Genomic DNA, 115,343 nt, shown 5'->3' on the forward strand with positions numbered 1-115,343 from the left:
CCGCTGCAGTGGCCGGCCGTATCCGGAGCAACTGCCGGCGGTGGAGTATGAGCCGGGCGATCGGGTGTTGAAGGTTCGCGTCAACGGGCAAATCCAGTATCGCGGCCGGGCAGTGTTCATTGGCGAGGGTTTGGCGGGGGAGTACGTGGCACTGCGACCTTCGGCAAAAGCCGATGTGCTGACGGTGTTCTTCTGTCATAAGGCCATTCGCACCATCGATCTGCGGGTGCAGTTAGACTAGGTTGAGTGTTACCCATGTCTACCGACAAGTGTTACCTATGTCTCCCGGCTGAACACGCGCGAAGCCCAACATCGGGTGCTGAAGATCGCGCCAATGTTGGGCTTCATTTCATTCAACCCAACCTACGGATCGCTCATTGAGACGTGAACCAACGCCTGCCGGGCACGAAAAAAAAGCCCTCCTGTTGCCAGGAGGGCCCAACCCCTTAGTGCTACATCGGTGATTTCTATTATTTCGCCAAGCGGTTTACTGGTTGACCTTGCCCATGGCCTTGGTCAGCGTGCCGCTGGTGTCGTCGCCATCCAGTGACCAGCTGAAGATCCCGTTCAGGCCCTTGGCCTTCAGGTAGTTCACCTTGATCTGGATCACGGCCGGGGTGTCGAAGCTCCACCAGTTGCTGCCGTCGTAGGTCCAGCTTTGCTGCGTCACGCTGCTGAAGAAGGCCGGCGCGCCCTTGGCGGCGAGGACGTAGTACTCCTCGATGCCCGCCTGGGTCGTCGTGGTGCCCGTCGCCGCAGCCGTGGCCGGTTGATACAAGCCGTTGGTGCTGCCTGCGGCCACATTCGTCCAACCACGACCGTAGAACGGTACGCCCAGGTTGATCTTGGCCGCAGGGAAGCCGGCAGCAAGCAACTCGGTGATGGCATCGTCGATGTCATACGTCGCCAGCACGCCACCTGCCGCAACGTTCGGGCTGGCCGGGTCCTTGTACAGGTTGGACTGGAAGTCCGTGACCTTGCCCGCACCCACCGTGGTGCCGGTTTCCCAGCCGCCGTGGAAGTCGTAGCTCATCAGGTCGATCCAATCCAGATACTGCGAGTACAGGGCCGGTTCGGTCTGGGCGATCTTGTCGCTGCCCGAGCCCACGGCAGAGGCGAGGATGTAATGGCTGACGCCATTCGCCGTCGCAGCGGCATCCATCTCCTTGCGGAATTCCTGCAACAACAGCGTGTAGTTGTGCTTGTCGTTGACGGTATCCACCGTGTTGTAACCGACGCCTTGCACGCCCGGATATTCCCAGTCGATGCCGATGCCGTCGAACAGGCCCTTCAGCACGCCGGTGCCGCCAGTGGAAGAACTGGAGTCAACCGGGTAGTTGCCGTTCAGGTACATATCCACGCAGGACGCGACCAGCGCCTTGCGCGAGGCATCGGTCGCCGCAGCGGCCGAGAACCACTTGGACCACGTCCAGCCGCCCAGCGTCATGATGACCTTCAGGTTCGGGTACTTCTTCTTCAGCTTGATCAGCTGGCCGAAGTTGCCCTTGACCGGCGCATTCCAGACATCGGCCACGCCATCCACCGAGGAGGCCGCGTCGAAGCCTTTCTGGATATCCGCCCACGCATCACCACCCAAGCCATCAGACGTCTGCCACACACCACCGGAACCGGTATCGGTCGCGCCGGTTTCAGTTGCGGTCACTTGGCCCTGGCACTTGTAGGTGCCATCGGATTGCTTGTAGATGTTGTTGAACGCGTAGTTCACGTAGGTCAGGCTGCCGGCCTGGGCTTGCGTGTCGATGTTCTTGACCAGATAGCCGCGGCTATAGATGCCCCACTGCGCGAAGTACGAGCCGACTTGCTTGCTGCTGGACGGCGTGGGTGTCGGAGTGGCCGTCGGGGTCGGTGTAGCCGTTGGTGTCGGCGTTGCGGTGGTTGGTGTCGGAGTCGGCGTTGCGGTCACCGGCGTTGGTGTGGGTGTCGCGGTCGCACTCGGTGTCGGAGTGGGCGTTGCGGTCGGCGTTGGTGTGGCGGTCGGGGTCGGGGTCGGGGTCGGGGTCGGCGTTGGTGTCGCAGTCACCGTCGTGCCACTACAAGTGCCGAGCGACGTCCAATCCTTACCGCTGCCCGATGCGCCGTTGTTGGTCGCCGGGTTGGATTGCGTCCACCAGTTGGCCACGTAATTCACACCGAGGTAAGTCACCTTGTCGCCGCTGTTATAGGTCTTGGTCGAATCCCAAGTCGCGTAGCAGGACGAGGTCGGCGTTGGCGTCGGGGTTGGTGTGGCAGTCGGCGTGGCGGTTGGAGTGGGTGTTGGCGTAGGGGTCGGGGTGGCCGTGGGAGTCGGCGTTGGTGTCGGCGTTGCCGTGGTGCTGGTGTCGACCCCCAGATCGGTCCACAAACTGGTGTTGGTCGGATTCCAGCCGGTGCTGGTGTAGTCGGTCTGGTTGACCAGCGCTTTGTAGTCATGGCCGCTGTAATAAACGATGGTGCCAGCGGTGTAATAGGTATCGGCCTGCCATGCCGGGTAAGCGGCATAGGCATGGGCTGCCATCAACGCCGCCGGAACTGCTGCGAGCGCAAAACGAGACAAGTACGACATAAAGGGTTCTCCATCCTCTTGGTCATTGGCGTGATTCACGCCGCCCCACTGGTCTTTGCCGGCAATCCACCCTGTCAAATTCGGGAAAGAATTCTTGTTTTTTCCGGTGACCAGCGCAGCCACGAACACATTCGAGCTCGCGGTGGAATTCATTACTGGGCAGCGCCAATCCGGGTGTCAATATGCCGAACCCCTACCGTTCATCGGAAAAGATAATCGATAGATGGAACTGAAATACAAAACGATGCCGCCACTCCGGCAAATGCGTTAGCGCACCATCGTAAAGCGTCGCGAAAGCCAGAAAACATCGGGAAAAGGCAGGAGGATGCACCAGATCATGGCACCCCATCGGCAATGTAGCGGCATGTAGTCTTATGTATCCATTGGGATTTTTTGAAAAAATACAGTACAAAAAATTTCGACCATTGCCAGTTGATTGACGACAAATTGCAACGCCCTTCTGTTCATTGCCGCAAAAAATTCTTACAAATCAAACAGAAATTCATTAATACCGTGTAACAAAATCGGGCCAAGCGGCCCAAGTCCTCACCGTTGCCGTTGCAATGAAAACTGGCAACCGCGCCATCCAGCTGGTATCTGCGAGTTTCTGTATGCGGACGCGTTTGCTGCCTGCAACCAGCTTTGCCAATCCGCGCCAAAACAAACAAAGTGATATATTGCTTCACCCCCATAGAACAGAATCCATCTAATGCTGGTGCATGCCCAACCCTATCGATCCATCTGGCGCGATGGCGCCGTGGTCCACGTCATTGACCAAACCGTGTTGCCGCATCGCTTTGCCTCGCGGGCGTTGCATACGCTGGCCGATGCAACGGCAGCGATCCGCCAGATGGTGGTGCGCGGTGCGCCACTGATCGGCGTAACCGGGGCCTATGGCATTGCGCTGGCCTTGCGTGACGATGCGGGCGACGACGCGCTGGCTGCCGCAGCCAAAGCACTGATTGCCACCCGCCCTACCGCCATCAACCTGCGCTGGGCCGTTGAACAAACCGCACAGCAGCTACGCGCCATACCGGCGCCGGCACGACAGCACGCTGCTTTCGAGCTGGCCGATGCACTGGCGCAAAGCGATGTCGATACCAACGCCGCCATCGGCCGGCATGGCGCCACGCTGCTGCGCGAACGCTGGGCTGCCCTGGGCCGCCCCGCCCGCCTGAACGTGCTGACCCATTGCAACGCCGGCTGGCTGGGCTGCGTGGATTGGGGCACGGCACTGGCGGCCATCTATCAGGCGCACGATGGCGGTGTACCGATCCACGTCTGGATCGACGAAACCCGCCCACGCAATCAGGGCGCGAGCCTGACCACCTGGGAACTGGCCGCACATGGCGTGCCGGCGACCTTGATCACCGACAACGCCGGTGGCCTACTGATGCAACAGGGACAAGTGGACGCATGCATCGTCGGCGCGGATCGGGTCACCGCACGCGGCGATGTCTGCAACAAGGTCGGTACGTATCTGAAAGCACTGGCGGCGCACGCGCACGACATTCCGTTCTACGTCGCGCTACCGGTCAGCACCATTGACTGGCAAGCGTGGGATGGCATGCGCGAGATCGAAATCGAAAACCGCGATCCCGCCGAAGTCACCCATATCAGTGGGCGCACCGAGACGGGCGAACTGGTGCGGGTGCAACTGGTGCCGGATGGGACGGTCGCGCACAACCCCGCCTTTGACGTCACCCCGGCGCAGTGGGTGACGGCATTGGTGACGGAGCGGGGGGTGGTTCCGGCGACGGAGAGTGGCTTGCGGTCATTGCGGGGTGAGGGCGCCCATGTAGCCCGGACGGCTTTGCCGGCCGGGGCAGCGACGTAAACAAGGCCCGCTGCGGATACTTGAACCAACCCCGGCCGGCATAGCCGTCCGGGCTACGGTGTTAACACCACATCGATCCCCGCAAAACCACCCAACGTCACCTGTCCTGCCACAGGCGCTGCCGGTGGTGGTGAATCCGCTCGCGCAATCCGCCACGCATGCCAGCCGGCCTGCTGCGCGGCGGCCACTTCACCGGAATGGTCCGACAAAAACAGGATGGCGGATGCCGGTACGCCAAGGCTGGCGGCAATGTGCCGGTACGATTCGCTCTCCAGCTTGCCCCCGACGGTGGTATCGAACCAATGGCTGAACCAGCCGGTGAGATCCCCTGCCCCGGTATGCCCGAACAGCAGTTGCTGGGCCGCGACCGAGCCCGACGAATACACGCCCAGCGTCAGCCCCGCCGTCCGCCAGTGGCTCAGTGCCGGGGCAACATCCGGGTAGAGCGGCGCGATCAGGCTTCCGTCGGCGTAGCCCGCTGCCCAAATCAGGCCCTGCAAGGTTTTCAGCGGCGTGACTTTACGGTCGGCGTCGCTCCAGTCTTCCAGCTGCCGGATTACCTGCTCCTGCGTGAGCGCCTGCCCGGTCTCGTGCTGCACTTGTGCCTGCACAGCCTGCGCGGCTTCTTCCTCCGCATGGGCGCGCAGCCAACTGCCCAGTCGTGGCCGCGCATAGGGGAACAGGGTGTCGCGCACGAAGCTGATCGACGTGGTGGTGCCTTCGATATCGGTGATGACCACGCGCACACCGGTGGGAATCGCTTGCAACTCATTCGCCATGGCGCGGGAACTCGTTGGCGATCTTGTCGCCGGTGAAATGACCGACCCAACCGGCCGGGTCGATAAACAGCCGGATGGCGGTAAAGTGCGGCGCGGGCCCCATATCGAACCAGTGGCAGGTGTTGGCGGGCACACGCAGCAAGTCGCCACGCTCGCAGGTGATCTGGTACACGCGCTGCTGCAGGTGCAGATAAAACGCACCGCTGCCTTCGACGAAGAAGCGCACCTCGTCTTCGCTGTGCGTGTGTTCATCCAGGAACTTCAGCCGCAGTGTGGCCCGGTCAGGATGATCCGGCTTGAGGCTGACCACATCGGCGGTAACGTAACCGCCCTGCTGCCGCAGCCGATCGATGTCATGCGCGTAGGCGACGAGGATGTCGTTCTGGCTGGCGTCTGCGGCCAACGCGGCTCCGGCCTGCCAGCGTTCAAAGCCGACGCCGACGGCAGCCAGCTCGGCGCTGATCTCGCGTGGGTCGGTTGCGCTAACCAGTGGCGCGTGTGGCGCATCATCCGGGTAAATCGTGAGGCGACTCATCGTTGACTCCTTTCCCAATCCAGTTGTAACTGCAGCAGTACGTCGAATGCTTCCAGATGCCGCAGTGCTTCGTTGCCATCCCGCCCCCACGCGTAGAGGCCGTGCCCGGCCAGCAGGTAGCCGGGCGCGAGGGATTGCGCTGGTAGCTCGCCAAGCCGGGCTTCGACGTCATCAGCCAGGGCCACCGTATCCTGGCTGTTGGCAAACACCGGCACCGTCAGCGCCACCGTGTGGCTGGTGACGCCGGCAAACGCCTTTTGCAGCTCCCAGCCTTGCAGCAACAACGTGGCCGACGCGGCATGCAGGCGTGACGCCAACGCAGCGGTGGTCGAATGAACATGGTAGATCGCGCCAATCGCCGGATCAGCGCGGTAACGCGCCACGTGCAGTGGCGCTTCAGCAGACAAACCGGGCGGTAGCGGTTCATCCAGCGAGATCGTCGCCAGATCGGCCGGCGTCAGCGCGCCTTTGTCGCGCCCGGAGCGAGTGACGACGATGTGGCGTTCATCCAGCCGCGCCGAGAAGTTGCCACTGGTGGCGGGCACCCAGCCCCGGCTGGCGCCAAAGCGGCCTGCTGCGATGACCTGCTCGTGGATGACAGTGAGATGATTCTTTGGCGCGTTCATGCTGTGGCCTCGTCAGCAATAGGCACGGCCAGACGCTGGGCGTGCTGCAGCACGGCATCCATATCAGCGAACGGGCTTGGCGTCAGCAGCAATGCCCGCGCTAAAGTCAGCGAACGACGCTCGGCATCGGCACGGCGCAGCGGATCAGCAATCGCTTCAAAGTCCTGATTGTGGGCAAAGCCAAGAATGCGGCGGATGATCTCGGCGCCGGCAAAACCCAGCGCATCGGAGTAAATCTCGCGCAGCCGTTCGCGGCGAGCGCGGGCGAAGGCATCGCGCTGCGCCGGCGTCGTAAACAGACGCGCCGGCCAGGCATCGCCACCGCCGTTTTCCTGCCACAGCGCATCGTAACGCTGGGCGAAGTGCCGCCAGAACGCGCCCGCTTGCGCCAGAATCCACGCCGCATGCGTCTGGCGCGAATCAGCGGCGCTGGCATGGCCGGGCTGGGCAAAAAAGGCCATCAGCAGGTTGGCGATGAACACGCCAACGTCAAATCCCACCGGGCCATAAACAGCGAATTCCGGGTCGATGACGCGGGTATCCGCCTCCGTCACCATCACCGAGCCGGTATGCAGATCACCGTGCAGCAAGGCTTCCTTTTGCGTGAGGAAGCGGTGCCCCAACCGCGCCACGGCGGCGCGCAGGTTGGCATCGTTGCGGATATCTGCAGCGTCCTGATCCAGCTCGGGCGACGTCCAGCGGTTACGCGGCAGGTGCTCGAACGGATCGGCAAAGATCAGCTCGGCGGTCACGCGGGTCAGCGCGTGATTGCGCGAGAAAATCGCCGTTTGATCGAAGACCTGTTCGAACGGCTGCGCCAGCGGCGAGGTCAGCACGGCACTGCGGGCGACGAATTCCGCCACAGCGGTCGCTGCGTGCGGATAGCGCCGGCCGGCAATCAAACCTTGGCGCAGGATGAGATGCGGGCTCAGCAGCTCCATGACGCTGGCGTAGAGCGTGCTGTCGTAATGGAACGTCTGCGGGATCAGCCCGGCCAGATACGGGCCGGCGATCTGGTTGTGCTGGTGCTCGAAAAAAGCCCGCTCCAGCGGCATCGGCCAACTCTCGCCGACTGCCCGCACATAAGGCAGCGACTGCTTTACGCAGACGCCGCCCACCGTGCCGCGCACGAGGAAGACCAGATTCAGATTGCCGTCGCCGACTTCGTCGATCCGCCAATGGGCGGCATCACCACCCACGTGTGCGGCCAGCGACGGCAGGCCGCTCAACCAGACGCGCAGGCGTGCGTCGTCGAGCGGGAAATACCCTGCCGGCGTGGGCAGGCCTACGTTGTTCTCCGCCATGTTGTTCTCCAACTTATTTCGCGGTGGGAATCCACGCCGCCAAAGCGGCTTCGCTACGGCCGAAACTCGGCAGCTTAGCGGAGAGTTCTTCCACCGTCTTGATATCGTACTGGTTGAGTTCTTCCCGCGTGATCAGCACCGGCTTGATGGCGATGCGCAGCGGCAGGCTTTGCCCGGCGACAGCGAGTGCGGCGGCGCGGATCGTGGTGGCGCCCACAACAGCTGGGTTGGTCGCCGCTGTTGCCACCCACGGGCTACCGGCTTCACGGATTTCCGCGATATCGGCAGTGGAGACGTCAGCGCTGTAAATCTTCAGCTTTTTGCCGACGCCCAGTTCAGAGACCGCCAGCTTGGTGCCCCGGGCAAACTCATCCCAAGGTGCGAACACCACGGTGATATCGGGATTGGCACGCAAGGCAGCATTGGCCTGCGCGGCGACTGAAGTCGGCACCGGCGCGGCCACCGTGCCCCAGCGAGCTTTTTCCACGATGCCCTTGTTGGCTTTCTTGATGCTGCTCCACACCGCATCACGGCGATCCAGCGGCGCGAAGCCCGGCACATAGACATAGCCCGCCTTGAACGCCTTGCCGTTGTCCTTGATCGCCTGATTCAACACGGATTCCGCCAGATCCTTGTCGCTTTGCTCGACCTGGATCACTTTCGGATTGTTCAGATCGACATCGAACGCCACCACCTTGATGCCGGCATCGAGCGCCTGCTGCACCACGTCCTTGAGCGCCTCCGGCTGGCCGTGATCGACGATGATGGCTTTGACGCCCAGATTGATGGCCTGCTGAATCTGGTCACGCTGCAGGGCGGCGTCTTCCTTGCCGGGGAACACGCGCAGATCAATGTTCAACGCCTGCGCCTGCCGCTGCGCACCGTTGCCGAAAGCACGGAAGAAATCTCCACCGGAGATGTATCCCACCAGCGCGACCTTGACGCCGCCCTTGTCGAACGGTGCCGGAGCGCCTTTGATGCCATCAGCCAAAGCCGGCCCGGCAAATACGCTGCTTGCCAGCAAGGCGAGGCTGAGACGTTGCTTGAAATTGAAGTGCTTGCTCATGCTTTGCTCCTGATCGGGATGTAATTGGGACGTGATTGGATTGGGGAAATGACTGAATGGATTTGATACGTTTCTAGCGCCGCGCCCGGCCAAGGCCGAAAGTCAGCGCGAGCGCGGCCACCAGCACGAAGCCTTTGACGAAATCCTGGGTATAAAACGGCACGTTCAGCATGGTCAGGCCGTTGAGCAACACGCCGACAAACACTGCGCCGACGATCGTGCCCAGCACGTTGGGGCGGCGCGCGTTGAGGACGGCAAAGCCGATCAGCGTGGCGCCGACGCTATCGAGCAGCAGCGAGCTGCCACCCGACACATCACCGCGCCCGACGCGGGCAGCGATGATCACGCCCCCGAGCGCAGCGAACACGCCGGACAGCACATAGGCCGTCACGCGGTAACGCGCAGTCGGCGCACCGGACAGCCGGGCGGCTTCTTCGTTGCCGCCAGTGGCATAAAACACGCGACCCCAGCGGGTACGTTCCATCAACACCCACGCAACAATCGCCAGCACACCAACGAGAATGACCGGCAGTGGCACGCCAGCCAGTCGCGCCCGGCCCAATGCCAGAAAAGCGGCGCTGAAACTGCCGGTGGCGGTGCTGCCGTTGGACAGCAACATGCCGCTGCTGATCGATTGCCCGCCGGTCGGGATCAGCTGCAAGCCCCCCAGTAAGAACATCGTGCCCAGCGTGGCGAGCAAATCCGGAATGCGCAGCCGCACCACCAGCAAGGCATTGAACAAACCGATGGCGACCCCGGTGCCAAGGCCGAACAGCAGCGTCGGCGCGGTGCCCCATTGCCAGACCACCATGGCGTAGCTGCTGGCGATCAGCGCGGTGGCGGCGGTCGCGCCAATCGACAAATCAAAACCACCGGCAATCAGCGCAATCGTCACCGCCAGCCCGAGCAGTGCATCGACGGCGGTCGATTGCAGAATGCTCAGCAGATTGGCCGGCTGGCTGAACGCCGGCTGCAGCCAGCTGAAGCCGATGATCAGTCCGGCCAGGACAATGAACAGCGCGTAGCGGCGTACTGTCTCCAGGTTCAACGGAGCCGGGGCGCGGGTTGGCTGCGGCAAGGCAGCAGTAAAGAGGCGGCTGGTCATGCGGTCACTTCCATAGGCAATGTCGTCGACAAGGGCGGGTGATCCGGCAGCGCGCCGGCAAACTGTTCGAGGCTTTCCAGCTGGCCCAGCAGCGAATCCGCATCCCTGCCCTGACCGGGGTCATACAGGGTGTGCTGGCCCATGATCAGCACGCGGTCGGCCACTTCGAGCGCTTCTTCCAGATCGCTGGTGGCGATGAGCACGGCGGTATCGGGATTGCTACGGATCGAGGCGATCAGGTCGTGCCGGGCGCCAACATCCACGCCCTGGAACGGCTCATCCAGCAACAGCACCTTGGCGGGGGCCGATTGCCAGCGCGCCAGCACGATCTTTTGCTGATTGCCGCCGGACAATTGATCAGGGGTGTCGTGCGGCCCCTGGCAGCGGATGCCAAGGCGTTGAATCCAGCTGCGGGCGGTGTCATCCAGCTGTTGCTGTTTGACCCAGCCATCAGGGAACAGTCGCCGTAGATGCGGCAGGGCTATCAGGTCACTCAGCCGTGCGCCAAGGCTATCGACGGGCAGAAAACTGCTGCGCCAGCGATCTTCGCCCGCCATGAAAATACCGGCGTCGATCGCTTCTGCGACGCTACGCGGCTGCCAGTGAACGCCATCGAGCAGCAATCGCCCCGCCGGCAACGGCCGCAAACCGAACAGCACTTGCAGCAAGCGGCTCTTGCCCGCACCAAGGTTTCCGGTGATGGCGACCACCTCACCTGCATGCAGGCACAAATTGAATGGCGTGCTATCCGGCAGCAATTGCACCTGCTGCAGTTCCAGCCGGGGTTGCTGGGTTGGTGGCCGGGCAGCGGCATGGCGCACGGGCAACGCCCCGCCGACCATGGCACGCACTGCCGCATCCAGATCCAGCGGCGCAGCGAACTCGCCAGCGACCCGGCCATTGCGCAACACCACGGCGCGGTCGGCAATGCGGCGCAGGTCAGCCAGCCGGTGCGACACATACAGAATGGCGATGCCGGCTTGTTTGAGGTGGTCGATCACTGCGAACAACCGCGCCGATTCGCGGGGCGACAAGCTGGCGGTCGGCTCATCGAAAATGATCAGGCGGGCGGATTCATGCAATGCCCTGGCCAGCGCCAGCAATTGGCGCTGTGCCGGGGTGAGATCGGCAAAATCGGCATCCAGCGGCAAATCGGGCGCAATGGCGGCGGCGATCGTGGCGGCTTGCTGGCGAATCGTGGCGGGTGCTAACCAGGCGGCGGCGTGGGCGCTGCACAGCCGGCCCAGCAACAGGTTTTCCGCCACGCTCAGGCCGGGCACGCCCAACTGGCTGGTTTGCTGGTGGACAGTGGCAATGCCGGCATTCAGCGCGGCGCGGGGCGAATCGAAACGGATCGGGTCACCGGCCAGCCGTAACTCGCCGTCGTCGGCTTGGCTGGCGCCGGCAATGATCTTGACCAGCGTGGACTTGCCTGCGCCATTGGCCCCCATCAACGCCACCACTTCGCCCGCACGCAAGGTCAGATCGACGCCATCCAGCGCAATGGTCGCGCCGAAGCGTTTGCGAATCTGGCGCAGGGCGAGCAAGGGCGGGGGGAGGACGGCGGCGGGCATGAGAAGGCTGAGCTGGATGGCAAGAGCAGCTAGCCTACATCGGGCCATTTATTCCATTAAAGAATTTAACCAAACAACAAAAGATCAAAAAGAAATTAACCGATCGATTTGTATCGCCAGGTTGCAGAACGGCTTGCCGACACTGAAGGGATCAAACCCAAGCAAACATCAACCTGCCCCATCAGGGAAATCCGCAATCGGGATTACGCTTGTTGGCCCCATTTCCGCCAGTTGGCGAAACAACGGCGTAATTCCGTCGCCTTATTTCCATATCGCCATAAAGATTTTGTTCTTATATCCACCGCCGCTAACATTGCGGCTCGGTGGCCACCCGCCATACTCAATAACAATATTTCGGCACCCAAAAGGCTGCTTCGTGATCACGTTCAAGCACATCCACAAAGCCTATCGCGTCGGCGGGAGTGATATCCCCGCTCTGCAAGGCATCGACTTCGAGATTCAGGCCGGGGAAATCTTCGGCATCATCGGCCATTCCGGCGCGGGCAAATCCACGCTGGTGCGGCTGATCAATCTGCTGGAGCGCCCCACGTCCGGCCAGGTGCTGATCGATAACGTGGACATCACCGCACTCGATGCCGAAGGCGTACGCCTGCAGCGCCAGCGCATCGGCATGATCTTTCAGCACTTCAATCTGCTGTCGTCCAAGACTGTGGCGCAGAACGTGGCGTTTCCGCTGGAGCTGGCCGGCGTCGCCAACAAGCACCAGATTCGCAAGCGCGTGGCCGCCCTGCTCGCCCGCGTAGGCCTGACCGATCACGCCGACAAATATCCGGCCCAGCTTTCTGGCGGCCAGAAACAACGCGTCGGCATTGCCCGTGCGCTGGCGACCGAACCGAAAATCCTGCTGTGCGATGAAGCCACCAGCGCGCTCGATCCGCAAACCACGCAATCGGTGCTGCAACTGCTGGCCGACATCAACCGCGAGCTGGGCCTGACCATCGTCATCATCACGCACGAGATGGACGTGGTGCGTCGCATCGCCGACCGCGTGGCGGTGCTGGATGCCGGCCGCGTGGCCGAGATCGGGCCGGTGGCAGAAGTGTTCCTGCATCCCAAGCACGCCACGACCCGCCGTTTTGTGCTGGAAGATGAGCATGTCGATGAAGGCGAAGAACGCGACGATTTCGCCCATGTGCCGGGCCGCATCGTGCGGCTGACCTTCACTGGCGACTCCACCTATGAACCGCTGCTGGGCGCGGTGGCACGCGCTACCGGCATTGATTTCAGCATCCTCGCCGGCCGCATCGACCGCATCAAGGACACGCCCTACGGCCAGCTCACGGTGGCGTTTACCGGTGGCGACGTGCCAGCGGCATTGGCGCAACTCGCCGGCCGGGGCTTGGCGGTTGAGGAGGTACGGGCATGAACACCTTCTTTGCGAACGGCCTCTTTGCGAACGTCGATTGGCCGGAAATCTGGCAGGCCAGCCTCGATACACTGCTAATGCTGGGCGGTTCGTTCGTCTTTACCGTGCTGCTGGGCTTGCCGCTGGGCGTGCTGCTGTTTCTGACCAGCAAGCGCCAGCTATTGGCGCAGCCGGTGGTATATGGCGTGCTGTCATTCATCGCGAACATCATTCGCTCCGTCCCGTTCGTGATTCTGCTGATCGTGTTGATCCCGGTCACCGAGCTGATTGTCGGCACCTCGCTGGGTGTGGCGGGCGCGATTCCGCCGCTGGTGATCGGCGCGACGCCATTCTTTGCCCGGCTGGTGGAAACCGCATTGCGCGAAGTGGATCAGGGCATTGTGGAAGCAACGCAAGCGATGGGCGCAACCACCACCCAGATCGTGCTGCGCGCGCTGTTGCCCGAAGCCAAACCGGGCTTGATCGCCAGCTGTACCGTCACAGCGATCACGCTGATTTCCTACACCGCCATGTCTGGCCTGATTGGCGGCGGCGGCCTAGGCGATCTGGCGATCCGCTATGGCTATCAGCGTTATCAAAGCGACGTGATGGCCGTCACCGTGGTGTTGCTGGTGATCGTGGTGCAGGTGCTGCAGATGCTGGGCGACCGGCTGGTAATCCATTTCTCCCGGAAGTAACGCAATGACCTATCCACCACGCGGCCTGCTGCCCTGTTGTCATTGAAACCATCGAATGCCAGCGGGCGACCTACCGTTGCCCGGTGGCACTCAGTAGCAAATCACCATCCCACAAGGAGCATTACCCCATGAAGAAAACCCTGGCGCTGATCGCGGCTACCCTCGCCGCATCGTTCACCCTTTCGGCCCACGCTGCCGACAAGCTCTCCGTTGGCGCGACCGCTGTGCCGCACGCTGAAATCCTCGAATTCGTGAAGCCGACGCTCGCCAAGGAAGGCGTGGATCTCGAGATCAAGGTGTTCACCGATTACGTGCAGCCGAACGTGCAAGTGGCCGAGAAAAAGCTCGATGCCAACTTCTTCCAGCATCTGCCGTACCTGAACGAGTTCAACAAGGGCAAGGGCACCAATCTGGTCAGCGTGGCGGGCGTGCACGTCGAGCCGTTCGGCGCGTATTCCACCAAGATCAAGAAGCTGGCTGACCTGAAGGAAGGCGCAACCATCGCCATCCCGAACGACGCCACCAACGGCGGCCGGGCGCTGCTGCTGCTGGACAAGGCCGGCGTGATCAAGCTGAAGGACGACAAGAACATCCTCGCCACCAGCAAGGACATCGTGCAGAACCCGAAGAAGCTGAAGATCAAGGAGCTGGAAGCCGCCACCCTGCCGCGCGTGCTGAACCAGGTTGACCTCGCACTGATCAACACCAACTACGCGCTGCAAGCCAAGCTGAACCCGGCCAAGGATGCACTGCTGATCGAAGACAAGCAGTCGCCGTACGTGAACATCCTCGTCGCCCGCCCGGACAACAAGGATTCCGCCGCGATCAAGAAGCTGGTTGCCGCGCTGAACAGCCCGGAAACCAAGAAGTTCATCGAGACCAAGTACAACGGCGCAGTGGTGCCGGCGTTCTGATTGGACGTTTTGCTGTAGTACCCGTAGCAAACAAAAACGCCTGACGGATTGTCAGGCGTTTTTGTTTGCTATCAGCGAAGAACGTGACCGGATTTTCTCCCCTCTCACATTTATGGGAGAGGGGCCGGGGGTGAGGGTCGTGCCAAATGCATCGACCTTGCAAACACCCTCTCCCTAACCCTCTCCCACTAATAGCTGAACAAGGCTAAAGCCTTGCACGCGAGGGCGAGGGGACTATAAGCGCTAGAACGCGCCAGATCACTCCGGCCGAAACACCCGATGACAGGCACTGCAACTGTCCTCCACCTTCCACACCGCCGGCCGCACATCATCCAGCGAGCCGGTCTTGGCAGCCGCAGCCAAGTGATCCGTAGCAGCCTCGAAGTTTGCCGTCGCCTGGCCGAACGCCTTGGCGGCCCGTGCATCCACCGGCTTGGCGGCATTGTATTCAGGGAAGTGCTGCCACGGCGTGCGGGCGGCTTGTTGCAACGCCGTCGACACACGCTGGAAATCCGCCACCACGAACGGCTGCCGGCCACGCGACATGCCGCTCAATTGCTCGGACAGCTTGAGCAGTTGCTTCATCTCGGTTTGGCGTTTGCCTTGTGGGGAATTGGGATCGACACGCTGGCACGCGGCGAGGGAAAAGGCTGCGATCAAGGCCGCGAATAAAGCGAATCTGGGCATGAATATCTATTCAATCGGTTAAGCGCCGCCAGCAAAGGTTTGCCAGCGGCGCCAAGGGCGGCAGTTTATCGCCAAACAGCGTCTGGCGATAAACCCATTCATCGACTAATCAGACAAGCCGTTCACCAATGGTCATTCACAGATGATCAAAGAAATGCTTGTCCGCCAGCACCGTCATGTTTCCGCCCAATTGCGGATTGCGGAACGGTGCCTGGCTGAACAGCGGTTGCATCGCGGGCGCCAGACTTGGCCGGGCGTACTGGTAGAACGCGGTCCAGCCCAGGATGCTGCCCTGCGGGATCTCCTGCGTGACCCCGGTCTGGGTGGCGAACCAGCTCGGGTCAGCAATGCCGGACAACACCCGGTTGGCCAGTTTATCCAGCCGGCCTTGCTGGCTGCCGTACCAGTCTTCGTTCACGCCCTTGGCCAGCTCAGCCATCATCACCAGCGGTGCCAAAGCATAGTTGTGGTACGCCAATGCCTTGCCGGCGCGATTGAGTTCAAGCGGCAAGGTGCCGTCGTCGCGAATATCGGATAGCGCCCGATCGTAGATGTTGCGTGCCGCGTTGATCTCTTTGTTGTTGCCGGTGGCCACGCCCGTCGCCATGACCGCCAGGCCGACCCAGTAATAGTGATTGTTCAGCGCCTGATGACCCGAAGTCGCAAAGGCCAGCGACGCATCCGCCACTTGCGGCAACCACGCATCGATATGCGCACGCTGCGCCGGCTCGGCCTCCGGCTTCAGCTTCAGGTAGGCCAGCGATAGCCCGGCCAGGGTCCATTTGCGGGTGTATTGGGCTTGGCTGGATGACATCGTGCCGAGCATCGCGCGATCTTGCGCCCAGCGATCCAGCCAGCTCAGCGCGCATTGCGCCGAGGCCTTGTCGCCATTGGCGACGTAACGGTCGGCGTTGTCGCTCACGTTGCGCAGAAAATCGCTAAACGGTTTCACTGCGGCTTCATTCTTGGCTTTCAGTGCCGGATCGATCACCGAATAGTGCGCATCGGTGTAATAGCTGTTGGCCTGGATATCCGGGATGCCGGCAGGAGCAGGCGCACAGGCGGCAAAAGTCTGGCCGACAGCCAAGGCAAGCAATGCGGCAACGTAGTATTTGTTTTTCATTGGCGTATCTCGTGATTGGATTCGTTTTGGATTAAAGCAGCTCAAGCGTTGATCAGCGCAATACCGATCAACGCGATGCACCGGCACTCGCCGACGCGGACTACAAGCCGTTACGATCCGGCCCGCCGACCAGTCAAATGTCATGCAAAATCGGGGCTTGCATACCTCCAGAGAAAAACGATGCGTACATTTCATTTCTTATCACTACTGCTCTTTATCCCGCTCACAGCCTGCGGCAGGAGTGAAGAAATGATCGACGCGCGGCGCGATTACATTCTTGCGCGAGATCACGGTTGGCTCGAAATCTCGTTGAAGGTCGATGGCATTCCCGATCAGCCACCAGTCAAGGGCAAGAGTCAGGCCCCCGGCGGCCCGGATAGCTGCTTTATCGGCGTTGCGTTCAACAAGGAGAAAATGATTTCCACCTTTGCCGAAGCCATCGGCGACAAAACGCCCTACTCGCTCGATACCGGTTACCGCTTTGCCGTGCCGGCACGCCCCGGCAACGTGTCGGTGTCGCTGGAAGGCTGCATCCAGAAGCCCCGGCAAGCCGAACTGAAGGTCGATATCAGCAAAGGCACTGTCTACAACCTTGCCTTTGATGGCACATCGCTCAAGCTAGAAGGCCAGCACCCGTTTGATTCGGTCACGCTGGATTCGCTGAATGGCAAGCTCGCCAATCTGGACGATGCGCAAGCCCAGCTCGATGCTGCCGTCGCGCAGAGCCGCAAAGAAATGCTGTGGGGATTTCTGGGGTTGGGGCTGGTCGTGCTGCTGGCGGCGGTCTGGTTGCGCCGCCGCAAGTAAGGCTTAGCCGAGCTTATCCACTGCGTACTCGACCAAGGTCTCCAGCGAGACGTGTTCGAGAATCGATTCGTCGGTCGCAGCCAGCACGATCCTGGGCGCATGGCCTTCCAGCAGCGCTTCGATCCAGCGCGGTGCACACAGGCACCATTGATCGCCGGGTTTGAGGCCGGCAAAACCCCACTCCGGGCGTGGGGTGGAAAGGTCGTTGCCCTGCGCCTTGGAGAACGCCAGGAATTCGGCAGTCATCCGCGCGCAAACGGTGTGTTTTCCTGAATCATCGGCATGATCGCTGCAGCAGCCGTCGCGCAGGAAGCCGGTCAGCGGATCAAGACTGCACGGGATCAGCGGCTGGCCGAGGACGTTGAGGGATTGGGTCATGTGAGAGCCTGTTTCAGCCGATATTCGAATCGCGCCGGCGTCGATCTGGATGCGAGGCAAGGCATGGGACGCGCCGCAGTCCGATCGACTGCTAGCGGCCCATAACGCTGAATCGCATCCAAAGCGACACCGGCCCTTTGGGTTGCCACCATGAGTGCCCGGCAGCTTTGTCGTTTTGTCGTCATGTAGATCACTACATTTCCTCCTCGCTTCGCGCTGCCGGGCACTCATGGTGGCAACGCGAAGCGAATATCGGCTGAAACAGGCTCTAAATCTCCACCCGCAAGCCGTCGTAGCCCACTTCGATGCCTGCCGGCATCCGGGCGGAGAGTGCTTCGTGGCTCAGTTCGTGGGTCATATGGATCAACACCGTGCGCTTGGCGCCGATGCGCTTGGCGGCGGTAAGTGCTTGTTCAACGCCGAAGTGCGTCGGGTGCGGGTTTTCGCGCAGGCAATCCAGAAACAGCACGTCCAAACCGTGCAAGCGCTCGAAGCTGGCCTCCGGGATTTCCGACACATCGGTGATATAGGCCGCATTGCCGATGCGGTAGCCGTGGATCGGCCATTTGCCGTGCAGTACCGGAATCGGCGTGATGGTGACACCGCCGAATTCGAACGGCGCATCGCCGATCTCGTTCAGCGTCAGCACCGGCTTATCCCAGAAGTTGTTGGGCGAGAGCAGCGTGTAGGAGAACCGGCTGCTGATGTGTTCAACCATCAAGGTATTGCCGAACACCGGCAGCGCGGCCTTTTGCAGCCAGCAGAAAGCGCGCAGGTCATCGATGCCGTGCAGGTGGTCGGCATGCGGATGGGTGTAGAGCACCGCATCGACATGCAGCAGGTTTTCGCGCATCGATTGCTGGCGCAGGTCGGCCCCGGTATCGATCAGGAAGGTCTGACCGCCAGCGCGAAACACGGCGGAGGCACGGGTGCGTTTGTTCTTCGGGTTGGTCGAGGTGCAAGTGGCGCAGGTGCAGCCCAGCGCCGGGGTACCGCCGCTGGAACCGACACCAAGTAGGGTGATTTCAACCGGCAGACTCATGACTGCTTCGCCTTTGCAAACAGGGTGAAGAAATTGCGGGTCGTCGCGTCGGCCACCTCGGCCACGCTGATGCCGCGCAGATCGGCGATATGTTCTGCCACGTGCTTCACCCAGGCCGGTTGATTGGTCTTGCCACGGAACGGCATCGGCGCAAGGTAGGGCGAATCGGTTTCGATCAGCATGCGCTCCAGCGGCACGCGCTTGGCGACTTCCTTGAGTTCTTCGGCCTTCTTGAAGGTGACGATGCCGGAGAAGGAAATATAGAAACCCAGCTCCATCGCGGCCCGCGCCACTTCCCAACTCTCGGTGAAGCAATGCATCACGCCGTTGACCTTGCCCTCGCCTTCTTCACGCAGGATGCGAATGGTGTCTGCGGAGGCGGAACGGGTGTGGATGATCAGCGGCAGGCCGGTTTGCTTGGCGGCACGGATATGCACGCGGAAACGCTCGCGCTGCCAATCAAGATCGCCGGTGAGACGGTAGTAATCGAGCCCGGTTTCGCCGATTGCGATCACCTTGGGGTGCTGCGCCTCGGCCACCAGCCACTCGACCGTCGGTTCGACCACATCTTCGTAATCCGGATGCACGCCAACCGATGCGTACAAGTGCGGCTGCGCTTCGGCCAGCGCCAGCACGCTCGGGTATTCCGGCTGATTGACCGCGACGACCAGCGCATGGCTGACCTTGTTGTCCGCCATGGCGGTCAGGCGGTCGTCGAGGTGTTCGACGAGTTCGGGAAAATTGAGGTGGCAGTGCGAATCGACAAACATCGGCTACTCGGAAAAAACTGGTTTTCTCCCTGCACATGCCATAGCCGGGCTTGGGAGAGGAAATGGATGCTGGAAAGTACAAAGGCCGCAACAAGTGCGGCCTTCGATTCTACGCAACAAGTGCGCGTTTCACATCGTATGCGTAGTGCGTGACGACTGGAGATACCCGCCCAGCAGACCTTCGATCTTGTTGCGCGCCTGCGCACCCGCCTCGTTGCCGGAGAACTGCACGCCGACCCCCTGCTGGTGATTGTTGTGCGCGCCACCCGGGGTAATCCACACCACGTGGCCGGATACGGCGATCTTGGCCGGATCGTCCAACAGCGACAGCAGCATGAACACTTCATCGCCGAGCTTGTACGGCTTGGCGGTCGGAATGAAGATGCCGCCGCCTTTGATGAAGGGCATATAGGACGCATACAACGCGGCCTTTTCCTTGATGTTCAGCGACAGCACGCCCGGGCGGGTCGCCGGTGCTGGCTTGAGGACTTCTGTCATTTCGCTCCCCCGGCGCTTTTCAAAGCGGCGAGATATTCAAACAGCAACGATTCCAGGACAAGCCGCGCATTGAGCGGATGATGAGCAAGTTTGCGCGCGTCCTGCAGTTTTTCAGCATATCCGGTCATGCCTGCCGCACGTGGCGCCAGCCGCAACAGCGCGTTGTGGTAGTCCGGATAATAACGAATATGGCCTGCCAATCCCAAGCTGACAAGGTCATGTATCCATTTTTGCAGCCATTCGATCAATAACGCCATCTCGATCTTGGCGCGATCCAGCTCGGCGGCAACGGCCAGAACGTCGAGCCCACCGGGGTTGGACAGATGATCCAGGAAGCTGGTACGCACCGGCAACCATTCGGCGCTGGCATCTTCCAGCGCGGCCAGCGGCGCGCCGCCAGTGTGGGCCAGATGCAATTCCGGGCTGACGACACCCTGACCAGCCAACCATTGCCCGGCCACCTGACGATCCGGCGGTGGCAGCGGAAACACCCGGCAACGGCTGCGAATGGTTGGCAGCAGGCGACGCCAATGATGCGAAACCAGAATGAAACGTGCCCCTTGCGGCGGCTCTTCCAGCGTTTTCAGAAAGGCATTGGCGGCGGCCAGATTCATGCTTTCCGCCGGATAAACGATGGTGACGCGACTACCGCCACGGTGCGACGTGAGCTGCACGAAATCAGTCAGCTCGCGCACGTTGTCCACGTTGATGATGGTCTGCTTTTTCTTCGCTTTCCCGTCTTCGTCTTCACCTTCGCCATCTTCGGGCGACAAAAGGCGGAAATCGGGATGGTTGCCGGCGAGATACCAGCGGCAGCCCTCGCAGACGCCACATGGCGCTTGGGCGCGATCAGGCGTTTCGCACAGGAACCACGCCGCCAGACGCTCGGCAAAGCGCCGTTTGCCCAGGCCCGGTTCGCCGGTAAGCAACAAGGCATGCGGCAAGCGCGCCGGGTTGTGCAGCAGCTGTGCCCACGCTTCGTGCTGCCACGGATACAGGTCGAGCGGGTTCATCGGCTGGCTCGATTGATCTGGGTGACTGAACCCAGCCATTGCGGAAGCTGCGCCGCCAGTTCGTGCTGAATGGCCTCGACAGTGCGATTGGCATCGATGACCTTGATGCGAGCCGGATCAGCGGCTGCGCGTTGCAAATAGGCGTTGCGCACGCGGGTGTGGAAATCGGCTGCTTCTTGCTCGAAGCGATCCAGCACCCGGCCATTGGCCATGCGCGCGGCGCTGACTTCGGGTGGCACGTCGAACAGCAGGGTCAGATCCGGCTGTAGCACCCCTTCGTCGCGGCCTTGGACCCACTGTTCCAGCGCGGCGAATTTCTCCAGCGGCAAACCGCGCCCGCCGCCCTGATAGGCAAAGGTGGCATCGGTAAACCGATCGCACAGCACCCAGTCACCGCGCTGCAGTGCTGGCTCGATCACTTGAGCCAGATGTTCACGCCGGCCGGCAAACATCAGCAGCGCTTCGGTTTCGAGATGCATCGGTTCGGACAGCAGCAACGCCCGCAGTTTTTCACCCAGCGGCGTACCGCCGGGTTCGCGGGTGCTGATGAAATGGATGCCTTGCGTGGTAAGCCAATCGGCCAACCAGGCGAGTTGTGTGCTCTTGCCGGCGCCGTCGACGCCTTCAACGCTGATAAAACGGCCCTTGCGGCCGGAGGGGTTCAATTCGGACATGGCCGGTATTGTAAACCCAAGTCTTGAACCACAGAGGGCACAGAGAACACAGAGGCTCACGGAGAAAACCAACAACACACCTGTAGACACAGAGAACACGGAGTACACAGAGAACAGTGAGAAAAACGAGGTTTTTGTAGGAGCGAGCTTGCTCGCGATGGCAATGGTGAATCAAACAGCGCTATCGCGAGCAAGCTCGCTCCTACACAAGACGTGCATTTCTCCGTGTTCTCTGTGCTCTCACCGTTCTCTGTGTCTACAGATTTTGATCTGGCCTTTCCTGCTAAGCCCGGAAATCCTTCATCGACCGATCCAGCTCCTGCACCGATGCATCCAAGGTATGCACCGCGCTGGAAATCGCCCCGGTCGAGGCGCTGGCGTCGCTCATATCACTACGCAGCGCCACGATTTCGCCAGTGATGCCGCGAAAACGCTCGGCCTGCTGGCCTTCGTGCTCGGCCACCGCGCCGATCAACCCGGCCACGCGTTGCGCCCCTGCGATGATCTCGCGCAGCTTGCCATCCGCCTCCGCCGCGCTGGCGGTGCTGACTTGCATTTTCTCGGTGCCGGTCTGCATGGCTTTGCCGGCCTCGGCCGTGCCGGAGAGGATGGCGGTGATCTTCACTTCGATTTCACGCGTGGCGCTGCCGGTTCGTTCGGCCAGTTTGCGTACCTCATCGGCCACCACGGCGAAGCCACGACCGGTTTCACCAGCCCGCGCAGCCTCAATGGCCGCGTTGAGCGCCAGCAAGTTGGTCTGGTCAGCGATCTCGCGAATCACCTGCACGATGTTGCCGATCTCACCACTGCGCCGGGCCAATTCTTCGATCCGCTCGGCAGAAAGGCTGACCACGCCAGCCGCATCAGCCAGACTCGCCAGCGTGGTGCTCATTGCCGCCCCGCCCTCGCCGGCAATCCGGCCGGTCAACTCGGCCTGGCTGGCTGCTTCGGCCGAACGTGCCGCGCTATCGACCGAGAGCTGCGTCAGATTCTCCAACTCACCCGCCATCTGATCGGTCTGCCGCGCCTGATGCTGCATCGTGCCGCTGATCGAATCGGTACGGCTGCTGATCTGTGCCGACTCGTTCGATGCTGTCGCCACTGCACGCCGCACTTGTTCCAGCATTTGCCGCACAGCCGCCTGGCTGGCTTCGGCTTGAGTGCGCGCCTGCTCGATCTTGGCAAAGCTGCGCGTTTTGCCGATCTCGAACATCAGCGCCAAGGCCAGCAACACCAGCGACAGGCCAATCAGCGAACGGGTCACCAGGCTGGCGTGCAATTCAGCGGGAATCGGGCTCGTCGGCAAAGCCCAGCCATTGGCATGCGCGGCCGAAAACAAGGCGATGCCGATGACGCTACACGTGGTCCAGAACACGCCACTCTTGGTGCCGCCGATAAAGATCGACGCCACGGGCAGCAGCAGGAACCACGGCGCGCTGGATGACTCGATGCCGCCGTTCACAAAGCACATCCACACCACCATGCCGAAGAACGTGGCACAGACGAATTCGCGCACCAGCACCAGCGCGCCGGTCAGCTTCATCAGGAACGCCGCCAGCAACATGAATCCGCCGGCAGCGACGATGCCCCATGCCATCGGATAGTGGCCGAGCTTGAAGTAATGGATGGAAAACACCGGCACGAGGATCGCCGCAAGCACCGCCGAGCCGACGATATTGCGCGCCCGGCTGCCATCGATGGGATTCTGCCGAACGCCTTCCGGAATGAACCACTCGAATACAGCTGCAAGAAACTGGCGTGCTGCCATGGGTTTAAGTCTCCAGTGATCGCCTGAAATAAAACGAGTGTTTAATCAACGTCGACATAATGCCAGAGGAATGTGGGGCCGGTTGAATACGGGAAGTCCGCCACACTGACGAACGGTTATGGTGCGTTTTGTGTTATTGGCGCACCAAAACGAGCCAGCGCCTCATTCTCCGCCGGCAAAATCACTCACGACCAATCCATGCCGGGCACTGCAGGCTTGCACTTACCGTCAACATGCGTCGCCCATCGCCGCTCGCCTGCCGATTTGGCGCGATCCGATTTGTAGTCATAATTCAAGCAACTACATGCCGGCCTTCAAACCAAATGAAGCTCTGCATGCAAACCCCAATACCCCGTTGGCATAGCAAAGCTTAGCGTGCTTGAAACGAACGTTTTACGGAGTCTTCGATGTCCACTGCACTACCCGCCTACCCGCACCTGCTCGCCCCGCTCGACCTCGGTTTCACCACGCTGAAAAACCGCGTGCTGATGGGATCGATGCACACCGGGCTTGAAGAGGCCGAAGACGGCCCGGCGCGGCTCGCCACCTTTTATGCCGAGCGTGCCCGCGGCGGCGTAGCGCTGATTGTCACTGGTGGCATCGCCCCCAACCCGGCCGGCCGCATCTACCCGGATGCCGCCATGCTAGCCGACGAAGCGGACCTGCCGCGCCACATCCCAGTCACCCAAGCCGTGCATGCAGCCGGCGGCAAGATCTGTCTGCAAATCCTCCACGCCGGTCGCTACGCCTATCACCCCGAATCTGTCGCGCCATCCGCCATTACCGCACCGATTTCGCCCTTCACGCCGCATGCGTTGTCGGTGGAGGAAATCGAAGCAACCATCGCCGACTTCGCCCGTTGCGCCAAACTCGCCCAAGCGGCCGGTTATGACGGCGTCGAGATCATGGGCAGCGAGGGTTACCTGATCAATCAGTTCCTCGTGCATCGCACCAACCAGCGCGACGATGACTGGGGCGGCACCTTCGAAAAACGCATGCGGCTGCCAGTCGCGATCATGAATGCGGTTCGCGCCGCAGTCGGATTGGACTTCATCGTGATCTTCCGGCTATCGATGCTCGATCTGGTCGAAGACGGCGGCAAGCTCGACGAAGCCATCCAGCTCGCCCAAGCACTGGAAGCGGCCGGCGTCACGCTGATCAACACCGGCATCGGCTGGCACGAAGCGCGTATCCCGACCATTGCCCAAGCCGTGCCGCGTGGTGGTTTCGCCTGGGTGACCGAACAAATGCGCCCGCACGTGAAAGTGCCGTTGATCGCGGTCAATCGCATCAATACGCCCGAAGTGGGCGAAGCCATTCTCGCCAGCGGCGCGGCCGATATGGTGTCGTTGGCCCGGCCGCTATTGGCCGATGCCGATTTCGTCGCCAAGGCCGCCATTGGAAAGCCGCAAGCCATCAACACCTGTATCGCCTGCAATCAGGCCTGTCTCGACCATGTATTCGAAGGCAAGGCCGCATCCTGCCTCGTCAACCCACGCGCCTGTCGCGAGGACGAATTCGCGATCAAGCCGGCCAAGCAGAAGAAACACGTCGCCGTGATCGGCGCAGGCCCGGCCGGACTCTCCTGTGCGCTGACCGCCGCCCAGGCCGGCCACGCCGTGACGCTGTTCGAAGCCGGTGATGCCATCGGTGGCCAGTTCCGTCTGGCGAGCCACATCCCCGGCAAGGAAGAATTCAAGGAAACGCTGCGCTACTTCGCCTACCAACTGGCCGAAGCCGGCGCTGAAATCCGCCTGAACACGCGGATCGAATCCGTCGAACAACTGGCTGGTTTCGATGAAGTCGTCGTCAGCACCGGTGTGCGCCCGCGCGTGCCGCCGATCGTGGGCATCGACCACCCGAAGGCCGTCTCCTACCCCGATCTGATTTCGGGCAAGGTCGCCCCGGCGCAGCAGATCGCCATCGTCGGCGCAGGTGGCATCGGCGTGGATACCGCCGTGATGCTGTCCGAACCGGCCGTCGAAACCAATCCGGTGGCAGACTTCCGTGATGAATGGGGCATCAACGGCCAGCTCGATACCGCTGGTGGCTTGCAGCAGCCGCATCACCACCACAACCGCCGCACCATCTGGCTGATGCAGCGCAAGAAAGGCAAACCGGGCAGCGGCCCCGGCAAGACCACCGGCTGGGTACATCGCGTGGCTTTGCAGCAGCGTGGCGTGGAATTGGTTGGCAGTGTGGAATACCTGAAGATCGACGACGCCGGCCTGCATATCCGCGTGAAAGGCGAGGAACAATGCCTGCCGGCCGAGCAAGTGGTGATCTGTGCCGGACAGGAATCGGTGGCGGAGCTCTACGACGCACTCGCCGCCAAGGGCGTGCATGTGCACAAGATCGGCGGTGCGGAGCTGGCCGGCGAACTGGATGCGAAGCGTGCGATTGAAGCAGGGACGAGACTGGCGCTGAGTTTGTAATGATCAAGCCGCTTTGATGACATTGGGCCAGCGCCTGCAAAGGTGCTGGCCTTTTTCAATTTCAGCCCCAAAACCATTGCCAAGCCTCGTGCTTCAATACTTCAACTCCTGGAGAATCAACTCGGCAAGAAAATCGCAAGGCGGCCTTGCCGACTGTGCGCTGCGAGCCAATACCATCTCCAGCTCCGCCAGACGAGGCAAGCCCTCGGCCAGTCCCAGCTGGATCAAATGTGCCGGCACACCGCAGCGTGCTATCGGTGCAATGGCCAGACCGGCATCGACCATGCTCAATAGTCCTTGAACACTGGGGCTTTCATACGACATGCGGTAGGGGATCTTGGCCCCCTGCAGGGCTTTGATGGCATTGGCGCGCGCCACACTCCCTTCCGCAAACACCGCAATGGGCAGAGGGCGTTCCTTCCAGACTGGCCGGCTTGCTGCCGATCCGACCCAACTCATGGGTTCCAGACGAATGAACTCTCCCGGGCAGCCTTTGGTTCTGGTGATGCATGCCAGATCGAGGGTGTTGTCTTTGATCAGCGGGGCCAGCTCACGGCTGGGCAGGCCGACGACCTGAATCTCTACTCTGGGATAGGTGGCGGAGAACTTCCTCAATACCGGTGGCAGCAGCGAAGAGGCATAGTCATCAGGCATGCCGATGCGTACCCGGCCTCTGATTTCCGGACGAACCATCTCGGCCCATGCTTCATCCCGCAGCGCCAGCATCTGGCGCGCATAACCCAGCAGCGTATGGCCTTCCGGCGTTAGGGCCAGATTGCGGGTATTGCGAATAAACAGCGGCTTCCCCAGCGATGCTTCCAGCGCCCTGATCTGCATGCTGAGTGCGGATGGCGAGCGGTGTACCTGCTCGGCACCCGCAATGAAGCTGCCACTGTCTGCAACCGCGACCAGCATGGCCAGTACGTCCAAATCCAGCTTTTTCATTCCAATCAGAAAATCTGAATAATCATTTAAGTTTAACGCGTTTTACTAAATTGTTTCATCGTCTGATACTCGTTGCCATTGAAGAAATCCGCTGTGCTGCTGATGGTTTTGCAGTAGGCGTGCGCAGGGATTTTTTACGGATATCGGTAGAAGACTGATGGAAGCAATCAAGATGCAAGACGCAGTTTCGCTTTATGGATTCCTGATGGTTGGCGGCATGCTGGCGATCACGCCGGGGCCCAATATGATCTATGTGATTTCACGCTCCATTGCGCAAGGGCGGAGGGCTGGGCTCATCTCTCTCGCCGGCGTGATCATTGGCTATCTGTTTTATATGTTTGGCGCAGCATTTGGCATTACCGCTTTCTTCCTGACCCTACCCTATGCGGCTCGCATCCTTAGCGCCGGCGGTGCCGCCTATCTGGCTTATATCGGCTGGCATGCCATCCGACCGGGTGGTCACTCCCCCTTGCAGATTCACGAACAGTTGCCGAGGGAGCGTGAAAGCAAGCTGTTCGTGATGGGGGCAAGCACCAGTCTGCTCAATCCCAAGCTCGCGATGATTTTCCTGACCCTGCTGCCGCAATTCATCGACCACCAGCGCGGCCACGTCCTGCAACAATCCTTGCTTTTGGGCTCGTTGCTGATAGTGCTGTTTGCGCTGGTCAACGGCAGCATGGCGTTATTTTCCGGCAAGATGGCGCAGTTTCTGTCTCGCCGCCCTGGCTGGCTGCTAGGTCAGCGTTTACTGATGGGTGGGACCTTGCTTGCGCTCAGCGCGGAGATGGCATTGCAGGCTTGGCGCTGAACTGCTCCTACGCCCCAACGCGACCATGCGCCACAACCGGCCGCCGTGCCCGCACCAACGTCACCACACGTGCCTCAAACCGCGCAAACCGCTGATCCAGCACCTTGATCTGCTCCGCCTTCTCACCATCACTCAAGAACGAATAACGGATGCTGTTGTAAACCACCTTTTTCAGCTCGATGTACGACGGCTTGTAGCGGCTGATGAACAACATGTATTCGCCGCTCAGGTTATTGCGCGATACACCCGCATCATCGGTGGAAATCACGAATGGCACACCGTAATTGCGATACAACTGGATCGGGTGTTCTTCATTCTTCACGCCGAGAATCACGGCATTGCTGGTCAGGTTGACTTCAATTGCCACATTGCGCGCCTTGAGCAAGGCCAGTAATTGATCCGGATCGCTTTCATAGCTCACATCGACGCCATGCCCGATCCGATTGGCACCGGCAATCTGCACCGCCTCGCGGATATGGTTCTTCAATCCTTCCGGCGGCACCATGCCCAGCGTCAATTCACCCGCATGCAGCGCGAGTTTCACCTTGGGAAAGCGCTGTTTCAGAAACTGGAACATGTGCATATGCAGCGAATAATCGCACATGGCGACATAGCCATTTTCCGGGCCGACGATATTCACGCCGACAATCAGCGGACTGACATTGGAAGCAGCAAACGCGGAATACAGGCCGGAAAATACCTTGGCCGGCGTGCTGCCACGCGATACATAGGACTGGAAGCGCAATTTGAAATCCGCGTCATCCAGATTGGCCGCCGCTTCTTCCACACTTTGCACATAAGTCTCGATTTGCGCATTGGCCTTTGCATCGCCAGCCATGAAGTTCGCATATGCCGTGAATGCATCTGCCCGCTCCGCATCGCTGGACTGCGCATTCAAGGCGTTCAGCTTTTTATCCAGATCGGCATCCTCGACGGTGGGTGCGCCTTTGAGCATGGTTTCCAGGTACTGCACGTTTTCGGCTTTGGCCCGCTCTTTCAGCGATTGCAATCCGGCGTGGTAGTCGTAATCGGAGACACCGCCAAAATAGCCGAACGTGGCAAAGAATTGCTGATCTGGCGCGGGTTGCTCGTGGTAGTGATTTTCATAATCCTTATCGGACCATTTCATCAGCAAGCCACGATAGAAATCGGCCAGACTATTGCTGGTGAAAATATCCTTCGCACTAACACAGATATCCTGCACCGGCTTTGGCAAAGTTGCGAATTCCCTTCTCTCGATTTGATATTTCTTGAAATAACGATGCTGACTCGGGTCGCTGCCTTTCTCGACATGGTCTTCGAGATAGACGCAATAATTCTTCTTGCCCACCCAATCCAGATAATCCTCGGCATAAATTGCGCCAGAATAGTGGTGATGCAAATCGCCGCCCTTTGGCAAAAGCGTTGCAAACAGATTCAGCTCAGACAGATCAGGCGCCGGCTCTGCAATCAGCTTTGAATAGTATCGACTGACCACCTGAGCATTACGCTGTTGCTCCTTTGGCACGTTGCCTATTTCTTTGGTGCTGCCCATTGCGGGCAAGAACAAACAAGACATCAGCACAAGCGTTGTTATTTTCACTAATCCGTCCTTTGCTATGGATGCGCCCCACACCAGGCACGCTTATCGAACATGCAGCGCTCATTGGGCAATGAGCATCAATATAAATCACATCTCGACCGGCGTGAGACTTGTGCGCCATTTCACCGGCTCCGCTCATAAATGAACAGGGGCGTGGACGGATTGAAATCACCATCCTGCCCTTTGAGCAGCGGGCATTTTTCATCCGCTTCCAGCCCCATCATTTCCATCGTGCCAAACGACAGATAGATTTGCCGGCAAGTACTCTTCAGCGCGGCGTTGTTGCGGGAAAACTGCGGGGCGGAGATCACGATGCGATCTTCACCGGTGTCGTTATCCTTGGCCGGAAAGAATTTCGCGTCGATGCTCATGAACACCATGTCTTGCTGATCGGCCCCCTTTTGCTTGTCTGGATAGAGGGCGACATAAATCCGGCCGCTATCCCGCTCGACGTGGAAGGTGATCTTGGCGGTCTTGGAGACCCACTCGCCGGCATATTGCTGCGCCGGGTTTTGCAGCCAGCGAATGCGATCAACGTATTCGTTCTTCAAGCAGCTGACGGTATCGCCGCAACGCGCCCGGTCTTTGATCCATTCCGCTTGATCGCGACGGAATGCGGCAATGCGCTTGGTATCACCGGCCATGGCAGCCTGCGCGGACTTGAATGCCTGCGCGAGTTCTTCATCGAGTTTCGACAACTCCGGATTGGCGCAAATCGCCTTCTCATCCTCGGCCCGCGCCTTTTTGCAATCGAAGCTGGCCGCCCCTGCCCCCACCATTGCTAGCGACAGCACCGCCGTCGCAAATAAATATCTCGTACGCATGATGGCCCCCGCTGGGCACGGTGATTCCACCAACATAGGTCATACCATGCCGTGACATTGCTGGTGGTCAGCAAGAGGGCGACAGACGCATTGACTGGCATGGATCGCCCCATAACGCATTGCGTTATATGTCGCTTACCGTTATAGTCAACGCATGGCGATCCACAACATCATCGATCGGGAAACAGCCCTGATCTGGGCAGGCGAACAATCAAAACGGCTACCGGTCGTGATGCAGAACGTGGCGCGTCGCAAGCTGCGGATGCTGAATAACGCACACGCTCTTGCTGATCTGCGCATTCCACCGGCCAATCGACTTGAAGTACTAAAAGGTAACCGTGCCGGCCAATACAGCATCCGCATCAATGACCAATGGCGTATCTGTTTCCGTTGGGTGGATGGGCATGCATTCGACGTGGAAATCGTCGATTACCACTAAGGAAACACAATGACCAAATTGCCAAACATTCACCCGGGTGAAGTGCTTAACGAAGAATTCCTCGGCCCCTTGCATATCAGTCAGAACGCCCTTGCCCGAGCCATGAAAGTAGCACCGCGCCGGATCAACGAAATTGTGCACGGCAACCGCGCCATCACGGCGGATACCGCCCTGCGCCTCGCTCGCGTGCTGGGAACCACGCCTCAATTCTGGCTGGGCCTGCAGGCTGATTACGATCTCGAAGAAGCCAGCCAGATTGATATGACTGCATTAACCCCACTAACAGCCTGACCACCACATCACGATCAGGAGATCACCCCATGCAAGGAAGCTGCCTTTGCGGCGATATTGCGTACGAAGTCACGCAACTCGCCGGCCCGATCGTGCATTGCCATTGCCAGACCTGCCGCAAGGCGCATGCCGCGCCCTTTGCCAGCACTGCCCGCGTGGAACGGGACGCTTTTCGCTGGGTACGCGGCGAGCAATTGGTCAGCAACTACGAATCATCACCCGGCAAGCGCCGCTACTTCTGCCCTCGTTGCGGCACACAACTTGTCGCCGCGCGTGAAACGCAAGCGCACCTGATCCTGCGCATGGGCTCGCTGGATGATGATCCGGGCGTGCGGCCCGAATATCACATCTGGCGCGAACATGATGTGCCGTGGCTGGATAGCGAGGCGGAGATGCAGTCCTATCCGCAATTCCCGTCCTGATCGTTGGCAGCGCGAGAATCCGGGCTTGCAGCAACTCAAGCGTCTGTGCGTAGTACCTACAAACTCGCCACCACCTTCAAGACCACGGCAATGTCCGTGGTCTTTTTATTCGGCATTTCAATGCAAAAGCCGCAGCGGAACCACGCCCCAAAGCGCTCTCACGCCCATCGGAATGACATCCCGCATCGCCGTTAACAAGACCGGAATCCCGGACACATCCCCCTGCCAGACCCGATGTTTTAATCAAGCCCAAGCAAGGGGTGGCATTGGATTGAGGGATGCTCGCACATCGCCAATCGCATGCATGCCGCCGATTGCCCCGCTGATGGCTTTCGCCTTTCAGTACACCGCAAGCACGTCGCCTACGCCAACGGCAATCCCGACAGCAATCCTGATAACGGCGGGGGACGGAAGAGGATGTCACATCAAACTAGAAGAGATGGAGTGGAAACCATGATGCGTTTGAACAAGCTGGCACAGCGGCTATCGCTCTGTGCGTTTATTTCCTGCACGGCCCTCACCACCTTGGCGCTATCGCCGACAGCATCGGCGGCAGCCTGCGCGCCGGCATGGCAAGAGGGCTCGACGTATTCCGTCGGGCAAGTCGTTTCGTATCTGGGCAACAACTACAAAGCACTGCAGGCGCACACGGCCTATGTGGGTGCTGGCTGGAATCCGGCCGCAGCGACGACGTTATGGACCCTGACCGGTAGCTGCTCCGGTAGCACTACGCCCAAGCCAACCGCTACGCCCGCGCCACCCCCTACACCTCAGCCCACTGCGTCCCCCAAACCAACTGCAACACCTGTCCCGACGCCCACCGCCACACCCGTGCCAGGTGGATTCAAGCATCCCGGCGTGCTGGTCGATCTGACACAGCTGCAATTCATCAAGCAGCAGGTGCTGGCCAAGGTCGAGCCGTATGCAACGGCCTATGCCAAAGCACGGGACAGCAGCCTGGGTTCGCTGACCTATACAGTGCTTGGGCCACCATCCGATCACGTCGTGGATTGTGGGGCGTCATCCAACCCCGATCACGGCTGTTCTGAAGAAAAGCAGGACGCATCCGCTGCTTATACGCAGGCGCTGCTCTGGTATATCTCGGGCAATGAGCAATATGCGAAGAACGCGATTGCGATCATGAATCGCTGGGCGCGTGACTTGACCAAGGGCCATACCAATTCGAACGCACCACTGCAATCCGCATGGGCGGCAGAGAACTGGCCGGCGGCGGCGGAAATCATCCGCTACACCTATTCCGGCTGGAGCAGCGCGGATATCCAGACCTTCCAGCGCATGCTGAATGACCAATACCTGCCGTATATCTCCGGCAACAATCTCTACACCGGCAAGAATGGCAATTGGTCGTTGAGCATGGCCGATGCCATGCTCGGCATTGCGGTCTTCAATAACGACCGCACCACCTATAACGCGGCGATTGCAGCGTGGAAGCAATGGGTGCCGGGTTATATCTACAACGCCAGTCTGGATGGCGGTAAACCGGTGACCTTCTCCGGCGGGCCGGGCAGCTGGAATGGCCAGACCGTGTTCAATGCCAGCACCAGCGGCGTATCACAGGAAACCTGCCGCGATACCCAGCACGTGGCACTCGGCATGGCCGCACTCTTCAATGGCGCGGAAACGGCCTACCTCCAAGGGGATGATCTCTATACGCCGAACAAGGTACGGCTGACGACGACGCTGGAATACCACGCGCGGATGCTGCAAGGCGTGACCAATACCTCGCAGGATGCCAAGTTCCCGGTGCCGGCCGGCTTCCCCGGTTTATGCAATGGTCAGTACACGCCCGTGTTGAAGGCCACCATGGAGCGCGGCTACAACGCCTATCACACCCGCATGGGCGTGGATTTGCCGCAAACCTGGAAGCATCTGGTCAACGATGTACGCCCGAAGGCCGATCCCAATGACGAGCACGATGTCATCTGGGAAACGCTGACCCACGGCACGACCAACTGAAACCAGCGTGCCGGTTCCATCTGCACGACGTGATCAAAAGGGCCGCACGGCCCTTTTGATTTGCGTCTTATACTGCCTCGATTCGTTACCATTCATTGGCGCTTGGCGACGCCTGTCTGGCGTAATTGCTGCTGGCATTGGGCGGATGGATATTCCGGCATGATGATCAACGACCCCTTTCTTTTTCCCTGGCTACCGGACCGATTGAACCGGGTCATGGATTACATCGATAGCCATCTTTTCGGCAAGATCGATCTCGATTTGCTATCCCACCTTGCCTGCTATTCCCCGCATTACTTTGAGAATGTCTTTGGTCAGCATGTCGGCTCGACCCCCATCGATTATGTGCGGCGTCGCCGGATTCAATATGCCGCCAGCCGGCTGCGGCATGAGCGCAGTTCCATTGGCGAATTGGGCATGCAAGCCGGATTTGCGCACTATCACGCGTTCGCCAAGGCATTCCACCGCAATTACGGCATGGCGGCCGGGGAATGGCGGCATGAAGCGGGCTGGCGCGATCACATGACGGGCACGATCTCCCGTAACGGGCCCCGCATGCCATCGGCGCTGGATTTCAAATTGAATGGCATTGCCACCAAGGAGCCTGAGGATATCCAGCAGCGCGTGGCGCAAACCACCCAAGTGGTGTTTCTGCCGGCAACGCCCGTCTTGAGCAAACGGGTGGTCGGCGCGTGGAAGGATTCGGCGATGACCATCGCCATGGCGCAATTCATGACCGAGCTGAAGCTGCAACACGCCTTCGGCATGAATGCCAATTACATCGGCCTGTTTTATGGCGATCCCGGCATGATCAGCAGCGCGGATTTCATCTTTGAAGCCTGTGCCACCTTGCCGTCGGATTTCCCGTTGATCAAACAGCAGAAAACGATTCCCGGCGGCTATTACGCGCAGTTTGTTTATCAGGCCGGCCATCCGCTGTTTCGCCGACTCTATGAAGACTGGCTGGAACTGCAAGACAGCTGGCAACTCGATAGCGCCCGCCCGCATCTGCGCTGTTTTCCACAACTGAACCGGCCGGGCTGGATTGCCTTGCCGGTTCAGCATCGTGGCGGTGCTTGAACCGAGCCGTTCTTTAATAGCCGGCAGTCGCACCATCCGGATTCCGCGGATCAGAGAACCCATAAAACCCGTCATCGCGAATCTGGATCGTCTGCGTGCGGCCCATGGTCGGCTGTAGCGATAACTTGTGGCCCTTTTGCTCCAGCAGTTTGCGGGTATCCGCGCTGATGCCCTTCTCGATGCGCAACTGATCCGGCGTCCATTGGTGGTGCACGCGCGGCGTGATAGCGGCTTCGGCCGGGTTCATGCCGAAATCGATGCTGTTGATGATGGTCTGCAACGTGGTCGTGATGATGCGGCTGCCACCAGGGCTGCCGGTGACCAGCCACGGCTTGCCGTCCTTGAGCACGATGGTCGGCGACATCGAACTGAGTGGCCGCTTGAACGGCGCGATGGAATTGGCATCGTTGCCGACCAGTCCAAACGCGTTCGGCACGCCCGGTTTGGCGGAGAAATCATCCATTTCGTTGTTCAGCAGAATGCCAGTGCCGGCGGCGACAATGCCGGAGCCAAAATTCAGGTTCAGCGTGTAGGTGGTGGCGACGACATTGCCGTGCTTGTCGGCAATCGAGAAGTGGGTGGTCTGGTCGCTTTCATACGGCGCGAGCTGACCCGGTTTGATCTCGACGGCAGGCCGTGCCCGATCCGGATCGATGCCCTTGGCGAGCGCGTCGGCATACGTCTTGGAAGTCAGCGCCGCAACCGGCACTTTGACGAATTCCGGGTCACCCAGATATTGCGAGCGATCGGCATACGCCAGCTTCATCGATTCAGCCAGCACGTGGATTTCCTGCGCGCTGTCGGCACCGTAATCCTTGAGCGGGTAGCGTTCGAGCAGATTGAGCATCTGCACGATATGCACGCCGCCCGAGCTAGGAGGTGGCATCGAGACGACCTGATAACCACGGTAGTTGCCGAGCACCGGCTTGCGCTCGATCACCTGATATTTCTTGAGATCGTCCAGCGTGATGTAACCGCCGTGGCGCTCCATTTCGGCGACGATCTTCTTGCCGATCTCACCTTCGTAGAACACCTTCTCGCCCTGTTCGGCGATCAGTGTCAGCGACTTGGCCAAATCCTTTTGCACCAACAACTCGCCCGCCTGCAAAGGCCGGCCGTTGCGGAAGAAGACGGCGCGGGTGGCTTCCCACTTGCCGAGGTTATCGGTTTCTTCCTTCAGCAAAACCGCCAACTCGCGGCTGACCGGATAACCATCGCGGGCCAGCTTGATCGCCGGGGCCATCAACGTGGCCAGCGGCATGCTGCCGTATTTCTTCAGCGCGTGGGTCAGGCCAGCGACGGTGCCGGGAATACCAACCGCCGTATGGGTATACAGCGATTTGCCGGGTACGACATTGCCCTTGTCATCCAGATACATATCGCGGAACGCCTTGGCGGGCGCCATTTCGCGGAAATCGAGCGCGATATTGGCACCCGTCTTGGCATCGTGAATCACCATGAATCCGCCACCGGCCACGTTGCCAGCATTGGGCAGCACCACCGCCAGCGCAAAGCCGACCGCAACGGCCGCATCGACTGCATTCCCGCCACGCTTGAGGACATCCACACCGACCTGCGTCGCGAGATTTTGCTCGGTCGCGACCATGCCGTTGGCGGCATAGACGGGGCGGACGATGTCATAACTGAGGTCGTATTTGATGACCGGCGCGGCCTGCGCTGCGGTATCGCTCCATGCCAGCAGCGGGGACAGCGCCAAGCCGAGACTCAGGGTGATGGCGGACAAGCGGAAACGGATGGAGTGGCGATGCATGGGCGACCTCTGGATAGCTTGCAGGGAAATCAAGGCTAGTCGGGAGTCGCACAGGTAAACATCGGGAAAGTCAGCAATAGGACTGTCATTTTGCCGAGACCTCACCCCCGCACTCGCTTACTGGAACGAGGGAAGGACCAACAAAAAACCGACGTTTCCGTCGGCTTTTTGTTGGTGCGCGGCGATCAACCCAATGATCAACCAATCCACTTGCGTGCATTGCGGAACATGCGCAGCCACGGGCCATCCTCGCCCCACTGTTCCGGGTGCCAGGAGTTTTGCAGCGTACGGAATACGCGCTCCGGGTGCGGCATCATCAGCGAGAAGCGGCCGTCGGCGGTCGTGACGCCGGCAATGCCATTCGGGCTGCCATTCGGGTTGGCCGGGTATTGCTCGGTGACCTTGCCGGCGTTGTCGACGTAACGCATGGCGACGATGGTGTTCTTGATGTCGCCCTGCTGGCTGTAGTTGGCAAAGCCTTCGCCGTGGCTCACCACCACCGGCATCTGGCTGCCGGCCATTCCAGCGAAGAACAGCGACGGTGATTGCGGCAGTTCGGCCATCACGAAGCGGGCTTCGAATTGCTCCGACTGATTGCGGGTGAACTTCGGCCACGCTTGCGCGCCCGGAATGATGCTGGCGAGGTTCGCCATCATCTGGCAGCCGTTGCATACGCCCAGGCCGAAGGTATCCGCGCGGTTGAAGAAAGCTTCGAACTCTTCGCGGGCACGAGCGTTGAAGAGGATGCTCTTCGCCCAGCCTTCGCCTGCGCCAAGCACGTCGCCGTAGCTGAAGCCACCGCAAGCCGCGAGGCCACGGAAATCCTGCAGCGAGACACGGCCGCTGATGACGTCGCTCATGTGCACGTCGACTGCGGTGAAGCCGGCGCGGGTGAAGGCAGCCGCCATTTCCACGTGGCCGTTCACGCCCTGTTCGCGCAGAACGGCGATTTTTGGCTTGGTGCCTGCCGAAATGAATGGCGCGGCAATGTTGTCGCTCGGGTCGAAGGTCAGTTTGGCAAACAAGCCTTTGTCGGCCTTGTCGTCGACGCGAGCGAACTCGGCATCGGCGCAGGCCGGGTTGTCACGCAGGCGCTGGATTTGCCAGCTGGTTTCGGACCACGCCTTTTGCAGCGAAACACGCGACTCATCCAGCAGCAGGCGGTTGCGTTTCTTGACCTTGAGCGTGTCGTCCTTGTTGATGCTGCCGATCACGTGCAGTTCGCTACGGATGCCGGCATTGGCAAAAGCGGCGATCACAGCGGCGGTGTCGCGGCGCTTCACTTGCAGTACGGCGCCCAGCTCTTCGTTGAACAGCACGCCCATGGCACGGCCGTTTTCGGCACGGGCGATGTCTTCTTCGCTCACTTCGCCATCTTCACGGGCACGGCGGCGGCGCTCGATGCAGGCTTCGTCGATTTCCAGCGTTACGCCGACATGGCTGGCGAACATCATTTCCGCCACGGTGGTGATCAGGCCACCATCGCCACGGTCGTGGTAGGCCAGCAGCTTGCCTTCCGCATTGAGCTTTTGCACGGTCTCGAAGAAGGCTTTGAGGTTGCCGACGTTGACGACATCCGGCGCCCATTGGCCGACTTGCTTGTACACCTGCGCCAGCGCCGAACCGCCGAGGCGGCACTTGCCGTCGCCCAGGTCGATCAGGATCAGGTCGGTATCGGTTTCGTGCTTGAGCTGCGGTGTGAGGGTCTTGCGTACGTCGGTGACCGGGGCAAAAGCGGAGATCACCAGCGACAGCGGCGCGGTGACTTGCTTCTTGCTGCCTGCCTCATCCCACACCGTTTTCATCGACATCGAATCCTTGCCGACCGGGATCGAAACGCCCAGTTCGCGGCACAGGTCAAGGCCGACGGCCTTTACGGTGTCGTACAGATTGGCATCTTCGCCAGGGTGGCCCGCCGGAGCCATCCAGTTGGCGGACAGCTTCACATCACCCAGCTTGGCAATCGGCGCAGCCGCGAGATTGGTCAGCGCCTCGCCCACTGCCATGCGGCCGGATGCCGGGCCGGAGATCAGCGCCAGCGGCGTGCGTTCGCCCATCGCCATCGCTTCGCCCAGCACGGTGTCGTAACCCATCGCGGTGACGGCGACGTCTGCAACCGGCACCTGCCACGGGCCGACGAATTGATCGCGCGCGGTGTAGCCGCCGACGGTGCGGTCACCGATGGTGATCAGGAAGTTCTTGCTGGCCACGGAGGGCAGACGCAGCACGCGGAACAGCGATTCCTTGATTTCCAGTGCGGAGGAATCGAACACCTTGAGTTCAGGCTTGATGCGCGTGACGTCACGCGTCATCTTCGGCGGCTTGCCGAGCAGCACTTCCATCGGCATATCGACCGGGTTGTTGCCGAAATGCGGGTCTTCGACCACGAGTTGCTTGCGGTCGGTCACGCGGCCGATGACGGCGAACGGGCAGCGCTCGCGCTCGCAGATGGCTTCGAAGGCATTCAGGTCAGCCGGCGAGATCGCCAGCACGTAGCGCTCTTGCGATTCGTTCGACCAGATTTCCTTAGGGCTCATGCCCTTCTCTTCGATGTTGACCTTGCGCAGGTTGAACACCGCGCCTTGACCAGCATCGTTGACGAGTTCCGGGAAGGCGTTGGAGATACCGCCCGCGCCAACGTCGTGGATCGACTGGATCGGGTTCTTGGCGCCTTGTTGCCAGCAACGGTCGATCACTTCTTGGGCACGGCGCTGGATTTCCGGATTGCCGCGCTGCACCGAATCGAAGTCGAGATCGGCGGCATTCGCGCCGGTTGCCATCGAGCTGGCCGCACCGCCGCCCATGCCGATCAGCATGCCGGGGCCGCCGAGCTGGATCAGCAGGCTGCCGTCCGGCAAGGCATTCTTGCCGACGTGGATGGCGGCGATGTTGCCCAAGCCACCGGCAATCATGATCGGCTTGTGATAGCCGCGACGCTCGCCGTTGAAATCTTCTTCGAAGGTACGGAAGTAGCCGGTCAGGTTCGGGCGGCCGAATTCATTGTTGAACGCCGCGCCACCGATCGGGCCTTCGATCATGATGTCGAGCGCGCTGGCGATGCGGTCTGGTTTGCCGTAGGCAGGATCTTCCCACGGCTGGATTGCGCCGGGGATGTTGAGGTTGGAAACGGTGAAGCCAGTCAGGCCGGCCTTGGGCTTGGAGCCACGGCCGGTTGCGCCTTCATCGCGAATCTCGCCGCCGGAACCGGTCGCCGCGCCGGGGAACGGCGAAATGGCGGTCGGATGGTTGTGCGTTTCCACCTTCATCAGGATGTGGGTTTGCTGCTCGGTGTAGGCGTATTCGTGGCTGCCCGGCTGCGGGTTGAAGCGGCCGATGGTCGCGCCTTCGATCACGGATGAGTTATCCGAATACGCCACCACCGTGCCAGCCGGCGCGGCCTTGTGCGTTTCGCGGATCATGCCGAACAGGCTGTACGGCTGCGCTTCGCCGTCGATCACGTAATTGGCGTTGAAAATCTTGTGGCGGCAATGCTCGGAATTGGCCTGGGCGAACATGGTCAGCTCGACGTCGGTCGGGTTGCGGCCGAGCTTGCCGAAGTTGTCGACCAGATAGTCGATTTCGTCATCCGACAGCGCGAGGCCGAATTCGACATTGGCCTTTTCCAGCGCGGGCTTGCCACCACCAAGGATATCTACCGAAGTGAACGGTGCCGGATCGAAGTGGCGGAACAGTTCGCGGCCAGCGTCGAGCGATTCGAACACTTGCTCGGTCATCCGGTCGTGGATCAGGTCGCGCAGGATGTTTTTCTCGGCAGCGGAAAGTGGCGCGCCGTTTTTCGATGCGTAAACCGCAAGGCCACGTTCAATGCGGGCAACTTTTTTCAGGCCACAGTGTTCAGCGATATCAGTCGCCTTGGAGGACCACGGCGAGATGGTGCCCAAGCGCGGCAACACCAGCAGCAAGCTGCCCGTCGCCTTGCCCGGTTCGGCCAGATCGCCGTAATGCAGGATGCGTTCGAGCGTGGTTTGCTCTGCGGCATCCAGCGGCGCGTTCACTTCCGCGAAGTGCCAGTATTCGCCGTAAAGCTGGGCCGAAATGCCCTGCTCTGCCAACGCGGCACATAGTTTTTCGATACGGAAAGCGGAAAGTGCTGCGCCGCCGCGCAAGCTGAGGACGTCTGCCATGGATAGGTCCGAGTAAAAAGGAGCAGGAAATCAAAGGCGTAATTGTACCGAAAAAGAGTAAGGAAAGGCGGCGGGCCCGCCATGGTTGGCACGGATAAGGCATTGCTTCTACACTGTAGCGTCCAGGCCGGACTTAGCGTAGCTACCCGCCCGAAGCAATACCCAAAATACCCACCACCGATGGAGAAAACAACAATGAGCCAGCCCGCCGGCGCGCATCTGCAACTCAAATGGGAATGCATCCAGAACGGCCATGATGGCGACCACTTCATCGCCGAGCTGACACTGACCAACCGTTCAGCCGTGCCGCTCACCGGCTCCGGCTGGGGGCTGTACTTCAACACCGCGCGCAAGATCAAACCGGAGAGCGTGACCGGCGGCGTGACCGTCTCGCACGTGAACGGCGATCTTTCCAAGTTCACGCCGACGGCCGAATTCGGCGCGCTGGCCCCGGGCGAATCCCGCGTGATTCGCTATACCGGCTTGTTCTGGGTGATTCAGGACACCGATTCGTTGCTGGGTTTCTACATCGTATATGACGATGGCACACCAAAGGCACATGCCGAGGCCATTGGCGATCCGCAGATCGTGCCCTTCACTCGCCCGGAAGTGCTCAACCGCAACGCCAACGACAAAGTCCCGCCCGTCACCCCGGCCACGCGCTACGCCGCCAACGAAAAGCTCACGCAGTTACCGGCAGCAGACATCGGCAAGATCACGCCGACACCGCTTTCCGCCACGTTTGGCGGCGGCGAGTTCGTGATCGATGCGGCGACCAGCATCGTCCACTCGGCTGACTTGGCCAGCGAAGCCGCGTACCTGCGCACCATCGTGCATGACGTCAGCGGCGTATGGCTGCAACGTGCTACGTCCGGCACTGGCATCACGCTGAAAATTGGCGCGGTGAATGCGACCGATACGCTGGCACCGAACGAAGCCTATTCGCTGGATATCTCGGCCGCTGGCATCACGATCACTGGTGCATCCGCTCACGGCGTGTTCAATGGCATCCAGTCGTTGCGCCAACTGCTCCCGATCGATGCCTTCCTCAACCCGCTGCCGCAACTGGCCGTGCCGCATGGCAAGGTGGTCGATGCGCCGCGGTTTGCTTATCGCGGCGTGCATCTGGATGTGGGCCGCAATTTCTCCAGCAAGGAATCGGTATTGCGCCTGCTGGACTGCATGGCGCTGTACAAACTCAACCAGTTCCACTTCCACCTGACCGACGATGAAGGCTGGCGCGTTGAGATCCCAAGCCTGCCGGAACTGACTGAAATCGGCTCCGGTCGTGGCTTCACGCATGATGAAACCGACAATCTGGTGCCCTGCTTCGGCTCCGGAGCGGACGTCGAAGGCTCGCATGGCACGGGTTTCTACAGCCGTGCCGAGTTCATCGAAATCCTCAAGTTCGCTACCCAACGCCATATCGAAGTCGTGCCGGAGTTCGATGTGCCGGGCCACGCCCGCTCCGCCATCAAGGCGATGAACGTGCGTTATGACCGCTTGGTCAAGCAAGGTAAACAGGCGGAAGCCGAGCAATACCTGCTGGTCGATTTCGACGATCAATCCAAGTACGAATCGGTACAACTGTGGACCGACAACGTCATCTGTATCGCCCGCGATGGCGCATACAACTTCATCGAAACCATGATCCGTGACGTGAAGGAGATGTATGACGAGGCTGGCGCGCCCTGGACCACCATGCACACCGGCGGCGACGAGATTCCGCACGGCGCATGGGAAGGCTCGCCGATCTGTCGCAAATTCATGCAGGCAAATGGTCTGACCTCGATTCAGGAACTGCAGGATCACTTCCTCGCCCGTTACCGCGACATCCTGAAGAAATACGGCCTGACCTTCGGCGGCTGGGAAGAAATTGCGCTGAAGAAAGAGACGACCGACAGCGGCATTCACCACGGCCCGAACCCGAAGTTCGTCAACGCCAATTTCCGTCCTTACATCTGGAACAACGTGTGGGGCTGGGGCCAGGAAGATTTCGCCTATCAGCTGGCCAACGCCGGTTACAAGGTAGTGCTGTGCAACGTGACCAACCTGTATTTCGATCTGGCGTATGAAAAAGACCCGGTCGAGCCCGGTTATTACTGGGGCGGCTTCATCAATACCCGCAAGGCGTGGGAGTTCGTGCCGCTCGATATCTACACCACCGCGACCGTCAATTTGTTCGGGCATGACCTGGGCGATGCGCTGAAAGACAAGGCCCGTCTGACCGCAACCGGCACCAAGAACGTGATCGGCATTCAGGGCGAACTGTGGGGCGAGAACATCCGCGATCAGGGCCGGCTGGAATACCTGGCGATGCCGCGTATCGTGGCGCTGGCCGAGCGTGCCTGGGCCAAAGATCCGGGCTGGACCTTCATCGCTGACAAGACCCAGCGCGATGCCAGCATGGATGCCGACTGGAACCAGTTCGCCAACCGTCTTGGCCAACGCGAGTTGCCACGACTGGATGGTTTCCTCGGTGGTTACGGCTATCGTGTACCCGTGCCGGGCGCGAAGATCGAGGGCGGCAAGTTGTTCGCCAATATCGAATCGCCCGGCGTGGTCATCCGCTACACCACCGATGGCAGCGAGCCGACCGGCAAGTCTGCGATCTACGGCGGACCAGTGGCCGTCAGCGGCAAGGTGAAACTGGCGGCGTTTACGGCGACCAATCGCCGGGGTCGCGTTATCAGCGTTGGCTAAGCGCCGTCACTGATCGCCAACCAAAGACAAAGCCCCGTTCAGTAATGAGCGGGGCTTTGTTATGTGTGTTGCTGCCTTGCTAACGCTGGGGCTTCAATCCTGGGGAGTCGTGCGCCCCAGGCTCGCTCACCGTGGCGCTTTCACGTCGCTGCCGCAACTTCAGCGTCAACTGGATGACTTCGCGCAAACGGTGCATTTCGCGGTCCACTGCCATCTGTAGTGGCGTCGTGCCATCCCGATACGGGACCAGCGGATCGGCATCCAGATCCAACAGCTTGATCGCGGTCTCTACATGGCCATTGGCAATCGCCTTATGCAAGGCGGTCCAGCCGTCATCCGTCGCCTGATTGACGTGCGCGCCAGCACTGATCAGACGCTGCACAATGCCGATGTGACCACGACTCGCCGCCTGGATCAGCGGCGTAAAGCCATTCCGGCTGGTTGCGTTGACCGAGGCATGTTGCTCGATCAGCACCTTGACCACCTGATCATGCCCGTTGAGTGCCGCCCAGTGCAGCGAACTGTAGCCATCGCGGTCGTGCGCGAGCGGGTTGGCGCCCCGTTGCAGCACCTGCCCCACCATCGTGTGGTTACCATCGAATGCAAAACGGAGCAGCGCCGTCCAGCCTAACTCGTCCTCACTCTCCAGCGTCATACCGGCTTTCATATACAGCGAGATAACGGCGTCATCGCCGCTGCTGACGCTACGATGGAATTCACGCACGGTCGGCTTGAGTCCCATCGCTTCGAGCACATCCTGCGCCTGGATGCGCTCGTGCGACCAGACGTCCTCTACCTCGGCCGGCTTGTGGCGCCAAACATCGTACGCAATCGACAGCAGCATCAACTCCATGCCGATCTCGGGCGGAAAACCCTGTCGGTCAGGGCGATCCATGATCAACAAATCTTCGAAATAGCTGGCGAGCGCATCCTGCCCCCACATCTCGGCAATCTTCTCGGTAATACGCGGGAATTGGGCAGCCAACCGCTCCGGGAAGCGGTCTTCAAGATTGGCTTGCTCCAAAATGGCGCGAAGAGAGCTGCTCATAAGTCAGAGGAATTGGCTACGTGAATGGAAACGATATTTGCATGCCACGTTCAGCATAGCGGCATGCCGAAGAACACATAGCGTTTCCAGCAGCAGAATTTACAGCCGGGAAACAAGCATGACCAGCCTATAGACAAGGCAGCGCCTCACCTTTATTATGTCGGTCTTCGTCGCGTAGCCCTACAACCAGCGACGAAGAATTAAGCCGACATGGTGAAATTGGTAGACACGCTATCTTGAGGGGGTAGTGGCTTCGGCTGTGTGAGTTCGAGTCTCACTGTCGGCACCAATACAAAGCAAAACGCCGGGATTCGTCCCGGCGTTTTGCTTTTTCTGGCTGCGGCATGGCGTATCATGACACCGTGATCAACGACTAATCAGCGGACGGACACCGATGCATAACGCGTCGATGATGGACGACGAGTTTTCCGACAATCTCCGAACCGACTGGGAATCTCGCGGTGAAACGCGTTACCTCGTCAATTGGAAGGTCGCCATTATTTATGGCGAAGCAGAGCAACGCCTCTCCTTCCGTGGTCGGATATTCGACATCTCGAAAGGCGGCTTCAGCCTGCATTCCGAATACAGCCTGCCCCCAGCTGACCGCGTTACGGTTCTCATCTCCATCCCCCCGATTGTTACCGGACAGCGCCCCAAGGTCATTGAAGTCAAAAGTCGTGTTGTCTACACCGTGCTTTCCAACGAATTCAATCAATTCCGCACTGGCGTGCAGTTCGGCGATTTCAAGGGTGATGGCCGGCAATTTCTGGATAGCAATCTGGCCAGACGCACTCCAGCACACACCAAGTCGATCCACGAATAGCCCTCCACCGTACACAATGAAAAACGCCCCGCAAGCGGGGCGTTTTTTTATGCAGCAACGGACTCAAGCCACCGTCAGCATCAAACCATTCAACCGTTTAACAAAACCGGCGGGGTCGTCGAGCTGTGCGCCCTCGGCCAGCAAGGCTTGATCCAGCAAGAGCTGCGACCAGTCGCTAAAGCGCTCGCCACCGGTTTCGACCTTGAGCTTTTTCACCAGCAGATGCTCTGGGTTGACCTCGAGAATCGGCTTGGTGTTTTTCACCTCTTGCCCAGCCGACTTCAACAAGCGCTCCAAGTTGGCGCTCATATCGAAATTCTCGACCACAAGGCAGGCCGGACTATCGGTCAAACGATGCGTAACGCGCACGTCCTTCACTTGTTCGCCCAAGGCAGTCTTGATCGCTTCGATGACATCCTTCAGTTCATTGGCGGCCTCTTCTTGCTGCTTCTTTTCGGCCTCGTCTTCGAACTGACCAAGGTCGAGTTCACCTTTGGCAATCGATTGCAGCTTCTTGCCGTCGAACTCGGTCACGCTCGACACCAGCCACTCGTCCACACGATCAGCTAGCAACAGTACTTCGATACCTTTCTTCTTGAACACTTCAAGGTGCGGGCTGTTTTTCGCCGCCGCAAAGGTATCGGCGGTGATGTAGTAGATCTTGTCCTGCCCTTCCTTCAATCGGCCAACATAATCGGCGAGGCTAACGCCCTGCCCTTCGCCTTCGCTGGCGGTTGACGCGAAGCGAAGCAGGCCGGCGATCCGTTCCTTGTTGGCAAAGTCCTCACCCGGACCTTCCTTCATCACCTTGCCAAATTCTGCCCAGAACTTCGCGTAGTCTTCCTTGCGGTTCTCGGCCAAATCTTCCAGCAAGCTCAACACCTTTTTCACGCAACCGGACTTGATCGATTCAACGTCCTTGGATTGCTGAAGAATCTCGCGCGAGACGTTGAGCGGCAAATCGGCCGAATCGATTACGCCGCGCACGAAGCGCAGGTATTGCGGCATCAGCTTTTCGCTGTCTTCCATGATGAAGACACGCTTCACGTACAACTTCACGCCATGGCGGCGATCGCGGTCGTACAAGTCGAATGGCGCACGCGTGGGGATATACAGCAGTTCGGTATATTCCTGCCGACCTTCGATGCGCGCATGGCTCCATGCCAATGGGTCTTCGAAGTCATGGGCAACGTGCTTGTAGAACTCCTTGTACTGCTCGTCGCTGATTTCACTCTTGCTACGTGTCCACAAGGCATTGGCCTGGTTGACCGCTTCGAGCTCATCAGTCGGCTTTTCCTTGCCTTCGTCGTCGTACTCAGCCCGCTTCTTCATCAGGATCGGCAAGCTGATGTGATCCGAATACTTGGTGATGATGCTGCGCAGGCGCCAATCGTTCAGGAACTCGTCTTCACCTTCTTTCAGGTGCAACACGATCTCGGTTCCGCGGCCAGCCTTTTGCACTTCTTCGATGGTGTACTCGCCATCACCGGCCGATTCCCAGCGCGTAGCGTAGTGCTCACCTGCACGGCGCGTGGTCAGTGTGACTTTGTCGGCAATGATGAAGGCCGAGTAGAAACCGACACCAAACTGGCCAATCAGGTGACTGTCTTTGGCTGAATCGCCAGTCAACTGGCTAAAGAATTCCTTGGTACCCGAGCGGGCGATGGTGCCAATATTGGCGACCACCTCATCACGGCTCATGCCGATGCCGTTGTCGGTCACGGTGACAGTGCGCGCGTCCTTGTCGAAAGCGACATGGATCTTCAAATCACCGTCGCCCTCATACAGATCGGCGTGCTGGGTCGCGGCAAAGCGCAATTTGTCGCACGCGTCGGACGCGTTCGATACCAGCTCGCGCAGGAAGATTTCCTTGTTGGAATACAGCGAATGAATCATCAGCTGCAGCAGCTGTTTAACTTCCGTTTGAAAACCGAGTGTTTCCTTGCTCATGTGTCATCTGCTCCGTGTTGCACAGGCGCCAAGCCAGTATTGTCCTTGGCGCATCCATGTGCCGAAGTGGGGCCAGCCCGATCGTTTTCAATACCGCGACCTGCGCCAATCCAAATCACCAGCACAAAAAAACGGCGCCCGAAGGCGCCGAATCATGTTCAAGCGTGTTACACGACCAACTGGATCAGAAGTAAGTCTTCATGCCAACCGTCAGACGGTAAGCCTTTTCGCCAGCGTTGCCGGTGTACACGTTGTTGGAATCGCCAAGGGTCGAATCCAGAGCAGTGTAGGTAGCGTTGTTGTCGTTCTTGACGTAACGACCCTCAACGTAACCGAGAGTGCGCTTGGACAGGCTGTAGTCATAACGTGCAGCCACGGCCTTGGCACCGGTATCGCTCGCGCCCGCCAGATTGCCCAGCTGCATGTAGGTCAGGTAAACACCCTGCTTGCCAGACTTGTAGCTACCTTGACCGAATGCCAGATGCTGGTCGACCTTGGACAGACCGGCCGGGGTGAATTCGCTACGCTTGTAACCGCCGTTCACACCAAAGCCATTGTCGAAGTTGTAACCAGCCAAAGCGAACCAGTTATAGCCGTCGTACTGCGCCACGTTGCCTACATCAGCATCGCCGGTACCAATAACACCTTTGCGCTTTTGGTAAGCGGCATCAGCAAAGAAGCCTGCCAGCTTGTAATGCGCGGCCAGATCGAAACCGTAGTGGCCGCTATTGCCGGCAGATGCATCGTAACCACCCGAAGCGGAGAAACCACCAAATGTCGGCATGTCATAACGGATATAGTTGCTTGGGCGGAAGTTCTCGCCACGACCATATTCGGAGATCAGGAACTTGGCGCCGGTATCGCCATAACGGTCATCCAGCGTTTGGTAGAACGGGGTCTTCATCTTACCGAAGCGCACCGTGCCGAGCTTTTCATCGGTCAGGCCGATATAGGCTTCCTTGCCACCCCAGTTACGCTCTACGCCGTTGCTGTAGTTGGTCACACCTTGTTCAAGACGCCAAATCACGTTGCCGCCCGCGTCCAGCTTGTCGGAACCGCTCACGCCGATGGTTGCATCGTATTCGACACGACCGGCTTTGGCATCGCCCAGTTTGTTGTAGCTGACACCACCATCGAACGAACCGTCGATAGCAACTTCAGCTTGCGTCAGACCGGCACTGAATGCTGCCGCTACTGCGAGCATGGTCAATTTGAATTTCATTTGTATCCCCTTTTTAGACATGCGAACAAATTCAAGCTGGATACCGGTCTGTTGCACTCGCTTTCGTAGTGGAGTGCGGCTGTCCAGCTCTCAGGGCGCAGTCTACGGAGGGGGTACTTGGTGCGGCGGTGGCAAGTTACCGTGAAATTTCGGTACTTTTTGGAGATGAAAAACGGAACTTACCGTTTTTAGGCGAACGGCATTTTCTCACCCATTTTTCTGCGCGCCTGCTCTATAGTGGGCCGAATAAACAATTCAAGGAGTTGCCATGCTGCGTCGGGTCGTATTCAACCAAAAAGGTGGGGTCGGCAAATCAACGATCACTGTCAACCTGGCGGCCGCTGCAGCGGCAGGTGGTAAACGGGTACTCGTGGTCGACCTGGATCCGCAAGGCAACGCTACACGTTATCTGCTTGGCGAAGGCGCAAGCAGCGTAGAACCCAACCTCGCCGGCTTCTTCGACCAGATGCTCAATTTCAGTCTGTACGCCAAGCCGATGGAGGCATTTGTCACTGCCACGCCGTTCGAGCGCCTGTCCGTCATTCCATCCCATCCGGAAATCGCAGAACAACAAGGCAAGCTGGAAGCGCGCTACAAGATCTATAAGCTGCGCGAATCGTTGGTAGAACTGGAGCAGCATTTTGACGAAGTCTGGATCGACACACCGCCGGCGCTGAATTTCTTCACACTCTCGGCGCTGATAGCGGCTACGGGTTGCCTGATTCCGTTCGATTGCGATACGTTCTCCCGCCAGGCGCTGTTGGGTTTGATCGAGCGGGTGCAGGAAATCCGCTCCGACCACAATCCAGCCCTGGAAGTCGAGGGTATCGTCGTCAATCAGTTCCAGCCACGTGCAAACCTGCCACAACGGATGGTGGAAGAGTTGCTTGAGCAAGGCCTGCCAGTGCTGCCCACCTATCTTTCTCAATCAGTCAGGATAAGGGAATCCCACGAGCGAGCCATGCCGATGGTTTATCTCGATGCGAAACATAAGTTGGCGACCGAATTCTCGAGCCTGTACGCGCACATTTCTGCGTAAGTGTATTATTTTTTGTTGTTATACTGACCTCGGCTAGGTCTTCAGTTGAAAGGAACCCGAGATGTCCAACCCGGTTGAGCGTGCACGAATTCTCATCGTCGATGATGAGCCGTTCAATCTGGAAATTCTCGGAGAGCATCTGCTCGACGAAGGCTATGAGGTCGTCACCGCTGACGACGGCGAAGCGGCCTGGAATCTTCTGACACGGGATGCGGCATTCGACGCGATCCTGCTGGATCGGATGATGCCACGCATGGATGGCATGGCATTGTTGGCACGGCTCAAGCAGCAAGCCGAGTTCGAACATGTGCCGGTGATCATGCAGACTGCCGTTGGCGCGGCAGAAAATGTGCGTGAAGGCCTCGCGGCCGGGGCTTATTATTATCTGATCAAGCCATTCCAGCGCGACATGCTGCTGGCAATCGTCGCCGCGGCCGTCAGCTTCCATCGCGAAAAGAAGCAACTCGAAGCACAGCTTTCCGCCCAGGCATCCACCTATCGGCTGCTGAAAAGCGGCGAATTCCACTTCCAGACGCTCGACGAAGCACGCCAACTGACGCTATTGCTCTCCAATGCCTGCCCGGAGCCCCAGCGCGTAGCGCTTGGCCTCTCCGAACTCTTGGTCAACGCGGTCGAGCACGGCAATCTGGGCATCAGCTATGGGGAAAAAACCACGCTGCTACAGCAAGGGCGGTGGCATGACGAAGTGGAGAGCCGCCTTAGCCATCCGGATTATCATCACCGTCACGTTTGCGTGCGCTTCATTCGTGATAACGAGCACCTGCATTTCGAGATCGAAGACCAAGGCGCTGGTTTCGATTGGCAGCCGTTCCTGGAATTCTCACCCGAGCGCGCCTTCGATCCGCACGGCCGCGGGATTTCGATGGCTCGGATGCTGTCGTTCGATGTGGTCGAGTACCAAGGCCGTGGCAATCGGGTGATCGCCCGCGTCAAACTGCACTGAATGCACCATCTGCTCGCCCAATGATAAAGACCCGCTGATGCGGGTCTTTTGCTTTAATGACGCCAAACAACAGCGCTGTCATTACCTGCCCTGCTCCCGCGCCCGTCTCTCCACTTCTTCCGGCGAGACATCTTCGATATGCGTGCCAATCCACCACTGGTTGCCTTCCGCATCTTCAACGCCCGCATTGCGGTCGCCATAGAACTGGTCTGCCGGCTCCATCAATGATTTCCCGCCCGCCGCCAAACCTTTGCGATAAGTCGCATCGGTATCGAGCACGTAAAGATAAAACGTCGCCGGTCGAGCCGGCCATTTCTCTGACCCTTGCGCCATCATGAGCCTGCTGGTGCCAACCTGAATCGTGCAATGCATGATATGGCCGTGGTCGTCATTGACCCTTTCGACCAGTTCCGCACCAAAAGTGGCCTGTAGAAAAGACAGCGTGGCTGCCGGGTCGTTAACGGTCAGGTAAGGTGTGATGGTGTGAAAACCGGCGGGAATAGCGGAAACAGCCATGAGAGCCTCCGAGGAGTTGAACCAGAAGAATGGGCTTGGCCAGCTTAGTTGACGAATATGACAACGGCCCGGAAATACCGGGCCGTCTGTCGGAGCACGCCTATCCAAATCTATCTAAATATTAGTGCCCGGCTTCCGCCAGCATCTCGCGCGTCAGCAGGAATACAAAGCCATCACCACTTTCGGTCTCGAGCCACACGAACGGCAGCTCGGGGAATTGCGCTTCCAGCTCGTATCGATTGTGGCCGATCTCGACCACCAAGACACCTTGCGGATTGAGGAAGGTCGTTGCCTGCGCGAGAATCTTGCGGGTGATATCCAGGCCATCCTCGCCACTCCCAAGCGCCATGATCGGCTCATGTCGAAATTCGCCCGGCAGCTCTTCCATGCTATGCGCATCGACATAGGGCGGATTGGAGACGATCAAATCATAGGTTTCGCCTGCCAACGACTCAAACAGATCACCATCAATCAGATCAATCCGCTCGCCCAGGTTGTAATCCATTACGTTGAGCTCAGCCACATCGAGCGCATCGGATGAAAGATCGACCGCGTCGATGGCAGCGCCAGGAAAATGATCAGCCAGCAGAATGGCCAGGCAGCCAGAACCGGTGCACAGATCCAGCGCGCGATTGACGAGCTCCGGATGCTCGATCCACGGTGCCAGCGCATCGTTGAACAAGAGCTCGGCGATGAAGGAGCGCGGCACAATCGTGCGCTCATCAACGTAGAACTTGTATTCGCCCAGCCAAGCCTCGTTGGTCAGATAGGCAACCGGTACGTGCTCTTCGGCCCGACGCCGGATCGCTTCGACCACTTGCTCCACTTCGCTCGGCAACAGCCGCGCGTCCAGGAACGGATCGAGCTTGTCGATTGGCAGCTTGAGCGTCGCCAGCAACAGGTACACTGCTTCGTCGAACGCGTTATCGGTCCCATGGCCGTAATAGAGTTCGGCGTCATTGAAGCGGCTGACCGCAAAACGCAAGCTGTCACGCAGGGTGACGAGCTGCTGGCGGGCGATGTCATACATGGCGGAACCCTCGGCAAAATTTGCGCCAAGTTTAGCCGATTGGCCGCTCAAGGTATGCAGAAAAAGGCCCTTGGTGTACATTTCTGCCTTTTCCATCAAGCTGTTGGCGCATTTCCCCGTCCGCACTCCTGTTGATGGTGCCAGCGGAAATCCGCCCCGGAGTATTCAACGCATGACTTTTTCCACACTCGGGCTCGCTCCCGAGGTGCTGCGGGCCGTGGCCGAGCAAGGTTACGAGAACCCGACCCCCATCCAGGCTCAGGCCATCCCGCTGGTGCTTTCAGGCCGCGACGTACTCGGCGCAGCCCAAACCGGCACCGGCAAGACCGCAGCGTTCACGCTGCCGATTCTCTCCAAGCTCGCTCCTCACGCCAATACCGGTGCATCACCGGCACGCCATCCGGTACGCGCGCTGGTGCTGACCCCGACACGAGAGCTGGCCGACCAGGTATTCGAAAGCGTCAAAACCTACGGCAAGCACATGGCCTTGCGGCCGCACGTGGTATTCGGTGGCGTAGACATGAAGGAACAGACCGCAACGCTACGCAGTGGCGTCGAAGTGCTGGTCGCCACGCCAGGCCGCCTGCTGGATCACGTGCAACAAAAGAGCGTAAATCTCAGCCAGGTCGAAATCCTGGTGCTGGACGAAGCCGACCGCATGCTGGACATGGGCTTCATTCTCGACATCAAGAAAATCATCGGCTTGCTCACCAACCGCAAGCAAACACTGCTGTTCTCGGCCACCTTCTCGCCAGAAATCAAGAAGCTCGCTGGTGAGTTCCTGCACGACCCGGCGCTGGTCGAGGTCGCACGGCAGAACGCCACCAACGACAACGTCGAACAGCTGATGCATCCGTGCGAAACCTACCGCAAGCGCGCGCTGCTTTCGCACTTGATCCGCACCCACAACATGGGTCAAGTGATCGTGTTCAATCGCACCAAACAAGGTGCTGATCAGGTCGCACGTGATCTGAAACGTGACGGCTTCAACTGCGAAGCCATTCATGGCGACCGCGACCAACGCTCACGCCTGGAGACGCTGGCTCGGTTCAAGGAAGGCACACTGCAGATTCTGGTTGCGACCGATGTCGCCGCACGGGGTCTGGATATTTCCGAGCTGCCATACGTGGTGAACTTCGAGCTGCCGAACAACCCGGAAGATTACGTGCACCGCATCGGCCGGACCGGACGGGCCGGCGCCAAGGGAATCGCGATCTCGCTGGTCGATCCGGGCGAAGACAAGGCCTATGCCTTGATCCAGAAGCTGATCAAGAAAGAGCTGCCGCTGACGCCGATCCCGGGCTACTCGCCGGGTACGCATCAGCAACCCGCAGCGGCTGCCACACCACGTTATGACCGGAACGAACGTAGCGCCCGCAGCGAGTCAGGCGAGCGCAGCGCCAGAGAGTCGAACGAACGCCCTGGCCGTAACTATGAGCGTAGCGAGCAACGTGCACCGCGCAACGATGCCCCCCCTCGTCGCGAACGCCTGCGTGGCGATGAGCTGGACATTCCGGCCATGCCGTTGATTCGCAGCAAGCCACAGCAGCAAATCGCCGCGTTGTTCCTGCCGCCGAAAACACCGGTTATTCAACCGGAGCCGGTCAGCCCGCCGGAGCAGTAATGGCAGCGGCATTCAGCCAGTATTGGACCGCCCGTCTCACCGACGGCTTTCCGATGCTGGCCGCCATGCAGGTCTCCGTACTTGGAGACCAGCAAAACTGGCAGCTCATCGCGCCGTTTTCCCTCAACCGCAACGATCATGGCACCGCCTTTGGCGGCAGCTTATCCATGCTGGCGACAATTGCCGGCTGGATGGCAACCTGCGTTGCGGCTGGTGACGGCTACGACGTGGTCATCCAGTCCGGCAATACTCATTTTCTTAAGCCACTGACCGGCGATCTGCTGGCGCGAGTTGCGTCAATCGACCCTGCCGTGCTCGATCGTTTCAGGGAAACACTGCGTCGGCGCGGCAAAGCCCGTTTAGCGGTGCAGGTCGAAGTCGTCGACGCCAAGAACGAGCCGGTCGTGCAATTCAGCGGCCAATACGTCGCCGCCCCGCTTTAAGCCCCCAGCACCACTGCGATGACGCGCCGTTCTTCGGCGGTAAGGATATTGAACGTGCGGCACATTGCACCGGTATCCATCACATCCATTCCCACATGTGCAGCAGCCAGCGCGCGTGACAACTTCGGATGCGGGAAACGGATGCCTTTTCCAGTACCAAACAACACCACCTCCGGATTCAGCTCAAGCAGGCTGGCGAAGTCTTCTTCAGCCAGCGTCTCGAAGCTCGCCGGTCGCCATTCGCGCACCTCGGTGGGCGTCACGATCAGGCTGCCTTGGTACTCGGTGTCATTGACCTTGACGAAGCCATTGCCGTAGCTGGTGAACTGATTGAGGTGTTCAGAGGAGGTGTGATGCAGTTTCATGCGCGAACCTTTTGAATGAGCGTGCATTTTAACGGAACTGTGCCGCCCCGATCAGCCGCAGTTTGTTGGTTCGCGCCGGCCATTCTTTCGTTAGAATACGAGGTTTCCCTGACCCAATCCGGCCTGACCCGATGGAAGCCATCCTCAAATCGAACAAGCTCCTCAACGTTTGCTACGAAATCCGTGGCCCGGTGCCAGAGCGAGCGCGCCAGATGGAAGAGGAAGGCCACCGCATCATCAAGCTGAATATCGGCAACCTCGCCAACTTCGGCTTCGATGCGCCGGAAGAAGTGGTGCAAGACGTGATCCGCAACCTGCCGAACGCGGCCGGCTATGTCGACAGCAAGGGCTTGTTCCAGGCTCGCAAAGCCGTCATGCACTACACACAGGAAAAGAAGATCGCCGATGTCACTGTCGACGACATTTACATCGGCAACGGCGCATCCGAGCTGATCGTGATGTCGATGCAGGGCTTGCTCAACAATGGCGACGAAGTCCTGGTCCCAGCCCCGGACTACCCGCTCTGGACCGCCGCCGTCAGCCTCGCTGGCGGCAAACCGCGTCACTACATCTGCGACGAATCCAATGGCTGGCTGCCGGCGCTGGACGATATCCGCGCCAAGATCACCGATCGCACCAAGGCCATCGTCGTCATCAACCCGAACAACCCGACCGGCGCGCTCTACCCGGATGACGTGCTCAAGGAAATCGTCGAGATCGCCCGCGAGCATCAGCTCATCATCTACGCCGACGAAATCTACGACAAGGTGCTGTACGACGGCCGCACGCACACCTCTATCGCTTCACTGGCAGACGACGTGTTCTTCGTCACCTTCAACGGTCTTTCCAAGAATTACCGTGCCTGTGGCTACCGAGCAGGCTGGATGATCGTCTCCGGCAACAAAAAGGCTGCCCGGGATTACATCGACGGCCTCAATATCCTCTCGACCATGCGTTTGTGCGCCAACGTGCCGGCGCAATACGCCATCCAGACGGCCTTGGGTGGCTACCAGAGCATCAATGACCTCGTCGGGCCGAATGGCCGGCTGACCCGCCAACGTGACTTGGCCTACGAGACATTGACCAATATCCCGGGCATCAGCTGCGTGAAGCCACAAGCCGCGCTCTACATGTTCCCCAAGCTCGACCCGAAGGTGTACCCGATCACCGATGACCAGCAATTCATGCTGGAGCTGTTGCAAGAAGAAAAAGTGCTGCTGGTGCAAGGCACCGGCTTCAACTGGGCCACGCCGGATCACTTCCGCCTCGTGTTCCTGCCCAATGTCGATGACCTCGCTATCGCGTTCGGCCGCCTGGAACGCTTCTTCGCCGCCTACCGCAAACGGCACGGCACCGCCTGATGTCAACACACATGCAGATACAAATCGTCGAAATCATCGATCAAAACGGACAACTCGTTGCGCCCCAATGGCTGCCGATTGCAGAAGGCGTCCATCGCCAACTCCGCCCGCAATTGCCGGCTGATTACGCCGGCCGCCTGCAAGTCATCGCCGCCAATGGCGGACGACTCATCGCTGCGGTCGCAGGCGAAGCCGTCCTCGGGCTGGCGCTTTGGCGTCTGATCGAGAATACCTACGAAGGCCGTCGTCTCTACGTTGACGATCTGGTCAGCGATGAAACCCGTCGCTCACAAGGCGTGGGCAAGGCATTAATGAATTGGCTGGATGGCACAGCACGCCAGCTGCATTGCGATGTGCTCGCACTCGATTCCGGCGTGCAACGCGCCAGCGCTCACAAATTCTATTTTCGCGAGGGGCTGCACGTCTCCGCATTCAACTTCAGGAAAGTACTGCAATGAAACCGATTCACGTAGGCATCTGTGGTGTGGGGACTGTCGGTGGCGGCACCGTCACCGTGTTGAAACGCAACTGCGAAGAAATCGCCCGTCGCGCCGGCCGCCCCATCCTGGTCCGCGCTGCGGCCAACCGCGATCTCGCGCGCGCGCGTGAACTGGTCGGCGAAGGTGTGGAGCTGACCGACGACGCACTCGTCATCGCCCGCCACCCTGATATCGACATCGTGGTCGAGCTGATTGGCGGCACCACCATCGCCAAGGAAGTCGTGCTCACTGCCATCGAAAATGGCAAGCATGTCGTTACCGCCAACAAGAAACTGATCGCCGAATACGGCAATGAAATCTTCGCCAAGGCGCAGGAAAAAGGCGTGATGGTGGCCTTCGAAGCCGCCGTTGCTGGTGGCATACCGGTCATCAAGGCGCTGCGCGAAGGCCTGACCGCCAACAAGATCGAATGGGTCGCCGGCATCATCAACGGCACCAGCAACTTCATCCTCACCGAAATGCGCGACAAGGGCTCGGCCTTTGCCGACGTACTGAAAGAAGCGCAACGCCTCGGCTATGCCGAAGCCGACCCGACCTTCGATATCGAAGGCCACGATGCCGCGCACAAGCTCACCATCATGAGCGCCATCGCCTTTGGCATTCCGGTTCAGTTCGACAAAGCCTACCTCGAAGGCATCAGCAAGCTCGATGCCGCTGACATCAAGTACGCACAGGAACTCGGCTATCGCATCAAGCTTCTGGGCATGACCCGTCGCCGCCCGAATGGCATCGAACTGCGCGTCTCCCCGACACTGATCCCGGAAAAACGTCTGCTGGCAAATGTAGATGGCGTGATGAACGCCGTCGTCGTCAAGGGCGATGCCGTGGGTGCCACCATGTACTACGGCGCTGGTGCCGGTGCGGAACCTACTGCATCGTCAGTGATTGCCGATCTGGTGGATATCACCCGCCTGCATACCGCCGACCCGGAACACCGCGTACCGCACCTGGCCTTCCAGCCGTCTGCAATCGCCAATCTGCCGATCCTGCCAATCGAAGAAGTGGAAACCTGCTACTACCTGCGCCTGAACGCGCAAGATCAGCCGGGCGTGCTGGCGGACGTGACCCGCATCCTTGCCGACGGCGGCATTTCGGTTGACGCCATGCTGCAGCGCCCGTTTACCGATGGTGCCGATGACGGGCGCGATGACATCGCCATCATCACGCATATCGCCATCGAGAAAAACGTGAACGCCGCGCTGGCGAAGATCGAAGCGCTCGACACGGTCAATGGCAAAGTCGTGAAGCTGCGGCTGGAACACTTGAACGGTTAAGACGGTGATTCTCGAAGTCGCTCATCTGGATGTGATCCCGGCACGAACCGCCGAATTTGAAGCTGCGTTTGCACAAGCGCAGCGGATCATTTCCGTTATGCCGGGTTACCTCTCGCATGAGCTGCAACGCTGCGTCGAGCTCCCCGATCATTACGTTTTGCTAGTGCGCTGGGAAACGCTCGAAGCCCACACCGTCGGGTTTCGCCAATCAACCGAATACCAACGCTGGAAGCAGTTGCTGCACCATTTTTACGATCCTTTTCCAACGGTCGAGCATTACCGGCCGGTGGCTTTGAATTGAGTTGGCGGCTTAGACCCCTCGTGTTCTAAATCCACCATTTTGCGGTTCCTCAAATGGGAACGCATGGCCGCACTGCCCGAAACTCATCGGCAAGCCGTGGCCAAGCCGACCCGACATTGACAGGTTAACGATGCGTTATATCTCCACCCGCGGCGGCATGGCCCCGCAAGCGTTCAGCGATATTCTCCTTGGCGGCCTCGCCCCGGATGGCGGCCTGTCGATCCCCGAGGCCTACCCGCACTTCGGCCTTGATGCGCTCACCGCGCTCTCCAAGCTCAATTACCGCGATCTGGCCTTCGCCGTGATCAGCAAATTCGTCGATGACATTCCCGCCGAAGACCTCAAGGCGCTGATCGACAAGACCTACACCCCCGCCGTGTTCTGCAACGGTCGCTCCAAAGCACAAACCGAGAACATCACGCCGCTGATCAAACTCGACAACACGCTGTTCATCCAAGAGCTGTCCAACGGCCCGACGCTGGCATTCAAGGACATGGCGATGCAGCTGTTGGGCAACCTGTTCGAATACGTGCTGGACAAGCGTGGCGAGCAAGTCAACATCGTCGGCGCAACCTCGGGCGACACCGGCTCCGCTGCCGAATACGCCATGCGTGGCAAGCACGGCGTGCGCGTATTCATGCTCTCCCCTTTCGGCAAGATGAGCCCGTTTCAACGCGCGCAAATGTTCAGCCTGCAGGATGAAAACATCTTCAACCTGTCGGTGAAGGGGTTCTTCGACGCTTGCCAAGACATCGTGAAAGCAGTGAACAACGATGCCGAATTCAAAGCCAGGTACAAGATCGGCGCGGTCAACTCGATCAACTGGGGCCGCATCGTGGCCCAGGTGGTGTACTACTTCAAAGGCTACTTTGCTGCCGCGAAGGAAGTCGGCGAGCCGGTCGATTTCTGTGTGCCGTCCGGCAACTTCGGCAACATCTGCGCCGGCCACATCGCCCGTCAGATGGGCCTGCCGATTCGTCGCCTGGTGGTCGCCACCAACGAGAACGATGTACTCGACGAGTTCTTCAAAACCGGCGGTTATCATCCACGCGGCCTGGATCGCACTTACGAGACCTCCAGCCCGTCGATGGACATCAGCAAGGCATCGAACCTGGAACGTTTTGTGTTCGACCTGATCGGTCGCGACCCTGCCAAGCTGGCCCAGCTCTGGCAAGCGGTGGAAAAACAAAACGGCTTCGATCTCTCGGCAGAAGACTTCACCAAACTGCATGATGTGTATGGCTTCCGTTCCGACACCAGCACGCATGCAGACCGCATTGCCAACATCCGTGAAGTATTCGACAAATTCGGCGTGCAGATCGACCCGCACACCGCCGACGGCTACAAGGCGGCCAAGGCCCATCGTGAAGTCGGCGTCACCATGGTGATCATGGAGACCGCCCTGCCGGCCAAGTTTGAATCCACCATGCGCGATGCCATCGGCACCAATCCGCACCGCCCGGCATCGCTGGCAGGTCTGGAACAGCTGCCGCAGCGTTTCGATGCACTGGAAGCCGATACCGATGTGATCAAGGCTTATCTGCGCGAGCATATTCCCGTGTAATTTGCGTTCAGGTCGATCTGTGACCATGACGACAATGAAAAAGCCGGCTTGACGCCGGCTTTTTCATTGTCGATCTCGAATGAGTCTCAACGTCCCTATTTCGCCGTCACCTCGTTCACGACCGGCAATTTCGCCGGCACGCTCAATAATTGATCGACCGTGACAAACTCATAGCCTTGGGCTTTCAACTGCTGAATCAGCGCGTCGACCGCTTTGATGGTCTTGCCACGCGGGCCGCCACCGTCATGCATCAAGACAATCCCTTCCGGATGCGAAAAACGCGCCAGCCGTTCGCTGATTTCCTTGGTGCCGGTGAAATCGCGCGCGAAATACCAATCGGTGGTATCGACCGACCACAGGATGACTTTCATGCCTTTGTCCCGCAGCAGCGCGACCTCGGCATCGGTGATATCGCCATAGGGCGGCCGGAACAAGGTCGGCTGGAAACCGAATTTGCTCTGGTAAATCGCTTGCGTCTTGCCAACCTGATCGGCCCAGAATGCATCTATGCTCAGCTTGCTCGAATAGGGGTGACTATATGAATGATTGGCAATGGTATGGCCCTCGGCCATTGCCTGCCGCACCAACTCCGGAAATCTCTCGACCTGATTGCCCAACCAGAAAAACGTTGCCTTGATTTGATTTTTCTTCAGTACATCGAGCAATTCGGACGTGTTCTCACTGGGGCCATCATCAAAGGTAAACGCAATCCGCTTCGTATTGCCCGGCCCTTCCAGGTAATAGGTATCCGGGAATGCAGCAGCCTGGCGCGCCAGGACTTCCAATGGCACCTGCCCCCACCCTTCGAGATATGGTGTGCGTACCCGCTGCACTTTGTCTTCTGCAAACGAGCTGGCACTTGTCAAGCAGAGCGCACTGATGGCGATAAAACGGCAAAACGTACGCATAGACATCCTCTCAACTCCCACAGCAGCAATAAAAAAGCCTGCCAAACCGGCAGGCTTTTCTTCGATCACCTCACTCAAGCAACGCGCTTGAATGCCAGACCTTCGGCATCGAACAGCAGGCAATTCTTCTCAGGGAATACAACACGGATCGCATCGCCATACTTCAAGTTGGTGACATTACCCGCCACCTTTACGCTGAGGATTTCGTTGATACCCGGGATTTCGATGTAGGCAAGGATGTGGTCGCCCAAGTGTTCGATCAGATCGACACGTGCCGGCACCGCACCCGCTTCATCGCCGACGGCCAAACGCAGATGCTCAGGACGGATGCCGAGGGTGACCTTGTCGCCGACCTTGCCGCGTGAAGCTTCAACCGATGCCTTCAGCGTAATGCCCTTGGGCAGACGCACCACGGCGACGCCCTGCTCCAGACCAACCAGCTGCGCTTCGAGCAGGTTCATCGTCGGCGAGCCAAGGAAGCCGGCTACAAACAGGTTGGACGGATTTTCGTACATCTCGAGCGGGCTGCCGACTTGCTGAATGATGCCGGCGTTGAACACCACGATACGGTCAGCCAGGGTCATGGCTTCGACCTGATCGTGGGTCACGTAAATCATGGTGGTCTTCAGGTCCTGGTGCAGCTTGGACAATTCGACGCGCATGTTCAGACGCAACGCAGCATCCAGATTGGAGAGCGGCTCATCGAACAGGAATACTTTCGGGTTACGCACGATGGCGCGGCCAATCGCGACACGCTGGCGCTGACCGCCGGAGAGCGCCTTCGGCTTGCGTTCCAGCAGGTGCGTGGTCTGCAGAATCTCGGCTGCCTTGCGAACACGCTGGTCGATCTCAGTCTTCGGAACGCCAGCCAGTTTGAGCGCAAAACCCATGTTTTCCGCCACGGTCATGTGCGGATAGAGCGCGTAGCTCTGGAACACCATCGCGATGCCGCGCTTGGAAGCGTGCACATCGTTCGCCAGCGCGTCGCCAATATAAAGCTCGCCGCCAGTGATGTCTTCCAGGCCGGCGATCATGCGCAGCATGGTCGATTTGCCACAGCCGGACGGGCCGACGAAAACGATGAATTCGCCGTCTTTGATCTCAAGGCTCACGTTCTTGATAACCGTGATGTCCTTGGTGTAGTTCTTGGTAATGTTCTTGAGGGTAACCGAAGCCATTTAGTCGATTCCTTTGATATGTCTTGTATTCGTGCCGGAACTTACTTCACGGCGCCGCTGAGGTTGCTGACGAAGTAGCGCTGGGTAAAGGCAAAGAAGATCAGCACAGGTACAACCGTCATCACGATGGCCGCCATGACCAAGCTGGTGGAGGTCGCAAACGGGCCGGTCAGGTCGTTGAAAACGCCAACGGCAAGCGGGAGTTTTTCTTTGCCGGTCATCACGATGGATGGCCACAAGTAATCGTTCCAGGCATTCACCAACGTGAAGATCGCCAGCGCAGCAATCGACGGGGCCGAAACCGGCACCAGCACGCGCCACATGATTTGCAGTTCAGTCGCGCCATCAACACGGGCAGCGTCGATCAAATCTTGCGGGATCTGCTCGAAGGCCTGCTTCATCAGGAAGATGCCGAAAGCAGTGGCAAAGTTGGGCACGATGGCGCCGAAATAACTATTCAGGCCAATCCACTCACGCATATTCCAGTCATCAGGCAAATGCAGCACCTCTTGCAGATGACTTGCCGCCATGCCGAAATTCCGCAACGTGATGAAGTTCGGGATGATGTTGACTTCCGACGGCAACATCAGCGTTGCAATGATGCCTACAAAAATCAGGCCACGACCGGGGAATCTCAATCGTGCCAGTGGATAACCCGCCAATACCGAAATAACGACCACGGCAACGATGGTCCAGAAGGACATCAGCGTGGAGTTTTTCAGGTAGGTCATGAACGGCATTTCCTTGAACACACGCTCAAACCACATCAGGCTGATATCAGTCGGCAGGAACGAGCGGGGGAAATCCCAAATGTGGGACGGGTCAGCTGACAATGCAACGGACAGCGCCCATACGAATGGAAAGGTAGTAAAGATCGCAAAGGCGATCAGGCCAGCATATTGCCCGCCAAGGGCAATAGAGCGGCGCAGGTTTTTGCCGAGTGCCATGAATTCAAACCCCGTCTTTTATTTCTTGTCGCCGAAGAAGCGGAACTGGATGATCGCCAGGATCATGCAGAAGAACGTAACCACCACGCCAGCCGCTGCAGCGCGGCCAAAATTGTGATTTGAACCAAAACCCTGGTCATACACATAGAACAACGCGGTATACGTATCCGACTGCCCCTTGGTCAACACCACGACTTCCTGGAATGCCTTCATGGCGGCAATCGTGCAAAGCAGTGTGCAAAGCAGAATGGTTGGTTTGACCATCGGCACGGTAATCTTCCAGAAGCGCTGAAACACATTCGCGCCATCCAGAATTGCGGCCTCTTCAACCTCGGCAGGAATCGCTTGCAGGCCGGCAAGATAAAGCACCATGTAATAGCCGATCCCTTTCCAGAATGTGAAAAGCATGACCATATACAGCGCAATATGCGGATTGCCGAGCCAGTCTATCTGGCCGTCCTGACCTTGCGGCAGGATATGCAACGCTTGCAGGAACCAGGACAGCAGACCGTCGTATTTGTAGACGTTTGACCACACCACGGCGGCAATGGAAATTGCCGTAATGACCGGAATGTAATAAACGGCGCGGAAGAATGTCATGGCCGGCAATTTATTGTTGACCAATTTGGCCACAATCAATGCGGAAAGCTGGATCACCGGCACGATCAGCAAATACAGCACGGAATTCTTGAGCGCATTATGGAACAGCTCTTCGCCTGCGATATATTTGAAATGGGCGAAGTTATTCCAAGTCGATGTGCCATCGGCAAGGCTGTAGTCCTGGAAAGCGAGGTAGGTATTAAACCCGACCGGCCAGAACGTAAAGATGCCCATCAGGATCAAGGCAGGAGCCAGGAATAGATAGGCAATAGCGGTATAGCTGCTGGAGGTTTTCACGGCGCAACTCGACTGTTTCTTGATTTCTTATGCGGGAAAAAACGGAACTGCCGGATTGGCAGTTCCGTTTTTCTAGAACAATGTCACTAACTCAAGTAAGAATTACTTGGCCAGCTTTTCGTTCCAGGCAGCAACCACTTCATCCAGAGCGGCCTTGACCGGCTTACGGCCTTCGATCGCGCTTTGAACTTCGTCTTGCAGCTTCTTGGTCAGAGCAGCTTCGTCAGGCAGAGCACCCGGCGGGAGGTACAGAGTGCGTGCGTTGTCCATGGACTTGGCAGCAACTGCACGAGCCTGGTTAACCGCGTCAGGCGACTTGGCACCGTCTTGGAAGTACGGATCCAGGTTACCCTTCTTGGTCGACGGGAAGGTGGTTTCGGTTGCCTTGGAGAACAGAACTTGCTGTTCGTCGCCGGTCAGGAACTTACCCAGCTTTGCAGCTGCGGCCGGATCCTTGGAACCCTTCGGAATCACGAAGTCCATCAGCCATGCGCCGAAGGCTTGCTTGCCAGCATCTTCCGGGAACTTGGCAACGCCAGTCTTATCGTAGATGGCCTTGGCATCGGTCTCGGTACGCTTCAGCGCTTGCGGAGCGGTCGTCAGCATAGCGATCTTGCCGGAGTTGTACAGGGCGATTTCTTGTTCGAATTCAACCTTGAACACATCCTTCGGCAGAACGCCAGCCTTGTACAGATCAGCAAACTTCTGAACGAACGCTACGTGCTTCGGCGAGTTGAACACTGCCTTGCCGTTTTCCAGAACCGGCAGGCCAGCGTAGTAGAACCAGCCCACGAAGTTGCCCAGCTTCGGCGCGAAGGCCGGAACGCCAGTCTTGGCAGTGATTTGCTTACCGGTGGAAACCAGCTCTTCGAAGGTCTTCGGAGCGGACTTCACGCCAGCCTTGGCCAGGATGTCTTTGTTGTACGCGATGATGGATACGGAGTTGTACCACGGGAACGCGTAAACCTTGCCACCAACGGTCACGTCTTTCAGAGCGGCGTTGGAGTAGTTGTTCTTGTCAGCACCGAGGTACTGATCAAGCGCAACCAGGTTGCCTTGAGCGGCGAACTCGTGCACCCAAGGCACGTTGAAGTTCACCAGGGACGGCGGATTGCCTGCAGCAATCGCTGCAACCAGCTTCGGCTGGATTTGGTCCCAGTTCAGATCAACCCACTTAGCCTTCAGGCCTGGGTTGGTCGCATTGAACTTGGTCACTGCTTGATCGAAATAACCGTTGAATTTCGGAGCCAGGTTCATGGTCCAGAATTCGAGTTCGGTATCAGCTTGTGCTTGGAGCGCAGCAAAGCCGAACACGACTGCGCCAACGGCCAACATCTTCTTGAGCTTCATCTTGTCTTCCTCGAGGAGTTATCGACAAAAACGCCGGGAACCATTCCCTGCGGTACACCACATTCGACCCAGTGTTCCCACTAAATCATGCGGATTTCTAATTTTGCAGCGGAAGTGTATCAGATAAACCCCCACTGCAAATCTGATTCAAAACGTGCTTACTTCTTTGCAGCCGAGAACTTTTCGTTCCAGAATGCAACCGCCTCATCAAGCGCCTGCTTAGCCGGTTTGCGACCGGTAACAGCCGCTTCAATCGACTCGTCCAGCTTCTTGTTCATCGCCGATTCATCCGGCAAACCCGAAACGGTCAGGGTCGTGGTGACCTTGATCGAATCCGCCGCCGTCGCCAATGCCTTCTCGACCGGATCGTTCGACTTGGCCCCCGCCTGGAAGAACGAATCAGCCAGTGCCTTATTGGTCGACGGGAAGGTGGCAGACGCCTTGGCAAATGCCAGCTGAGCCTCATCCGAAGTCAGGAACTGACCCAGCTTGATCGCCGCATCCGGGTGTTTGGCACCCTTCGGCACCGACCACAGGAAGAGGTAGCCACCAAACGGGGTCTTGCCGCCCGCCTGCGGGAATGCCGCCACACCGGTTTGCTCGTAAACCTTCGGCGAATCGGTCTTGGTGCGCTTCAGCGCATGCGGGCCCTCACCGAAAATCGCGACCTTTTGTGCGCCATATGCGGCGATGGTCTGCTCGAACTGCAGCTTGAAGACATCCTTCGGAATCACGCCACTCTTGTAGGCATCGGCAAACTGCTCAACCAGCTTGACGTGCGCCGGGCTGTTGAAAACTGCCTTGCCATCCTTCACGACCGGCAAGCCGTCATAAAGGAACCAGCCGGCAAAACCGTCGTTCAGTTTAGGCGCAAAACCGGTCACGCCCGTTTTGTCCTTGATCTGCTTGGCCACTTTCAGCAGATCGGTGAAATTCTTTGGCGCTTCCTTGACGCCGGACTTGGCGAATAGGTCCTTGTTATAGAACAGCACGCCAGTCACTTGATACCACGGCAAACCATAAATCTGCTTGTCGCCTTCGTAGGTCACATCCTTGAGCGCGCCAACGGTGTAATTGTTCTTGAAGCCGGCAATCTGCTTGGTGATCGGCAGCAGCAACTTGCTTTGGGCATATTGATCCATCCACGGCTTGGGCAAGTTCACCAAATCGGGCACAGTCCCGCCAGCAATCGCGGCAACCAGACGGGGCTGGAAGGCATCCCAATCCACGTCCACCCACTTTGCTTCGACTTCGTTTTGCGAGCCGTTGAACTTGGCGGTCAGGTCTTTCATGATGCCGTCGAATTTCGGCGACAGGCTGTTCGACCAGAATTCGATCTTGACCTTCTCGGCGGCCATTGCACTCATCGTTGTTGCTGCGAACAACGCGGCTGCGAGGCCTAATGTGCGTTTCAGCTTCATATCGTCTTCCTTAGGATTTTAAATTTTTTCGGTATATGCGATGCGTTCTCGCAAAGCGAAACAACCTTAATCACTCGCCTGTACACCGTCAAATTGTTGTTCTGCCCCAAGTAACGAAACCCAAGAATGGCGTCAGCATTCAAAAAATCATCCGGATCGACCCGCCGTCAGCTTCAAGCTGACTAAGGTAAAACCCGGAGGCAGGTTACAACAGTTTTCCCAGACAAGTGAATGTGCAGTGCAGCGAAAAACCGCTCGAAACCGCTTGCAACACGACTTCCTGCACCCATTACAAAACCCCAACCATGTAACCAATCCGGGCAATGCACCAGCTTGTGACTACGCGCACCAGCTTCGGCCATCATTTTTCATGCTTTAGAAACAGTGACCTAGCTCACAACGGTCGTTTGAACACTGTAGTTGACAAGCACATTGGCGCACCAGAAGCGTTCAGAACTACATGCCAAATGATTGAAGCCATTGTGAATTTCGGGTGACAAGCTGACGAAAAATTCTTTGTTTGGCGCGACCGCCATCAGCAAAACGCTTAAAAAACGGCGGCAAAAAACGTTGCTTTTGCACAACAAGCAAAGGAAGGACAGCAGAATCCGCAATTGACGCGAATGAAAACGCGACTTAACTAGCGGCGCAGTTCGACGACGAAGTCGTAGTAGTCGCTCCTGAAGTAGGAGTGCGTCAGCTCCAGTGCCTGGCCGTTTTCGCGATAGCCGACTCGAGTCAGATGGAGCATCGCGGCGCCGACGGGTAGATCGACCAGCGCGGCAAGCCTCTCGTCAGCATTGATCGCGGCGATGTGCTGCAAGGCACGTACGACCGCCAAACGCTGCACGCTGAGGAATTCGTACAGCGAGTCGCCGATCAGTCCCGGATCAGGCACTAGTTGGTATGGCAATGCCGTCTCTTCGACCGCCATCACGACATCATTGGCGGTCCGCACGCGCAGCAAACGGCTCACTCGGCTGTTAGGGGCGAGGTTCAAGCTATCGGCCTCTTCTGCACTCGCCAGAACCACTTCACGGCTCAACCATTTCGAGCCCGGCGTAAAGCCACGCTGTTTGAGCATTTCAGAGAGGTTGGTCAGGCGAGATAACGGCTGCTCAAGCTTTGGCGTGATGAAGGTGCCAGCACCCTGCCGCCGCAGGATCAATCCTTGCTCATAGAGTAAGTCGAGCGCCTTGCGAGCGGTCACGCGAGAGACGCCAAGCAGATCGCAAAAATTCCGCTCGGAGGGGAGCGGCTCTTCCGGCCGCCAGAAGCCGGCCTGGATGGCAGCGGCGAGTTTGTGACTGAGTTGCAGGTACAGCGGCGTAGCGCTATCGGGATCGGGCCGGAGCACTTGCAGCTTTTGAGACGACTGCATAAGGCTCCGGCTCCGTGGCTGACGCTTGGTGAAGAGATTAGATGGCGCTGTGGATCAGGATCAGCGCACCAGCGCAGGAATCCTTCTGCGGGCGGCTGGTACTGGCGAGGAAGGCCGCAGGAATATACGGACGCAACGCTTCGGAAAGACCACCGCCACAGATTGCGAGTGGCAGATCTGGCGCATTCGAGCGTAGCGCTTGGCCGATCACTTCCACTTCGCGCCCTGCTTCGAGCAGGAAGGACTTGGCAATGTCATCCTTCTCGCCAAATTCGACCACGACCGGCGAAAGCGAAGCGCATTCGGTCTGCTTCATCTTGCCCATCCACTCAAAGACCTTTTCACGCGTATCGCCAGTGATCGAGAGCAGTTTGCGACCGAAATCTGTGAGCGGGCGGCGGCCATCCATGATGCGTTGCACGTGGTTGATCGCCTTCAAGCCCAGAAAAGCGCCCGAGCCTTCATCCGAGGTCGGGAAGCCCCAACCGCCGACTTCGAGCCGCTTGCCATCCTGCAGCCAAGCTTCGCCGATCGAACCTGTGCCGATGGCGATGATGCCACCATGCTGGCCATTATGTGCACCAAGCAGTGTCGAGAAACCATCGGTTTCAACGATGATGCGGGCAAAGAACGGGTTCTTGTTCTCGAACTCTTGCGCCCACGCCTTGACGGTGACGCCAGAGAGACCGAAGCCGACGGCACAGTCGGCGAAATCCGGGTGTTCGATACCCAGTTTGCGAAAACCATCGCGGATCGCGAGCGTGATATTGGTCCACGCCTTGTCGGTACCCTGCCCCAATGCGGACGGACCGCCATCGGCGCGTACCAGCTCAACGCCGTCCAGGCCAGCAATACAGATACGCGTGCCAGTGCCGCCCCCATCAACTCCGATCAAATACTTGATGCTCATTTTTGTCCTTGTATGCCTATCCGGGTGATCGATCACCCTTGTCCATGTGGTGCCGCCATCATGAATCCTTGGCGGTGAAACCAGTCTGCAATCTAGTTAGCCAGCTTGGCCCTGTCAACGCGAGCCAGAAACGACGACGGCGCGAAGACTCTGAATGAGTCATTCGCGCCGCCGGCTTGCCCTACTTATTTCTTGACGTGAAGCCCGCACTCTTTGAGATCCGGGTTCTCCCACCACCAGCGACCAGCGCGGATATCTTCGCCCATGGCGATGGCGCGGGTACAGGGTGCACAGCCGATGGACGGATAGTGCTGATCATGCAGCTTGTTATAGGGCACGCCGTTATCGCGGATGTATTGCCAGACTTCTTTTTCGGTCCACTCGATCAGCGGATTGAATTTTTCCAGCCCGTTACCAGCGTCGAATTCTTGCATTTGCATCTCGGTCCGCGTGGTGGATTGCTGACGACGCAAACCGGTGATCCATGCCTTCTTGCCGGTCAGGGCACGCTTGAGCGGCTCCAGCTTGCGGATGCGGCAGCACTCCTTGCGCATCTCAACCGATTCGTAAAAAGCATTGATACCGTTGCTGTTCACATACTGCTCAACATGAGCAGCATTCGGGAAGAAGACCTTCACCGGTACCGCCGGGTACTTCGTGGCGGTTTCCTGCATCAGGTCATACGTCTCGGCCGGCAAACGGCCGGTATCGAGACTGAAGATTTCGATATTCAACGCGTGCTTGGCGATCAGATCAGTGATCACCATGTCTTCGGCGCCAAAGGAATTGGCGAAGATCGCCGGGCTGTATTCCGCCTCGATTTTCTTTAGCCATTCCAGCGTTTGCGCCAGTTTTTCGTCCAGCCCCATGCTGTTTGTCCCCATCGCAGAGAAAGATTGCAGTGATATCTTTTATTAGAACACGAGCTTGCTGCCAACGATTAGCAGCATCAGCGCCAGCAACGGCCGCAATACCTTCTCCGGCATCCGGCCCGAGAGATGGCTGCCGACATAGATGCCGGGCAGCGAGCCGCACAGCAGATTGCCAAGCAAAAACCAGTCAATGTTACCAAGCCCGGCATGACCAAGCCCGGCGACCAAAGTAAGCGGCACGGCATGCGCAATCTCGGTTCCGACGAGGCGGGAGGTCGGCAGCAAGGGATAAATCAGGAACAACGCCACCGTCCCCAGTGCCCCAGCGCCAATCGATGACAAGGTGACGATCACACCCAGACAGAAGCCGATGACCACGGTCCAGCTCGCGAGCGTGCGCGGCGACATATTGAGCCAATCGCGCGCATGGCGTTGCGCGAATGCCAGCAGCCAGCCCTTGCAGATGATGGCCACGGAAGTGAGGACCAAGGCGATGCCGAGTGAGTGCTTGATCAGCTTGTTGATCGTGGCGGTATCCCCCTGCCACACATGGAGCGCCAGTACGGTCAGAGCCGCCGCTGGCACGCTGCCCAGTGCGAGCCAACCGGTCACCGACCAATCAATGTTCTTGTGTTTCTGGTGCACGAATACGCCGCTCGCCTTGGTAATCGAGGCGTACAGCAAATCAGTGCCCACGGCAGTGGCCGGGTTGATGCCAAAAAACAAAAGCACCGGCGTCATCAAAGATCCGCCGCCGACGCCGGTCATGCCCACGATGAAACCGACCGCCAAACCGGACAGCACATAGATGCCATTGATGTGCGCCAACAGCGCGGACAACCCTTCCATAACGCGTTTTTCCTATGCTAAGCGGGCGATCATAGCACCGGGTTTAGAATCCCTTAGACTGTTATGTTAGTATTTTAGAAGGACAGGTTATTTATTCGGGAATGCCATGAAACTCCAGCAATTGCGCTATCTGGTCGAAGTTGCCAAGCAAGGTTTGAACGTCTCCGAGGCGGCCGAAAAGCTGCATACATCGCAACCCGGCATCTCGAAGCAGATCCGCTTATTGGAAGACGAGCTGGGCGTGCAGATCTTCATTCGCAACGGCAAACGCGTGGTGGATGTCACCGCCCCGGGCCGCGAGATTCTGCGTATTTCCGAACGGATGCTGATGCAGGCACAAAACCTGCGGCGAATCGGCGAAGAGTTCGTCAATGTGGAAGGCGGCAGCCTCACCATTGCCACCACGCACACCCAAGCACGTTACGCGCTGCCCAAACCGATCCGTGCCTTTCTGGCGCGTTATCCCAAAGTGCGTTTGTCACTCAAACAAGGCAGCCCTACCCAGATCAGTGAGATGGTCGTCGATGGCAGCGCCGACCTCGCCATCGCCACCGAGGGCATCGATCATTACCCGGAACTGGCAATGCTGGAATGCTACGACTGGAACCGCGATGTCGTCGTGCCGGCCGGCCACCCGCTGGTGGGTCTTGATCACCCGATTACCCTGGCCGAAATCGCCGCTTACCCGCTGATCACCTACGATTTTGCCTTTACCGGCCGCAACAAGATCAACCGCGCCTTTGAAAACGCTGGGTTGGAACCGAATGTGGTGTTGACAGCGATCGATACCGATGTGATCAAGACCTATGTCGGATTGGGTTTGGGGGTCGGCATCATTGCCGCAATGGCATTCGAGCCGGAACGCGATACCGGTCTGGTGGCGATCGATGCCAGCCACCTGTTCGAGCCATCCACCACGCGTATCGGCGTACGCCGCGATGCCTACTTGCGCGGTTATGCGTTCGACTTCATTGAGCTGTTCGCCCCGCACCTCACCCGCAAGACGGTGCAAGATGCGTTGTTGTGCGAGATTGAGGATGCGGTGGAGTAACACTCCACCTGTTGGCGGGTTGGGCAAGCGACCAACCCGTCCTTTCAACAATTCAATCAGCAGCTCAGCGGTTCAACAACTGATCCGCCCAGAAAATCCCGCTCGTCGTCTTGCCATCGGTCACCCGGCCATCCAGCACGCTCGCCTTCAGTTCTTCCAGCGACATCGCCACCGTTTCGACGAATTCACCGTCATCCAGCTGGGCTTCGCCCTCGGTCAAATCTCGGGCCAGGAAAATCTTGATTTCTTCGGTCGCATAGCTGATCAGCGGATGGATCACGCCAAGAAACTGCCACTCCGTCGCGGTGTAACCCGTTTCTTCCAATAGCTCACGCTTGGCGCATTCGAGCGGGTCTTCGCCCGCTTCCAGCTTGCCGGCCGGGAACTCGATAAAGACGCGATCCAGCGGGTAACGGAATTGCCGCTCCATCAGCAGGCGGCCATCCGGCAGCACCGGGATCACCATCACCGCACCGGGATGGACGACATATTCGCGCGTGGCGTGCTTGCCATCCGGCAAGCGAATGTCGTCTCGATTGATATGCAATAGATAACCGTCGAATACGCGCTGACTGCCGGTTTTCACTTCGATCAGGTGAGAATCATCTTTCATGCGGAATCCTTCGAACCAAAAGAATGCGGCGACCGAAGCCGCCGCGAACGTCGCAGTTTAACGCGATTTAGAAGCTGCCCTCAAAATCGGCGAGCAGCCCGTCAGCGCAAGGGGGGACAGCGCACAGGAACCGGAATGTATGTGTGATACATGAGGATTCCGAGCACTGCCCGACCAGCGATCACGGCCGCGCAGCTATTTTGAGGACCGCTTCTTAGAGATTGACCGGTTTCACTTTCCAGATGTCGGTCGCGTACTCGTTGATCGTCCGATCGGACGAGAACTTGCCCATGCCAGCGATATTGAGAATGGCGCGGCGCGTCCACTCCTCTGGCTGGCGATACAGCGCATCGACCTCGTCTTGGGTGTCGATATAACTGCGGTAATCGGCCAGCAATTGGTAGTGGTCGCCCCAGTTCACCAGCACATCGAAGATCTGGCGGTAGCGCGCAGGATCGTCCGGGCTAAAGAGGCCGGAAGCCAGCATATTGAGCACTTCGCGCAGTTCCGGATCACGCTCGTAGAAATCACGCGGGTTATAGCCGCCACGACGCAGCGCTTCGACCTGATCGGCCGTGTTACCGAAGATGAAGATGTTGTCGTCGCCGACCTGCTCGCGCATTTCCACGTTGGCGCCATCAAGCGTGCCGATGGTCAGTGCGCCGTTCAGCGCGAACTTCATGTTGCCGGTGCCCGATGCCTCGGTGCCGGCGGTGGAAATCTGCTCGGATAGATCTGCCGCCGGGATGATCATCTCCGCCAGCGTCACGCCGTAGTTGGGCACGAACACGACCTTCAGCTTGTTGCCGACACGGGGATCGTTGTTGATCTTCACGCCCACATCGTTGATCAGCTTGATGATCAGCTTCGCCATCTTGTAGGCAGACGCGGCCTTGCCGGCAAACACCACCACACGCGGCACCATCTCTCTTTCCGGATGTTTGATGATGCGGTTATAACGCGTGATCACATGCAGCACGTTCAACAACTGGCGCTTGTATTCGTGGATGCGCTTCACCTGCACATCGAACAGCGAATTCGGATCGATCACGCCGCCGAGCTTGTGCGCAACGTACGCGGCCAGCCGCTCCTTGTTGGCATGCTTGGCTTTCGCCACGGCACTGACAAAAGCAGGGAAATCATTATGCTGGCGCAATTCGGCCAGCTCATCCAGATTGGTGCGCCAAGTCTTGCCGATATAGTGATCGATCACCCCGGCCAAGGCCGGATTGGCCTGCGCCAGCCAGCGGCGCGGCGTAACGCCATTGGTCTTGTTGTTGAAGCGCTCCGGGTAGAGCTTGGCAAAATCGGCAAAGATCGACTGCACCATCAATTCCGAGTGCAGCGCCGATACGCCATTGACTTTGTGGCTGGCGACCACGGCGAGATACGCCATGCGCACCTTGCGCTCGCCGCCTTCGTCGATCAGCGAAATGCGGCGAATCAAGTCTGGGTCATCACCCAAACGCACCCGTACTTCTTTCAGGAAAGCATCGTTGATTTCAAAAATCAGCTTCAAATGACGTGGCAACACACGGCCCAGCATGTCGAGCGGCCAGGTTTCCAACGCCTCACTCATCAGCGTGTGGTTGGTGTAGCTGAATACCTGGCGGGTAATGGCCCAAGAATCACGCCATGTCATACCGATATCGTCGATCAATACTCGCATCAGCTCGGGGATCGCCAATACCGGGTGCGTGTCGTTCAGGTGGATCGCCACCTTCTCCGGCAGTTTGTTGAAGTCCTGATGACTTTGGCGGAAGCGGCGCAGGATGTCCTGCAGCGATGCGGAGACGAAGAAATACTCCTGCCGCAAGCGCAATTCCTTGCCGGAATAGGTGGTGTCATCCGGATACAGCACCCGCGATACGTTCTCGGAGTGGTTCTTCTCCTCGACCGCGGCAAAGTAATCACCCTGGTTGAACTTGGAGAGATTGATCTCGTTGCTGGCCTTGGCCGACCACAGCCGTAGCGTATTGGTCGCGGTGGTGTCATAGCCCGGAATGATGTGATCGTTGGCGCAGGCAAATACGTCTTGCGTATCGAGCCAGCGCACCTTGTTCTCACCCTCGTCCTGCACCCGGCCACCAAAGCGCACCAGATATTGCACTTCCGGACGGGAGAACTCCCACGGATAACCATTCGCCAACCAGTAATCCGGCGATTCAACTTGATTGCCATCCACGATGCGCTGCTTGAACATGCCGTAGTCGTAACGGATGCCATAGCCGTAACCCGGCAAGCCCAGCGTCGCCATTGAATCCAGGAAACATGCAGCGAGACGCCCCAAGCCACCGTTGCCAAGTGCTGCATCCGGCTCGATCGAGTCAATCTCGTCGTAATCAATACCCAGATCATCAAGCGCATGCCGTACCTCGTCGTAGATGCCCAACGCCAGCAGCGCGTTGGTCAGCGCCCGGCCCATCAGGAATTCCATCGAGAGGTAATAGACGCGCTTCACGTCTTGCGAATACTGCGCACGCGTCGTCGCCATCCAGCGTTCGATCAGCCGATCACGTGCCGCCAGCATGGTGGCAAACAACCAATCGCGTGGATTGGCGGTGATCGGGTCTTTGCCGATAGCAAAGGTCAGCTTGTTGGCAATCGAGCGCTTGAGCGCTTCGACGTCGTTGCCGGGGGAGTTGTGTTCAAAGGCAGTCGTCATATTGGTGATTCCAATTGATTCAAAATTCGGTGTGTTTAACGGCTAGCCGTTCAAAAGACTTTGGTACAAGGCCAAATACGCGGCGGCTGAAGCGCCCCAGCCAAAGTCTTGCCGCATCCCGTTACGACGCACGGCTTTCCAGGCTTTGGGTTGGGCCCACAACGCAAACGCGCGGCGGATGGCGACCGTGAGGCCGGCTGCGGTGAAGTCATCGAAAACGAAGCCAGTCGCCGTTTCATCCGCCAGGTTTTCCAAGGCGGCATCGACGACGGTATCGGCCAAGCCGCCAACGCGGCGCACCAGCGGCAAGGCGCCATATTTCAGGCCATAGAGTTGGGTGAGGCCACACGGTTCGAAACGGCTTGGCACCATGATCACGTCCGCCCCGGCCATGATCCGGTGCGATTTGGCTTCGTCGTAGCCGATGCGCACGGCGACTTGTTGCGGATTGGCGGCAGCGCGTTCGACGAACGCAGCTTCCTTGTCCGCATCGCCGCTGCCCAGCAACACAAACTGCCCGCCGCGACTAACAATCTCGTCCAGCGTATCCAGCACGAGATGCAAGCCCTTCTGCTCGGTGATGCGGCTGACCACGGCAAATAGTGGGCCTTCTGATTCAGTGGAAAGCCCCAGCGTCTCTTGCAACGCTTGTTTACACTTCGCTTTGCCGGTGGGCTTGTCGGCGGTGTAGCTGGCCGCAATCAGCGGATCGCGGCTCGGACTCCAGACCGCATCGTCCACGCCGTTGAGTACGCCCGACAGATCTGCCACACGGCCACGCAGCAGGCCATCCAGACCGCAGCCTTGTTCTTCGGTGGTGATCTCAGCGGCGTAGGTTGGGGAAACGGTGGTGATATGGTCGGCGTAATACAGCCCCGCTTTCAGGAACGACACCTTGCCGTGGAATTCAACCCCCGCAACGTCAAAGAAATGTTCAGGCAACGCCAGTTCGCCGAATACCTTGGCCGGGAACAGCCCCTGATACGCCATGTTGTGAACGGTCAGCACCGACTTTGCCGGCCGGCCGCGCGCGACCAAGTAGGCCGGTGCCAAGCCGGCATGCCAATCGTGGCCATGCACCACGTCCGGCCTCCAGAATGGATCAAGCCCGCTGGCGAGTTCGGCTGCCAGCCAGCCTAGTAGCGCAAAGCGGCGGTGATTGTCGGTATAGGGTTGTTGCGCGTCGTCCTGATAGGGGTTGCCGGGGCGGTCATAGAAAGCGGGGGCATCAATCAGATACACGCCGGCCCCCGCTTCCGTACCATTGCCGGGCAGCTTGGCGAAGCCGATACGCACCGCGCCAAAGGGCGTGTTCACATGGGCAACCTCTCCCTGCTCCGCCAGCTTGGCCCGGATTGCCGGAAACGCCGGCAGCAGCACACGCACGTCTACGCCGAGTGCGATCAGCGCGCCCGGCAAAGCGCCGGTCACGTCGGCCAATCCGCCGGTCTTGAGGTAAGGGAACAATTCCGAGCAGACGTGCAGTACACGCATTGCAGACTTCCTTGTTTGATGGCTAATCGCACCAGTCTGGCGCACCAATATTGAGTTCTGATTGATTACTGATTAACGAGACTGGATTCAAGCAAAGGGCGAGCCAGCCTGAACAACTGGCTCGAACGCTTAGCTCGAACACTTTGGGCATCAAGACCCAGTACGCACTTCAACCCGCTCCTGAATCCGCCCTAATCGCACCAACCACGCGTTAATTCCATTGAGCGAACGCCCGTGGTGCTGCGCCAATTCCTTTGCGGTGAGACCATCGTCAAACCCAGCCAGCAAGGCTTGATCTTCTTCGTCCGACCAAGCCTTGCCTGCGTTCTCGGGTTTCTCGCGCTCAACAACTGTTTTGGTGTTGATGCGTTGGCCGTTGTCATGCTGCCCAAGCTGCTCAAGCGCCCTGCTCGCGACGAACAAGGCGCGAATCACGCGGGGTTGATTGAGCACTGATGACTCAGCCAATACTTCACCAGTTTCCGGGTCGACACCGTTGGCGAACGACTCAATCAAGACCTTGGCATCTGTAACAAGCATGCACACTCCTTCAGCAATGATTCACAGTGAATGGCCAGGCGATCAGCACATGGTCTGCTGGCCCAGCATGCTCTTGGTAATCAACACCACGCCGCTTTCGCTGCGGTAGAAGCGGCGAGCATCGTCTTCGGCGTTCTCTCCCACCACCGTGCCTTCCGGGATTTCGCAACCACGATCGATCACGCAGCGACGCAAGCGGCTGGAATGGCCGATCACTACGTCAGGCAGGATTACCGCAGAATCAATGGTGCAGAACGAATGCACGCGCACTTTGGAAAACAGCACGGAGTTGAGCACCAGCGAGCCGGATACGATGCAGCCGCCAGACACCAACGAGTTGAGCGTCATGCCATGGCTGCCGTTGCGGTCTTGCACGAACTTGGCGGGGGCCAGCTGTTCTTGATAGGTGCGAATCGGCCAATCCTGATCGTACATATCGAGTTCGGGCGTGACCGATGCCAGCTCGAGATTGGCCTCCCAGTAGGCATCCACGGTGCCGACGTCGCGCCAGTAGTCCTTTGCATTCGCATCGGTTTTCACGCAAGAGAGCGAGAACGGATGCGCGTAGGCATGCCCTTCCTCCACGATCTTGGGAATGATGTTCTTGCCGAAATCGTGTTCGGATGATTCATCGGCCAGGTCTTCATCGAGCAGGCGGTACAGATAATTGGCGTTGAACACGTAGACGCCCATCGAGGCCAGCGAGCTATCCGGCTTGCCCGGCATGGCCGGCGGATCGGCCGGTTTTTCGACGAAGGCTGCGATCTGGCGGGCTTCAGTGACATCCATCACGCCAAAGGCAGTGGCTTCGTGGCGTGGTACTTCGATGCAGGCCACCGTGCATTCGGCGCCCAGAAGCACGTGATCCACCAGCATGCGGGCGTAGTCCATCTTGTAGATGTGATCGCCAGCCAGCACGACGACATACTCCGGCCGATAGCTGCGCAGGATGTCGAGGTTTTGATACACCGCATCGGCCGTGCCGCGATACCAGTGTTCTTCATCCAGACGCTGCTGCGCCGGCAACAGGTCGACGAACTCGTTCATCTCGTTGCGCAGGAACGACCAGCCACGCTGGATATGACGCAACAGGGAGTGCGACTTGTATTGCGTCACGACTCCGATGCGGCGAATGCCGGAGTTCAGGCAATTGGACAGCGCGAAATCGATGATGCGGAACTTGCCGCCGAAATACACCGCCGGTTTGGCACGGTGATCGGTCAGCGCCTTGAGCCGCGAACCACGACCGCCGGCCAAGACCAGGGCGACCGCTTTGTTCGGTAATTGGCGAGCCAGCGAGGCTTTATCAATCAGTTGGACTTCCATCGTATAGCTCCCTTTCATCGTCGACTGAGAAGCCATCCCATTAGGCGGCTGCGCCTGCGCATCTCGCTTCCGTCCGGTGCTCGAAATCCTCATGTACCCACAAGTACATTCCGGTTCCTGCGGCTCCGGGCGGAAGCGACCTGCTTTGGCTCGCTCGCCTACTGGAATGGCATTCCAAATGCTCGCCGGTGCGTCGCCGGCGGAGCGGTGTATCGGCGGCCTGTACCGCCGGAGTAGCTGTCTGTTCCGACCTCGATCTCTAATCCTGACCTGATCAGGTCACCACGGTCGGGGTTTCGCGGCCGGTGTGTTGCTTGATCCCGGCCAGTTCGTGCGACAAAGCGATCAGGTCTGCCAGCGCAAGTTGCGTATCCAGCGCATGCCGCGCCGGGTCGGCCTCGAACCGTTCCAGATAGACCCGCAAGGTGGCGCCTTCGGTCCCGGTGCCGGACAAGCGGTAAACCACGCGGCTACCATCTGCGAACACCACTCGCACGCCTTGCTTGCCGGAATGGCTGCCATCGACCGGATCGTCATAGGCAAAGTCGTCGGCCAGTTGCACGGTTTTCCCGGCTAGCGTCGTGCCGATCAGCGTTTTTATCTTTTCGCGCAATGCCGCCATCAGGCCGTTGGCGGCATCGGTGTCGATGCCTTCGTAATCGTGGCGGGAGTAGTAATTGCGGCCGAATTGCGCCCAATGGGCTTCGACCAATTGCGTGACCGATTTATTGGTTGCGGCCAGCAGGTTGAGCCAGAACAGCACAGCCCAAACGCCATCTTTTTCGCGCACGTGATCGGAGCCGGTGCCATAGCTTTCTTCACCACAAAGCGTTGCGAGCCCGGCATCCAGCAGGTTGCCGAAAAATTTCCAGCCAGTCGGTGTTTCAAAGCACGGAATGCCCAATGCCTTGGCAACGCGATCAACCGCGCAAGAGGTCGGCATCGAACGGGCGACACCCGCCACGCCCCTGGCGTAACCAGGAACGAGCGTTGCATTCGCGGCGATGATCGCCAGGCTGTCGGACGGGGTCACGACCAGATTACGGCCGACGATCATGTTGCGGTCTGCATCACCGTCACTCGCAGCGCCGAAATCCGGTGCATCGGCGGCGTTCATGCAATCGATCAGCTCGGTGGCGTGCGCCGGGTTCGGATCAGGATGGTGGCCGCCGAAGTCTTCCAGCGGCACGCCGTTGACGACGGTGCCGGCTGGCGCGCCGAGCAAGCCTTCGAGAATATGCGTTGCATATGGACCGGAGACGGCGGATAGCCCGTCAAAACGCATCCGATGACCAGCGGCGAACCAGCGACGGATCGCGGCGAAATCAAACAGCTCCTGCATCAGCTCGGCATAGTCAGCCACCGAATCGATCACCTCGACCGTCATGCCAGCCAGCTCACCGCTGCCGACCGTATCGATATCGTGATCTGCTGCATCGGCGATCTGGTATTCGGTAATCGACAGCGTGCACGCGTAAATCGCGTCGGTGATTTTCTCTGGCGCCGGGCCACCGTTGTCGATGTTGTACTTGATGCCGAAGTCACCGTCCGGCCCGCCCGGATTATGCGAGGCGGAGAGAATGATGCCGCCGAAGGTCTGGTATTTGCGAATCACGCAACTGGCGGCGGGTGTCGAAAGAATGCCACCCTGCCCGACGATGACCTTGGCCGCGCCACTGGCAGCGGCCATCTTCAGGATGACCTGCACCGCTTGCCGATTGTGATAGCGGCCATCGCCGCCGAGCACCAGCGCTTTGCCGGCTACGCCGCCCAAGGCGTCGAAAATGCTCTGGACGAAATTTTCCAGGTAGTGCGGCTGCTGGAAAACGGTCACTTTCTTGCGCAAGCCGGAGGTGCCAGGCTTCTGGCCGTCGAATGGTTTGGTCTTGATGGTATTCACATAGGTGGTCATACGATCTGATCGCTCGGTGGAATGGAGTGATGAAGCAATACGGCCACGCTACGCGCCGAGGCACGATATTCGCCGCCGTAAATACAGGTTTGCGGGTCGCCGGTACTCGAAATCTCGATGCACCAGGTGCCATTGGGCAGACGGAACGGCACCTGGTTGGCTGAACCGTTGATTACCAACAGCCAGTCGCCAGAGAGCAGCACCATCAGCGCACGGCCGGCGCTGTCTTCCCAGTCGTGCGGCTTGAGCGCCTCGCCGGAGGCATTCAGCCATTGTACGTCCGGGTGATCCTCGCCATCGTCCGGCACGCCATCCCACCATTGGGGCTGGGTCAGTGCGGGAATCCGTTTGCGGACTGCAATCAGCTGCGAGAGGAACTCGACCAGATCGCCATCCGCGTTGGCCCAATCGAGGTGCGTGATGTCGTTGTCGTGACAGTAGGCATTGTTGTTGCCTTGCTGGGTGTGACTCAGCTCATCGCCGGCCAATAGCATCGGTGTGCCTTGTGACAACAGCAGCGTCGCGAGCAACGCTTTTTTCGAACGCCGACGCACGATGCGAACGGACTCATCCTCGGTTGGCCCTTCGACCCCGCAATTCCAGCTGAGGTTGTCGCTGTGTCCATCGCGGTTTTGCTCGCCATTGGCTTCGTTGTGCTTCTGGTTGTAGGAAACCAGATCGCGCAGATTGAAGCCATCGTGCGCAGTAATGAAATTGATCGTGGAGGCCGGTTTTCGGCGCTTGGTGTGGAACTGGCTGCTGGACGCGGCAAAGCGCTGCACGAACTGGCCACGGGTTATCCCGTCGTGCAGCCAGAATTGGCGCATGGTGTCGCGGTACTGGTCATTCCATTCGGCGAATTGCTCGGGGAAATGCCCGAGTTGATAGCCGTCCGGGCCGATGTCCCACGGCTCGGCAATCAGTTTGGTGTTGGCGAGCAAAGGCTCTTGCGCGATGGCGGCAAACAGCGGCGCGAACTTGGTAAAGCCGGGGGTTCGGCCGAGCACCGGCCCGAGGTCGAAACGGAAACCGTCGACGTGGCATTGGCTCACCCAGTAACGCAGGCTATCCATCACCAATTGCACCATGCGCGGGTGCGAGAGATTGAGCGTGTTGCCGCAGCCACTCCAGTTTTCGTAGCCGCCCTTGTCGTTCAACCAGTAGTAGCTGGCGTTGTCGACACCGCGGAAGCTAAAGGTCGGGCCACCGCCGTCTTGTTCCGGGCTGTGGTTGAACACCACATCCAGAAAGACTTCGACGCCTGCCGCGTGCAGCGCCTTGACCGCATCACGGAACTCGGACAACGGCGTGGTGCCGGCGCGACCAGACCAATAACCGGGTTCCGGCGCGAAGTAGCTAACGGTGTTGTAACCCCAGTAGTTGCAGAGCCCCAGGCGCTGCAAGCGCGGCTCATCCGCGTGCTGATGAATCGGCAGCAGTTCGATGGCAGTCACGCCCAGCTTTTGCAAATGCGCGATCAGTACCGGATGAGCGAGCGCCGCATAAGTGCCGCGAATTTCCTCCGGGATATCCGGATGGCGTTTCGTCAGGCCTTTGACGTGCGCCTCGTAAATCAGCGTTTTCGTCCACGGGGTAGCCGGCGGTGCGTCGGTCCCCCAGTCATAGGGCTCCGAGATCACTTGGGCTTTCAGTGCCAGTTCGGCGCTATCGAGCGGGTCCGGCTTGCCCGGGCTTTCAAAGTCATCCCCATTGAAATCAGGGTGATCGATAAGTGAGCCGACGACGGCATGCGCATAGGGGTCGAGCAATACCTTGTTCGGATTGAAACGGTGGCCTTCTTGCGGCGCATACGGGCCATACACACGGTAGCCGTACACGAGCCCCGGCAGGCCATCGGGCAGATAGCCATGCCAGACACCGTTGGTGCACTCGGGCAAATCGGCCTGGGCTCGCAACATTTTGCCGGTAGCGTCGAAAATGCATAGCTCGACTCGTTCGGCGTTATCCGAGAACAAGGCAAAGTTCACGCCGCCGCCATCCCAGATAGCGCCAAGCGGATAAGGTGTTCCTGCTTCCAACTTCATTCAAACTTACCCATTTACACGTTTGAGGTAGATCGTCGCCAACGGCGGCACCGTCAGCATCAGTGATTGCGAAAAGCCGTGGCTGGCATGCGGCTCGGAGACTAACTCGCCATTGCCCACGTTGCTGCCGCCATAGAAGGTCGAATCGGTATTGAGTATTTCCTGCCAGCGCCCGGCCAGCGGTACGCCTACGCGGTAGCCGTGACGCAGCATGGGGGTGAAGTTACTGATCACGACGACGGCCCCTTCCTCGTCTGCTTCGCCATAGCGGACAAAGCTGAAGATGGAGTTTTCCGCATCGTCATGCGCAATCCACTGGAAGCCACGCGGGTCGAAGTCAATCTGGTGCAATGCCGGGTTGGCTTTGTAAACGGTGTTGAGATCGCGCACCAACGATTGCACGCCAGCGTGCCAACCACCGCCCACTGCCGGATCGAGCAGGTGCCAATCCAGGCTGGATTCATGATTCCACTCGCGGCCCTGTGCGAATTCGCAGCCCATGAACAAGAGTTTCTTGCCGGGGTGCGCCCACATGAATGCGTAATAGGCTCGCAGATTGGCGAACTGCTGCCAGGTATCGCCCGGCATGCGCGCCAGCAAGGAACCCTTGCCGTGCACCACTTCGTCGTGCGATAGCGGCAACACGAAGTTTTCGTTGAAGGCATACACCATGCCGAAGGTCATCTGATGGTGATGGTGCTTGCGATACACCGGCTCTTTTTGCATGTATTCGAGCGTGTCGTGCATCCAGCCCATGTTCCACTTGTAGTGGAAGCCGAGGCCGCCCATCGCGGGCGGACGGCTCACGGCGGGGAACGCGGTCGACTCTTCCGCCAGCGTGATCGCCTCCGGCCGCTCGACACCGACGGTTTCGTTCATGCGGCGCAGGAATTCGATCGCTTCCAGATTCTCGCGGCCGCCGAATTCGTTGGGAATCCATTCGCCTTCCTTGCGGCTGTAATCGCGATACAACATCGATGCGACAGCATCGACACGCAGACCATCAATGCCGAAGCGCTCGATCCAGTACAGGGCATTGCCGGTGAGGTAGTTACACACCTCGTTGCGGCCATAGTTGTAGATCAGCGTGTTCCAGTCCTGATGAAAACCTTCGCGCGGATCGGCGTGCTCATACAGGTGGCTGCCGTCGAAATGCGCAAGGCCGTGCGGGTCGTTCGGGAAATGGCCCGGCACCCAGTCGAGCAAGATGCCGATGCCATTGGCGTGGGCGGTTTCGACGAAATAACGGAAATCTTCCGGGCTGCCGAAACGGGAGGTCGGCGCGTAGATACCCAGTGGCTGGTAACCCCAAGAGCCATCGAACGGATGCTCGTTGATCGGTAGCAGTTCGATATGGGTAAAGCCAAGATCCTTCACGTAGCCGATCAGCTGATCCGCCAGCTCGCGATAGGTGAGCCAGCGATTGCCCTCTTCCGGCACACGCCGCCAGGAGCCAAGATGCACCTCGTAAATCGACATCGGCGCGTTAAAGGTATTTGCGGCCTTGCGGACCTCGCTGGACGGCACAACGGCCGGCAGCGGCGCGGTTTTGGAGGCAGTGCCCGGCCTCAGTTCGGCGGCGAAGCCGTAGGGGTCGGCCTTGAGTTCGATCTGGCCTTGCGCGCCCAGCAGCTCGAATTTGTACAGACTGCCAGCAGCCAGATCGGGGATGAAGATTTCCCACACGCCGCATTCGCGCCGCAGCCGCATCGGGTTGCGGCGGCCATCCCAGAAATTGAAATCGCCGACCACCGACACCCGCCGTGCGTTGGGTGCCCAGACGGCAAACGCGATGCCCTTGACGCCCTCGTGCTCGGCAACGTGAGCGCCCAAGCGTTCGAACGGCCGCTGGTGCGTGCCTTCCGACAACAACCACACATCCATCTCGCCCAACACCGGGCCGAAGCGGTAGGCATCATCGAATTCAATGGTCTCGTCGCCCCAACGGGCTGCGAGGCGATACGGAAACGGGTTCTTGCGACGGGGAATCTTGCCGGAGAAAAAGCCACGCTCATCGACGCGGTCCAGCGTGGCCAAGGTGCGCGCGGTTTTGCTGTCCAGCACGCTGACGTTGACGGCCTCCGGCAACAGCGCGTGCATCCAGAGCACGCCATCGTGCTCGTGTTGGCCAAGGATGGAAAAGGGATCGGCATGGGTGCCGGCGAAGAGCGCATCAATCGTGGATTGGTCTGGAAGGACGGACATGCCTCACCTATTGTTGTCGTTGTAACGAACTGTGATTTCTTGACTGGCGCTGAAGGCAAGCGGAGATTGATTTATAGCTCATGCTTACCGCACCAAACATCGCATCCCGGCGCTAAAGTCATTGAACCGCAATAAATGCGCCAACCAACATCAGTAGATGTATTGATATTGCCGCGACTGGCCATGCCGCGCTACATCGAACTTCCTATTGAAACGCAATCAGCGATGAGAACAACATCGGCGCATTCTGATAATTATTTGCAATGAAGACAGAGAACTAACAATGACAGACCAACAATGGTGGCGCGGCGCGGTGATCTATCAGATCTACCCCCGCAGCTTCATGGATAGTAACGGTGATGGCGTGGGCGACTTGCCCGGCATCATCGAAAAATTGCCTTATCTGGCCAGCCTGAACGTCGATGCGCTGTGGATTTCACCCTTCTTCAAATCACCGATGGCCGACTTCGGCTACGACGTTTCCGACTATCGCGATGTCGACCCGTTGTTCGGCCAGCTCCGGGATTTTGATGCCTTGCTCAAGGCCGCGCACCAGCAAAACCTCAAGATCATCATCGACCAGGTGCTGTCGCATACCTCCGAGCAGCACGCATGGTTCATCGAAAGCCGTAGTTCGCGCGACAACCCCAAGGCCGATTGGTACGTGTGGGCCGATCCCAACCCGGATGGCACACCGCCGACCAACTGGCTATCGGTCTTCGGCGGTTCGTCCTGGCAGTGGGATAGCCGACGGCGGCAATACTATCTGCACAATTTTCTCACCAGCCAGCCCGACCTCAACTTCCACTGCAAAGCGGTACAACAAGCCATTCTCGGCGAGGTGGAATTCTGGCTGCAACGCGGTGTGGACGGCTTTCGCTTCGACGCCTGCAACTTTCACTTTCACGACCAGAAACTGCGCGACAACAAGCCGGCCAAGGTGATCGACGAGGTCACGGTCAGCAATGCCAACCCGTATGGCATGCAACGCCACAAGTTCGACAAAAGCCGGCCGCAGAACCTGAAATTCCTGCAAAAGCTCAGAACATTGCTGAACCAATATGGCGCAGCCAGCGTCGGCGAAGTCGGTGATGACGACTCGGTAGCACGCATGGCCGAGTACACCAGCGGCGGCGACAAACTGCATCAGGCATACAGCTTCAACCTGTTGACCAACGCATTTTCAGCCTCGCATATCCGCAGTCAGGTCGAGCAAATGGAAACCGCGTTCGCCCATACCGATCTCCCTGGCTGGGCGTGCTGGTCGATCGGCAATCACGATGTCGCTCGCGTCGCCACCCGCTGGGGCAAGGACAAAGGCGGGCCGGCGTTTTCCAAGCAGATGCTGGCGCTGGTGACCAGCCTGCGTGGCTCGAGCTGCCTGTATCAAGGTGACGAGCTGGGCCTGCCCGAAGCCGACATCGCCTTCGAAGACCTGCAAGACCCGTACGGCAAGACGTTCTGGCCGGAATTCAAAGGTCGCGACGGCTGCCGCACGCCGATGCCGTGGACTAAAGCCGGTGATTACGCCGGGTTCTCGGCCACCAAACCGTGGCTGCCCATACCTGCCGGGCATCAGGCGCACGCGGTATCAACGCAGGAGAAACCACACGAATCAGTGCTGAACGCCACCCGCAGATTCCTGGCGTGGCGGCGCGGCCAGCCCACATTGATTCACGGCGACATCCACTTTTTGCATGCCGCCGAACCGCTGCTCATTTTCACGCGCAAGCTTGGCGATGAGTCCTTGCTGGTTGCATTCAACCTCAGTGCAAAACCGCAAACCTGGCCGCTCACGAAAGCGCTGCAATCACTGCAAGTGCTCGATGGCCACGGTTTGAAGGGCGGCAAAGTTGCAAATGGCAGCTTGCAACTGGCCGCTTGGGGCACCTACTTCGGTAGGTTCTAAGGGCAAAAACAATGCGACCCCGCGCACCAGGATGGTTGGCCATTACGCTGTGCGGCGTCGTATTGCACGCGGCGATCGCAGCCCCGCGCCTGACGATGGTCTCCAGTGACTTCCCGCCCTACCACTCCGCCACCTTGCCGGGCGAGGGCTTTGTCACCGTGCTGGTCAAGGCGGCCTTTCGCAAGATGGGATATGACATCGATGTGAAGTTCTTGCCGTGGGCGCGGCTGATCGCCGAACTGAAAGCGGGTCGCTACGATGGCGGCTTTACGTTCTGGCGCTCGACCGAACGCGAGGCTTGGCTGGCCTTTTCCGATCCGGTCTACGGCTCGCAGATTGGTTTTTTCAGCCAAGCCCAAGCCCCGCGCAATGTGGCGGACCTCGCCCAACTGAAAAGCCTGACCATCGGTACGGTGCGCGGCTATGCCAATCCGGCGCGTTTCGATGCGGCCCAGCTCCATCAGGAAGAAGTGACGGATGACCTCACCAATCTGCGCAAACTGGCGGCGGGCCGGCTCGACCTGGTGTTGATCGATCATGACGTGGCGCAGTACCTGATTCGCCACGATCTGCCGGAGGCGATGCACCAGATCACGTGGCTGGAACCGGCGGTGGATGTCACGTCGCTCTACGTTGTCTTCAGCAAGCAACGACCGAATTACGCCCGCAATCGGGACGTCTTCAACCAAGGTTTGGCGGCGCTGAAACGCAGCGGCGAATTCGAGCGCATCCTGCAAAGCTACCGGGCCGGCGCAATGCCTGAGCGCTAGGCTCAGCAACCTCAATAGCGCCTAGGGATTGACGACAGGCACCCGCATCAACGCTGGAATCGCCGCCGCCGGCACCGGGTGGGAAAACAGAAAACCTTGCAGGCAGTTGCACCCTTGGGCGGACAGCAAGCCTTGTTGTGCCGGCGTTTCCACGCCCTCGGCCACCACAGACAAACCCAGTGCATGCGCGAGCTGGATCACCGCCGCCACCACCGCGCGAGCATCCGGGTCGGACTCGATGTCCTGCACAAACGTCCGGTCGATCTTGAGTTCGTGTGGCGTAAAGCGGCGCAAGTACGCCAGGCTGGAATAACCGGTGCCGAAATCATCGATGGCGATGTTCACGCCCAATTCCTTGAACCGCGACAGGATATGCAACGAGTGTTCAGCATCATCCATCGCCACGGATTCGGTCAGCTCCAACGTCAACATCTGTGGCGGCAACGCGTAGCGACGCAGGATCTGCTCCACGGTCGTCACAAATGCCTCCTGCTGGAATTGCACCGCCGAGACATTGACCGCCACCGGGATCGTCAAGCCCGCCGCCAGCCATTCGGCCGCTTGGCGGCACGCTTCGTCGAGCACCCAGGCGCCCAGCTCAACAATCAGGCCGAAGCGCTCCGCCTCGGCGATAAAGACGCCTGGCAACAACATGCCCTGGACCGGGTGCTGCCAACGCAACAAGGCTTCCACGCTGGTCAGGCGTGCCAAACCCGCGTCGAACTTGGGCTGGTAATGCAGCACGAATTCCTTGCGGGATACAGCGCGGCGCAGGTCGCGCTGCAGATCAAGCAATCGATCCGAACCCGCATCCATCTCGCTGTTGTAATAACGGTAGGTGCCCTTGCCGGCACGCTTGGCGTAATACATTGCCGCGTCGGCGTTCGGCATCAGCCGCGCACCCTCGCTGTCATCCGGGTAGACGGCGATGCCGACCGAAGCGGACAACAGCAACTCGTGCACGCCAAAGTGAATCGGCTGCTTGATGGTGTTGATCAGCCGCTCGGCCAGCAAGGCAGCGCGGTTGCGGTCATCGACCAGCTCCATCAGCACCACGAATTCGTCGCCACCGATGCGCGCCACGGTATCGGTGCGGCGCGCCAGTGCCAGCAAACGCCCGGCGATGATGCGCAACACCTCATCGCCAGCCTGATGGCCGAGCGAATCGTTGACCGGCTTGAACCCGTCCAGATCGACAAACAACAGACATACCTGCCGGCCCAGGCGATCCGCCTGCGGCAGCGCGTGGGACAAGCGCTCCTCAAACAGCAAACGGTTGGCGAGTTTGGTCAATGGGTCTTCGAATGCGATGCGGGTCAGGGCCTGATTCGCCTCTTGCAGCGATGCCGCCAGCCGGGCCGTTTTCGACTGCATCCGCGCATCCTGCGCCGAGGTCAGCAAGGTCACCGCCAACAGACCCAGTGCGGACAAGCCCACCGTCATTCCCAAGCTGGCGCCGCCCAGACCATTGCTGGCACGGCAAACGCTGCCCAGCGGAAAATGCGCCGCCGCCATGCCGCTGTAATGCATGCCGGCAATCGCGATCCCCATGACCACTGCCGCGGCAAGCTGCCAGCCCAGCACGCGCTCGCCGGCATGCCGGCGCATCCAGGAAAAGATCAGCAATGCCGCCAGGGACGCGCCAACCGCAATGCCAACCGAGGCGGCGAACCACCCCCATCCCCACACGATGCCGGGCGCCATCTGCATCGCGAACATGCCGGTGTAGTGCATCAGGCAGATGCCCGCCCCCATCGACAATGCACCCACGGCTAGGTGCCGCCCTGCCAGCTTGGGCCTGCTGGCCAGGTACAGCGCGATGCCGGAAACCGCCACCGCCGCCAGCCACGACCAGAACGTGGTGAGCGGGTCATAACCGAGCGGGATCGGCAATGAGAACGCCATCATCCCCACGAAATGCATCGACCAGATGCCGGTGCCCATCGCGACCGAGCCGCCGCCCCACCACCAACGCGCAGCGCCGGGGGTGGACAACGTGACGCGCCGAGCCAGATCCAACGCCACATAGGACGCAAACACGGCAACCAACACGGACAACACCACCAGCGGTAGCGAGAATCTCATCGGCAGAAACAGATTCACGAGTGTGCCCCGCTGCCGATCTCACACCCAATCTCAGGCTCGCTGGCAGAAATAAGCGCTTCTTTCATCGTGGATAGTCGTCGATTACAAAGTCAGGCAATTCATAGGCTGCAGTATAAGCGCGACGGAAAGGAGAGTCTGACGAACGGCATGAAAGTCGAGTAAAATAGTCGACTTCTTTTGATCTGGATTCCTGCGCCATGTTCGAGGCTCTGCGTGAAACCATCCGCGTTATCAAGGAACGCGACCCGGCCGCCCGCTCCCACTGGGAAGTGGTGCTGTGTTATCCGGGCTTTCACGCCATTGCTTTTCACCACGTTGCGCATGGCCTGTGGATTCGTGACTGTAAGTTGCTGGCACGGCTGGTTTCTCATTTCTGCCGTTTTTTGACCGGCATCGAAATCCACCCGGGCGCAACCATCGGCCGCCGGGTCTTCATTGACCACGGCATGGGCGTAGTCATCGGCGAAACCGCCGTGATTGGCGACGATTGCACGTTGTACCAAGGCGTCACGCTCGGCGGCACCTCGCTCAATGGCGGCAAACGCCACCCGACACTGGAAAACGGCGTGATCATCGGTGCCGGCGCCAAGGTGCTGGGCGGTTTCACCATCGGCGCGGGGGCCAAGGTGGGCTCGAACGCGGTACTGGTCAAAGCGGTGCCGCCCGGCGCAACGGCTGTCGGCATCCCGGCCCGCATCATCGAAGAAAGCGAAGCCGTGCGCGAAGCCAAAGCCGAATCACTCGGCTTCTCGGCCTACGGTATTTCCGCCGATATGAACGACCCGATGGTAAAGGCGCTGCACGGCTTGCTGGATCACTCGGTCACGACCGATCGCAAGGTAGAAGCCATCCTCAAGAAGCTGGAACAACTGGGCGTCGATTGCGCCGAAGAACGCGCGGCCAAGGATCAGTTTGATCCGCAGTATCTGAACAAGATTGTCGATTAGCCTTGGGGCCGTAACAAAACCCTGCTGGCTGCGTTGTGCTCGCTTGCCGTACCACTTGTACTGTCTGCGCTTCGCACGCCCTGCCAGCACCGCTTCGCTGGGTTTTGTTACGCCCCCAACACAACACGTAACCCGCCGGACAATGGCGCGATAGATCCAGCATGCGGCGAATTACACAGCAAGCCGCTAACCCGCCCTACGCGCAGAAAACCCGACCGAACCAGTCAAGCTTTTAGTTGACTAAAACACTAGGGTATTTTACCATCCGCACGTAACTGAACCGGCTCCAGCAGCCGGCTTGAGCGACCGAACAGGACACCCCCAATCGAATGCGCCTCACCACCAAAGGCCGTTTTGCCGTTACCGCGATGCTTGACTTGGCGTTACGCCAGGAAGGCGGCCCGGTCACGCTGGCCGGCATCAGCGAGCGCCAGCGGATTTCGCTTTCCTACCTTGAGCAGCTGTTCGGCAAATTGCGCCGGCGCGAGCTGGTGGAAAGCGTACGCGGCCCCGGCGGCGGCTATTGCCTTGCCAAGGCAACCGGGGACATCACCGTCGCGGCAATCATCTGTGCCGTGGACGAACCGCTCGATGCCACCCAATGCGGCGGCAAGGAAAACTGTCACGACGAAGGCCGCTGCATGACCCACGACCTGTGGGCCAGCCTGAATCGCACCATTTACGATTACCTCAAATCGGTCACGCTGGCGCAGCTGGTCGAGCAACAGCTCGAAAAGCAACGCCGCAAGGCCGAGGGCGGCAATGTGCTGCTCGACGCACGCAATACCAAGCACCCGGAAATCACGGCCCAGCCGTAAGGCGATCGAAGGCCACCCCGCAAGGAACCAGCATGAGCAAGCCGATTTACCTCGATTACTCCGCCACCACCCCGGTCGATCCGCGAGTGGCGCAGAAAATGATTCCCTACCTGACCGAACTGTTTGGCAATCCGGCCTCGCGTAGCCACGCGTATGGCTGGGAAACCGAATCAGCCGTCGAGGAAGCGCGCGAGGAAGTCGCCAAGCTGGTCAATTGCGACCCGAAGGAAATCATCTGGACTTCCGGCGCCACCGAATCAGACAACCTCGCCATCAAGGGCGCGGCCAACTTCTATAAGACCAAGGGTAAACACCTGATCACCGTGAAGACCGAGCACAAGGCCGTGCTCGATCCGATGCGTGAACTGGAACGCCAGGGCTTTGAAGTCACCTATCTGGATGTGCAGGAAAACGGTCTGATCGATCTGGAAGCCTTCAAAGCCGCCATCCGCCCGGACACTATCCTCGTGTCGGTCATGTTCGTGAACAACGAAATCGGCGTGATCCAAGACATCCCGACCATCGGCGAAATCTGCCGCGAAAAAGGCATCATCTTCCACGTGGATGCTGCCCAAGCCACCGGCAAAGTCGTCATCGATCTGGAAAAGCTCAAGGTCGACCTGATGAGCTTCTCCGCCCACAAGACCTACGGCCCGAAAGGCATCGGCGCGCTGTACGTGCGTCGCAAGCCGCGTGTGCGTCTCGAAGCGCAAATGCATGGCGGCGGTCACGAGCGTGGCTTCCGTTCCGGCACGCTGCCGACGCACCAGATCGTCGGCATGGGTGAAGCCTTCCGTATCGCCCGCGAAGAAATGGGCGCCGAGAACGAACGCATCCGCATGCTGCGCGACCGCCTGTACCAAGGTGTTTCCGATATCGAAGAAACGCACTTGAACGGCGACCTGAACCAGCGCGTGCCGCACCTGCTGAACGTGAGCTTCAACTTCGTCGAAGGCGAGAGCCTGATCATGGCGTTGAAAGAGCTGGCCGTCTCCAGCGGCTCCGCCTGCACCTCGGCCTCGCTCGAACCGTCCTACGTGCTGCGCGCACTGGGCCGCTCGGACGAACTGGCACACAGCTCGATCCGCTTCTCCATCGGCCGCTTCACCACCGTGGAAGAAATCGACTTCGCCGTGAAACTGATTCACCAGAAGATCGGCAAGCTGCGCGAACTCTCGCCGCTGTGGGATATGTACAAGGAAGGCATCGATCTATCGACCATCGAATGGGCGGCGCATTGAGCGCGTGAGGTGAGAAGCGTGAGGAGTGAGGTGTAACCCCCCCCGCGCGCAACACCGCTGGAATATTAGAAATCGGGATGAGCAACAGGTGGGTTTGAGGTTTTACCCCTCGCCCCTGACACCTCACCCCTCACCGGAGCAAAGCGAAAATGGCATACAGCGAAAAGGTCCTCGACCACTACGAAAACCCGCGCAACGTCGGCGCGTTCGAGAAAGGCGACGATACGGTTGGTACCGGCATGGTCGGCGCACCGGCCTGTGGCGACGTGATGAAGCTGCAGATCAAGGTCGGCGCGGACGGCGTGATTCAGGACGCCAAGTTCAAGACCTACGGCTGCGGTTCCGCCATTGCCTCGTCCTCGCTCGTTACCGAATGGGTGAAGGGCAAGACGCTGGACGAAGCGCTAACGATCAAGAACACCGCCATCGCGGAAGAACTGGCGCTGCCGCCGGTGAAAATCCACTGCTCCATCCTCGCCGAAGATGCCATCAAGGCAGCGGTCGAGGATTACAAGAAGAAGCACGGCTGATTGCTGGTGAGGGGTCAGGCGTGAGGGGTTAGGGGTAAAACCCACACCTCACACCTCACTCCTCACTCCTCACAGGAGTGAAACGACAGATGGCTCTCTCGTTATCTGAACGCGCCGCCAACCACGTTGCCGGTTTCCTTGCCCGTCGCGGCAAGGGTCTGGGCGTGCGGCTGGCCGTCAAAACGGCCGGCTGCTCCGGCATGGCCTACAAGCTTGAATTCGTCGATGCGGCGCTGGAAACCGACATGGTGTTCGAAAGCCACGGCGTGAAGATCTTCACCGACGCCAAGTCACTGCCGTACATCGATGGCACCGAGCTGGACTACGCCAAAGAAGGGCTGAACGAAGGCTTCAAGTTCAACAACCCGAACGTGAAGAACGAGTGCGGCTGCGGCGAAAGCTTCCACGTGTAGCGCTTCGCTGCGCTACACCGTGAGGGGACAGGAGTAAGGCGTGAGGTGGAAAAACCACCTGCTTTTACCCCTCACCCCTCCCACCTCACCCCTCACACACCCATGCCTTTCGACTTCAGCCAATCCCACTTTGTCCTCTTCGGCCTGCCGACCACGTTTGCGCTTGATCGCGCCGTGCTCGACACCGCCTACCGCAAGCTGCAAGCCGAATTCCACCCCGACCGTTTCGCCGCTGCGGACGACGCACAAAAGCGCCTGAGCCTGCAGATCGCCACCCGTGTGAACGAGGCGTATCAAACGCTCAAATCCCCCCTCGCCCGTGCCCGCTATCTATTGCAATTGAATGGCGTGGATACGCAGGAGGACACCAACACCGCAATGCCTGTCGACTTCCTGATGCAGCAGATGGAATGGCGCGAAACCATTGCCGATGCCAAGACGCAGCGCAATGTCGACGAGTTGGAAGAACTGAACCGCCAACTGGCCGAAGAAATCACCGAATTGACCGTGGAACTGGCCGAGCTGCTCGACGAGCAACACGCCTGGAGCGACGCCGCGACGGCCGTGCGCAAGCTGCGCTTTCTGGAAAAACTGAACGACGAAATCGGCAACGCAATTGAAGCGGTGCTGTTTTAGAAACGTGAGGTGTGAGGGGCGAGGTGTGAGGCGCAAAGGCAAAGTCTTTACACCTCACCCCTCCCTCTTCACCCCTCACCATTGATCGAGTGTAGTCAGATGTTGCTGCAAATCTCCGAACCCGGCATGAGCGCCGCCCCGCACCAGCACCGGCTGGCGGTGGGCATCGACTTGGGCACCACCAACTCCCTCGTCGCCACCGTGCGTAGCGGCAGTGCCACCTGTCTGCCAGACGAACAGGGGCACGCATTGCTGCCCTCCGTCGTCCATTACGCCAGCGATGCCACCGTCACGGTCGGCCACGCCGCGCAGGCCCGACAGAATCAAGACCCGGCCAATACCGTCGTCTCGGTCAAGCGCTTCATGGGGCGTGGGCTGACCGATGTCGCTGATGCAGCCACGCCGTACCGCTTCGTCGATGAGCCGGGCATGCTCAAGCTGCAAACCGCGGCGGGCATCAAGAGCCCGGTCGAAGTCTCAGCAGACATTCTCAAAGCCCTCAAAGCCCGCGCGGAAGCCAGCCTTGGCGGTGAACTCGTCGGTGCCGTGATCACCGTGCCGGCCTATTTCGACGACGCCCAGCGCCAAGCCACCAAGGATGCCGCCACGCTCGCCGGCCTCAACGTCTTGCGCCTGCTGAACGAACCCACCGCCGCCGCCATCGCTTATGGTCTGGATAACGCCGCTGAAGGTACTTACGTCGTATACGACTTGGGTGGCGGCACGTTTGACGTCTCCATCCTCGAACTCACCCGTGGCTTGTTCGAAGTGCGTGCCACCTCGGGCGATTCGCAACTCGGTGGCGACGACTTCGATCACCGGCTGCACTGCTGGATTCTGGAAACGGCCGGCCTGTCGCAGCTGAATGATCGCGACTCGCGCCTGTTGCTTACCAAGGCCCGCCAAGCCAAGGAAACGCTGACTGACCACGCCAGCACGCAAGTCACCGCGCAGCTGTCCGACGGTACGCTGGTCAATGTCGAGCTGACCGCTGAGACCCTCCAGCAAATCACCGCGCATCTGGTACAGAAAACCATCACCCCGCTGCGCCGCGCCCTGCGTGATGCCAAGCTCGGCGTGGACGATATCAAGGGCGTCGTGCTCGTCGGCGGTGCTACCCGCATGCCACATGTGCGCCGCGCCGTGACCGAGCTATTCGGCCGCGAGCCGCTGACCAACCTCGACCCGGACAAGGTCGTCGCACTCGGCGCCGCAATGCAGGCCAACGTCCTCGCCGGCAACAAGGGTGATGACGACTGGCTGCTGCTGGACGTGATCCCGCTGTCGCTCGGCCTCGAAACCATGGGCGGCCTGGTCGAAAAAGTCATCCCCCGCAACAGCACCATCCCGACTGCTCGCGCGCAGGAATTCACCACCTTCAAGGATGGCCAGACCGCGATGGCGATCCACGTGCTGCAAGGCGAGCGCGAGCTGGTGACTGATGGCCGCTCGCTGGCACGCTTCGAGCTGCGTGGCATTCCGCCGATGGTGGCTGGCGCTGCGCGTATCCGCGTCACCTTCCAGGTCGATGCCGACGGCTTGCTAAGCGTCTCCGCCCGCGAGCAAAGCACCGGCATTGAAGCCAGCATCATGGTCAAACCGAGCTATGGCCTTTCCGACGATGAAATCGGCAAGATGCTGCGCGAATCGATGCAACACGCCAGCGACGACATGCATGCCCGAAAGCTGGGCGAAGCTCGTGTCGAAGCGGAAAGCATCCTGAATGCCACTCGGGCCGCGCTGACGCAAGATGGCGATCTGCTGAACGACACCGAGCGTGCCGAAGTCGATGCCGCGCTGACTTCTACTGAAGCCGCGATCGCCGGCCACGATGCCGATGCGGTTCGTTTGGCGGCTGAAGCACTGAACGAAGCCACCAGCGAATTCGCCGCCCGCCGCATGGATCGCGCCGTGAGCCGGGGACTGTCCGGCCACAAGATTGACGAAATTTAAGAGTTTGACTGAACCATGACCAAGATCACCGTCCTGCCCCACCCCACCCTCTGCCCGCAAGGCCTCACCTTCGAAGCGGAAGCGGGTGAGAGCATCTGCAATGCGCTGCTGTATCACGACGTGTTCATCGAGCACGCCTGTGAGCAATCGTGCGCCTGCACCACCTGCCACGTAGTCGTGCGCAAGGGCTTCAACAGCCTGGAAGAAGCGACCGAAGACGAAGAAGACCTGCTCGACAAAGCCTGGGGGCTGGAGCCGCAATCGCGCCTGTCTTGCCAGGCGCTCGTGGCCGACGAAGAACTCGTGGTCGAGATTCCCAAGTACACCATCAACCATGCCCGCGAAGAGAATCACTGACATGGCGGCCGGCAGCACATCGGACAATCAGCTGCGTGTGGAAGCCGCGTTGCAGGCTGCCGGTATTGCAGCCGATATCGTCGAATTCGATGCCTCCACCCGCACCTCGGCGGATGCCGCTGCCGCCATCGGCTGCACGGTGGCGCAGATCGCCAAATCGGTGATCCTGCGTGCCAAGGACAGCGAACGCGCCGTGCTGGTCGTCACCAGCGGCATCAACCGCGTCTGCGAGAAAACCGTCGCGCAACTGGTCGGTGAAAAGATCGGTCGGGCCGATGCCGATTTCGTGCGCGAGAAGACCGGCTTCGTGATTGGCGGCGTGGCACCGGTCGCGCATGTTTCCGCGCTGATTACGCTGGTCGATGAAGATTTACTGCACCACACTGAACTCTGGGCCGCCGCCGGTACGCCGAACAGCGTGTTCCGCATCACGCCGGATCAATTGCTGCATCTCACCGCCGGCCGCATTGCCAAAGTCAAAGAGGAAAAAACAACATGAAATGGACTGACAGCCGCGATATCGCCATCGAACTGAGCGATAAATTCCCCACCATCGACCCGAAGACCATCCGCTTCACCGAGCTGATGGAATGGGTAATGGCGCTGGACGATTTCAACGATGATCCCAAGCACTGCGGCGAGAAGATACTCGAAGCCATCCAGATGGCCTGGATTGACGAAGCGGAATAAGCTGAATCTGGTTGCGCTTTCAGTGTTTTCACGGCTTTTGAACGTGGTTTCCCTGTCTTTCAAAGTGCAACAAGCTACCCGCACCGAAGAAAAAGCAGTTTAGAATCGCCCGGCCAGCACATATTCAAACAGCATGAAATGTCCGCCGCCCCGATCAAACGCACCAGCATCGCCCAAGTGATTCTCGCCAGCCGGCAACGGCTGGATGCACTGCTGGCCGACGCGGATACGCCCCACTTCCAAGCCGAGTTGATCATGCTCGCCGCGCAGTTGCAGTCCGCCTGCAACCGCAATCGCAATGTGGCGCTGGCGATGACCCTGCTGGCGCAGGACACCCCCTACTCCACCCGCCATGCCATCGACGTCGCCGTCGTGGTCGAGCTCGCGCTCAAGCGCCTCGGCCAAAGCGAAGCCGAACGCCGCCCCGTAATCGCCGCCGCGCTGACGATGAATATCGGCATGCACGCGCTGCAACCGGTGCTGGATAGCCAATCCGGCCCGCTCACAGCAGAACAGCGACAGGCGATGCAGCAACACCCGCTGATGGGTCGTGATCTGCTGCGCCAGCGTGGCGTCTCAGACACCTTGTGGCTCGACTGCGTGGTGCAACACCATGAAGCACCGGATGGCAGCGGCTACCCGCAAAAACTCCGGGACGACACAATCCGTTTCGAAGCGCGGCTGATCGGCCTGGCTGACCGCTACTGCGCGCTGCTCTCGAAAAGCGCCTGGCGCCAAGCCCGCAGTGCCGATGCCGCGCTGTTCCAAAGCCTGAGCCCGGCCAGCACCGACAGCAAACTAGACAAGCTGTTCGTCGATACCCTGGGACTTTACCCGCCCGGCACCGGCGTGGAGCTGGCCAGCAATGAAATCGGCATCGTCAAACGCCCCGGCGCCCACGAGCTGACCCCCATCATCCAGCCACTGTTCGATGCCGAATGGCGGCCATTGCGCAACGTCGCCGAGCGTGACCCGGCCGAAGAGCAATACTCGATCCTGAGCGTGCTGGACAACGACCGCCTCACTGGCCGGGTCAACCCCGCCCAGGTCTGGGGCGAAGACGCCGCGCTGGCCTGATCACCCGGCGGCCATACGCTGGCTTCGACATCACAAGATTCACTCCAAAGACCACACCATGAATTTCAAAGACACCCTCGACACCCTGCCCACCATCGACCACCTCGCCGCGCTCGAACTGCTGGATGGCGAAACCCTCATCGCCCGCATCGAAAACAAGCCCGGCCAGGCCGGCAGCGTGCGGGTGTACCACGCGCTATATCAGGAATTCGGCGCCATCGACACCATCGCCGCCGACAAGGGCCTGCGCCTGTATGCGGAACACACGGCAGATGCCGAAGCCTTCCCCGGCAAACACCCCAACATCGACCGCCTGATCGCCCTGGCCCAAGACGGCAAACCGTGGGCTGTGCGCTTGGTTACGCAATAATCAGCAATCGCCACGCCATGAAAAAACCCGAGCCATTTGACTCGGGTTTTTTCATGGCGATCGCGCCGAGAATCCTGTTCAGGAGCCCGCCCCACCACCGCCCAAACTACAAGGCGCGTGACAGCTCGTGATACAGCGCCTCGATATCCGACTCCAGCGCGACAAAAGCCGGGTTGCTCAACTCGGGGCGCTCAGGCACCTCGCCCAAATCCAGGTGCTCGACTTCCTCCAGCCCACCGGCAAAGAGGTTGGCGACATACACGATGTCTTTCAGCGTACGCAGCTCGTGGATCGGCGCACAGGGTTGATCGTGTTCGCGCACCGCCTCGACCACTTCTTCGGGCAAGCCCAAGGCGTCCATCAGCATGTTGCCGATGCTTTCGTGCCATTGCGCGATCAGATAAACCACCGATTTGGGTCTGGCGACCAGCTCGGGATAGTTGCCGGCGCGATCCAGCATGTAAAACGCGCCCAGATCGTGAATCAACCCGGCGAGCATGGCGGTGTCCGGGCTGATGCGGGTGAGCTTGCGGGCAAACACGCTCGCTGCGGCCGCGGTCTTGAGCGAGTGTTGCCACATCGAATTCGAGATTTCTTCAAACACCACCAGACGGCCCGAACGCACCAGTTGCTCCATCGCGCACGCCAAGGCGGTTGAGCGCGTGGTGGCCATGCCCAGGCGGGCGATGGCTTTTTCAACATCGGTCACGTTCTGACCAGCCGGGTTATAGGCCACGGTATTGGCCAATCGCAACAGCTTGGTCGCCACCAGCGGGTCAGTCCGTACCACATCGGCAATCTGGCGCAGCGATGCGTTGGGGCTGCGCATTACCGTGCCGATCTGGATCGCCGAATCAAAGCAGATGGGGAAGATCACCTCGCCAGACAGTTCTGAGGCAATGTCTTCCAGCATCGAAAAACGCTGCTTGTTCAGCTGGTCGGCATGTTTATCGGGAGAGGTATCGGGGATAACCGGGTCTGTCATTGGGTTAGTACCGTTGGACGCGCATGGCAGGATTACCGCGAATTATAGCCAAGCACAAAGCCCGCTCGGGCTAGGTGCTTGCATGTATTTTTCGCTGTAAACGCCAGCACGGGCTTAGCTGGACTTGAAGCCGGCAACGATCTCATACGAACGCAAACGATCGGCAAAATCCCACGTATCGGTATTGACGATGATTTCATCGGCCTGCGTGGCATCCAGAAACGCCTGCATCTTCGCCCGCACCGTCGCCGCGTCGCCAATGGCCGACGCCGCCAGCTTGCTTTCCACCATGATCTGCTCGCGCTCGCTCCACAGCCCATCCATGCTTTCCACCGGCGGATCGAGCGGCGCGCGCTGGTTGCGGATCATGCGCAGCCAGCGCTGCTTAAGCGAAGTGCCAAGGTACTCGGCATGCTGCTGCGAATCGGCCGCGATCACGTTCATGCCGACCTGCACATACGGCTTGGCGAGCGTAGCGGACGGCCGGAAGCTGCTGCGATACAGTTCGAGCGCCGGCAAGACGTTGTCCGGCGCGAAGTGGCTGGCAAAGCCGAACGGCAGGCCAAGGAAGCCGGCCAGCTGCGCACTGTATGAGCCAGAGCCGAGCAGCCAGATCGGTACATTCAGCCCTTCACCGGGGATGGCGCGCACGCGTTCCTCGCTCCCGCGCCGATCCGTATCGAAATAGCTGCGCAGTTCGGCCAACAGTTCGGCGAATTCGTTTTCATCGCTGGAGAGGTGCCGGCGCAGCGCACGAGCAGTAAGACCATCTGTACCCGGCGCACGGCCAAGGCCCAGATCGATGCGGCCGGGATAGAGGGATTCGAGCGTGCCGAACTGCTCGGCGATGATCAGCGGCGCGTGATTGGGCAGCATCACCCCGCCCGAACCCACGCGGATCGACGACGTATTGGCGGCCACGAAGCCGATCAACACGCTGGTCGCCGAGCTCGCCACGCCGGCCAGGTTGTGGTGCTCCGCCAACCAGTAGCGCCCGTAGCCCAATGCCTCGACATGCCGCGCCAATCTGGCGGTGCGCTCGAACGCGTCTTCCGCCGTGCCGTCGCGTTTGATCGTGGCCAGATCCAGTACCGAAAAAGCCGTTTCGCCTAATGTTTTCATTGCCGTGTGCCTCTTGCGTTTCATGCGTACCGGGAACACGTGCCGCCGATGCGGTGCATTTCAACTGCGCGGGCAACAGGGTCTTTCCGGCCCGATCGTCCGGCCTATCCCCAAGCCACGCAGCTCACCTGCGACTGGTACACGGTAACTGGGCAGAAACATATGGTACGAGCGGATTTGCAGCGCCATTCACCAGCGCAATCAAGCCACGCCGAAAGATCGTGAAAGCCATTCAATTTATTTCGCCCTCAATTACCTCTTTCCATACCGATTTACTACATCAGTCCATTCTTATTTTTTAATAAAAATCATCAATTAAAAACAATTTAACCAATCAAAAACAAAGACTTGAAGCCAAAAAGATCATCCGGATTTTTTCAACACGCCCTATTCATCCGTAGTCAAAGAACACTCAGAAAACCGTCACATTCCGCCTATGCCAACGCGCTATTGACAAGCAATCGAACATCACCACTAATCACGCCTTGAAGCGGAAAAACCAGCGTTCCGCTTCAGCGCGCCACAGGGCACGAGACGATGCTCAAAAGCGCCGGCGAAACATGGCCGACACCCAATAAGCTGGAGGAGACACACCATGTTGAACCGCTTCACGCTGGCGGCCATTCCGGCCGTCCTGGCGGCTGTGCACGCGTACGCCGCCTACCCTGCCTGGCAACCGGATGTGTATTACACCGCCGGGACCATCGTTCTCTACAACGGTCACGACTACAAAGCGGTCGTCAACCAGACCGACTACACCAGCACCGGCTGGAACCCGACCGTCGCCAGCTTGTGGACCGACCTCGGCGCGGACGCCGGCACCCCGTCGCCGACCCCGACACCGGTTCCCGTCACGGCCACGCCGACGCCCAAACCCACGGCAACACCAACGCCCGTGCCGGTCACCGCAACACCCAAGCCAGCGACGCCGACCCCCACGCCGGTTCCCGTTACCGCCACGCCAACGCCCACCACCCCGACACCAGCCAGCACCTGCTACGCCGCGTGGGATTCGACCAAGGCCAACTACAACCAGGGCGACAAGGTCACCTATCAAGGCGTGAATTACGTCGCCAACTGGTGGACCAGCGCCAATCCGGCCACCAACAGCGGCCCGTCCGGCTCCGGCAAGGATTGGACGGTGCTCGGCAATTGCGGCGGCGCTACACCGACGCCGACTCCGGTTCCCGTGACTGCCACCCCAACGCCGAAACCGACGGCAACGCCGACCCCTGCCCCGGCCACGCCAACCCCGACGCCCAAGCCAGTCACACCGACGCCGACACCCGTTCCGGTCACCGCAACGCCAACCCCGGTACCGCCGACCGCCACACCGGCCCCCACCGCGACACCCACCCCATCCGCCGGCGCGCCCAACAAGCCGACGATGCAGATCCAGAACTACAACCACACCGGCGATTTCCCGATCCAGTGGAACATCTGGTCCGGCAACGATGCCGATTCGTGGGAGTTGTATGAAAACGGCGTGAAGGTGCAAACCGGCACGGTCGCCAATACCGGCAGCGCGCAGAGCGTGACACTGCAAGTCACCGGCAAGAAGCTCGGCCTCTACACCTATCAGGTGAAGGTGATCAACTCGGCCGGCAGCAACTGGAGCGATGCGTCCTACACCACCGTCGGTGCCGCCTCCTTGGTCACCATCGCCCAATGGGATACCGATGGTCAGGCCCTGCAACAGACAGTGGCATTGAATAGCAGCGCCGTGCTCGATCTGTCGGTCGCCGGGGTTTCCAGCCCGTCGTTCACCGTCGCCTCGAACAACCCGAGCGTTGCCACCGTCAGCGTCAGCGGCACCAAGCTGACCGTCACCGCCAAGGCCGCCGGCCGCGCCGGGATTCGCGTTACTGATGCCAGCGGCGCAGTCCGCCTCGTCGGCGTGCGGGTGCAGAATGCCGATGGCACGCTGCCAAGCATTCCGAACTACTTGTCGCTCGGCACGGTATCGGATGACACCAGTACTTCGCTCGCCACCTTGCAGAACTTCGGCAGCGGCGATCAGAACACCCACACCGACTTCCGCTATGTCTATTTGAATGGCGGCGCATCGGTGCCGGGCAACAACAGCTGGTGCACCTGGACCACCATCCCCTGCTTCCGCGAGACCAGCTTCATCCGCGAATCGAAGAAGCAGGGCATGATCCCGATCTTCGTGTTCTACAACATCGCGGACGGCGGCGAGAGCTACACCACCGATCTGGCGCACGTGCAGGACGCCACGTACATGCAGGCCTACTTCAAGGACTGGCTGAACGTGATCAACATCGCCAACACCGAAGCCGGCGACGACCCGGTGGGCTATGTGATCGAGCCGGACTTCATCGGCTACCTGATGCAGAACTCCGGCCTGCAGCCGAACCAGATCACCGCTCGCGTCGATCAGGCGTATAGCAGCGGCGTGCTGACGGCCAGTGATCCGCAGTTCCCGAACACGGTCGATGGCCTTGTCAAAGCGGTGAACTACATCATCCAGAAGTACAGCAAGAACGCCTGGTACGGTTGGCAGATCAACGTTTGGTCCGATGCGCAAAGCGGCGCATCCGGCCAGGGGCTGATGCACATCACCGATGCCGGCGAGCATGGCTGGACCAACGGTCGCCCGTACATTGCGGCCAGCGCCCAACGCGTTGCGAACTACTACAACGCGGCCGGCATCACCAGCTACGGCGCCAGCTTCATCTCCTTCGACAAGTACGGCTACGACGGTGGTGCGGCAGGCAACAGCAAGTGGCAGTTCAATGGCGACCACTGGAACAACTACCTGTACTACGTGAGCACGCTGCACACCGCGCTGCAAAAACCGGTGGTGCTGTGGCAGTTGCCAGCCGGCCACGTGAACGGCTCGGTGGGCAACAACCCATACACCGGCAGCCCGTTCGCCACGCTGACCAACGCCACCAGCAAGCACTACGAAGACACGGGGCCGACGTACTTCTTCGGCGATACCTTCTCGGCCAGCCCGAGCGTGTTCGCCCCGTCGTACTACCAGACCAACGCAGCAGGCGATGCCAAGGTATCGACCAGCGGCAGCAACGTGGTATGGGGCAGCCATTGGCCGGAAGCGCGCGATGCCGGCGTGATCACCGCGCTGTTCGGTGCTGGCGTGGGTGATTCGACCGACAACATCGGCCTCGGCGGCCAGGCGTTGACGGACGACTACTGGTGGTTCGTGCATGCAGCGCGTTACTACAGCAATGGCGTGACGCCGCTGAAGTAAGGCGTGACGCACCAAGCTGTATCGAGGAAGTAGCAAGGCATCAGGGCGAGTCGCAAGGCTCGCCCTTTTTTTGACTGTTCACTCAGCACATCCAACTGGAACGGTTTTGTAGGATGGGGGGGAGCGCAGCGATACCCATGCTGCTTTATCAAACGTGAGCGACGGGTATCGCTGCGCTCAACCCGTCCTGCTTTTTTCAACCGTTTACGCCGTATGGCCGGCTATTTGGAAAAGATTGAGGAAGCGATACCTCATCCGCAAGCAGCGGCAAAGTAACGTCTATCCAGTAGCAAGCAGCTTAGGGCGGGTCGAACGACTCGCCTTCTTTTTTAGCAGCTCCGGCCTTCAGGCAACTGCCAGCGCCGAAGACCGCCCCACCCCACGCAACCGCAAGAAGTAAGCGCAGTACGCCAAATCCAGCACCGTCGCAGCGCCGCACAATACCAGCAGGAATAGATCATCGGGGTAGTGCAGCAGCATGAACACCGATACCAGCAACGTCCCCAGGCTGCGCAGCCAAGTAATCGGCCACGCCAGCCCGATAGTGGATGGCTGTTCCACCAGCAGGATCAGGCAGAGCGCGCTGATGATGAACTGGCACACATAAGCCGAGCGTGCGCCGATAGGGCTATCGAGGCCGGACAGCGTCATGGTCCAGTACACCGCGATGAAGAACACCACCGCCGCCGTCACGATCCACGCGTAGCCTTGTTGGAACAACGGCGTGGTGAACTGGCCACGCCCCAAGCGCAGAACCTGCCAGAAGATGAACAGATCGAAGAACAGCCACGCACGGTAAGTCCAGACCAGAAACACGCCCATATCGGTGTGCAGCAACACGCCCCAGACAAACTCCCACGCCAGATTGCTGGCCGCGGCGATCACCGCCATTTCGACGACTTTGTACCGATGCGCCTGCACCAACACCAGCACGTAGGCCACCACCCACAACAAACAACCGGCCGCGAAGAAAGCCAGCTGCGGCGCGGTATAGATGCTGCCGTCGGTGCTCATGGTGTTGAACATGGCGGCCGGGTCGTTTGGGCCGTGGGCGATCCAGTTGGTCATGTGGTTATTCCTGAAAAACAACAACTTAAAACACAAAATCTTGGACCACAGAGGGCACAGAGAACACAGAGGTGCGCAGAGAAAACCTAAATCGATTGGGAGAGAAACCTGTAGGAGCGAGCTTGCTCGCGATAGCGATGTGTCAACCGGCGCTATCGCGAGCAAGCTCGCTCCTACAAAACCCGCCTCTCGCCATTGCTTTCTTTCTCTGTGAACCTCTGTGTTCTCTGTGCCCTCTGTGGTTCAAGAAGTGGATTTTCAGCTTACGTCTTCAACCGATCCGGAATCCGAAACGGCCGCCCCGGATTGGGCCCGGCCCAATAGCGTTGCAAGCCATCCATCAACGCATCGCCATACACCACCATGAAGCCCTGCGCGGTGTGCGAACTGCCGGCCAGACGGGTCTTGATACGGAAGATCATCTTCAACGTATCGACCAACCACGCCCACCAACCGGTGTTGCGCAACCCCAGATACTGGGCATTGCGGCGGCCCAGCAGCGTGGCCATCAAGTCGGGCACGAGACCATGCGCGATATCCGGCAGGTTTTGCTGCAGGAACGCGATATGCGACTGGGTGAGCAAGTGGCCCGCATCAGATGCGCCGAAATTACGCCGCTCCAGCGCAGCCCAGATCTGACGGGCGGCGGTGATATCGGCCGGCATCGCCTCAGGCACGATGCCAAGCACAAGGCCAATGGTCTTCCATAGGTAGAGCTGGTCTTCCTGCACCGAGGCCCCCAGCTCCACGCCCAGCTCGCGCAGCCCTTCGACGGCCTCCAGCGAGAACGCCAGCATGGTGCCGACCAGCTCTTCCTGATTGATCGGCTCTCCCCAGTCCTGCGGCCAGCAGCCATCCGGCCAGTGCGTGGATGATTTGGCGTAATGGCGCACGGCCGCGTGCATCAGTCGCACCTTGCGAATGGTCAGCAAGCCCTGACCGCCCGGCGCCAACCCACCCGGCTCGGCCGCGTTCAGGATGAAGCGCAAGGTTTCAGAGGCGCGGCGGGCGAAGTGATCGGTGAGCTTGCCGGTGGCGGCCAGCACTTGCGAGCCGCCGATCTTGCCGGCATACAGCACCGGCAGCGAGCGGCACAACAGGCTCACACCGAATTGCAGGCCAAAGGTGCTGAAGACATGTTGCGCGCTGGCAATACGGGCGAGGTCAGTGCCGGGGGGCAGTTGCGCCGTCGCGTCGAGATAGGCTTGTAATGGGGCTGGCGTATCGTCCGGCCAGTCGGTTTCGGTATCGATCCGGGCCAGAACGGCGTTGGCTTCGGCGATGTCACCGTCGGCGATTAAAGCCACCATGCAATCGTCTGCCAGTGGATCGGCGGTTTTTTTGAGCCGGTCTAGCGTCTCGTCGGACCAGACCGGTGTTGTTGCGCTCACCATGCAAGCACCCTTTCCCGATTCTTAAACAAGCTCGCCGATCATAAACCAAACCGAACTGTTATGTATGTGGCATGGAGTCGCGATAAGATGAACGCGCTTGCGGAAGGGGAAAGTCAGTGCAAGTAAGGATGTCATCCCCTCGCCTACATGCGGAAGAGGACTGGCGCCGGCTTAAATCAACGTCATTCCCCCTCGCCTCCGGCCTCTCGTGCATCAAGGCGATGCGGGGAACTGAGCACTTCACCTGATCGTCGTACCCCATTTTTCTTACGCATCATGACACTTCGGCCGTTGCGCCCATGCGCGCCGTCCTAACATGAACCACATAACAGGAACAGGGATGTCCGCCAGCCCAAACGCAGCTGCTGCGTTGCCGGTCAGCACTTCACCTTTCCTGCCGCCGCGCAGGGTGTTAGCGCCTCCCCGCCAGATACTGCAATGCTTCGTCTTGTGTTGCGTTTTGCTCCTGTCCTTCACCACCGCTTGCGCGCTGACCGTCACCCACAACGACGATGGCGCCAGCACTGCCGAAGAACTGACCCTGTGGCGCGACGCCACGCGCGCCCTGCCGGTCGATGCCGCCGATACCCTGCAGGCACAAGGCCACTTCAAACGGCCTACCGGCCTGTTGCGCTCACGTGGCTATAGCCGCGATGCCTGGTGGTTCCACTTCAAGCTCGACAACCCGGACGAGACATCGCTGGATAGCTTTGTCGAATACACCGACGGCCTGATCGGCACGGTCACGCTCTACACCCGCCCGGCCGGCACCAACCGCCCGTGGCAAGCGCAGACGTTCAAGTCCACCCAGCGTGAAGACCAGCGCCCGCTCGCCACCATCCGCCCCGTCTTTGAAGTCCGCGTGCCCGCCCAAGGCCGCCTCGACGTGCTGATGCGGGTGGTCTTCAACGATGAAGTCGACATGGCCGGGCCGATCTACTCGGACGTACGCGTGTGGGGCGATCACCCGTTCCAGCGCGCCAACAGCCACGAGATGTTCCTGCTGGGCGGCATGATCGGCGTGATGCTGCTGGTGGCTTTCGCCGCCGTGGCCGGGTTCGTCGCCACGCGGGATACCACCTTCCTGTATTACGGCCTCAACCTCGTGATGCTGGTGATCTCGTTCCACACTGCCACCGGCGTCTGGCCGCTGCTGCTCTGGCACGGCCATTACAGCCTGATGCTGCTGTACGTTTGCTCCGGCATCTATTTCATCTGCGCCGCGCAGTTCGTGCGCAGCTACCTGCGCACGCAAACCATCACGCCACGGCTGGATTGGGGGCTGAAAGGCATCGTCGCCATCGGCGCGATCAGTAGCGTCACCGCCCTGCTGGGCTTCGAGCAATTCGCCTTCAACGCGCTCAACCTGGGCGGCGTCGGCTTCCTGCTGTACATCGTTGCCAGCCTGTTCGCCGTGCGGGCCGGCGTGGCCGGGGCCAAGCTCTTCACGCTGGGCTGGGCGGTGTATGCGGTATCGCTCACCGTCACCTGGGGGCTGCGTGACTACGGGTTGATCGAGCACGACACCTTCAGTTACCGCTTTATCTTCGTCGGCATGCTGATCGAGATTGTGTTGTTCAGCGTGGCCATGGCATTGCGTGTGGCCGAGCTGCGCCGCCAGAAAGAAGCCGCCGAAACCGCCTACCGCACCCAACTGGAACGCCAGGCAATCGATCTGGAAGCGCTGGTCGCCCAACGCACGCAAGAACTCGATCAGGCCCGGCGCGATGCCGAAGCCGCCAGCCGCGCCAAGACCAACTTCCTCGCCCACGTCAGCCACGAAATCCGCACCCCGCTCACCGCCATCCTCGGCTATGTGGATCGATTGCTGCAGGAACACGCGCTGAACCCGCTGCATGCGCAATGGCTGGCGCGCATTGGCGACAGCGGCGAATACCTGCTCAGCCTGATCAGCAACGTGCTCGACGCCAGCAAGCTCGAAACCGGCCACGCCAAGCTGGAGGAATCGCCGCTTTCCACCGAGGTACTGGTGCGCCAGCTGGATGGCCTGTTTGCCGAACAGGCGCGACGGCACGGCGTGCGCTTCGAGATCGCCACCGACACACACGACTGGTTCTGGCTCGACGCCGGCAAATGGCGGCAAATCCTCGTCAACCTGTTGGGCAACGCCGTCAAACTCACTGAAGTGGGCAGCGTACAGCTGCGGCTATGGGCAGACATCGACGCCACCGGCACGCACTGGCTCAACGCCACCGTAGCAGACACCGGCCCCGGTATCTCGTCCGCCGATGCCGAGCGGATTTTTGCGCCGTTCGAGCAAGCCCAAGCGGGCCGACGCGCTGGCGGTGCCGGTTTGGGTCTCGCCATCTGCCGCGACTTCGCCAACCTCATGGGCGGCACCATCACCGTCAGTAGCGATCTCGGCAACGGCGCGACCTTCACCGTGCGCGTGCCCGTCACGCCCTGTGAGCCCGGCGACATCACAGTCCCGCTGATGGAACCCGCCCGCCTCGACGGCCGCACCATCCTCGTCGCCGAAGACCAAGCCATCAACCGCGACCTGCTCGGCGACCTACTCACCGGGGCCGGCGCCAGAGTGCGCATGAGCGAAGACGGCGCAGAAGCCCTCTCGCTCTGGCGCAGCGACCCCGCCATCGACACCGTGCTGGCCGACTTCCACATGCCGCTACTCACCGGCGTGCAACTCGCCAAGAGCCTGCGCGCCCTCGGCTTCACAGGCCGCATCCTGCTCATCAGCGCCGGCCACTCGCCCGGTGCGGCGGAGCTGGCCGAAGCCGGCATCGACGGCTGGCTCGGCAAACCCTTCGACCGCACCCGCCTGCTCGCCACCGTCGCCGGGCCAACCGCATCGACCGACGCCGAGCCGGAGGCCATCTGCCTCGACCTCACCGCCGCAGCGGCCGCACTCGGCTACACGCTGGAACGGATGCTGCCACTGGCCGAAAAAGGCCTGATGCGCATCGAACAACTCCTCGACGCCTTCGCCACCGAACCCGCCCCCACCGTCCGCAGCCGCCACGCCCACAGCGCCAAAGGCATCGCCGGCCAGATCGGCGCCCGCCAGCTTGCTGCGGCCCTCGGCACGCTGGAACACACCCCACAAAACACCGCCGCCCTCAGCGTTGCCCGACAGGAATTGCAGGATGTGCATACGGCGCTTGTGGAGGCGGTTTCGGTGATGCGGGCTGGTGATCGGGTTTGATTGCTGCAAGGTTTTTGTAGGAGCGAGCTTGCGTAGATGCATATGTAGCCCGGACGGCTTTGCCGGCCGGGGTTGGTTCGCGTATCGCCATGTTTGAATGGCGAGAATTGAATTTTCTAAAACTCAATTGAATACATTGACTTTATTTAAGCCGACCAATGAATTGACCGGACACAAAAACGCGAAACGCAAACCAAATTGACCCAATAAAAATCACGCTCATCATAACGATACCAAGCCAAGTATCATCAAGGACCTGACCGACGACAAGACTGGCATCAGAAGGTTGCCCAGAGTTAAAGTAAACAAGTACCGCCGCATTAACGACATATTCATCGGCAATAACTTTGGCTTCGCCTTCGGAACCGCACCCCACATTACCAAATGCAATGCGAGAACCTGTATATGTCACTCCACCAACGACATATCGATATTGAACAGCTGGGTAATATGATGTTCCTTTACCACAACCGCGTACTGCTCTTGATGAAATGATCGTACCCTGAACGGAGGGCCATTTCTTTGCTGTGTATGCGCTTGCGACAGCACCAACGTAACAGGTAAGCCCCCACAACATGAACAGTGCTGTCACTGACCACCCCACCACAAAGATAAACCGGTGCGTATTAGAAGATGACGGCTGACCCAATGTAGAGCCCCTTAATAACATTTAAACTGTCATTCCATTATTCAGCAAACAAACAGCAGGTGACACACCCAATGTTTGAGCAGACAAACACCGGGCCTCACTTTACTCAGGTCACTCTACGGACTGTTTTATGTTATCAAGATGCCAAGCAAGAAAATGATTGTATGGCACAAGAGCGAATTTAATCGTTACATATATCAGCACCAATGAAACCCAAAGCTTATATGGAAACACAGGACAATATCGGACAAGCCAAACCGTAAACATGACTTGCAAGACGAAGGGCAACCACACCTGCCAGTGGCGCCAAACATCTTTGATGATTGGCTGCAGCAATGCCGACTGCTGCTGATAATCCAGGCCCTTTAACTGGGGAATATCACTTTTCTTCCAATATATTTTCATTATTTACTCACCAGCGCTGTTTAATCACACCTTATGTGCTAGCACACCGCTGTCGGCAAAACCCAGTAAAACTGCTTATGCCCGCTGGATTCATATTCCTGCTTTAAGCGCCACACTTCCTCATAAGACAAGCCTCCTTTCACCTTGAAGTGATTGCCGTTGTCGTCCAGCCGCCAAAGTGCCCAACTATCGGACAGCAAGGCCATCAGCTCAGGCTTGAGCAATTGATCCAGAATCCAATCGACACTTCTCTTCTTCTCTGGATCTGTTATTCCAAAATCCTGCCAAAACAGCGCGTCAAGCGAGGGTTCTAACCGTTTTCTAGTTTCGGCCCAGCGATCTTCAGGTGTCATCGTCATGGTAAAGTGCCGCTTATTGAATATCGATTCAATGCTGAATCAGGTGCCCATGCGGAAAAACGAAAATCCGCTATTGGATACCTGCTCCGTATTTGAGGCAACCTCGATAATTTCCTCGAAATAAATTCTTGCATCTTGCATTCGTGTGCCTTGAGGTAACGCTAAGTCTTTATCTTGCCGCAGCAATTTGAGTGCCGCCGCCTCAGCTTCATCCGCCGATGATGCTTTCACATAACGGGTAGCGTAAAAGCCAATTGGCTCTGGAACTCCGGCCAAAGTGCCGGGGAAATTCTCACCCAGAATGGAGCAGCGAAAGAGGGGCATGATGCCTAACAGTTCATGTGCTGAAAACGACATCAGTATATATGTGGCGCAATGCCCTTTCGTGCGCGAATCCATCACCCATACAAACCGTAGCCCGGACGGCTTGCCGGCCGGGGTTGGTTCAAGTATCCACCCTGGGTTGAACTTGCCCACATTGTCACCCCGCCTTCCGCGCCGCCACTCTCGCCAGCGCGGCATCCAGCTCATCCTGATGAAATGGCTTGGCCAGGAAATCATCCATGCCTGCCGCCAGGCAAGCCTCCTTGTCTTCGCTGTAGGCGTTGGCGGAGAGCGCGATGATGGGTAAATGGGCGGTGCCGAACATGGCTTCGCGGGCGCGGATTTGTTCGGTGGTGGCCAGCCCATCGAGGGTTGGCATCTGTATATCCATCAGCACGACATCGAAGGGTGGGCCTTCGACCCGCTCCAGCATTTCCAGCGCTTGCGCGCCGTCCTCCGCCACGCTGACTTGATGCCCGGAGAGGGTCAGGAAGCGTTCGGCCACGAGCCGGTTGACGGGGTTGTCTTCCGCCAGCAGCACCTTGAGTGAAACGGCGCTGGCCGGTGCCGATGCGCTTTCACCCATGTCCACGCCCTGCAGCGGCACCGAGATGCGGAAGACGCTGCCGCCGCCGGGGTTGTCGTCTACCCAGATCCGTCCGCCCATCAGCTCGATCAGGCGATGCGAGATCGACAAGCCCAAGCCACTGCCGCCAAACCGGCGCGTGATGGAGGTGTCGGCTTGCGCGAATGCTTCGAAGATCGTTTCGCGCTTGTCCACCGGTACGCCGATGCCCGTGTCGCGCACTGCGATCGTCCATTCGGTTTCGAAGCCTTCGCGACGCCAGCATTCTGCTTCGACATGCACGCTGCCGTGAGTGGTGAATTTGAGTGCGTTGCCAACGAGGTTGACCAGCACTTGCTTAAGGCGCACCGCGTCGCCGATCAGCCATTCTGGCGTTTCGGCCGAGAGCTCGAACGCCAGCTCGATGTGCTTGAGCGTGGCTTGCGGCCGGAACATCTGTTCCAGATCGTGCAACAAGGTGGCCGGTGCGAATGGCTCGGGGTCGAGCCCGAAATGACCGGCTTCGATGCGCGAGAAGTCGAGCACATCGTTGACCAGGGACAAGAGCGCGTCGGTGGAGCCTTGAATCACCGCCAGCTGCTCGCGCAACTCGGGCGAGACCTCGTTGCGAGACAGTAATTGCGCCATGCCGACGATGCCATTCATGGGCGTGCGAATCTCGTGGCTGATGTTGGCGAGGAAGTCACTTTTTGCCCGGCTGGCGGCCTCTGATGCTTCCCGGGCGCGGTTCAAATCGCTGGCGAGACGGGTTTTTTCCTGAACGACCGCGACCAGATCGGTGATCGTTTCATTGAAAAACTGCGCGCTACGCAGGATGCCGAACAGGAACAGCACCGACATGATGCAGAACACCCGATCGTAAATACCGTGCCCCAGAAATGAGGACACGACCACGGGCAGCACCATCAGGAAAGCGTAGATCTGCAAGACCGGCAGTACGCTGGAGAGAATCGGCACGGCCCCGGCGACCATGGCGGCAACCACGAAGGCGATGAAGATACGCAGGGTATCGCTCGCGCCGAGCATGAAAAACAACAGCCCCATGCCCCAGACCAGACCGGATACCGGCGCGCTGAAGATATAGCGGCGTCGCCAGGTATATATCGACGTTTCGTCGACTTGCGCCTGTTTGAAATGACTGCACAGCCTGAGCCGATAAGCCGCGATCAGCATGGCGGAACACCACCATGCGGCGACCGTTTGCCACGGAAATTCGCTCTGAATCACCCAGGACAGGAGCGTGGCATTGAGGATGCTTATCCATTGCCCGATGGCAGCATTTCGATAGAGAAGCTGGGTGGTTCTCAGGACGACCGAGGGGTCTCGCTGGATCGATTGATGCATGGCTGCGCGTTGGGAAGGATTGGCTGATGGATCGCGGGTGTTATGCAAATGACTGGAAAAAGTATAGTCAGCCCAACGCAAGTCGATGATAAGGACTACTGCGCAGGTCGTGTCTTGTCGTCCAGCGGCAAGACGGCGACTTCGTCCTTGTTGTCAGCCAGGATATTGAGCGTGACCCGGCGATTGCGCGCCCGGCCCTCGACAGTATCGTTACTGTCTTGTGGGCGGAATTCGCCGTAGCCGATGGCGACCAGCCGCTGTGGCGCCACCCCCGTTTGCACGAACAAGCGCACCACGCTGGCGGCCCGGGCAGCGGAAAGCTCCCAATTGGACGGAAACTGCACCGAGTTGATCGGCTGGTTATCGGTGTTGCCTTCGATCTGGATCAGGTTGTCGCTGTCTTTCACCAGATTGGCGACGCCGCGCAAGACCTCGACCGAGTTCGGCTGCAGATCGGCGCGGCCGGTCTGGAACAGGACGCTATCGCTGATCTCGACCGCAATACCGCGTTTCGACTGGGTGACCCGCACTTTGCCCTGATCGATCAACTGCCCGAGCGAGCCACGGATGTCGCCCGCCATGCCTTGCATCTTGCGCCGCTCTTCCATCAGTTTCGGGTTATCGGATCTGGCCGCTGATTCACGCGGGGGGCTCAGTTTTTGCGGCGCGCCGGGGACGATCTGGTTCGGCAGGCGAATCGGATTCTGGCTGCTCGTCGGTTCTTTGCGAAACGCATTGACCATCGATTCAGACAGCACCCGATACTTGCCTTCGTTGAGCGACGAAATGGCGTACATCACGACAAAGAACGCAAACAGCAGCGTGATGAAATCCGCGTACGACACCAGCCAGCGTTCGTGGTTATCGTGCTCATCAGGATGTTTACGCCGCCGTGTCATTGCCGTCGCTCCATCAACCTTATTGCAGAGACATCCGGAACTGGCTGCCCAGATGCGCGGCAGCCGTTACGCCAACACGACGGGCGAAGCGATCGAGGTAACCGGGCTGCGGCGTAAAGTCGATCACGTCTTCAGCCTTGATCACGTCGCGAGCCACAGAACCGATGGAGCCGAGGCCATCCACCAGCCCCAGCTTCACGCTCTTCGCGCCACTCCAGACGAGGCCGGTAAACAGGTCCGGGTCGTTGCTCAGTCGCTTGCCACGACCGTTCTTGACCACATCGATGAACTGCTGGTGGATTTCGTCCAGCATGTCCTGCGCTTTGGCTTTCTGTTCGCCGCTGACCGGCGAGAACGGGTCGAGGAAGCCCTTGTTCTTGCCGGCAGTCAGCAGGCGGCGTTCGACACCGAGCTTGTCCATGGTGCCGGTGAAGCCGAACCCGTCCATCAACACGCCAATCGAGCCAACGATACTGGCCTTGTCGGCATAGATCTTGTCGGCACCGACAGCGGCGTAATAGCAACCCGATGCGCAGATATCACCGACCACGGCGTAAAGCGGCGTTTTCGGGTACTTCTGCTTCAGGCGCAGCATGGCGTCATGCAGTTGGCCGGCCTCGACCGGGCTGCCACCAGGGCTGTTGACCGACAGGATGACGCCACGGGTGTTCTTGTCTTCGAAGGCGTTGGTCAGACCTTCGATCACGTTCTCGATATTGGCCTCGCCATTGCTGGCGATCACGCCGTCCATGCTGACCACGGCGGTGTGTGGACCCTTGGAGACGCTTTCGAGCTTTTTCTCGCCGAAATCGCCAACGATCAGCATGGTGACAACAAATAGATAAGTGAAGCCCAGCAGCTTGAAGAAAATGCCCCAGCGACGCTTGCGACGCTGTTCTTTCAGGCTGGCTTGCAGCAGATCATTCAGGGCTTGCCGTTCCCAGTTTTCTTGCATGGTCGATCAATTCCTATCAGGACAAAAATAGACTTGGCCGTCGTCCTCGACGACCGCGAGCTTGGTCAAACTGCGCCCTGGGCATGGCCCGCCCAGGCAAAGCCCGGTCTGTGGGGCATAGTATGCACCGTGCGTTGCACAAACGAGATAGTTCTGACTCAAATCAAAAAAGTCGCCGGGCTGGTAATCCAGCTCGATCGGGATGTGCGCACAGCTGTTTAGATAGGCATACACGCTGCCGCGGTAACGCACCACGAACGCCGCTTGCTCGCGCCCGTCCCTCTGCACCGTAAACCGCACGCCCAATCCACGATCAGGCAAATCTGTGCTGGCGCAGATGAGAATGCGGGCTGGCGTCTCAGCCATTGGCGAGCAACCAATCAGTCAGCGTGGAAAAATCGTCGAAGTGGGCAAGCGGTGCCAAGGCGAGGAGCTCATCGGCGGGGTGTGCGCCATAAGTCATGGCCAGGCTGGAACAACCGGCGTTGATCGCCAGCTGCAGGTCATGCGTGGTATCGCCGATCATCACCGCACGCCGTGGCAGCACACCGGTCACGTCGAACAAGTGCTCCAGCATGGCCGGATGCGGCTTGGAGAACGATTCATCGGCGGTGCGGGATGCAACAAAGCGATCGCCCAAGCCAGTCACGCCAAAGGCGCGATCCAGTCCGATTCGTGATTTGCCGGTCGCCACGCCAAGCATGAACCCGGCATCGACCAGCTTATCCAGCCCTTCTTTCACACCGGCAAACAGCACCAACGCTTCATCCCGCGCCAGATAGTGCTTGCGGTAGGCATCGACGATGCGATGGATGGTGGCGTCGTCCGCGCCGGGCGCGAGGTATTCCATGGCTTCTTTCAGCCCGTAACCGATGACGAAACGGGCGTCGTAATCGGATGGCTTGGGCAGGCCGATTTCGACAAAGGCCAGCTGGATCGCATGGGCGATCGTGCCGGTGGAATCCATCAAGGTGCCGTCCCAATCGAAGACGAGCAGGTCGAAGCGTCGACCGAGGGTGGCTAAAGTCATGCGGCTAACGAATCCAGGTAGGTTTGCAATTCTTTCGGCAACGGCGCTTCGAGTTCGAGCTTGTTGCCGGTGAGCGGGTGAGCCAGCGTCAATCGCCAAGCATGCAGGAACATGCGCTTGAGACCAGCGCGCGGCAGCGCTTTGTTCAGGGCGAAATCGCCATATTTGTCGTCGCCGAGAATCGGGTAACCACTCTCGGCCAAGTGCACGCGAATCTGGTGTGTGCGGCCGGTTTTCAGTTCGCACTCCAGCAAGCTGGCATCGGCAAAGGTCGCGCGGCGATTCACGACCGTGTGCGACGTCAGGCCATCGGCTGATTTCTTCACGCGGCGCTCGCCATCGGCGGTGTTGTACTTGAGCAGTTTGAACTTCACGTGGCTGCGCGGCTCGGGCCAGACGCCTTTCACCATCGCCAGATAACGTTTATCGATCTGGTGATTATCGCGCAGCATTTCATGCATTTTCACCAAGGCCATGCGTTTTTTGGCGACCAGCAGGATGCCGGAAGTCTCGCGGTCGAGCCGGTGCACCAATTCGAGGAATTTCGCCTGCGGCCGCTGCGCCCGTAACAGTTCGATCACGCCAAAGCTCACGCCGGAGCCGCCATGCACGGCGATGCCGGATGGTTTATCGATCGCCAACAGCGCGTCGTCTTCATAAACGATGGTCAATTCGATGCGATCGCTGGCGGCTTGGGCCGGCGCGGCATCGGGCTTTTCAGCCACGCGCACCGGTGGAATGCGCAGCACGTCGCCGGCTTCGAGCCGGGTGGTGACGTCGGCGCGGCCTTTGTTCACGCGCACTTCACCCGAGCGGACGATGCGGTAAACATGGCTTTTCGGCACGCCTT

Annotated in this window: 100 protein-coding genes, 1 tRNA gene and 2 pseudogenes (1 of these 103 running past the window's edge); 43 read left to right on the top strand and 60 right to left on the bottom strand. The window is 59.4% G+C overall.

The annotated features are described in order from the left end of the window. Positions 1–241 (top strand): annotated as a pseudogene (locus BR41_RS24645) (IS481 family transposase); the annotation flags it as partial. A gap of 246 nt (positions 242–487) precedes the next feature. On the opposite strand, the gene BR41_RS12740 reads toward BR41_RS24645, so the two are convergent. After that, on the bottom strand, positions 488–2,563 hold the full coding sequence (locus BR41_RS12740) for a glycosyl hydrolase family 18 protein (protein WP_035057623.1): 2,076 nt from the start codon (positions 2,561–2,563) through the stop codon (positions 488–490). 709 nt (positions 2,564–3,272) lie between these two features. Here BR41_RS12740 and mtnA point away from each other — a divergent pair. Further along, the gene (mtnA, locus tag BR41_RS12745; protein WP_051710872.1) at positions 3,273–4,400 is read left to right on the top strand and encodes an S-methyl-5-thioribose-1-phosphate isomerase; all 1,128 of its coding nucleotides are present in this window, start codon (positions 3,273–3,275) and stop codon (positions 4,398–4,400) included. Positions 4,401–4,453: 53 nt separating this feature from the next. Here the strand turns inward: mtnA and mtnC are convergent, their stop codons facing one another. From mtnC to BR41_RS12780, 7 genes are all read right to left on the bottom strand, one after another. After that, positions 4,454–5,179: an acireductone synthase gene (mtnC, locus tag BR41_RS12750; RefSeq protein WP_051710873.1), complete on the bottom strand. Its 726-nt coding sequence runs from the start codon at positions 5,177–5,179 to the stop codon at positions 4,454–4,456. Further along, positions 5,169–5,714 carry a 1,2-dihydroxy-3-keto-5-methylthiopentene dioxygenase gene (locus BR41_RS12755; RefSeq protein ID WP_035057232.1) on the bottom strand — a complete coding sequence of 182 codons (546 nt, stop codon included), beginning with the start codon at positions 5,712–5,714 and terminating at the stop codon, positions 5,169–5,171. The genes mtnC and BR41_RS12755 overlap by 11 nt, the downstream gene beginning before the upstream one ends. Continuing rightward, the gene (gene mtnB, locus BR41_RS12760; RefSeq protein ID WP_035057235.1) at positions 5,711–6,340 is read right to left on the bottom strand and encodes a methylthioribulose 1-phosphate dehydratase; all 630 of its coding nucleotides are present in this window, start codon (positions 6,338–6,340) and stop codon (positions 5,711–5,713) included. The genes BR41_RS12755 and mtnB overlap by 4 nt, the downstream gene beginning before the upstream one ends. After that, a complete protein-coding gene (gene mtnK, locus BR41_RS12765) occupies positions 6,337–7,644 on the bottom strand; it encodes an S-methyl-5-thioribose kinase (protein ID WP_035057238.1) in 1,308 nt (435 codons plus the stop codon). Before mtnK ends, mtnB begins: the two co-directional genes overlap by 4 nt. 13 nt (positions 7,645–7,657) lie before the next feature. Continuing rightward, entirely contained in the window at positions 7,658–8,710 is a 1,053-nt protein-coding gene (locus BR41_RS12770; protein ID WP_051710875.1) for a substrate-binding domain-containing protein, read from the bottom strand. Positions 8,711–8,783: 73 nt separating this feature from the next. Next, a complete protein-coding gene (locus BR41_RS12775) occupies positions 8,784–9,815 on the bottom strand; it encodes an ABC transporter permease (RefSeq protein WP_035057241.1) in 1,032 nt (343 codons plus the stop codon). Next, positions 9,812–11,389: a sugar ABC transporter ATP-binding protein gene (locus BR41_RS12780; RefSeq protein WP_051710878.1), complete on the bottom strand. Its 1,578-nt coding sequence runs from the start codon at positions 11,387–11,389 to the stop codon at positions 9,812–9,814. The genes BR41_RS12775 and BR41_RS12780 overlap by 4 nt, the downstream gene beginning before the upstream one ends. A gap of 376 nt (positions 11,390–11,765) precedes the next feature. Between BR41_RS12780 and BR41_RS12785 the strand changes: the two are divergent. The 4 genes and pseudogenes from BR41_RS12785 to BR41_RS12795 form a co-directional block, all read left to right on the top strand. Further along, a pseudogene (locus BR41_RS12785) lies at positions 11,766–12,500 on the top strand (methionine ABC transporter ATP-binding protein); the annotation flags it as partial. Positions 12,501–12,557: 57 nt separating this feature from the next. Further along, positions 12,558–12,776: an NIL domain-containing protein gene (locus tag BR41_RS25660; RefSeq protein WP_444541689.1), complete on the top strand. Its 219-nt coding sequence runs from the start codon at positions 12,558–12,560 to the stop codon at positions 12,774–12,776. Then, positions 12,773–13,453 (top strand): methionine ABC transporter permease, encoded by a 681-nt coding sequence (locus BR41_RS12790; RefSeq protein ID WP_035057246.1) that lies wholly within the window; start codon positions 12,773–12,775, stop codon positions 13,451–13,453. Before BR41_RS25660 ends, BR41_RS12790 begins: the two co-directional genes overlap by 4 nt. 128 nt (positions 13,454–13,581) lie before the next feature. Next, positions 13,582–14,367, top strand: a complete 786-nt coding sequence (locus BR41_RS12795; RefSeq protein WP_035057249.1) for a MetQ/NlpA family ABC transporter substrate-binding protein — start codon at positions 13,582–13,584, stop codon at positions 14,365–14,367. A gap of 258 nt (positions 14,368–14,625) precedes the next feature. Here the strand turns inward: BR41_RS12795 and BR41_RS12800 are convergent, their stop codons facing one another. Then, on the bottom strand, positions 14,626–15,054 hold the full coding sequence (locus tag BR41_RS12800; RefSeq protein WP_035057252.1) for a c-type cytochrome: 429 nt from the start codon (positions 15,052–15,054) through the stop codon (positions 14,626–14,628). Between the two features lie 136 nt (positions 15,055–15,190). Next, positions 15,191–16,177, bottom strand: a complete 987-nt coding sequence (locus BR41_RS12805; protein WP_035057255.1) for an alginate lyase family protein — start codon at positions 16,175–16,177, stop codon at positions 15,191–15,193. A 249-nt stretch (positions 16,178–16,426) separates the two neighbouring features. On the opposite strand from BR41_RS12805, the gene BR41_RS12810 reads away from it, so the two are divergent. After that, positions 16,427–16,984 (top strand): hypothetical protein, encoded by a 558-nt coding sequence (locus BR41_RS12810; RefSeq protein ID WP_035057258.1) that lies wholly within the window; start codon positions 16,427–16,429, stop codon positions 16,982–16,984. 3 nt (positions 16,985–16,987) lie between these two features. Here the strand turns inward: BR41_RS12810 and BR41_RS12815 are convergent, their stop codons facing one another. From BR41_RS12815 to BR41_RS12845, 7 genes are all read right to left on the bottom strand, one after another. Continuing rightward, positions 16,988–17,362 carry a DUF2237 family protein gene (locus BR41_RS12815; RefSeq protein WP_035057261.1) on the bottom strand — a complete coding sequence of 125 codons (375 nt, stop codon included), beginning with the start codon at positions 17,360–17,362 and terminating at the stop codon, positions 16,988–16,990. Positions 17,363–17,630: 268 nt separating this feature from the next. Beyond that, entirely contained in the window at positions 17,631–18,404 is a 774-nt protein-coding gene (locus BR41_RS12820) for an MBL fold metallo-hydrolase (RefSeq protein WP_035057263.1), read from the bottom strand. Continuing rightward, positions 18,401–19,174, bottom strand: coding sequence for a TatD family hydrolase (locus BR41_RS12825; protein WP_035057266.1), 774 nt, complete (start codon positions 19,172–19,174; stop codon positions 18,401–18,403). The genes BR41_RS12820 and BR41_RS12825 overlap by 4 nt, the downstream gene beginning before the upstream one ends. Before the next feature lie 129 nt (positions 19,175–19,303). Continuing rightward, the gene (locus BR41_RS12830; RefSeq protein ID WP_035057269.1) at positions 19,304–19,672 is read right to left on the bottom strand and encodes a PilZ domain-containing protein; all 369 of its coding nucleotides are present in this window, start codon (positions 19,670–19,672) and stop codon (positions 19,304–19,306) included. Then, positions 19,669–20,685, bottom strand: a complete 1,017-nt coding sequence (gene holB, locus BR41_RS12835) for a DNA polymerase III subunit delta' (protein ID WP_035057272.1) — start codon at positions 20,683–20,685, stop codon at positions 19,669–19,671. The genes BR41_RS12830 and holB overlap by 4 nt, the downstream gene beginning before the upstream one ends. After that, on the bottom strand, positions 20,682–21,359 hold the full coding sequence (gene tmk / locus BR41_RS12840; protein ID WP_035057275.1) for a dTMP kinase: 678 nt from the start codon (positions 21,357–21,359) through the stop codon (positions 20,682–20,684). Before tmk ends, holB begins: the two co-directional genes overlap by 4 nt. Before the next feature lie 283 nt (positions 21,360–21,642). Beyond that, a complete protein-coding gene (locus BR41_RS12845) occupies positions 21,643–23,127 on the bottom strand; it encodes a methyl-accepting chemotaxis protein (protein ID WP_035057278.1) in 1,485 nt (494 codons plus the stop codon). A 407-nt stretch (positions 23,128–23,534) separates the two neighbouring features. On the opposite strand from BR41_RS12845, the gene BR41_RS12850 reads away from it, so the two are divergent. Further along, positions 23,535–25,562 (top strand): NADPH-dependent 2,4-dienoyl-CoA reductase, encoded by a 2,028-nt coding sequence (locus tag BR41_RS12850; RefSeq protein ID WP_035057280.1) that lies wholly within the window; start codon positions 23,535–23,537, stop codon positions 25,560–25,562. Positions 25,563–25,655: 93 nt separating this feature from the next. Here BR41_RS12850 and BR41_RS12855 read toward each other — a convergent pair whose 3' ends face one another. After that, positions 25,656–26,507: a LysR substrate-binding domain-containing protein gene (locus BR41_RS12855; protein ID WP_035057283.1), complete on the bottom strand. Its 852-nt coding sequence runs from the start codon at positions 26,505–26,507 to the stop codon at positions 25,656–25,658. 157 nt (positions 26,508–26,664) lie between these two features. On the opposite strand from BR41_RS12855, the gene BR41_RS12860 reads away from it, so the two are divergent. Beyond that, positions 26,665–27,315, top strand: coding sequence for a LysE family translocator (locus BR41_RS12860; protein ID WP_211251740.1), 651 nt, complete (start codon positions 26,665–26,667; stop codon positions 27,313–27,315). A 7-nt stretch (positions 27,316–27,322) separates the two neighbouring features. Here the strand turns inward: BR41_RS12860 and BR41_RS12865 are convergent, their stop codons facing one another. Further along, the gene (locus BR41_RS12865; protein WP_169741297.1) at positions 27,323–28,696 is read right to left on the bottom strand and encodes an adenosine deaminase family protein; all 1,374 of its coding nucleotides are present in this window, start codon (positions 28,694–28,696) and stop codon (positions 27,323–27,325) included. A 323-nt stretch (positions 28,697–29,019) separates the two neighbouring features. Then, positions 29,020–29,721, bottom strand: a complete 702-nt coding sequence (locus BR41_RS12870) for a lysozyme inhibitor LprI family protein (protein ID WP_169741298.1) — start codon at positions 29,719–29,721, stop codon at positions 29,020–29,022. A gap of 154 nt (positions 29,722–29,875) precedes the next feature. Between BR41_RS12870 and BR41_RS12875 the strand changes: the two genes are divergently transcribed. From BR41_RS12875 to BR41_RS12895, 5 genes are all read left to right on the top strand, one after another. After that, complete coding sequence (locus BR41_RS12875) at positions 29,876–30,160, top strand: type II toxin-antitoxin system RelE/ParE family toxin (protein ID WP_035057289.1); 285 nt, start codon at positions 29,876–29,878, stop codon at positions 30,158–30,160. A gap of 9 nt (positions 30,161–30,169) precedes the next feature. Next, complete coding sequence (locus BR41_RS12880; RefSeq protein WP_035057291.1) at positions 30,170–30,451, top strand: HigA family addiction module antitoxin; 282 nt, start codon at positions 30,170–30,172, stop codon at positions 30,449–30,451. A 29-nt stretch (positions 30,452–30,480) separates the two neighbouring features. Beyond that, complete coding sequence (locus tag BR41_RS12885; protein WP_035057294.1) at positions 30,481–30,873, top strand: GFA family protein; 393 nt, start codon at positions 30,481–30,483, stop codon at positions 30,871–30,873. Between the two features lie 453 nt (positions 30,874–31,326). Beyond that, positions 31,327–32,850: a carbohydrate-binding protein gene (locus tag BR41_RS12890; protein WP_169741299.1), complete on the top strand. Its 1,524-nt coding sequence runs from the start codon at positions 31,327–31,329 to the stop codon at positions 32,848–32,850. A gap of 216 nt (positions 32,851–33,066) precedes the next feature. Next, positions 33,067–33,930: a helix-turn-helix domain-containing protein gene (locus BR41_RS12895; RefSeq protein WP_035057296.1), complete on the top strand. Its 864-nt coding sequence runs from the start codon at positions 33,067–33,069 to the stop codon at positions 33,928–33,930. 13 nt (positions 33,931–33,943) lie between these two features. Here the strand turns inward: BR41_RS12895 and ggt are convergent, their stop codons facing one another. Then, positions 33,944–35,701: a gamma-glutamyltransferase gene (ggt, locus tag BR41_RS12900; protein WP_035057300.1), complete on the bottom strand. Its 1,758-nt coding sequence runs from the start codon at positions 35,699–35,701 to the stop codon at positions 33,944–33,946. 197 nt (positions 35,702–35,898) lie between these two features. Continuing rightward, on the bottom strand, positions 35,899–39,846 hold the full coding sequence (gene purL, locus BR41_RS12905) for a phosphoribosylformylglycinamidine synthase (RefSeq protein ID WP_035057303.1): 3,948 nt from the start codon (positions 39,844–39,846) through the stop codon (positions 35,899–35,901). A gap of 195 nt (positions 39,847–40,041) precedes the next feature. On the opposite strand from purL, the gene BR41_RS12910 reads away from it, so the two are divergent. Next, entirely contained in the window at positions 40,042–42,549 is a 2,508-nt protein-coding gene (locus BR41_RS12910; protein ID WP_035057306.1) for a beta-N-acetylhexosaminidase, read from the top strand. A gap of 79 nt (positions 42,550–42,628) precedes the next feature. On the opposite strand, the gene BR41_RS22985 is transcribed toward BR41_RS12910, so the two are convergent. Then, a complete protein-coding gene (locus BR41_RS22985; RefSeq protein WP_051710885.1) occupies positions 42,629–43,597 on the bottom strand; it encodes an ankyrin repeat domain-containing protein in 969 nt (322 codons plus the stop codon). A gap of 204 nt (positions 43,598–43,801) precedes the next feature. Here BR41_RS22985 and BR41_RS12925 point away from each other — a divergent pair. After that, positions 43,802–43,886 (top strand) — tRNA-Leu (locus BR41_RS12925). A 105-nt stretch (positions 43,887–43,991) separates the two neighbouring features. Further along, a complete protein-coding gene (locus tag BR41_RS12930; protein ID WP_035057315.1) occupies positions 43,992–44,420 on the top strand; it encodes a PilZ domain-containing protein in 429 nt (142 codons plus the stop codon). A gap of 63 nt (positions 44,421–44,483) precedes the next feature. Here the strand turns inward: BR41_RS12930 and htpG are convergent, their stop codons facing one another. Beyond that, positions 44,484–46,370 carry a molecular chaperone HtpG gene (htpG, locus tag BR41_RS12935; protein ID WP_035057318.1) on the bottom strand — a complete coding sequence of 629 codons (1,887 nt, stop codon included), beginning with the start codon at positions 46,368–46,370 and terminating at the stop codon, positions 44,484–44,486. Positions 46,371–46,554: 184 nt separating this feature from the next. After that, positions 46,555–47,592: a porin gene (locus BR41_RS12940; RefSeq protein WP_035057321.1), complete on the bottom strand. Its 1,038-nt coding sequence runs from the start codon at positions 47,590–47,592 to the stop codon at positions 46,555–46,557. 268 nt (positions 47,593–47,860) lie between these two features. Here BR41_RS12940 and BR41_RS12945 point away from each other — a divergent pair, with 268 nt between their 5' ends. Together BR41_RS12945 and BR41_RS12950 are read left to right on the top strand one after the other, a co-directional pair. Then, positions 47,861–48,631: a ParA family protein gene (locus tag BR41_RS12945; RefSeq protein ID WP_211251741.1), complete on the top strand. Its 771-nt coding sequence runs from the start codon at positions 47,861–47,863 to the stop codon at positions 48,629–48,631. Between the two features lie 61 nt (positions 48,632–48,692). Next, positions 48,693–49,595, top strand: coding sequence for an ATP-binding response regulator (locus tag BR41_RS12950; protein ID WP_035057324.1), 903 nt, complete (start codon positions 48,693–48,695; stop codon positions 49,593–49,595). A gap of 81 nt (positions 49,596–49,676) precedes the next feature. Here BR41_RS12950 and BR41_RS12955 read toward each other — a convergent pair whose 3' ends face one another. Together BR41_RS12955 and prmB are read right to left on the bottom strand one after the other, a co-directional pair. Then, positions 49,677–50,111 (bottom strand): VOC family protein, encoded by a 435-nt coding sequence (locus tag BR41_RS12955; protein ID WP_035057327.1) that lies wholly within the window; start codon positions 50,109–50,111, stop codon positions 49,677–49,679. Between the two features lie 121 nt (positions 50,112–50,232). Then, positions 50,233–51,141: a 50S ribosomal protein L3 N(5)-glutamine methyltransferase gene (gene prmB / locus BR41_RS12960; protein ID WP_035057648.1), complete on the bottom strand. Its 909-nt coding sequence runs from the start codon at positions 51,139–51,141 to the stop codon at positions 50,233–50,235. Positions 51,142–51,313: 172 nt separating this feature from the next. On the opposite strand from prmB, the gene BR41_RS12965 reads away from it, so the two are divergent. Then, positions 51,314–52,765 (top strand): DEAD/DEAH box helicase, encoded by a 1,452-nt coding sequence (locus BR41_RS12965; protein ID WP_051710887.1) that lies wholly within the window; start codon positions 51,314–51,316, stop codon positions 52,763–52,765. Then, the gene (locus tag BR41_RS12970; RefSeq protein WP_051710889.1) at positions 52,765–53,208 is read left to right on the top strand and encodes a YiiD C-terminal domain-containing protein; all 444 of its coding nucleotides are present in this window, start codon (positions 52,765–52,767) and stop codon (positions 53,206–53,208) included. The genes BR41_RS12965 and BR41_RS12970 overlap by 1 nt, the downstream gene beginning before the upstream one ends. Here BR41_RS12970 and BR41_RS12975 read toward each other — a convergent pair. Continuing rightward, positions 53,205–53,573: an Mth938-like domain-containing protein gene (locus BR41_RS12975; protein ID WP_035057330.1), complete on the bottom strand. Its 369-nt coding sequence runs from the start codon at positions 53,571–53,573 to the stop codon at positions 53,205–53,207. The genes BR41_RS12970 and BR41_RS12975 overlap by 4 nt on opposite strands. Positions 53,574–53,704: 131 nt before the next feature. Here BR41_RS12975 and BR41_RS12980 point away from each other — a divergent pair, with 131 nt between their 5' ends. From BR41_RS12980 to thrC, 5 genes are all read left to right on the top strand, one after another. Beyond that, positions 53,705–54,934, top strand: coding sequence for a pyridoxal phosphate-dependent aminotransferase (locus BR41_RS12980; protein WP_035057333.1), 1,230 nt, complete (start codon positions 53,705–53,707; stop codon positions 54,932–54,934). 11 nt (positions 54,935–54,945) lie between these two features. After that, the gene (locus BR41_RS12985; RefSeq protein WP_245615885.1) at positions 54,946–55,392 is read left to right on the top strand and encodes a GNAT family N-acetyltransferase; all 447 of its coding nucleotides are present in this window, start codon (positions 54,946–54,948) and stop codon (positions 55,390–55,392) included. Then, positions 55,389–56,708 (top strand): homoserine dehydrogenase, encoded by a 1,320-nt coding sequence (locus BR41_RS12990; RefSeq protein WP_035057336.1) that lies wholly within the window; start codon positions 55,389–55,391, stop codon positions 56,706–56,708. Before BR41_RS12985 ends, BR41_RS12990 begins: the two co-directional genes overlap by 4 nt. A gap of 4 nt (positions 56,709–56,712) precedes the next feature. After that, positions 56,713–57,009 (top strand): antibiotic biosynthesis monooxygenase family protein, encoded by a 297-nt coding sequence (locus BR41_RS12995; RefSeq protein ID WP_035057339.1) that lies wholly within the window; start codon positions 56,713–56,715, stop codon positions 57,007–57,009. A 130-nt stretch (positions 57,010–57,139) separates the two neighbouring features. Beyond that, positions 57,140–58,573 carry a threonine synthase gene (gene thrC, locus BR41_RS13000; RefSeq protein ID WP_035057342.1) on the top strand — a complete coding sequence of 478 codons (1,434 nt, stop codon included), beginning with the start codon at positions 57,140–57,142 and terminating at the stop codon, positions 58,571–58,573. Between the two features lie 95 nt (positions 58,574–58,668). Here thrC and BR41_RS13005 read toward each other — a convergent pair whose 3' ends face one another. From BR41_RS13005 to BR41_RS25215, 10 genes are all read right to left on the bottom strand, one after another. Next, positions 58,669–59,550 carry a polysaccharide deacetylase family protein gene (locus tag BR41_RS13005; RefSeq protein WP_156970687.1) on the bottom strand — a complete coding sequence of 294 codons (882 nt, stop codon included), beginning with the start codon at positions 59,548–59,550 and terminating at the stop codon, positions 58,669–58,671. A gap of 5 nt (positions 59,551–59,555) precedes the next feature. Beyond that, positions 59,556–60,659 (bottom strand): ABC transporter ATP-binding protein, encoded by a 1,104-nt coding sequence (locus tag BR41_RS13010; protein ID WP_035057345.1) that lies wholly within the window; start codon positions 60,657–60,659, stop codon positions 59,556–59,558. Between the two features lie 41 nt (positions 60,660–60,700). Further along, entirely contained in the window at positions 60,701–61,606 is a 906-nt protein-coding gene (locus BR41_RS13015; RefSeq protein ID WP_245615887.1) for a carbohydrate ABC transporter permease, read from the bottom strand. Between the two features lie 18 nt (positions 61,607–61,624). Then, positions 61,625–62,503, bottom strand: a complete 879-nt coding sequence (locus BR41_RS13020; RefSeq protein WP_035057348.1) for a carbohydrate ABC transporter permease — start codon at positions 62,501–62,503, stop codon at positions 61,625–61,627. Between the two features lie 102 nt (positions 62,504–62,605). Then, entirely contained in the window at positions 62,606–63,853 is a 1,248-nt protein-coding gene (locus BR41_RS13025) for an ABC transporter substrate-binding protein (RefSeq protein WP_035057351.1), read from the bottom strand. 158 nt (positions 63,854–64,011) lie between these two features. Further along, on the bottom strand, positions 64,012–65,274 hold the full coding sequence (locus BR41_RS13030; protein ID WP_035057353.1) for an ABC transporter substrate-binding protein: 1,263 nt from the start codon (positions 65,272–65,274) through the stop codon (positions 64,012–64,014). Positions 65,275–65,914: 640 nt separating this feature from the next. Then, positions 65,915–66,655 carry a GntR family transcriptional regulator gene (locus tag BR41_RS13035; RefSeq protein WP_035057355.1) on the bottom strand — a complete coding sequence of 247 codons (741 nt, stop codon included), beginning with the start codon at positions 66,653–66,655 and terminating at the stop codon, positions 65,915–65,917. A gap of 37 nt (positions 66,656–66,692) precedes the next feature. Next, on the bottom strand, positions 66,693–67,565 hold the full coding sequence (locus BR41_RS13040; protein ID WP_035057356.1) for a glucosamine kinase nucleotide-binding domain-containing protein: 873 nt from the start codon (positions 67,563–67,565) through the stop codon (positions 66,693–66,695). 185 nt (positions 67,566–67,750) lie between these two features. After that, positions 67,751–68,434: a phosphoadenylyl-sulfate reductase gene (locus BR41_RS25210; protein WP_035057359.1), complete on the bottom strand. Its 684-nt coding sequence runs from the start codon at positions 68,432–68,434 to the stop codon at positions 67,751–67,753. 45 nt (positions 68,435–68,479) lie between these two features. Continuing rightward, the gene (locus tag BR41_RS25215) at positions 68,480–69,286 is read right to left on the bottom strand and encodes a sulfite exporter TauE/SafE family protein (RefSeq protein ID WP_051710893.1); all 807 of its coding nucleotides are present in this window, start codon (positions 69,284–69,286) and stop codon (positions 68,480–68,482) included. Positions 69,287–69,392: 106 nt separating this feature from the next. Here BR41_RS25215 and cysB point away from each other — a divergent pair, with 106 nt between their 5' ends. Then, on the top strand, positions 69,393–70,337 hold the full coding sequence (cysB, locus tag BR41_RS13055; RefSeq protein WP_035057362.1) for an HTH-type transcriptional regulator CysB: 945 nt from the start codon (positions 69,393–69,395) through the stop codon (positions 70,335–70,337). Positions 70,338–70,401: 64 nt separating this feature from the next. On the opposite strand, the gene BR41_RS13060 is transcribed toward cysB, so the two are convergent. From BR41_RS13060 to glgB, 8 genes are all read right to left on the bottom strand, one after another. Continuing rightward, positions 70,402–70,950 carry an NUDIX domain-containing protein gene (locus BR41_RS13060; protein WP_035057365.1) on the bottom strand — a complete coding sequence of 183 codons (549 nt, stop codon included), beginning with the start codon at positions 70,948–70,950 and terminating at the stop codon, positions 70,402–70,404. 214 nt (positions 70,951–71,164) lie between these two features. Further along, positions 71,165–73,615 carry a glycogen/starch/alpha-glucan family phosphorylase gene (glgP, locus tag BR41_RS13065; RefSeq protein ID WP_035057368.1) on the bottom strand — a complete coding sequence of 817 codons (2,451 nt, stop codon included), beginning with the start codon at positions 73,613–73,615 and terminating at the stop codon, positions 71,165–71,167. Positions 73,616–73,657: 42 nt separating this feature from the next. Further along, entirely contained in the window at positions 73,658–75,109 is a 1,452-nt protein-coding gene (glgA, locus tag BR41_RS13070; RefSeq protein WP_035057371.1) for a glycogen synthase GlgA, read from the bottom strand. 150 nt (positions 75,110–75,259) lie between these two features. Continuing rightward, entirely contained in the window at positions 75,260–75,649 is a 390-nt protein-coding gene (locus tag BR41_RS13075) for a hypothetical protein (protein WP_035057374.1), read from the bottom strand. A gap of 42 nt (positions 75,650–75,691) precedes the next feature. Then, positions 75,692–76,975, bottom strand: coding sequence for a glucose-1-phosphate adenylyltransferase (gene glgC / locus BR41_RS13080; RefSeq protein ID WP_035057376.1), 1,284 nt, complete (start codon positions 76,973–76,975; stop codon positions 75,692–75,694). A 274-nt stretch (positions 76,976–77,249) separates the two neighbouring features. Continuing rightward, on the bottom strand, positions 77,250–78,887 hold the full coding sequence (locus BR41_RS13085; protein ID WP_035057379.1) for an alpha-D-glucose phosphate-specific phosphoglucomutase: 1,638 nt from the start codon (positions 78,885–78,887) through the stop codon (positions 77,250–77,252). Next, entirely contained in the window at positions 78,884–80,932 is a 2,049-nt protein-coding gene (gene glgX / locus BR41_RS13090) for a glycogen debranching protein GlgX (protein WP_051710895.1), read from the bottom strand. Before glgX ends, BR41_RS13085 begins: the two co-directional genes overlap by 4 nt. Positions 80,933–80,938: 6 nt before the next feature. Next, positions 80,939–83,137 carry a 1,4-alpha-glucan branching protein GlgB gene (glgB, locus tag BR41_RS13095; RefSeq protein WP_035057382.1) on the bottom strand — a complete coding sequence of 733 codons (2,199 nt, stop codon included), beginning with the start codon at positions 83,135–83,137 and terminating at the stop codon, positions 80,939–80,941. Positions 83,138–83,420: 283 nt separating this feature from the next. Between glgB and BR41_RS13100 the strand changes: the two genes are divergently transcribed. Together BR41_RS13100 and BR41_RS13105 are read left to right on the top strand one after the other, a co-directional pair. Then, positions 83,421–85,046, top strand: coding sequence for an alpha-glucosidase family protein (locus BR41_RS13100; protein ID WP_035057386.1), 1,626 nt, complete (start codon positions 83,421–83,423; stop codon positions 85,044–85,046). A gap of 11 nt (positions 85,047–85,057) precedes the next feature. Next, on the top strand, positions 85,058–85,816 hold the full coding sequence (locus BR41_RS13105; protein ID WP_084187146.1) for a substrate-binding periplasmic protein: 759 nt from the start codon (positions 85,058–85,060) through the stop codon (positions 85,814–85,816). 21 nt (positions 85,817–85,837) lie between these two features. On the opposite strand, the gene BR41_RS13110 is transcribed toward BR41_RS13105, so the two are convergent. After that, complete coding sequence (locus BR41_RS13110) at positions 85,838–87,919, bottom strand: putative bifunctional diguanylate cyclase/phosphodiesterase (RefSeq protein ID WP_211251742.1); 2,082 nt, start codon at positions 87,917–87,919, stop codon at positions 85,838–85,840. Between the two features lie 200 nt (positions 87,920–88,119). Here BR41_RS13110 and cysE point away from each other — a divergent pair, with 200 nt between their 5' ends. The 12 genes from cysE to BR41_RS13170 all read left to right on the top strand — a co-directional run bounded on the left by cysE (position 88,120) and on the right by BR41_RS13170 (position 96,954). Next, positions 88,120–88,869, top strand: a complete 750-nt coding sequence (gene cysE, locus BR41_RS13115; RefSeq protein WP_035057389.1) for a serine O-acetyltransferase — start codon at positions 88,120–88,122, stop codon at positions 88,867–88,869. Positions 88,870–89,198: 329 nt separating this feature from the next. Next, a complete protein-coding gene (gene iscR, locus BR41_RS13120; RefSeq protein WP_035057391.1) occupies positions 89,199–89,687 on the top strand; it encodes a Fe-S cluster assembly transcriptional regulator IscR in 489 nt (162 codons plus the stop codon). 32 nt (positions 89,688–89,719) lie between these two features. After that, on the top strand, positions 89,720–90,928 hold the full coding sequence (locus BR41_RS13125) for an IscS subfamily cysteine desulfurase (RefSeq protein WP_035057394.1): 1,209 nt from the start codon (positions 89,720–89,722) through the stop codon (positions 90,926–90,928). Between the two features lie 149 nt (positions 90,929–91,077). Beyond that, the gene (iscU, locus tag BR41_RS13130; RefSeq protein ID WP_035057397.1) at positions 91,078–91,458 is read left to right on the top strand and encodes a Fe-S cluster assembly scaffold IscU; all 381 of its coding nucleotides are present in this window, start codon (positions 91,078–91,080) and stop codon (positions 91,456–91,458) included. Between the two features lie 89 nt (positions 91,459–91,547). Beyond that, on the top strand, positions 91,548–91,871 hold the full coding sequence (gene iscA, locus BR41_RS13135) for an iron-sulfur cluster assembly protein IscA (protein WP_035057400.1): 324 nt from the start codon (positions 91,548–91,550) through the stop codon (positions 91,869–91,871). A gap of 102 nt (positions 91,872–91,973) precedes the next feature. Next, positions 91,974–92,507, top strand: coding sequence for a Fe-S protein assembly co-chaperone HscB (gene hscB, locus BR41_RS13140; protein ID WP_035057402.1), 534 nt, complete (start codon positions 91,974–91,976; stop codon positions 92,505–92,507). A gap of 99 nt (positions 92,508–92,606) precedes the next feature. Beyond that, the gene (gene hscA / locus BR41_RS13145; RefSeq protein WP_035057405.1) at positions 92,607–94,460 is read left to right on the top strand and encodes a Fe-S protein assembly chaperone HscA; all 1,854 of its coding nucleotides are present in this window, start codon (positions 92,607–92,609) and stop codon (positions 94,458–94,460) included. Positions 94,461–94,475: 15 nt separating this feature from the next. Next, positions 94,476–94,817, top strand: a complete 342-nt coding sequence (gene fdx, locus BR41_RS13150; RefSeq protein WP_035057408.1) for an ISC system 2Fe-2S type ferredoxin — start codon at positions 94,476–94,478, stop codon at positions 94,815–94,817. After that, positions 94,795–95,316, top strand: coding sequence for a YbaK/EbsC family protein (locus BR41_RS13155; RefSeq protein WP_245615889.1), 522 nt, complete (start codon positions 94,795–94,797; stop codon positions 95,314–95,316). Before fdx ends, BR41_RS13155 begins: the two co-directional genes overlap by 23 nt. Further along, complete coding sequence (gene iscX, locus BR41_RS13160) at positions 95,313–95,507, top strand: Fe-S cluster assembly protein IscX (RefSeq protein ID WP_035057414.1); 195 nt, start codon at positions 95,313–95,315, stop codon at positions 95,505–95,507. The genes BR41_RS13155 and iscX overlap by 4 nt, the downstream gene beginning before the upstream one ends. Before the next feature lie 138 nt (positions 95,508–95,645). Then, the gene (locus BR41_RS13165) at positions 95,646–96,584 is read left to right on the top strand and encodes an HD-GYP domain-containing protein (RefSeq protein WP_051710899.1); all 939 of its coding nucleotides are present in this window, start codon (positions 95,646–95,648) and stop codon (positions 96,582–96,584) included. Between the two features lie 58 nt (positions 96,585–96,642). Continuing rightward, entirely contained in the window at positions 96,643–96,954 is a 312-nt protein-coding gene (locus BR41_RS13170) for a DUF2322 family protein (protein WP_035057417.1), read from the top strand. 106 nt (positions 96,955–97,060) lie between these two features. On the opposite strand, the gene BR41_RS13175 is transcribed toward BR41_RS13170, so the two are convergent. Next, positions 97,061–97,939, bottom strand: coding sequence for an HDOD domain-containing protein (locus BR41_RS13175; protein WP_035057420.1), 879 nt, complete (start codon positions 97,937–97,939; stop codon positions 97,061–97,063). Positions 97,940–98,053: 114 nt separating this feature from the next. Further along, complete coding sequence (locus BR41_RS13180; protein ID WP_035057423.1) at positions 98,054–99,061, bottom strand: LLM class flavin-dependent oxidoreductase; 1,008 nt, start codon at positions 99,059–99,061, stop codon at positions 98,054–98,056. A gap of 595 nt (positions 99,062–99,656) precedes the next feature. Between BR41_RS13180 and BR41_RS22990 the strand changes: the two genes are divergently transcribed. After that, positions 99,657–102,296, top strand: coding sequence for a carbohydrate-binding protein (locus BR41_RS22990; protein ID WP_051710901.1), 2,640 nt, complete (start codon positions 99,657–99,659; stop codon positions 102,294–102,296). Between the two features lie 345 nt (positions 102,297–102,641). On the opposite strand, the gene BR41_RS13195 is transcribed toward BR41_RS22990, so the two are convergent. Further along, a complete protein-coding gene (locus BR41_RS13195; RefSeq protein WP_035057426.1) occupies positions 102,642–103,364 on the bottom strand; it encodes a transmembrane-type terpene cyclase in 723 nt (240 codons plus the stop codon). Positions 103,365–103,627: 263 nt separating this feature from the next. Beyond that, a complete protein-coding gene (locus tag BR41_RS13200; protein ID WP_035057444.1) occupies positions 103,628–104,758 on the bottom strand; it encodes an oxygenase MpaB family protein in 1,131 nt (376 codons plus the stop codon). A 340-nt stretch (positions 104,759–105,098) separates the two neighbouring features. Between BR41_RS13200 and BR41_RS22995 the strand changes: the two genes are divergently transcribed. Further along, positions 105,099–107,942: a hybrid sensor histidine kinase/response regulator gene (locus BR41_RS22995; RefSeq protein ID WP_169741302.1), complete on the top strand. Its 2,844-nt coding sequence runs from the start codon at positions 105,099–105,101 to the stop codon at positions 107,940–107,942. A gap of 142 nt (positions 107,943–108,084) precedes the next feature. On the opposite strand, the gene BR41_RS23640 is transcribed toward BR41_RS22995, so the two are convergent. From BR41_RS23640 to BR41_RS13250, 9 genes are all read right to left on the bottom strand, one after another. Next, the gene (locus BR41_RS23640) at positions 108,085–108,534 is read right to left on the bottom strand and encodes a DUF3592 domain-containing protein (RefSeq protein ID WP_169741303.1); all 450 of its coding nucleotides are present in this window, start codon (positions 108,532–108,534) and stop codon (positions 108,085–108,087) included. Positions 108,535–109,034: 500 nt separating this feature from the next. Further along, positions 109,035–109,355, bottom strand: coding sequence for a hypothetical protein (locus BR41_RS13215; RefSeq protein WP_035057448.1), 321 nt, complete (start codon positions 109,353–109,355; stop codon positions 109,035–109,037). 39 nt (positions 109,356–109,394) lie between these two features. Next, positions 109,395–109,877 (bottom strand): hypothetical protein, encoded by a 483-nt coding sequence (locus BR41_RS13220; RefSeq protein WP_035057451.1) that lies wholly within the window; start codon positions 109,875–109,877, stop codon positions 109,395–109,397. Further along, positions 109,837–111,609, bottom strand: a complete 1,773-nt coding sequence (locus BR41_RS13225; protein WP_084187151.1) for an ATP-binding protein — start codon at positions 111,607–111,609, stop codon at positions 109,837–109,839. The genes BR41_RS13220 and BR41_RS13225 overlap by 41 nt, the downstream gene beginning before the upstream one ends. 95 nt (positions 111,610–111,704) lie before the next feature. Beyond that, positions 111,705–112,508: a flagellar motor protein MotD gene (gene motD / locus BR41_RS13230; RefSeq protein ID WP_035057453.1), complete on the bottom strand. Its 804-nt coding sequence runs from the start codon at positions 112,506–112,508 to the stop codon at positions 111,705–111,707. Positions 112,509–112,527: 19 nt separating this feature from the next. Further along, entirely contained in the window at positions 112,528–113,463 is a 936-nt protein-coding gene (locus tag BR41_RS13235; RefSeq protein WP_035057455.1) for a S49 family peptidase, read from the bottom strand. A gap of 6 nt (positions 113,464–113,469) precedes the next feature. Then, complete coding sequence (locus tag BR41_RS13240; protein WP_035057456.1) at positions 113,470–113,829, bottom strand: Rieske (2Fe-2S) protein; 360 nt, start codon at positions 113,827–113,829, stop codon at positions 113,470–113,472. Further along, on the bottom strand, positions 113,822–114,493 hold the full coding sequence (locus BR41_RS13245; protein ID WP_035057458.1) for an HAD-IA family hydrolase: 672 nt from the start codon (positions 114,491–114,493) through the stop codon (positions 113,822–113,824). Before BR41_RS13245 ends, BR41_RS13240 begins: the two co-directional genes overlap by 8 nt. Then, positions 114,490–115,343, bottom strand: the 3' portion of a protein-coding gene (locus BR41_RS13250) for an RluA family pseudouridine synthase (protein ID WP_035057460.1). Its footprint extends 94 nt past the window's final position; only the last 854 of its 948 coding nucleotides appear in the window; its start codon lies off the right edge, out of view — the gene reads right to left on this strand; it ends in the stop codon at positions 114,490–114,492. Before BR41_RS13250 ends, BR41_RS13245 begins: the two co-directional genes overlap by 4 nt.

The sequence above is a fragment of the Andreprevotia chitinilytica DSM 18519 genome (assembly GCF_000711875.1).
Lineage (GTDB): Bacteria > Pseudomonadota > Gammaproteobacteria > Burkholderiales > Chitinibacteraceae > Andreprevotia > Andreprevotia chitinilytica.

What these genes read in the sequence shown, in the direction of transcription:
- iscU (WP_035057397.1), top strand. Translation starts at nt 91,078, where the DNA reads ATGGCATACAGCGAAAAGGTCCTCGACCACTACGAAAACCCGCGCAAC.
- BR41_RS12855 (WP_035057283.1), bottom strand. Translation starts at nt 26,507, where the DNA reads ATGAAAAAGCTGGATTTGGACGTACTGGCCATGCTGGTCGCGGTTGCA.
- BR41_RS12780 (WP_051710878.1), bottom strand. Translation starts at nt 11,389, where the DNA reads ATGCCCGCCGCCGTCCTCCCCCCGCCCTTGCTCGCCCTGCGCCAGATT.
- BR41_RS12805 (WP_035057255.1), bottom strand. Translation starts at nt 16,177, where the DNA reads ATGAAAAACAAATACTACGTTGCCGCATTGCTTGCCTTGGCTGTCGGC.
- BR41_RS13035 (WP_035057355.1), bottom strand. Translation starts at nt 66,655, where the DNA reads ATGCAGTCGTCTCAAAAGCTGCAAGTGCTCCGGCCCGATCCCGATAGC.
- BR41_RS13030 (WP_035057353.1), bottom strand. Translation starts at nt 65,274, where the DNA reads ATGAAGCTGAAACGCACATTAGGCCTCGCAGCCGCGTTGTTCGCAGCA.
- iscR (WP_035057391.1), top strand. Translation starts at nt 89,199, where the DNA reads ATGCGCCTCACCACCAAAGGCCGTTTTGCCGTTACCGCGATGCTTGAC.
- BR41_RS13175 (WP_035057420.1), bottom strand. Translation starts at nt 97,939, where the DNA reads ATGACAGACCCGGTTATCCCCGATACCTCTCCCGATAAACATGCCGAC.
- BR41_RS13245 (WP_035057458.1), bottom strand. Translation starts at nt 114,493, where the DNA reads ATGACTTTAGCCACCCTCGGTCGACGCTTCGACCTGCTCGTCTTCGAT.
- BR41_RS13025 (WP_035057351.1), bottom strand. Translation starts at nt 63,853, where the DNA reads ATGAAGCTCAAGAAGATGTTGGCCGTTGGCGCAGTCGTGTTCGGCTTT.
- BR41_RS12940 (WP_035057321.1), bottom strand. Translation starts at nt 47,592, where the DNA reads ATGAAATTCAAATTGACCATGCTCGCAGTAGCGGCAGCATTCAGTGCC.
- cysE (WP_035057389.1), top strand. Translation starts at nt 88,120, where the DNA reads ATGTTCGAGGCTCTGCGTGAAACCATCCGCGTTATCAAGGAACGCGAC.
- BR41_RS12740 (WP_035057623.1), bottom strand. Translation starts at nt 2,563, where the DNA reads ATGTCGTACTTGTCTCGTTTTGCGCTCGCAGCAGTTCCGGCGGCGTTG.
- BR41_RS12950 (WP_035057324.1), top strand. Translation starts at nt 48,693, where the DNA reads ATGTCCAACCCGGTTGAGCGTGCACGAATTCTCATCGTCGATGATGAG.
- hscA (WP_035057405.1), top strand. Translation starts at nt 92,607, where the DNA reads ATGTTGCTGCAAATCTCCGAACCCGGCATGAGCGCCGCCCCGCACCAG.
- htpG (WP_035057318.1), bottom strand. Translation starts at nt 46,370, where the DNA reads ATGAGCAAGGAAACACTCGGTTTTCAAACGGAAGTTAAACAGCTGCTG.
- BR41_RS12990 (WP_035057336.1), top strand. Translation starts at nt 55,389, where the DNA reads ATGAAACCGATTCACGTAGGCATCTGTGGTGTGGGGACTGTCGGTGGC.
- BR41_RS13010 (WP_035057345.1), bottom strand. Translation starts at nt 60,659, where the DNA reads ATGGCTTCGGTTACCCTCAAGAACATTACCAAGAACTACACCAAGGAC.
- BR41_RS12890 (WP_169741299.1), top strand. Translation starts at nt 31,327, where the DNA reads ATGATGCGTTTGAACAAGCTGGCACAGCGGCTATCGCTCTGTGCGTTT.
- BR41_RS12965 (WP_051710887.1), top strand. Translation starts at nt 51,314, where the DNA reads ATGACTTTTTCCACACTCGGGCTCGCTCCCGAGGTGCTGCGGGCCGTG.
- BR41_RS13225 (WP_084187151.1), bottom strand. Translation starts at nt 111,609, where the DNA reads ATGCATCAATCGATCCAGCGAGACCCCTCGGTCGTCCTGAGAACCACC.
- BR41_RS13215 (WP_035057448.1), bottom strand. Translation starts at nt 109,355, where the DNA reads ATGACGATGACACCTGAAGATCGCTGGGCCGAAACTAGAAAACGGTTA.
- BR41_RS12860 (WP_211251740.1), top strand. Translation starts at nt 26,665, where the DNA reads ATGGAAGCAATCAAGATGCAAGACGCAGTTTCGCTTTATGGATTCCTG.
- BR41_RS12820 (WP_035057263.1), bottom strand. Translation starts at nt 18,404, where the DNA reads ATGAGTCTGCCGGTTGAAATCACCCTACTTGGTGTCGGTTCCAGCGGC.
- BR41_RS13180 (WP_035057423.1), bottom strand. Translation starts at nt 99,061, where the DNA reads ATGAAAACATTAGGCGAAACGGCTTTTTCGGTACTGGATCTGGCCACG.
- BR41_RS12955 (WP_035057327.1), bottom strand. Translation starts at nt 50,111, where the DNA reads ATGGCTGTTTCCGCTATTCCCGCCGGTTTTCACACCATCACACCTTAC.
- BR41_RS12895 (WP_035057296.1), top strand. Translation starts at nt 33,067, where the DNA reads ATGGATTACATCGATAGCCATCTTTTCGGCAAGATCGATCTCGATTTG.
- tmk (WP_035057275.1), bottom strand. Translation starts at nt 21,359, where the DNA reads ATGTCCGAATTGAACCCCTCCGGCCGCAAGGGCCGTTTTATCAGCGTT.
- hscB (WP_035057402.1), top strand. Translation starts at nt 91,974, where the DNA reads ATGCCTTTCGACTTCAGCCAATCCCACTTTGTCCTCTTCGGCCTGCCG.
- BR41_RS12845 (WP_035057278.1), bottom strand. Translation starts at nt 23,127, where the DNA reads ATGGCAGCACGCCAGTTTCTTGCAGCTGTATTCGAGTGGTTCATTCCG.
- BR41_RS12875 (WP_035057289.1), top strand. Translation starts at nt 29,876, where the DNA reads ATGGCGATCCACAACATCATCGATCGGGAAACAGCCCTGATCTGGGCA.
- BR41_RS22990 (WP_051710901.1), top strand. Translation starts at nt 99,657, where the DNA reads ATGTTGAACCGCTTCACGCTGGCGGCCATTCCGGCCGTCCTGGCGGCT.
- BR41_RS13195 (WP_035057426.1), bottom strand. Translation starts at nt 103,364, where the DNA reads ATGACCAACTGGATCGCCCACGGCCCAAACGACCCGGCCGCCATGTTC.
- BR41_RS12985 (WP_245615885.1), top strand. Translation starts at nt 54,946, where the DNA reads ATGCAGATACAAATCGTCGAAATCATCGATCAAAACGGACAACTCGTT.
- BR41_RS12970 (WP_051710889.1), top strand. Translation starts at nt 52,765, where the DNA reads ATGGCAGCGGCATTCAGCCAGTATTGGACCGCCCGTCTCACCGACGGC.
- BR41_RS13235 (WP_035057455.1), bottom strand. Translation starts at nt 113,463, where the DNA reads ATGCAAGAAAACTGGGAACGGCAAGCCCTGAATGATCTGCTGCAAGCC.
- BR41_RS12830 (WP_035057269.1), bottom strand. Translation starts at nt 19,672, where the DNA reads ATGACAGAAGTCCTCAAGCCAGCACCGGCGACCCGCCCGGGCGTGCTG.
- BR41_RS13100 (WP_035057386.1), top strand. Translation starts at nt 83,421, where the DNA reads ATGACAGACCAACAATGGTGGCGCGGCGCGGTGATCTATCAGATCTAC.
- BR41_RS13165 (WP_051710899.1), top strand. Translation starts at nt 95,646, where the DNA reads ATGTCCGCCGCCCCGATCAAACGCACCAGCATCGCCCAAGTGATTCTC.
- BR41_RS25210 (WP_035057359.1), bottom strand. Translation starts at nt 68,434, where the DNA reads ATGGGGCTGGACGAAAAACTGGCGCAAACGCTGGAATGGCTAAAGAAA.
- mtnC (WP_051710873.1), bottom strand. Translation starts at nt 5,179, where the DNA reads ATGGCGAATGAGTTGCAAGCGATTCCCACCGGTGTGCGCGTGGTCATC.
- BR41_RS12980 (WP_035057333.1), top strand. Translation starts at nt 53,705, where the DNA reads ATGGAAGCCATCCTCAAATCGAACAAGCTCCTCAACGTTTGCTACGAA.
- BR41_RS13060 (WP_035057365.1), bottom strand. Translation starts at nt 70,950, where the DNA reads ATGAAAGATGATTCTCACCTGATCGAAGTGAAAACCGGCAGTCAGCGC.
- fdx (WP_035057408.1), top strand. Translation starts at nt 94,476, where the DNA reads ATGACCAAGATCACCGTCCTGCCCCACCCCACCCTCTGCCCGCAAGGC.
- BR41_RS12825 (WP_035057266.1), bottom strand. Translation starts at nt 19,174, where the DNA reads ATGTTTGTCGATTCGCACTGCCACCTCAATTTTCCCGAACTCGTCGAA.
- BR41_RS12795 (WP_035057249.1), top strand. Translation starts at nt 13,582, where the DNA reads ATGAAGAAAACCCTGGCGCTGATCGCGGCTACCCTCGCCGCATCGTTC.
- BR41_RS13075 (WP_035057374.1), bottom strand. Translation starts at nt 75,649, where the DNA reads ATGCTTGTTACAGATGCCAAGGTCTTGATTGAGTCGTTCGCCAACGGT.
- mtnA (WP_051710872.1), top strand. Translation starts at nt 3,273, where the DNA reads ATGCTGGTGCATGCCCAACCCTATCGATCCATCTGGCGCGATGGCGCC.
- glgC (WP_035057376.1), bottom strand. Translation starts at nt 76,975, where the DNA reads ATGGAAGTCCAACTGATTGATAAAGCCTCGCTGGCTCGCCAATTACCG.
- mtnB (WP_035057235.1), bottom strand. Translation starts at nt 6,340, where the DNA reads ATGAACGCGCCAAAGAATCATCTCACTGTCATCCACGAGCAGGTCATC.
- BR41_RS12850 (WP_035057280.1), top strand. Translation starts at nt 23,535, where the DNA reads ATGTCCACTGCACTACCCGCCTACCCGCACCTGCTCGCCCCGCTCGAC.
- BR41_RS12815 (WP_035057261.1), bottom strand. Translation starts at nt 17,362, where the DNA reads ATGACCCAATCCCTCAACGTCCTCGGCCAGCCGCTGATCCCGTGCAGT.
- BR41_RS13240 (WP_035057456.1), bottom strand. Translation starts at nt 113,829, where the DNA reads ATGGCTGAGACGCCAGCCCGCATTCTCATCTGCGCCAGCACAGATTTG.
- BR41_RS13040 (WP_035057356.1), bottom strand. Translation starts at nt 67,565, where the DNA reads ATGAGCATCAAGTATTTGATCGGAGTTGATGGGGGCGGCACTGGCACG.
- ggt (WP_035057300.1), bottom strand. Translation starts at nt 35,701, where the DNA reads ATGCATCGCCACTCCATCCGTTTCCGCTTGTCCGCCATCACCCTGAGT.
- motD (WP_035057453.1), bottom strand. Translation starts at nt 112,508, where the DNA reads ATGACACGGCGGCGTAAACATCCTGATGAGCACGATAACCACGAACGC.
- BR41_RS13105 (WP_084187146.1), top strand. Translation starts at nt 85,058, where the DNA reads ATGCGACCCCGCGCACCAGGATGGTTGGCCATTACGCTGTGCGGCGTC.
- BR41_RS12870 (WP_169741298.1), bottom strand. Translation starts at nt 29,721, where the DNA reads ATGCGTACGAGATATTTATTTGCGACGGCGGTGCTGTCGCTAGCAATG.
- purL (WP_035057303.1), bottom strand. Translation starts at nt 39,846, where the DNA reads ATGGCAGACGTCCTCAGCTTGCGCGGCGGCGCAGCACTTTCCGCTTTC.
- BR41_RS12885 (WP_035057294.1), top strand. Translation starts at nt 30,481, where the DNA reads ATGCAAGGAAGCTGCCTTTGCGGCGATATTGCGTACGAAGTCACGCAA.
- BR41_RS13200 (WP_035057444.1), bottom strand. Translation starts at nt 104,758, where the DNA reads ATGGTGAGCGCAACAACACCGGTCTGGTCCGACGAGACGCTAGACCGG.
- glgX (WP_051710895.1), bottom strand. Translation starts at nt 80,932, where the DNA reads ATGAAGTTGGAAGCAGGAACACCTTATCCGCTTGGCGCTATCTGGGAT.
- glgB (WP_035057382.1), bottom strand. Translation starts at nt 83,137, where the DNA reads ATGTCCGTCCTTCCAGACCAATCCACGATTGATGCGCTCTTCGCCGGC.
- BR41_RS13085 (WP_035057379.1), bottom strand. Translation starts at nt 78,887, where the DNA reads ATGACCACCTATGTGAATACCATCAAGACCAAACCATTCGACGGCCAG.
- BR41_RS22985 (WP_051710885.1), bottom strand. Translation starts at nt 43,597, where the DNA reads ATGAGCAGCTCTCTTCGCGCCATTTTGGAGCAAGCCAATCTTGAAGAC.
- BR41_RS13220 (WP_035057451.1), bottom strand. Translation starts at nt 109,877, where the DNA reads ATGCCGCGCTGGCGAGAGTGGCGGCGCGGAAGGCGGGGTGACAATGTG.
- mtnK (WP_035057238.1), bottom strand. Translation starts at nt 7,644, where the DNA reads ATGGCGGAGAACAACGTAGGCCTGCCCACGCCGGCAGGGTATTTCCCG.
- iscX (WP_035057414.1), top strand. Translation starts at nt 95,313, where the DNA reads ATGAAATGGACTGACAGCCGCGATATCGCCATCGAACTGAGCGATAAA.
- BR41_RS12810 (WP_035057258.1), top strand. Translation starts at nt 16,427, where the DNA reads ATGATCGACGCGCGGCGCGATTACATTCTTGCGCGAGATCACGGTTGG.
- BR41_RS12755 (WP_035057232.1), bottom strand. Translation starts at nt 5,714, where the DNA reads ATGAGTCGCCTCACGATTTACCCGGATGATGCGCCACACGCGCCACTG.
- glgA (WP_035057371.1), bottom strand. Translation starts at nt 75,109, where the DNA reads ATGCGTGTACTGCACGTCTGCTCGGAATTGTTCCCTTACCTCAAGACC.
- glgP (WP_035057368.1), bottom strand. Translation starts at nt 73,615, where the DNA reads ATGACGACTGCCTTTGAACACAACTCCCCCGGCAACGACGTCGAAGCG.
- iscA (WP_035057400.1), top strand. Translation starts at nt 91,548, where the DNA reads ATGGCTCTCTCGTTATCTGAACGCGCCGCCAACCACGTTGCCGGTTTC.
- BR41_RS12910 (WP_035057306.1), top strand. Translation starts at nt 40,042, where the DNA reads ATGAGCCAGCCCGCCGGCGCGCATCTGCAACTCAAATGGGAATGCATC.
- BR41_RS12975 (WP_035057330.1), bottom strand. Translation starts at nt 53,573, where the DNA reads ATGAAACTGCATCACACCTCCTCTGAACACCTCAATCAGTTCACCAGC.
- BR41_RS12800 (WP_035057252.1), bottom strand. Translation starts at nt 15,054, where the DNA reads ATGCCCAGATTCGCTTTATTCGCGGCCTTGATCGCAGCCTTTTCCCTC.
- BR41_RS12790 (WP_035057246.1), top strand. Translation starts at nt 12,773, where the DNA reads ATGAACACCTTCTTTGCGAACGGCCTCTTTGCGAACGTCGATTGGCCG.
- cysB (WP_035057362.1), top strand. Translation starts at nt 69,393, where the DNA reads ATGAAACTCCAGCAATTGCGCTATCTGGTCGAAGTTGCCAAGCAAGGT.
- BR41_RS25215 (WP_051710893.1), bottom strand. Translation starts at nt 69,286, where the DNA reads ATGGAAGGGTTGTCCGCGCTGTTGGCGCACATCAATGGCATCTATGTG.
- BR41_RS22995 (WP_169741302.1), top strand. Translation starts at nt 105,099, where the DNA reads ATGTCCGCCAGCCCAAACGCAGCTGCTGCGTTGCCGGTCAGCACTTCA.
- holB (WP_035057272.1), bottom strand. Translation starts at nt 20,685, where the DNA reads ATGAACCCGCTCGACCTGTATCCGTGGCAGCACGAAGCGTGGGCACAG.
- BR41_RS13170 (WP_035057417.1), top strand. Translation starts at nt 96,643, where the DNA reads ATGAATTTCAAAGACACCCTCGACACCCTGCCCACCATCGACCACCTC.
- BR41_RS13015 (WP_245615887.1), bottom strand. Translation starts at nt 61,606, where the DNA reads ATGGCACTCGGCAAAAACCTGCGCCGCTCTATTGCCCTTGGCGGGCAA.
- BR41_RS12880 (WP_035057291.1), top strand. Translation starts at nt 30,170, where the DNA reads ATGACCAAATTGCCAAACATTCACCCGGGTGAAGTGCTTAACGAAGAA.
- BR41_RS12770 (WP_051710875.1), bottom strand. Translation starts at nt 8,710, where the DNA reads ATGAGCAAGCACTTCAATTTCAAGCAACGTCTCAGCCTCGCCTTGCTG.
- thrC (WP_035057342.1), top strand. Translation starts at nt 57,140, where the DNA reads ATGCGTTATATCTCCACCCGCGGCGGCATGGCCCCGCAAGCGTTCAGC.
- prmB (WP_035057648.1), bottom strand. Translation starts at nt 51,141, where the DNA reads ATGTATGACATCGCCCGCCAGCAGCTCGTCACCCTGCGTGACAGCTTG.
- BR41_RS13155 (WP_245615889.1), top strand. Translation starts at nt 94,795, where the DNA reads ATGCCCGCGAAGAGAATCACTGACATGGCGGCCGGCAGCACATCGGAC.
- BR41_RS13125 (WP_035057394.1), top strand. Translation starts at nt 89,720, where the DNA reads ATGAGCAAGCCGATTTACCTCGATTACTCCGCCACCACCCCGGTCGAT.
- BR41_RS12930 (WP_035057315.1), top strand. Translation starts at nt 43,992, where the DNA reads ATGCATAACGCGTCGATGATGGACGACGAGTTTTCCGACAATCTCCGA.
- BR41_RS12945 (WP_211251741.1), top strand. Translation starts at nt 47,861, where the DNA reads ATGCTGCGTCGGGTCGTATTCAACCAAAAAGGTGGGGTCGGCAAATCA.
- BR41_RS12775 (WP_035057241.1), bottom strand. Translation starts at nt 9,815, where the DNA reads ATGACCAGCCGCCTCTTTACTGCTGCCTTGCCGCAGCCAACCCGCGCC.